The 113,517-nt window shown below is 63.4% G+C and carries 107 protein-coding genes and 1 pseudogene (2 of these 108 running past the window's edge); 54 read left to right on the top strand and 54 right to left on the bottom strand.

Annotated features, from left to right (window positions below; genetic code table 11):
• From LRP30_RS14095 to LRP30_RS14070, 6 genes are all read right to left on the bottom strand, one after another.
• Positions 1-203 carry the 5' portion of a hypothetical protein gene (locus tag LRP30_RS14095; protein ID WP_091892324.1) on the bottom strand. The gene continues 16 nt to the left of window position 1, outside the view, so only the first 203 of its 219 coding nucleotides appear in the window; it begins with the start codon at positions 201-203; the stop codon falls past the left edge of the window.
• 165 nt (positions 204-368) lie between these two features.
• On the bottom strand, positions 369-1,082 hold the full coding sequence (locus LRP30_RS14090) for an ABC transporter ATP-binding protein (RefSeq protein ID WP_128934871.1): 714 nt from the start codon (positions 1,080-1,082) through the stop codon (positions 369-371).
• A complete protein-coding gene (locus LRP30_RS14085) occupies positions 1,079-1,834 on the bottom strand; it encodes an ABC transporter ATP-binding protein (RefSeq protein WP_249760714.1) in 756 nt (251 codons plus the stop codon). The genes LRP30_RS14090 and LRP30_RS14085 overlap by 4 nt, the downstream gene beginning before the upstream one ends.
• Positions 1,835-1,836: 2 nt before the next feature.
• Complete coding sequence (locus tag LRP30_RS14080; protein ID WP_249760713.1) at positions 1,837-2,856, bottom strand: branched-chain amino acid ABC transporter permease; 1,020 nt, start codon at positions 2,854-2,856, stop codon at positions 1,837-1,839.
• Positions 2,853-3,755 carry a branched-chain amino acid ABC transporter permease gene (locus LRP30_RS14075; protein ID WP_091892316.1) on the bottom strand — a complete coding sequence of 301 codons (903 nt, stop codon included), beginning with the start codon at positions 3,753-3,755 and terminating at the stop codon, positions 2,853-2,855. The genes LRP30_RS14080 and LRP30_RS14075 overlap by 4 nt, the downstream gene beginning before the upstream one ends.
• Positions 3,756-3,841: 86 nt before the next feature.
• Positions 3,842-5,101, bottom strand: coding sequence for an ABC transporter substrate-binding protein (locus LRP30_RS14070; RefSeq protein WP_249760712.1), 1,260 nt, complete (start codon positions 5,099-5,101; stop codon positions 3,842-3,844).
• 171 nt (positions 5,102-5,272) lie between these two features.
• On the opposite strand from LRP30_RS14070, the gene LRP30_RS14065 reads away from it, so the two are divergent.
• From LRP30_RS14065 to LRP30_RS14055, 3 genes are read left to right on the top strand one after another with little or no spacing between them, the layout of a single operon-like run.
• Entirely contained in the window at positions 5,273-6,766 is a 1,494-nt protein-coding gene (locus LRP30_RS14065; RefSeq protein ID WP_249760711.1) for an AMP-binding protein, read from the top strand.
• Positions 6,763-7,404 carry a TetR/AcrR family transcriptional regulator gene (locus LRP30_RS14060; RefSeq protein ID WP_128934877.1) on the top strand — a complete coding sequence of 214 codons (642 nt, stop codon included), beginning with the start codon at positions 6,763-6,765 and terminating at the stop codon, positions 7,402-7,404. The genes LRP30_RS14065 and LRP30_RS14060 overlap by 4 nt, the downstream gene beginning before the upstream one ends.
• Complete coding sequence (locus LRP30_RS14055; protein ID WP_249760710.1) at positions 7,401-9,311, top strand: NAD(P)-binding domain-containing protein; 1,911 nt, start codon at positions 7,401-7,403, stop codon at positions 9,309-9,311. The genes LRP30_RS14060 and LRP30_RS14055 overlap by 4 nt, the downstream gene beginning before the upstream one ends.
• A gap of 182 nt (positions 9,312-9,493) precedes the next feature.
• On the opposite strand, the gene ald is transcribed toward LRP30_RS14055, so the two are convergent.
• Positions 9,494-10,609 (bottom strand): alanine dehydrogenase, encoded by a 1,116-nt coding sequence (gene ald / locus LRP30_RS14050; protein ID WP_249760709.1) that lies wholly within the window; start codon positions 10,607-10,609, stop codon positions 9,494-9,496.
• A gap of 144 nt (positions 10,610-10,753) precedes the next feature.
• On the opposite strand from ald, the gene LRP30_RS14045 reads away from it, so the two are divergent.
• From LRP30_RS14045 to LRP30_RS14020, 6 genes are all read left to right on the top strand, one after another.
• Entirely contained in the window at positions 10,754-11,233 is a 480-nt protein-coding gene (locus LRP30_RS14045) for an Lrp/AsnC family transcriptional regulator (protein ID WP_164934551.1), read from the top strand.
• Positions 11,234-11,370: 137 nt separating this feature from the next.
• Complete coding sequence (locus LRP30_RS14040; protein WP_249760708.1) at positions 11,371-11,862, top strand: (2Fe-2S)-binding protein; 492 nt, start codon at positions 11,371-11,373, stop codon at positions 11,860-11,862.
• Positions 11,859-12,875 (top strand): xanthine dehydrogenase family protein subunit M, encoded by a 1,017-nt coding sequence (locus tag LRP30_RS14035; RefSeq protein WP_249760707.1) that lies wholly within the window; start codon positions 11,859-11,861, stop codon positions 12,873-12,875. The genes LRP30_RS14040 and LRP30_RS14035 overlap by 4 nt, the downstream gene beginning before the upstream one ends.
• A 7-nt stretch (positions 12,876-12,882) precedes the next feature.
• Complete coding sequence (locus LRP30_RS14030) at positions 12,883-15,087, top strand: xanthine dehydrogenase family protein molybdopterin-binding subunit (protein ID WP_249760706.1); 2,205 nt, start codon at positions 12,883-12,885, stop codon at positions 15,085-15,087.
• Between the two features lie 301 nt (positions 15,088-15,388).
• The gene (locus LRP30_RS14025; RefSeq protein ID WP_249760705.1) at positions 15,389-17,746 is read left to right on the top strand and encodes an Orn/Lys/Arg decarboxylase N-terminal domain-containing protein; all 2,358 of its coding nucleotides are present in this window, start codon (positions 15,389-15,391) and stop codon (positions 17,744-17,746) included.
• A gap of 6 nt (positions 17,747-17,752) precedes the next feature.
• Positions 17,753-18,331, top strand: coding sequence for a GNAT family N-acetyltransferase (locus LRP30_RS14020; RefSeq protein WP_164934550.1), 579 nt, complete (start codon positions 17,753-17,755; stop codon positions 18,329-18,331).
• A gap of 4 nt (positions 18,332-18,335) precedes the next feature.
• Here the strand turns inward: LRP30_RS14020 and LRP30_RS14015 are convergent, their stop codons facing one another.
• Positions 18,336-18,548: a hypothetical protein gene (locus tag LRP30_RS14015; protein WP_164934549.1), complete on the bottom strand. Its 213-nt coding sequence runs from the start codon at positions 18,546-18,548 to the stop codon at positions 18,336-18,338.
• 175 nt (positions 18,549-18,723) lie between these two features.
• Positions 18,724-19,773 carry a hydroxyacid dehydrogenase gene (locus tag LRP30_RS14010; RefSeq protein ID WP_249760704.1) on the bottom strand — a complete coding sequence of 350 codons (1,050 nt, stop codon included), beginning with the start codon at positions 19,771-19,773 and terminating at the stop codon, positions 18,724-18,726.
• A 242-nt stretch (positions 19,774-20,015) separates the two neighbouring features.
• Between LRP30_RS14010 and LRP30_RS14005 the strand changes: the two genes are divergently transcribed.
• From LRP30_RS14005 to LRP30_RS13995, 3 genes are all read left to right on the top strand, one after another.
• On the top strand, positions 20,016-20,582 hold the full coding sequence (locus LRP30_RS14005) for a thiamine pyrophosphate-binding protein (RefSeq protein ID WP_249760703.1): 567 nt from the start codon (positions 20,016-20,018) through the stop codon (positions 20,580-20,582).
• Between the two features lie 10 nt (positions 20,583-20,592).
• Positions 20,593-21,201: a thiamine pyrophosphate-dependent enzyme gene (locus LRP30_RS14000; RefSeq protein ID WP_249760702.1), complete on the top strand. Its 609-nt coding sequence runs from the start codon at positions 20,593-20,595 to the stop codon at positions 21,199-21,201.
• A 76-nt stretch (positions 21,202-21,277) separates the two neighbouring features.
• Positions 21,278-21,655, top strand: coding sequence for a VanZ family protein (locus LRP30_RS13995; protein WP_128934888.1), 378 nt, complete (start codon positions 21,278-21,280; stop codon positions 21,653-21,655).
• Between the two features lie 42 nt (positions 21,656-21,697).
• Here the strand turns inward: LRP30_RS13995 and LRP30_RS13990 are convergent, their stop codons facing one another.
• The 6 genes from LRP30_RS13990 to LRP30_RS13965 form a co-directional block, all read right to left on the bottom strand.
• Complete coding sequence (locus LRP30_RS13990) at positions 21,698-22,081, bottom strand: DUF1236 domain-containing protein (RefSeq protein WP_249760701.1); 384 nt, start codon at positions 22,079-22,081, stop codon at positions 21,698-21,700.
• A gap of 116 nt (positions 22,082-22,197) precedes the next feature.
• Positions 22,198-23,085 (bottom strand): 2-hydroxy-3-oxopropionate reductase, encoded by an 888-nt coding sequence (locus LRP30_RS13985; protein ID WP_249760700.1) that lies wholly within the window; start codon positions 23,083-23,085, stop codon positions 22,198-22,200.
• 208 nt (positions 23,086-23,293) lie between these two features.
• Positions 23,294-24,079, bottom strand: a complete 786-nt coding sequence (hyi, locus tag LRP30_RS13980) for a hydroxypyruvate isomerase (protein ID WP_249760699.1) — start codon at positions 24,077-24,079, stop codon at positions 23,294-23,296.
• Positions 24,080-24,090: 11 nt separating this feature from the next.
• A complete protein-coding gene (gene gcl, locus LRP30_RS13975; protein WP_249760698.1) occupies positions 24,091-25,881 on the bottom strand; it encodes a glyoxylate carboligase in 1,791 nt (596 codons plus the stop codon).
• A 151-nt stretch (positions 25,882-26,032) separates the two neighbouring features.
• Positions 26,033-27,835: an adenine deaminase C-terminal domain-containing protein gene (locus LRP30_RS13970; RefSeq protein WP_249760697.1), complete on the bottom strand. Its 1,803-nt coding sequence runs from the start codon at positions 27,833-27,835 to the stop codon at positions 26,033-26,035.
• Positions 27,836-28,112: 277 nt separating this feature from the next.
• A complete protein-coding gene (locus tag LRP30_RS13965) occupies positions 28,113-28,526 on the bottom strand; it encodes a cupin domain-containing protein (RefSeq protein WP_249760696.1) in 414 nt (137 codons plus the stop codon).
• A 919-nt stretch (positions 28,527-29,445) separates the two neighbouring features.
• Between LRP30_RS13965 and LRP30_RS13960 the strand changes: the two genes are divergently transcribed.
• A complete protein-coding gene (locus LRP30_RS13960; protein ID WP_249761752.1) occupies positions 29,446-30,189 on the top strand; it encodes a Crp/Fnr family transcriptional regulator in 744 nt (247 codons plus the stop codon).
• Between the two features lie 691 nt (positions 30,190-30,880).
• Positions 30,881-32,389 (top strand): amidohydrolase family protein, encoded by a 1,509-nt coding sequence (locus tag LRP30_RS13955; protein ID WP_128934894.1) that lies wholly within the window; start codon positions 30,881-30,883, stop codon positions 32,387-32,389.
• A 148-nt stretch (positions 32,390-32,537) separates the two neighbouring features.
• On the opposite strand, the gene LRP30_RS13950 is transcribed toward LRP30_RS13955, so the two are convergent.
• The 5 genes from LRP30_RS13950 to LRP30_RS13930 all read right to left on the bottom strand — a co-directional run bounded on the left by LRP30_RS13950 (position 32,538) and on the right by LRP30_RS13930 (position 38,762).
• The gene (locus LRP30_RS13950; protein WP_128934895.1) at positions 32,538-34,037 is read right to left on the bottom strand and encodes a tripartite tricarboxylate transporter permease; all 1,500 of its coding nucleotides are present in this window, start codon (positions 34,035-34,037) and stop codon (positions 32,538-32,540) included.
• Positions 34,037-34,522 carry a tripartite tricarboxylate transporter TctB family protein gene (locus LRP30_RS13945; RefSeq protein WP_128939104.1) on the bottom strand — a complete coding sequence of 162 codons (486 nt, stop codon included), beginning with the start codon at positions 34,520-34,522 and terminating at the stop codon, positions 34,037-34,039. The genes LRP30_RS13950 and LRP30_RS13945 overlap by 1 nt, the downstream gene beginning before the upstream one ends.
• Positions 34,519-35,487, bottom strand: a complete 969-nt coding sequence (locus LRP30_RS13940; protein ID WP_128939103.1) for a tripartite tricarboxylate transporter substrate binding protein — start codon at positions 35,485-35,487, stop codon at positions 34,519-34,521. The genes LRP30_RS13945 and LRP30_RS13940 overlap by 4 nt, the downstream gene beginning before the upstream one ends.
• A 104-nt stretch (positions 35,488-35,591) precedes the next feature.
• Complete coding sequence (locus tag LRP30_RS13935) at positions 35,592-36,434, bottom strand: IclR family transcriptional regulator (protein ID WP_249761751.1); 843 nt, start codon at positions 36,432-36,434, stop codon at positions 35,592-35,594.
• 198 nt (positions 36,435-36,632) lie between these two features.
• Positions 36,633-38,762, bottom strand: coding sequence for an acetate--CoA ligase family protein (locus LRP30_RS13930; RefSeq protein ID WP_249760695.1), 2,130 nt, complete (start codon positions 38,760-38,762; stop codon positions 36,633-36,635).
• A gap of 351 nt (positions 38,763-39,113) precedes the next feature.
• Between LRP30_RS13930 and LRP30_RS13925 the strand changes: the two genes are divergently transcribed.
• The 4 genes from LRP30_RS13925 (at position 39,114) to LRP30_RS13910 (ending at position 43,826) form a co-directional block, all read left to right on the top strand.
• On the top strand, positions 39,114-39,809 hold the full coding sequence (locus LRP30_RS13925) for a GntR family transcriptional regulator (protein ID WP_162250091.1): 696 nt from the start codon (positions 39,114-39,116) through the stop codon (positions 39,807-39,809).
• A 62-nt stretch (positions 39,810-39,871) separates the two neighbouring features.
• Complete coding sequence (oxc, locus tag LRP30_RS13920) at positions 39,872-41,605, top strand: oxalyl-CoA decarboxylase (protein WP_249760694.1); 1,734 nt, start codon at positions 39,872-39,874, stop codon at positions 41,603-41,605.
• A gap of 149 nt (positions 41,606-41,754) precedes the next feature.
• Entirely contained in the window at positions 41,755-43,032 is a 1,278-nt protein-coding gene (gene frc, locus LRP30_RS13915; protein ID WP_128934900.1) for a formyl-CoA transferase, read from the top strand.
• Between the two features lie 605 nt (positions 43,033-43,637).
• The gene (locus LRP30_RS13910; protein ID WP_128939100.1) at positions 43,638-43,826 is read left to right on the top strand and encodes a hypothetical protein; all 189 of its coding nucleotides are present in this window, start codon (positions 43,638-43,640) and stop codon (positions 43,824-43,826) included.
• Between the two features lie 16 nt (positions 43,827-43,842).
• Here the strand turns inward: LRP30_RS13910 and LRP30_RS13905 are convergent, their stop codons facing one another.
• Positions 43,843-44,814 (bottom strand): alpha/beta fold hydrolase, encoded by a 972-nt coding sequence (locus LRP30_RS13905; protein WP_249760693.1) that lies wholly within the window; start codon positions 44,812-44,814, stop codon positions 43,843-43,845.
• Between the two features lie 499 nt (positions 44,815-45,313).
• Between LRP30_RS13905 and LRP30_RS13900 the strand changes: the two genes are divergently transcribed.
• Positions 45,314-45,757, top strand: coding sequence for an SRPBCC family protein (locus tag LRP30_RS13900; RefSeq protein WP_128946295.1), 444 nt, complete (start codon positions 45,314-45,316; stop codon positions 45,755-45,757).
• A gap of 333 nt (positions 45,758-46,090) precedes the next feature.
• Here the strand turns inward: LRP30_RS13900 and LRP30_RS13895 are convergent, their stop codons facing one another.
• A complete protein-coding gene (locus LRP30_RS13895; protein ID WP_249760692.1) occupies positions 46,091-47,419 on the bottom strand; it encodes an Hsp70 family protein in 1,329 nt (442 codons plus the stop codon).
• 352 nt (positions 47,420-47,771) lie between these two features.
• Here LRP30_RS13895 and LRP30_RS13890 point away from each other — a divergent pair, with 352 nt between their 5' ends.
• The 15 genes from LRP30_RS13890 (at position 47,772) to LRP30_RS13820 (ending at position 65,190) form a co-directional block, all read left to right on the top strand.
• The gene (locus tag LRP30_RS13890) at positions 47,772-47,909 is read left to right on the top strand and encodes a hypothetical protein (RefSeq protein ID WP_164934547.1); all 138 of its coding nucleotides are present in this window, start codon (positions 47,772-47,774) and stop codon (positions 47,907-47,909) included.
• Between the two features lie 503 nt (positions 47,910-48,412).
• The gene (locus LRP30_RS13885) at positions 48,413-49,378 is read left to right on the top strand and encodes a tripartite tricarboxylate transporter substrate-binding protein (RefSeq protein ID WP_245473281.1); all 966 of its coding nucleotides are present in this window, start codon (positions 48,413-48,415) and stop codon (positions 49,376-49,378) included.
• Positions 49,379-49,461: 83 nt separating this feature from the next.
• On the top strand, positions 49,462-49,959 hold the full coding sequence (locus LRP30_RS13880) for a tripartite tricarboxylate transporter TctB family protein (protein WP_128934905.1): 498 nt from the start codon (positions 49,462-49,464) through the stop codon (positions 49,957-49,959).
• A gap of 41 nt (positions 49,960-50,000) precedes the next feature.
• Positions 50,001-51,557 carry a tripartite tricarboxylate transporter permease gene (locus tag LRP30_RS13875; protein ID WP_249760691.1) on the top strand — a complete coding sequence of 519 codons (1,557 nt, stop codon included), beginning with the start codon at positions 50,001-50,003 and terminating at the stop codon, positions 51,555-51,557.
• 369 nt (positions 51,558-51,926) lie between these two features.
• The gene (oxlT, locus tag LRP30_RS13870; RefSeq protein ID WP_249760690.1) at positions 51,927-53,216 is read left to right on the top strand and encodes an oxalate/formate MFS antiporter; all 1,290 of its coding nucleotides are present in this window, start codon (positions 51,927-51,929) and stop codon (positions 53,214-53,216) included.
• 262 nt (positions 53,217-53,478) lie between these two features.
• A complete protein-coding gene (gene oxlT / locus LRP30_RS13865; protein WP_249760689.1) occupies positions 53,479-54,801 on the top strand; it encodes an oxalate/formate MFS antiporter in 1,323 nt (440 codons plus the stop codon).
• Between the two features lie 179 nt (positions 54,802-54,980).
• Complete coding sequence (locus tag LRP30_RS13860; RefSeq protein WP_091892232.1) at positions 54,981-55,406, top strand: CBS domain-containing protein; 426 nt, start codon at positions 54,981-54,983, stop codon at positions 55,404-55,406.
• 105 nt (positions 55,407-55,511) lie between these two features.
• Positions 55,512-56,531, top strand: a complete 1,020-nt coding sequence (locus tag LRP30_RS13855; RefSeq protein WP_249760688.1) for a 2-dehydropantoate 2-reductase — start codon at positions 55,512-55,514, stop codon at positions 56,529-56,531.
• A gap of 11 nt (positions 56,532-56,542) precedes the next feature.
• Positions 56,543-57,316 carry a fumarylacetoacetate hydrolase family protein gene (locus tag LRP30_RS13850; RefSeq protein WP_249760687.1) on the top strand — a complete coding sequence of 258 codons (774 nt, stop codon included), beginning with the start codon at positions 56,543-56,545 and terminating at the stop codon, positions 57,314-57,316.
• A 266-nt stretch (positions 57,317-57,582) separates the two neighbouring features.
• Positions 57,583-57,786: a hypothetical protein gene (locus tag LRP30_RS13845; RefSeq protein ID WP_061020029.1), complete on the top strand. Its 204-nt coding sequence runs from the start codon at positions 57,583-57,585 to the stop codon at positions 57,784-57,786.
• Positions 57,787-57,841: 55 nt separating this feature from the next.
• Positions 57,842-58,492, top strand: a complete 651-nt coding sequence (locus LRP30_RS13840) for a hypothetical protein (RefSeq protein ID WP_128939090.1) — start codon at positions 57,842-57,844, stop codon at positions 58,490-58,492.
• A gap of 438 nt (positions 58,493-58,930) precedes the next feature.
• Positions 58,931-59,926 carry a nitronate monooxygenase family protein gene (locus LRP30_RS13835; protein WP_249760686.1) on the top strand — a complete coding sequence of 332 codons (996 nt, stop codon included), beginning with the start codon at positions 58,931-58,933 and terminating at the stop codon, positions 59,924-59,926.
• Positions 59,927-60,052: 126 nt separating this feature from the next.
• Positions 60,053-61,021, top strand: coding sequence for a zinc-binding dehydrogenase (locus tag LRP30_RS13830; RefSeq protein ID WP_249760685.1), 969 nt, complete (start codon positions 60,053-60,055; stop codon positions 61,019-61,021).
• Between the two features lie 241 nt (positions 61,022-61,262).
• Positions 61,263-62,636 carry a cation-efflux pump gene (locus tag LRP30_RS13825; protein WP_249760684.1) on the top strand — a complete coding sequence of 458 codons (1,374 nt, stop codon included), beginning with the start codon at positions 61,263-61,265 and terminating at the stop codon, positions 62,634-62,636.
• A gap of 223 nt (positions 62,637-62,859) precedes the next feature.
• Complete coding sequence (locus tag LRP30_RS13820; protein ID WP_128946287.1) at positions 62,860-65,190, top strand: PAS domain-containing sensor histidine kinase; 2,331 nt, start codon at positions 62,860-62,862, stop codon at positions 65,188-65,190.
• 223 nt (positions 65,191-65,413) lie between these two features.
• Here the strand turns inward: LRP30_RS13820 and LRP30_RS13815 are convergent, their stop codons facing one another.
• Positions 65,414-66,307, bottom strand: a complete 894-nt coding sequence (locus tag LRP30_RS13815; RefSeq protein ID WP_128934918.1) for a LysR family transcriptional regulator — start codon at positions 66,305-66,307, stop codon at positions 65,414-65,416.
• Positions 66,308-66,530: 223 nt separating this feature from the next.
• Between LRP30_RS13815 and LRP30_RS13810 the strand changes: the two genes are divergently transcribed.
• Genes LRP30_RS13810 through LRP30_RS13790 form a run of 5 tightly spaced genes read left to right on the top strand, consistent with a single transcriptional unit; the run spans position 66,531 to position 72,496 of the window.
• A complete protein-coding gene (locus LRP30_RS13810) occupies positions 66,531-67,004 on the top strand; it encodes a formate dehydrogenase subunit gamma (protein ID WP_128934919.1) in 474 nt (157 codons plus the stop codon).
• Positions 67,001-68,557 (top strand): NADH-quinone oxidoreductase subunit NuoF, encoded by a 1,557-nt coding sequence (locus LRP30_RS13805; RefSeq protein WP_249760683.1) that lies wholly within the window; start codon positions 67,001-67,003, stop codon positions 68,555-68,557. The genes LRP30_RS13810 and LRP30_RS13805 overlap by 4 nt, the downstream gene beginning before the upstream one ends.
• Positions 68,558-68,567: 10 nt before the next feature.
• Positions 68,568-71,441, top strand: coding sequence for a formate dehydrogenase subunit alpha (gene fdhF / locus LRP30_RS13800; protein WP_249760682.1), 2,874 nt, complete (start codon positions 68,568-68,570; stop codon positions 71,439-71,441).
• A gap of 4 nt (positions 71,442-71,445) precedes the next feature.
• Complete coding sequence (gene fdhD, locus LRP30_RS13795; protein WP_249760681.1) at positions 71,446-72,273, top strand: formate dehydrogenase accessory sulfurtransferase FdhD; 828 nt, start codon at positions 71,446-71,448, stop codon at positions 72,271-72,273.
• Positions 72,263-72,496 (top strand): formate dehydrogenase subunit delta, encoded by a 234-nt coding sequence (locus tag LRP30_RS13790; protein ID WP_164934545.1) that lies wholly within the window; start codon positions 72,263-72,265, stop codon positions 72,494-72,496. Before fdhD ends, LRP30_RS13790 begins: the two co-directional genes overlap by 11 nt.
• On the opposite strand, the gene LRP30_RS13785 is transcribed toward LRP30_RS13790, so the two are convergent.
• Positions 72,471-75,443 (bottom strand): bifunctional [glutamine synthetase] adenylyltransferase/[glutamine synthetase]-adenylyl-L-tyrosine phosphorylase, encoded by a 2,973-nt coding sequence (locus LRP30_RS13785; RefSeq protein ID WP_249760680.1) that lies wholly within the window; start codon positions 75,441-75,443, stop codon positions 72,471-72,473. The genes LRP30_RS13790 and LRP30_RS13785 overlap by 26 nt on opposite strands.
• A complete protein-coding gene (locus LRP30_RS13780) occupies positions 75,440-76,900 on the bottom strand; it encodes an ATP-binding protein (RefSeq protein ID WP_128934924.1) in 1,461 nt (486 codons plus the stop codon). The genes LRP30_RS13785 and LRP30_RS13780 overlap by 4 nt, the downstream gene beginning before the upstream one ends.
• Before the next feature lie 283 nt (positions 76,901-77,183).
• Here LRP30_RS13780 and LRP30_RS13775 point away from each other — a divergent pair, with 283 nt between their 5' ends.
• The 7 genes from LRP30_RS13775 (at position 77,184) to LRP30_RS13745 (ending at position 81,951) form a co-directional block, all read left to right on the top strand.
• The gene (locus LRP30_RS13775; protein WP_249760679.1) at positions 77,184-78,440 is read left to right on the top strand and encodes a site-specific integrase; all 1,257 of its coding nucleotides are present in this window, start codon (positions 77,184-77,186) and stop codon (positions 78,438-78,440) included.
• An 852-nt stretch (positions 78,441-79,292) separates the two neighbouring features.
• On the top strand, positions 79,293-80,006 hold the full coding sequence (locus LRP30_RS13770) for a hypothetical protein (RefSeq protein WP_249760678.1): 714 nt from the start codon (positions 79,293-79,295) through the stop codon (positions 80,004-80,006).
• Positions 79,996-80,298, top strand: coding sequence for a helix-turn-helix domain-containing protein (locus LRP30_RS13765; protein WP_249760677.1), 303 nt, complete (start codon positions 79,996-79,998; stop codon positions 80,296-80,298). Before LRP30_RS13770 ends, LRP30_RS13765 begins: the two co-directional genes overlap by 11 nt.
• Before the next feature lie 108 nt (positions 80,299-80,406).
• Positions 80,407-80,808 (top strand): helix-turn-helix transcriptional regulator, encoded by a 402-nt coding sequence (locus LRP30_RS13760; protein ID WP_249760676.1) that lies wholly within the window; start codon positions 80,407-80,409, stop codon positions 80,806-80,808.
• Positions 80,809-80,889: 81 nt separating this feature from the next.
• Complete coding sequence (locus tag LRP30_RS13755) at positions 80,890-81,099, top strand: hypothetical protein (protein WP_249760675.1); 210 nt, start codon at positions 80,890-80,892, stop codon at positions 81,097-81,099.
• A gap of 40 nt (positions 81,100-81,139) precedes the next feature.
• The gene (locus LRP30_RS13750) at positions 81,140-81,637 is read left to right on the top strand and encodes a hypothetical protein (protein WP_249760674.1); all 498 of its coding nucleotides are present in this window, start codon (positions 81,140-81,142) and stop codon (positions 81,635-81,637) included.
• Entirely contained in the window at positions 81,634-81,951 is a 318-nt protein-coding gene (locus LRP30_RS13745; protein WP_249760673.1) for a hypothetical protein, read from the top strand. Before LRP30_RS13750 ends, LRP30_RS13745 begins: the two co-directional genes overlap by 4 nt.
• Positions 81,952-82,041: 90 nt before the next feature.
• Here LRP30_RS13745 and LRP30_RS13740 read toward each other — a convergent pair whose 3' ends face one another.
• Positions 82,042-82,317 (bottom strand): hypothetical protein, encoded by a 276-nt coding sequence (locus LRP30_RS13740; RefSeq protein WP_249760672.1) that lies wholly within the window; start codon positions 82,315-82,317, stop codon positions 82,042-82,044.
• Positions 82,314-83,087, bottom strand: coding sequence for a hypothetical protein (locus tag LRP30_RS13735; protein WP_249760671.1), 774 nt, complete (start codon positions 83,085-83,087; stop codon positions 82,314-82,316). The genes LRP30_RS13740 and LRP30_RS13735 overlap by 4 nt, the downstream gene beginning before the upstream one ends.
• A 460-nt stretch (positions 83,088-83,547) precedes the next feature.
• Here LRP30_RS13735 and LRP30_RS13730 point away from each other — a divergent pair.
• The 6 genes and pseudogenes from LRP30_RS13730 to LRP30_RS13705 all read left to right on the top strand — a co-directional run.
• Positions 83,548-84,828 (top strand): annotated as a pseudogene (locus LRP30_RS13730) (class I SAM-dependent DNA methyltransferase); the annotation flags it as partial.
• 65 nt (positions 84,829-84,893) lie between these two features.
• The gene (locus LRP30_RS13725) at positions 84,894-85,700 is read left to right on the top strand and encodes a hypothetical protein (RefSeq protein WP_249761998.1); all 807 of its coding nucleotides are present in this window, start codon (positions 84,894-84,896) and stop codon (positions 85,698-85,700) included.
• On the top strand, positions 85,697-86,749 hold the full coding sequence (locus tag LRP30_RS13720; protein WP_249760670.1) for a restriction endonuclease subunit S: 1,053 nt from the start codon (positions 85,697-85,699) through the stop codon (positions 86,747-86,749). Before LRP30_RS13725 ends, LRP30_RS13720 begins: the two co-directional genes overlap by 4 nt.
• Positions 86,750-86,768: 19 nt before the next feature.
• Positions 86,769-90,194, top strand: coding sequence for a type I restriction endonuclease subunit R (locus LRP30_RS13715; RefSeq protein ID WP_249760669.1), 3,426 nt, complete (start codon positions 86,769-86,771; stop codon positions 90,192-90,194).
• Positions 90,195-90,552: 358 nt separating this feature from the next.
• Positions 90,553-90,831, top strand: a complete 279-nt coding sequence (locus tag LRP30_RS13710) for a hypothetical protein (RefSeq protein WP_249760668.1) — start codon at positions 90,553-90,555, stop codon at positions 90,829-90,831.
• A gap of 70 nt (positions 90,832-90,901) precedes the next feature.
• Positions 90,902-91,747 carry a Ku protein gene (locus LRP30_RS13705; RefSeq protein WP_249760667.1) on the top strand — a complete coding sequence of 282 codons (846 nt, stop codon included), beginning with the start codon at positions 90,902-90,904 and terminating at the stop codon, positions 91,745-91,747.
• 288 nt (positions 91,748-92,035) lie between these two features.
• Here LRP30_RS13705 and LRP30_RS13700 read toward each other — a convergent pair whose 3' ends face one another.
• Positions 92,036-92,212, bottom strand: a complete 177-nt coding sequence (locus LRP30_RS13700) for a hypothetical protein (RefSeq protein WP_249760666.1) — start codon at positions 92,210-92,212, stop codon at positions 92,036-92,038.
• A gap of 546 nt (positions 92,213-92,758) precedes the next feature.
• Here LRP30_RS13700 and LRP30_RS13695 point away from each other — a divergent pair.
• Entirely contained in the window at positions 92,759-92,980 is a 222-nt protein-coding gene (locus LRP30_RS13695) for a hypothetical protein (RefSeq protein WP_249760665.1), read from the top strand.
• 575 nt (positions 92,981-93,555) lie between these two features.
• Positions 93,556-93,963, top strand: coding sequence for a response regulator (locus LRP30_RS13690; RefSeq protein ID WP_249760664.1), 408 nt, complete (start codon positions 93,556-93,558; stop codon positions 93,961-93,963).
• Here the strand turns inward: LRP30_RS13690 and LRP30_RS13685 are convergent.
• The 26 genes from LRP30_RS13685 to LRP30_RS13560 all read right to left on the bottom strand — a co-directional run.
• On the bottom strand, positions 93,932-94,426 hold the full coding sequence (locus tag LRP30_RS13685) for a hypothetical protein (RefSeq protein ID WP_249760663.1): 495 nt from the start codon (positions 94,424-94,426) through the stop codon (positions 93,932-93,934). The genes LRP30_RS13690 and LRP30_RS13685 overlap by 32 nt on opposite strands.
• Before the next feature lie 2 nt (positions 94,427-94,428).
• Entirely contained in the window at positions 94,429-94,749 is a 321-nt protein-coding gene (locus LRP30_RS13680) for a hypothetical protein (protein WP_249760662.1), read from the bottom strand.
• Between the two features lie 9 nt (positions 94,750-94,758).
• Positions 94,759-95,646, bottom strand: coding sequence for a hypothetical protein (locus LRP30_RS13675; protein WP_249760661.1), 888 nt, complete (start codon positions 95,644-95,646; stop codon positions 94,759-94,761).
• Complete coding sequence (locus LRP30_RS13670; protein ID WP_249760660.1) at positions 95,643-95,954, bottom strand: hypothetical protein; 312 nt, start codon at positions 95,952-95,954, stop codon at positions 95,643-95,645. The genes LRP30_RS13675 and LRP30_RS13670 overlap by 4 nt, the downstream gene beginning before the upstream one ends.
• Entirely contained in the window at positions 95,951-96,448 is a 498-nt protein-coding gene (locus LRP30_RS13665; protein WP_249760659.1) for an XkdW family protein, read from the bottom strand. The genes LRP30_RS13670 and LRP30_RS13665 overlap by 4 nt, the downstream gene beginning before the upstream one ends.
• 3 nt (positions 96,449-96,451) lie before the next feature.
• On the bottom strand, positions 96,452-97,846 hold the full coding sequence (locus LRP30_RS13660) for a hypothetical protein (protein WP_249760658.1): 1,395 nt from the start codon (positions 97,844-97,846) through the stop codon (positions 96,452-96,454).
• Complete coding sequence (locus tag LRP30_RS13655; protein WP_249760657.1) at positions 97,843-98,178, bottom strand: phage baseplate upper protein; 336 nt, start codon at positions 98,176-98,178, stop codon at positions 97,843-97,845. Before LRP30_RS13655 ends, LRP30_RS13660 begins: the two co-directional genes overlap by 4 nt.
• Positions 98,179-98,190: 12 nt before the next feature.
• Positions 98,191-98,727 (bottom strand): DUF4376 domain-containing protein, encoded by a 537-nt coding sequence (locus tag LRP30_RS13650; protein ID WP_249760656.1) that lies wholly within the window; start codon positions 98,725-98,727, stop codon positions 98,191-98,193.
• Complete coding sequence (locus LRP30_RS13645; RefSeq protein ID WP_249760655.1) at positions 98,724-100,037, bottom strand: hypothetical protein; 1,314 nt, start codon at positions 100,035-100,037, stop codon at positions 98,724-98,726. The genes LRP30_RS13650 and LRP30_RS13645 overlap by 4 nt, the downstream gene beginning before the upstream one ends.
• Before the next feature lie 12 nt (positions 100,038-100,049).
• Complete coding sequence (locus LRP30_RS13640) at positions 100,050-100,817, bottom strand: putative phage tail protein (protein ID WP_249760654.1); 768 nt, start codon at positions 100,815-100,817, stop codon at positions 100,050-100,052.
• Positions 100,810-101,883 carry a baseplate J/gp47 family protein gene (locus LRP30_RS13635; RefSeq protein ID WP_249760653.1) on the bottom strand — a complete coding sequence of 358 codons (1,074 nt, stop codon included), beginning with the start codon at positions 101,881-101,883 and terminating at the stop codon, positions 100,810-100,812. The genes LRP30_RS13640 and LRP30_RS13635 overlap by 8 nt, the downstream gene beginning before the upstream one ends.
• Complete coding sequence (locus tag LRP30_RS13630; RefSeq protein WP_249760652.1) at positions 101,883-102,386, bottom strand: phage GP46 family protein; 504 nt, start codon at positions 102,384-102,386, stop codon at positions 101,883-101,885. The genes LRP30_RS13635 and LRP30_RS13630 overlap by 1 nt, the downstream gene beginning before the upstream one ends.
• A complete protein-coding gene (locus LRP30_RS13625) occupies positions 102,383-103,213 on the bottom strand; it encodes a phage baseplate assembly protein (protein WP_249760651.1) in 831 nt (276 codons plus the stop codon). The genes LRP30_RS13630 and LRP30_RS13625 overlap by 4 nt, the downstream gene beginning before the upstream one ends.
• A 26-nt stretch (positions 103,214-103,239) precedes the next feature.
• On the bottom strand, positions 103,240-104,319 hold the full coding sequence (locus LRP30_RS13620; RefSeq protein ID WP_249760650.1) for a phage baseplate assembly protein: 1,080 nt from the start codon (positions 104,317-104,319) through the stop codon (positions 103,240-103,242).
• Positions 104,316-104,876, bottom strand: a complete 561-nt coding sequence (locus LRP30_RS13615; RefSeq protein ID WP_249760649.1) for a hypothetical protein — start codon at positions 104,874-104,876, stop codon at positions 104,316-104,318. Before LRP30_RS13615 ends, LRP30_RS13620 begins: the two co-directional genes overlap by 4 nt.
• 107 nt (positions 104,877-104,983) lie before the next feature.
• Positions 104,984-105,466: a DNA circularization N-terminal domain-containing protein gene (locus LRP30_RS13610; protein WP_249760648.1), complete on the bottom strand. Its 483-nt coding sequence runs from the start codon at positions 105,464-105,466 to the stop codon at positions 104,984-104,986.
• Positions 105,463-107,808: a hypothetical protein gene (locus LRP30_RS13605; RefSeq protein WP_249760647.1), complete on the bottom strand. Its 2,346-nt coding sequence runs from the start codon at positions 107,806-107,808 to the stop codon at positions 105,463-105,465. Before LRP30_RS13605 ends, LRP30_RS13610 begins: the two co-directional genes overlap by 4 nt.
• Positions 107,809-107,953: 145 nt before the next feature.
• Positions 107,954-108,289 (bottom strand): phage tail assembly protein, encoded by a 336-nt coding sequence (locus LRP30_RS13600; RefSeq protein WP_249760646.1) that lies wholly within the window; start codon positions 108,287-108,289, stop codon positions 107,954-107,956.
• Between the two features lie 22 nt (positions 108,290-108,311).
• Positions 108,312-108,674, bottom strand: coding sequence for a phage tail tube protein (locus LRP30_RS13595; RefSeq protein ID WP_249760645.1), 363 nt, complete (start codon positions 108,672-108,674; stop codon positions 108,312-108,314).
• 79 nt (positions 108,675-108,753) lie between these two features.
• The gene (locus LRP30_RS13590) at positions 108,754-110,280 is read right to left on the bottom strand and encodes a phage tail sheath subtilisin-like domain-containing protein (protein ID WP_249760644.1); all 1,527 of its coding nucleotides are present in this window, start codon (positions 110,278-110,280) and stop codon (positions 108,754-108,756) included.
• A gap of 42 nt (positions 110,281-110,322) precedes the next feature.
• The gene (locus LRP30_RS13585; protein ID WP_249760643.1) at positions 110,323-110,526 is read right to left on the bottom strand and encodes a hypothetical protein; all 204 of its coding nucleotides are present in this window, start codon (positions 110,524-110,526) and stop codon (positions 110,323-110,325) included.
• Between the two features lie 13 nt (positions 110,527-110,539).
• Positions 110,540-111,097 (bottom strand): hypothetical protein, encoded by a 558-nt coding sequence (locus tag LRP30_RS13580; protein ID WP_249760642.1) that lies wholly within the window; start codon positions 111,095-111,097, stop codon positions 110,540-110,542.
• Positions 111,094-111,459 carry a hypothetical protein gene (locus LRP30_RS13575; protein WP_249760641.1) on the bottom strand — a complete coding sequence of 122 codons (366 nt, stop codon included), beginning with the start codon at positions 111,457-111,459 and terminating at the stop codon, positions 111,094-111,096. The genes LRP30_RS13580 and LRP30_RS13575 overlap by 4 nt, the downstream gene beginning before the upstream one ends.
• A gap of 19 nt (positions 111,460-111,478) precedes the next feature.
• A complete protein-coding gene (locus tag LRP30_RS13570; RefSeq protein ID WP_249760640.1) occupies positions 111,479-112,507 on the bottom strand; it encodes a major capsid protein in 1,029 nt (342 codons plus the stop codon).
• 101 nt (positions 112,508-112,608) lie between these two features.
• Complete coding sequence (locus tag LRP30_RS13565; protein ID WP_249760639.1) at positions 112,609-112,980, bottom strand: head decoration protein; 372 nt, start codon at positions 112,978-112,980, stop codon at positions 112,609-112,611.
• Positions 112,981-112,998: 18 nt separating this feature from the next.
• Positions 112,999-113,517, bottom strand: the 3' portion of a protein-coding gene (locus LRP30_RS13560) for a head maturation protease, ClpP-related (RefSeq protein WP_249760638.1). It continues 510 nt past the right edge of the window; 519 of the gene's 1,029 nt are visible here — the last part of the coding sequence; its start codon lies beyond the right edge, outside the window — the gene reads right to left on this strand; the stop codon is at positions 112,999-113,001.

Genomic DNA, 113,517 nt, shown 5'->3' with positions numbered 1-113,517 from the left:
TTGGCCAGCGAAGCGACGCGGCTGAAGCCGTCATAGATGCCGGGCTCGAAGAAGGCGGCACGGGCAAGCACGATACCCGCAACCAGCGACCAGAACAGGCCGGTGCCGGCCCGCAGCAGGAGCTTTGACGTACGCGAGCGCGGCTGGGTGTCCGTCGCGGACACCAATTGCTCGCCGAAGGGTTCAAATCCGGTACGTTCCATGGCTCTGGCCAACCCATCAAATCCTGATAGGAATGTCGTCTTTTCGGCCTCAAACGGCAATGGAAGCGATTGGCGTTTTTGCCCTCCCGAGAGAAAACTCCTTCCGTCTGGCAACCTCAGGACAATAGTTTTCTTCTTCGGCCTATTTGGACACGGCGGCCCGGCTTACAGGGCCAGATACCTGCGCCGGATCGCGTCGTTGGCCTTCAGCTCGTCGATTCCGGCGGCATAGACGATCTGGCCCTTGTCGATGACGGTGGCGTGGCTCGCCAGCCCCAGGCAGAAATGCATGTTCTGCTCAGCGATCAGCACCGTCGATCCGAGTTGGCGGAGTTGCCGCAACAGCTCCCCGATCCGCTGCACGATGATCGGCGCGAGGCCCTCGCTCGGCTCGTCGAGCAGCAGGAGCGCCGGATTGCCCATCAGCGTGCGCGCGATCGCGAGCATCTGCTGCTCACCGCCCGAGAGGCGCCCGGCGATACGATGGCGCAGCGGCTCCAGAAGCGGGAAGACCTCGTAAATGCGCTTGATCGGCCACTCGTCCTGGCCGTCCGGACCCTTCTTCTTCCCGATGACGAGATTGTCCTCGACCGTGTGCTCCGGAAAAATCTGACGATCCTCCGGCACGAAGCCGAGGCCGGCGCGCGCGATGGTGTGCGGCTTCAGGCCTGAGATCACCGCGCCGCGCAGGCTGATCCTGCCCCTCCGCGGCGGCGCCAGCCCCATGATCGCCTTCATGGTCGTCGATTTGCCGGCGCCATTGCGGCCCAAGAGCGCCATGGTCTCGCCCTGCCGCACCGACAGGCCGACGCCGAACAGGATCTGGCTGGTGCCATAATAGACATCGAGATCGGCGACTTCGATGACGGCTGCGCTCATGCGGCAGCTCCCGCATGTTCGGTGCCGAGATAGGCGTCGATCACGGCGCTGTTGTTGCGGATCTCGTCCGGCGTGCCGGTTGCTAGGATGCGGCCGTAGCAAAGCACCACGATTTTTGGCGCGATCTTGAACACGATGTCCATGTCGTGCTCGATGAAGACAACCGTGATCTTCTGCGTCTCCCAGAGCTCGCGCACCTTGTCGATCATGCGCCAGCGCTCCTCCGGGCCCATGCCGGCGGTGGGTTCGTCCAGCAGCAGCACCTTGGGTTCGAGCACCAGCGCGATCGCGATATCGAGCAGCTTCTGATCGCCATGCGACAGGGTCGCGGCGGTACGATGACGTTTGCCGGCGAGCCCTAGCAGCTCCATCACATGCTCGGCGCGGTCGCGCGTCTCGGGCAAAGGAAAGCGCTTATGCAGCACCGCGGAGGTGCGCTGGTCGGCGCTGACGGCGGCAAGCATGGTCTCCTGCACCGTGAGCGACTTGAAGATGCTGGCCACTTGGAAGGCGCGGCCGATGCCATGGCGCACGATCTCGGGCGGCGATCGGCCGGCGAGATCGACGCCGTCGAGCAGCACCTGCCCGGAATCCGGCCTCAAGGCACCGGTGATCAGGTTGAAGAAAGTGCTCTTGCCAGCGCCGTTCGGGCCGATGACCGCGGTGAGCGAGCCGTCGGGGAAGTCGAGCGAGACATCGTTGGTCGCCTTCACGCCGCCAAAGGATTTTGCGAGGTTGCGGATCTCAAGCATCGCTAGCGCCCCTCGCCTGCATCGCGCCGCTGCGCAAACCATTCGGCGACGAAATCCAAGAGGCCCTTGCGCAGGCCCAGCGCGAAGAACAGGATGACCACACCGAGCACGATGCCGTGATACTCGGTGAAACGCGTGACAGTGTCGTTGAGCAGAAGCAGCAGCACGGTGCCGACCATCGGGCCGAGGAAGGTCGAGACGCCGCCAAGCATGTTGATGAAGATGCCTTCGCCCGAGATCGTCCAATAGGCGAACTCCGGATAGGCGCCGGAGACGAACAGCGCCATCACCATGCCTCCCATTGACGCGAACAGAGCCGCCAGCACGAAGACGGTCAGCTTGGCACGCCAGACGTCGATGCCGAGGAAGCTCGCACGCGCGGCGTTGTCGCGGATCATGCGCAGCGTATAGCCGAACGGTGATTGCGCGATCTGGCGCATCGCGAGCAGACCAAGGATCAGCAGCGCGCAGCTCGCGATATAGAGATGGACGTGGTTGGCAAGGTCAATGCCGAGGAACGGCGGCCGCGGAATGCCGCCGCGCAAACCCTGGTCGCCGCCGGTGAAGGAGGCCCAGGACAAAATGGTCGAGTGAATCAGCATCTGGAAGGCGAGCGTCACGAAGGCGAAGTAGATCTCCTTCAGTCGCACGCAGATCGCGCCGATGATCGCGGCAAACATTGCGGTGATCGCCAGCGTCGCGACGAAGGCGACGGGAATCGGCACGCCGAGCTTCTGCATGATCAAGCCGTAGCAGTACGCGCCAAGGCCGAAGAACATGCCATGACCGAACGAGGTCAGGCCGGTGTAGCCGACCAGTAAATTCAGCGACGTCGCAAACAGGCCGTAGGCCGAGCAGCGGATGACGAAGTCGAGCAGCGCCTTGCTGCCGGTAAAGAGCGGCAGGCTCGCCAGCACGATGAAGGCGATCAGCGCGATCAGGACGTCACGGTAGCGTTGGACCGCCGCGCCGCTGCGCACTGGCGCCAGCGTTTCGGCGCGTCCGGCCTCCAGCTCGGTCATGCCGCCTCCTTGCCGAACAGGCCGGTAGGCTTGGAGACCAGCACGATCACCATGAAGAGGTACATCAAGCCTTCCGTGAACAAGGGAAAGCCGAGCGAGCCGAACGAGCGGATCAGCCCGAGCAGCAGCGCACCGATCAGCGCGCCCAGGATCGAGCCCATGCCGCCGATCACGGTGACGATGAAGGATTCGATCAGCACCGAAAATCCCATCCCCGGCGTCAGCGACCGCACTGGCGCGGCCAGCGCGCCGGCAAGGCCCGCCAGCATGCCGCCGAGCGCGAACACGCCGCCATAGATCAGGCCGGTGTTGATGCCGAGCGCGGACACCATGCCAGGATTATGTGCGGCGGCGCGGATCACCTTGCCGATGCGGCTGCGCGACAATCCGATGCCGAGCACGATGGCCGCGACGAGCGCGACGCCGATCAGCAACAGATAGTAAGGCGGCACCACGCCACCGGCGATGAACAACGGCATCACCTGGAATGCCGACGGCATGCCCATCGACTTGAACTCCGGTCCCCAGATGATGCGCACGACATCGTCGAAGATTAGTACGAAGGCATAACAGACGAGGAGCTGCATCAAGACATCCGCGCCGTAGACCCGGCTCATGAAGACGCGCTCGAAAATCAGGCCGAGGATTGCGGTGCCGGCCGCGCCCGCCAGCATGGCGAGCGCAAAACTGCCGGTGAGCTGATAGGCCGTCATCGCAAAGTAGGCGCCGAACATGTAGAACGCGCCGTGGCTGAAATTGACCACCTTGAGCACGCCGAAGATCAGCGTCAGCCCAACCGCAACGAGAAACAGCAGCATGCCAATGATGAGGCCGCTGGTGGTTTGCGTCACCAGGCAGGCGGAGCTGGAGAGGCAGCCGGCGAGCGCGTCGAGATCCACAGAAGCACTTTCATTGCAGCGCGCGGTATGGCGCGGAAAACGAAACGAACGGCGGAGGCGATCGCCCGTCTCCGCCGCGCGTCAGATCAGGTGTAGCCCTTGCTCTTCTTCCACTCGGCCTCTAACTCGAAGATGGTCTTCCAGTCGCCGGCCTTGACCTCGGGAACATAAGGCTCCTGCGGGATGGTGGTGCCCCAGCCGATGGCGTAGCCGACGAGGGTGTGGTCGTCGCCGCGCATCGTCACCGTGCCGTCGGCGCCGAACGGGCACTTGATGGTAAGGCCCTTCAGCACCTCCGCGATCTTCTTGCCGTCGGCCGAGTTCGCCTTCTTGGCGGCTTCCGCCATCAGCATGATGGCGGTTGCGTTTTCCCACGACCAGTTGGTCGGATATTCATTGTACTTGGCCTTGTAGGCATCGCCCCAGGCGGCATTCTCCGGCGTCGACGGGAATGTCTTGATGTAGCGGTTGCCGGAGTGAATGCCCTTGGGCAGGTTCTTCACCACGGTGAGCGCGGTGTAGTCGGCCATGTTGACCGCGAACACCTCCATCTGGCTGAACATCGCGTAGATGTTGGCCTGGTCGATATAGGAGGTGAGATCGCCGCCCCACAGGCAGGAGTACAGCGCCTGCGGTTTGGCCTGCAGGATCTTGGTGACCACCTCGGTGTAATCGGCCTGGAACAGCTTTGGCCAGGACTCGCTGATGATTTCGACCTCGGGCGCAAAGCGTTTCAGGTAGAGCGTGAATTCCGCCGTGGTGTCGCGGCCATAGGCATAGTCGGGCGAGCAGGTCGCCCACTTCTTCAGGCCTTTTGCCTTGGCGATCGCTGCGGCATAGCTGCCGCCGACGATGGAGTCGTGCACGCCCTGCCGCGCGGTGCGGAAGGCATTGGGAATGTGCTGCTTCGGATCCGCGGTCAGTGCCGAGGTCTCGGAATTGGTGTGGATGCAGAACACGCCGAGATCGCGCGCGACCTCGTGCACCGCGAAGGCGCCGGAGGAGGCCTCGGCGTCGATCATCAGCTCGCAGCCGTCGGTGTTGACGAGCTCGCGCGCGACGCGGGCAGCTTCCTGCGGCTGGCCCTTGGAGTCGCGGATCACCATCTCGATCTGCCGGCCGGCAAGGCCGCCGGCGGCGTTGACCTTCTCGACCTCGAGCATCACCGCATTGCGCGAAGACGTGCCGAGCTGCGCGACGCGCCCCGATAAAATCGTCGGCATGCCGATCTTGATGGTCTTGGCCTGCGCACGCGCCACCCAGGGCGCGGCAAACGTCATCGCACCGGCGCCCATCAGCGCCAGCGTGGAACGGCGGCTGATGCCCGGCGTGCGGGTTCTCGTCATTTTCCCCTCCCTCTTTCGGGTCGGCGTGTCCTGGTCCCTGCCGGAGATCGTCTCGTCTCCGTGATGCCAAGGATTTCAGAGGGTGGGGGGTGACGTCAAGCCAAAGATGAATTACGAGTCAGAATTCATCGAGGGAGGAAATAAGGCCGGCAACGGCCCAAAACCCGGCAAATGATCAACCTTTCGAGCTTCATCGCCTTTCATGCCCGGCGCACGCCGGATCGGCCCGCGCTGAAATACCGCGGCGAGGAGATCTCCTACGCGGCTTTCGGCGCGCGCATCGGGACGGTCGCCGGCTGGCTCGCCGCGCAGGGCATCCGTGCCGACGATGTCGTGGCCGTGCTGATGAAGAACAGCGCGGCGTTCCTGGAGCTCGTCTTCGCCACCAGCCATCTCGGCGCGGTGTTCTTGCCGATCAATTTTCGTCTGTCCCGCGACGAGGTCGGCTACATCACCGGCAATGCCGGCGCGCGCCTTCTGGTCGTCGATCAGGAATTGGCTGCGAATGCAGCGGGCACGAACATCGTCGTGCTCGACGAGACCGCACAGCAGAGCATAACCCATCTCGCAGGCAACACGACGGCAGCACCGATGCATGTGCGCCAGCCCTCCGACCTGATGCGGCTGATGTACACCTCGGGCACGACCGACCGCCCCAAGGGTGTGATGCTCACCTACGATAATTTCTACTGGAAGTCCGCCGACCAGACGATCGCGCTTGGCCTCAGCGCCGACACACGCCTTCTCGTCGTCGGCCCGCTCTATCACGTCGGCGCGCTCGACCTGCCCGGCATCGCAGCGCTCTGGCATGGCGGGTTCATTCGCATCGAGCGCAATTTCGAGCCCGAGGGGGCGCTGGCGGCTATCGCAGAAGACAAGCTCAACGCGGCCTGGTTCGCGCCTGTCATGACCACCGCGATACTCACCTGCCCCACCCGCGACCGCTACGATGTCTCCAGCCTGCAATGGGCGATCGGCGGTGGCGAGAAGACGCCGGAGGCGCGCATCCGCGCCTTCTCCGAATATTTCCGCAATGCGCGCTACATCGACGCCTACGGTCTCACCGAAACCGTCGGCGGCGACACCTTCATGGAGAAGGGCCGCGAGATCGAGAAGATCGGCTCGACCGGGCGCGCCATTGCCCATGTCGAGATCGAAATCCGCGACGAGGACGGCAACACGCTGCCGGCAAACGTGAATGGCGAAATCTGCCTGCGCGGCCCGAAGATCACGCGCGGCTATTGGAGTGATCCAGACAAGACGGCGTCCGCCTTCTTCGGCGACTGGTTCCGCAGCGGCGACGTCGGCTATCTCGACGACGAGGGCTTTCTGTACCTGACCGACCGCAAGAAGGACATGATCATCTCCGGCGGCGAGAACATCGCCTCCTCCGAGGTCGAGCGCGTCATCTACGATCTGCCCGAAGTGCGCGAGGTCGCGGTGATCGGCCTGCGCGATGCGCGCTGGGGCGAGCGGCCGGTCGCGATCGTCGTGCTGACTGCGGGCGCGAGCCTCGACCTCCCCGCCCTTACCGAGCATTGCCGCGCGCGGCTGGCGAGCTTCAAGGTGCCGAAACAGCTCGTCCTCCGTGACAGCCTGCCGCGCAACCCGTCAGGCAAGATCCTCAAGCGCGTGCTGCGCGCCGAGCTGGAGACCTCCGAATGACTCAAGCGACCGCAAAAATAACCAAGCTGAACCGGGTCGAGCGCAACGCCTGGACCAAGCAGAAGATTTTTGAGGCTGCCACTAAGGTGGTCGGCAAGCATGGCTATGCCGAGGCCTCGGTCGCGCGCATCACCGAGGAAGCCGGTGTCGCGCAGGGCACGTTCTACAATCATTTCGAGAACCGCCAGGAGCTGCTGAACCAGCTGCTGCCCAAGATCGGCCTCGACATGGTCGAGTTCATCCGCGCCCGCACCGGCACGGCGCATGCAGCACGGCAGGAGATCGAGCGCTTCGCGGCGTTCTTCGATTTCATCCGCGAGGTGCCGGAGTTCCTGCGTATTCTCAACGAGGCCGAATTCTTCGCACCGACCGGCTACCAGAAGCATCTCGACAACATCTCGACGGCCTATGTCCGCATTTTGCGTCGCGCGCGGCTTGCCGGCGCGATCGAGGATTACAGCGACGAGGAATTCGAGGCGATCGTCCATATGCTGATGGGCGCGCGCGGCTATCTCAGCCGGCGCTACTCCTATTCGGAAGCCGGCGTCACCGCCGTGCCCGAGCACGTCATCTCCGCCTATCGCAAGCTGATGACGCGCGGCCTCTTCACTGCCTCCGGAGATCAGGACACGCCATGAACATCTCGTCTCCGCACAAGCCGCTCGACCTCGCCTCGGCCATCGCCGAGGGCGACATCCGCTGCCTTCTGATGGTGCTGGTGCACATGACCGGCGACGAGAAGTGGCTTGAACCGCCCTATTTGCCCAAGCGCGACATCCGCCTCATTCCCGATCCGGAAGCCGGCGTGCCCCGGAATATCCAGGACGAGATCCGCGCCGCCGTCGTCAGGCTCTTCGCCAATGGCACGCCGAAACCCGTGATCACCGATCCTGGCGAGGAGCTGCTGCTGAAGATGATGCGCGCCTGCCTCGGCGAGAATGTCGCGCCGGAATATGCGCCTTTGATGCGCGAGGAGATGGGTTTTGTGCCGCGCGAGGCGCGCTGGACGAAGCGCCCCTCCGACGAAACGCTTGCCGATCAGCATGTGCTGATCGTCGGCGCCGGCGTCTGCGCCATCGCGCTCGGCGTGGCGCTCGGCCATCTCGGCATCCCCTACACCATCGTCGAGAAGAACGCCGAGCTCGGCGGCACCTGGTGGATCAACCGCTATCCCGGCTGCGGCGTCGACACGCCGAACCATTCCTATTCCTACTCTTTCGGCTCGCGCAACGCATGGACGCGCTATTTCTGCCCGCGTGAGGAGCTGCTCGGCTATCTGCTGAAGGTCGCGGACGAATACGGCATCCGCAAGCATCTGCGCGTCAACACCGAGCTGACCTCATCACGCTGGGATGAAGGAAGGCAACGCTGGATTTCGACACTCAAGACGAAGGATGGCGAGGAGACTTTCGAATCCACCGCGCTGGTCTCGGCCATCGGCCAGCTCAACTATCCCTCGCGCGCCCGCTTCAAGGGCGAGGAGAACTTCAAGGGCACGATCCTGCACTCGGCACTATGGTCCGACGATATCGATCTCGACGGCAAGCATGTCGCCGTGATCGGCACCGGCGCGACATCGATGCAGCTCGTGCCGTCGATCGCCAGCCGTGTGGCCTCCGTCACCGTCTACCAGCGCAGCGCGCAATGGGCGCGGCCGGTGAAGGGCTATGCCGATCCGATCAGCGAGAGCGCACGCTGGCTGCTCGCGCACCTGCCGTTCTATGTGCAGTGGTACCGCTTCAATATGTTCTGGCGCTATGGCGACGGTCTCTTACCCTTCCTGCGCAAAGACCCGGCCTGGCCGCATCCGGAGCGCGCCGTCAACAAAGGCAATGACCGGCACCGCCAGGAGCTGACCGACTTCATCCTGTCGGAACTACAGGGCCGGCCCGACCTGGTCGAAAAATGCGTGCCGACCTATCCGCCCTACGGCAAGCGCATCCTGCTCGACAACAACTGGTTCAAGACGTTGATGCGCTCCAATGTGGAGCTCGTCACGGACACCATCGACCATTTCGACCAGAACGGCATCGTCACCGCCGACGGCAAGCACCGTCCCGCCGACATCATTGTCGTTGCGACAGGCTTCAAGGTCACGGAGATGGCGGCGCGCCTCAACATCAGCGGCCGCGCCGGCAAGGATTTACGTGAAGCCTGGGCCAACGACAATCCGACCGCGTTCCTCGGCCTCACCGTGCCGGGCTTCCCGAATTTCTTCTGCATGCTCGGGCCGAACTCCGGCCCCGCCCACGGCGGCAGCGTCATCTTCCAGTCGGAATGCCAGAGCCGCTACATCTCGGCGTGTCTGGTCGACATGATCGAGCACGACGTCGCCGCCATCGACGTCCGCCAGGACGTGCTCGACGACTACGTCCGCAAGGTCGACGTCGAGCACGAGGCGATGATCTGGACCCATCCGGGCATGAGCACTTATTACCGCAATGCAAGCGGCCGCGTGTTTTCGGCGATGCCGTGGCGGTTCGTGGACTACTGGCGCATGACCCACGATCCGGATTTGGGCCAGTACAAGTTGACGAGGGTGTGACTCTTCTGCCAACGCGGATCGGCTGTAGGGTCAGCGCACCCTCTCACCACATCGTCATTGCGAGCGCAGCGAAGCAATCCAGAGTCTTTCCGAGGCGGAATTCTGGATTGCTTCGCGGAGCCTGTCATCGGGCCGCGCTTCGCGCGGACCCGTTGGCGCGCAATGACGGAGGTTGCGGCTGCTCAGGCCGCCAGCCCGCTCTCCACCGGCGCGAATTCCAAACCTAAGCTTTCCGCCACCGCCTTGTTGGTAATTCGGCCGCGATGCACGTTGAGCCCGTTGCGCAAGTGCGGATTCTCTAGCACCGCGGCAAAGCCCTTGTTCGCGAGCATCAATCCGAACGGCAGTGTCGCGTTGTTCAGCGCCTGGCTCGAGGTCACCGGCACCGCGCCCGGCATGTTGGCGACGCAGTAATGCACGACGCCGTCGACCTCATAGGTCGGCTCGGTGTGGGTGGTCGGATGCGAGGTCTCGAAACAGCCACCCTGGTCGATCGCGACGTCGACCAGCACCGCGCCCGGCCGCATCGATGTCAGCATCGCGCGCGTGACAAGCTTCGGTGCGCTGGCGCCCGGCACCAGCACCGCGCCGATCACGACGTCAGCAGCGAACACCTCCTCCTCGACCGACTCGATGGTGGAGAAGCGGGTGCGCACGCGGCCGATAAAGAGATCATCCAGCTGACGCAACCGCGGAATCGAGCGATCGATCGCCGTGACTTCGGCGCCGAGCCCTGCGGCCATCCGTGCCGCCTGCGTTCCCACCACGCCGCCGCCGAGCACGACGACCCGCGCCGGCTGCACGCCCGGCACGCCGCCGAGCAGCAGCCCGCGGCCGCCGGCCGACCGCCTGAGCGCGGCGCCGGCGGCCTCGATGGCGAGGCGGCCGGCGACTTCGCTCATCGGCGCGAGCAGCGGGAGGTGACCGTTCGCGTCCGTGACGGTCTCATAGGCGATTGCAGTGCAGCCGGAGGCAAGCAAGCCCTTGGCCTGCTCCGGGTCCGGCGCAAGATGGAGATAAGTGAACAGGATCTGGCCTTCGCGGAGCTGGGCCCATTCGCTTTTCTGCGGCTCCTTCACCTTCACGATCATGTCGGATTTGGCGAAGATTTCGCGGGCGCTTTCGGCGATTGCGGCCCCTGCCCGCCGATACACGTCGTCGGAGGCGCCGATGCCGCTGCCTGCGCCAGTCTCGACCGTCACCTGGTGGCCGGCCGCGACATACTCACGGACCGCGCCTGGGGTGAGCCCGACGCGATATTCCTGCACCTTGATCTCCTTGGGAACACCGACGCGCATCTTTGAACCCCTCCTCCAAAGCATTGATTCCGTTCACCATCGTAGCGATGGCGGCAGTTTGGTTTCATGCAAATATCCGCTAGGTTCGCGCCTGGCGCGCCGGTTTCGGGCGCGGAAATGTCCTTTCACGCTGGAAACAAAACCTTGGCCCTCGACCGGAAAGACCTCGCCATCCTCGCGGAACTCACGACCAATGCGCGGGCCAGCCACACCGAGCTTGCCAACAAGATCGGCTTGTCGAGCACGGCGATGGCGCGGCGGCAGAAGGCGCTGGAGGACGATGGCTACATCCAGGCCTATCAAGCCACGCTCGATCTGGCGCAGTTTGGCCTCACGACGACAGTGCTGGTCCGGATCGCGTTGGAGAGCCAGAGCGACGACGCGCTGAAGGCGTTCGAGGCGGAGGTGGTGAAGTGCCCCTCCGTCGTGCGCTGCTTCCTGATGTCGGGCACAGACGACTACATCCTGATCGTGCTCGCCCGCGACATCCAGGATTTCGAGCGCATCCACCGTACCGAGCTGTCGCGCCTGCCGCGCGTCGCACGGGTGCAATCGAGCTTCGCGCTGCGCGAGATCGTCAACCGCGCCGTGCCGACCGTGGTGTTCGGCGAGGCGAAGCGCTGACCGCTGCGGGCGCACCGAATTCCCGTCAAGGAACCAAGCGGCCGCTTGTCCGTTGCACGCCATTGACCAGCGGAAGCGACGTGCCCCCGCGTCAGCACGGCTGACGTCTCGGCTCGATCGCCTGCAGGGAGCAGGACATGGGCGATGTCACGCATGAAATTCCCGAACGCACTCCGATTCATCTCATCGTCAATGGTGTCAGTCGCACCCTCGATCTTCTGCCCTGGATCACGCTGCTGGACGCTTTGCGTGATCATCTTGCGCTCACGGGTACGAAGAAAGGCTGCGATCACGGCCAATGCGGCGCCTGCACCGTGCTCGTCGACGGTCGGCGCGTTAATTCGTGCCTGACGCTCGCCATCATGAAGGATGGCGCCGAGATCACCACGATCGAAGGCTTGGCCAAGAATGGCGCGCTGCATCCCCTGCAACAGGCCTTCATAGATCACGACGCATTCCAATGCGGCTATTGCACGCCAGGACAGATCTGCTCGGCAGCCGGCCTCCTGTCCGAAGGCCACGCCAGGGACGCCGACGAGATCCGTGAACTGATGAGCGGAAATCTCTGCCGCTGCGGCGCCTATCCCAACATCGTGGCTGCGATCGAGCAGGCAATGGGCCGATCATGAACAACTTCCAGTATTCCCGCGCAACCGATGTCGCCGACGCCATTCGCCTGCTGGCCGCCGATCCGAGCGCGAAGCTGATTGCCGGCGGCACCAACCTGATCGACCTGATGAAGCAGAATGTCGAGCGGCCCTCCCGGCTGATCGACATTTCCCGCCTGCCGCTCCGCGACATCGAGGAAACGCCCGACGGTGGGCTGCGCATCGGCGCATTGGTGCCGAATTCGGATCTCGCCTACCATCCGTTGATCGAGCAACGCTATCCCCTGCTCGCCAGCGCCATCCTGGCCGGCGCCTCCGCGCAATTGCGCAACATGGCCTCGGTCGGCGGCAATCTGATGCAGCGAACGCGCTGCGCCTACTTCTATGACACGGCGACGCCTTGCAACAAGCGAAGCCCCGGCTCCGGCTGCTCGGCACTCGATGGCCTCAACCGTAACCACGCAATCCTCGGCACCAGCACGTCCTGCATCGCGACCAATCCATCCGACATGAGCGTGGCGCTGGCCGCGCTCGGCGCGCTCTTGCATATCGCAGGCCCCACCGGTCAGCGCACCATCGCGCTGACCGATTTCCATCGGCTTCCGGACGACAAGCCTCATGTCGATACCAATCTCGGCAGCGGCGAGATCATCACCGCAATCGAGCTGCCGCCGCGCGGCTTTGCCCAGAACTACAGCTATCTGAAGATCCGCGACCGGCTGTCCTACGCCTTTGCGTTGGTCTCGGTTGCGGCCGCGCTCGAACTGGAAGGAAACGCAATCAGCGAAGCGCGCCTGGCGCTCGGCGGCGTGGCCCACAAGCCGTGGCGAAGCTTCGAGGCCGAAGCGGCTTTGCGCGGCCAGGCGGCAACGCCGGACCATTTTGGGCACGCCGCCGATCTGCTGCTGCAGGGAGCAACCGCTCGCTCACATAATGGCTTCAAGATCGAGCTCGCGCGCCGAGCCGTCGTGCGTACGCTGATGCAGGCCGCAAGCGCCACACCGCAATCACAAGCTTACAAGAAGATCGCGTGAGGGCCCGATGAACGCCTATGTCGGAACACCAACCTCCCGCGTCGATGGCCGGGCCAAGGTCACCGGCGCCGCCAAATATGCCGGCGAATTCGCCGCAGACCATCTCCTGCATGGCTTCGTCGTCGAGGCCACCATTCCGCGCGGGCGCATCGCTCGGCTTGACCCCAGCGCGGCGCTGAAGGTGAAGGGCGTGGTCGACGTGCTCACCCATGCTCATCGCCCGCCCCTCGCCGACAAGGACGAAGCCTGGAAGGATGAGGTGGCACCGGAGAAGGGCTCGCCCTTCCGCCCGCTCTATGACGACAGGATCAAGTTCAACGGCCAGCCGATCGCGCTGGTCGTGGCGGAGGATTGGGAAACCGCCAAGTTTGCCGCAACCCGCGTTCGCGTTGAATACAAGCAGGAGGCGTTTGCGACCGATCTCGAATCCGAACGCGGCAAGGCTGCCAAAGTGGATCAGCCGCACAAGCCACGCGGTGACGCGGCAGCAGCGCTGACGCGGGCGGCCGTCCATCACGAGGCGGACTATGTCATTCCGAGCGAGCATCACAACCCAATGGAGCTGTATGCGACGACGGCCGTCTGGGACGGCAACGGCAGGCTTACAGTTTATGACAAGACCCAAGGCGTCCAGAACGTCCAGAAGTTTCTCTGCAGCGTTTTCGGAAAGAAGCCGGACGACATCCGCGTGCTCTCGCCCTATGTTGGCGGCGCCTTCGGCTCCGGTCTGCGGCCGCAATACCAGGTGGTGCTGGCGACGCTTGGCGCGCTTGCACTGAAACGATCTGTCCGTGTCGTCCTGACACGGCAGCAGATGTACGGCTTGGGCTACCGTCCCATGACCATCGAGCACGTTGCGCTCGGCGCAAAGCCTGACGGCACGCTCGATGCCGTCACCCACGAAGCCACTGCCGTCACCTCGCGGTTTGAGGATTTCTCGCGCAACGATACCGGCTGGGGGGAGCAGCTCTACAAGAGCCGCAACAGCCGCCTCTCCCATAAGCTCGTCCACCTCGACGTCGCCACCCCCTGCGACATGCGCGCGCCGGGCGCGGCATCGGGCGTCTGCGCGCTCGAATGCGCCATGGACGAATTGGCCGTCGCGCTCAAGCTCGACCCGATCGAGCTGCGGCTGAAGTGCTACTCGGATCTCGACCAGAGCGGGGACCTGCCCTACACCAGCAAGCAGTTGCGCGCATGCTACGCCAGGGGCGCAGAAGCCTTCGGCTGGGCCCGGCGCAATCCCGCGCCGCGCTCCATGCGCGACGGCAACGACCTGGTCGGCTGGGGCATGGCGACAGGCGTCTGGGAGGCGCTGCAGATGCCGGTCGCCGTCCGCATCGTTCTGACATCGAACGGCCATGCCGAGGTCTCCTGTGCCGCATCTGATATCGGCACCGGCACCTACACCATCGTGTCGCAAGTAGCGGCCGATGCCCTCGGGCTGCCGATCGAGAACATCAGCGTCAAGCTCGCGGACTCGACCCTGCCGCAGGCGCCGGTGGAAGGCGGCTCGTGGATGGCCGCCTCGAGCGCTCACGCCGTATTAGGAGCGGCCGAGGAGATTCGCCGGGAACTCGCGCGTCACGCTAAGGCGATGCCTGCCTCGCCACTCGGCAGCGTCGATGCGTCGGACATCATTCTCGTCGACGGAACTATCGCCAAGGCCGGCGACAGGAACCGTGCCGTCTCGATCGCCGATGCAATGCGCCACAGCAAGCTCGAGCGGATCGAAAGGGAGAAGCTCAACGAGTTTGCCGAGGACAAGTCGCATGCCCGCAACACGCATTCGGCGGTTTTCGCCGAGGTGAAGATCGACGAGCAGCTCGGCGTCATCCGCGTCGCGCGGGTCGTGAGCGCGGTCGCCGCCGGGCGCATCCTGAACACCAAGACGGGCCGCAGCCAGATCATGGGCGGCGTGGTCTGGGGAATCGGAATGGCGCTGCACGAGGAGACGGTGATGGATCACCGCTTCGGCCGCATCATGAACGCGAATATCGCCGAGTACCACATTCCCGTGAATGCCGACATTCACGACATCGACGTCATTTTCGTCGACGAGCCCGACGACCGGATCAACAGGCTCGGCGTCAAGGGCCTCGGCGAGATCGGCATCGTCGGCGTGCCTGCGGCGATTGCGAACGCCGTCTATCATGCCACCGGCAAGCGCATCCGGCGCTTCCCGATCACGCTGGACAAGCTGATCGACTGAGCGGGCGCGTCGTCGTGCTGTTTGCGAACGAGCATCTCCACGAGCGCCAATAGATGATCGTCACCCTGAGGTGCCGATATGCGGTGCGGCGCACCGCATATCGGCCTCGAAGGGCGACAGCCCAGCCGCTGCATCCCGGCCGTTCATCCTTCGAGGCTTCCCGATGGGACGCTCCGCGCCCCATCACTCGCGCCTCAGGATGACGGATCGAGTTTAGGCGCCGCAGGCCAGTCTCGCTCTTGTCATCCAGCTGTCATCGAATGTGCCGAGAGCTGTATCTCTCGCACATTCGGGACCCGACATGGACTATTTCAAGCGCTTCAACTTCCTCTTCGCCGCACCTGTATTCGACGCCGACGATCTCGAAGGCGTCCGTTTCAATCAGATCATCGAGGAGATCCAGCGCTCCGGCTTCGAGGTGGTCCGAGCCCGCAAGCTGGAGGATGCCGAGATGGCGGTGCAGACCGATGCCGCGATCGGCTGCATGGTGGTGGACTGGGGCAAGAAGGGCCTCGAGGGCAGGACCTCGGCGCTGATCAATCTGATGCGGCGCCGGGGCCTCGATTTCCCCATCATCCTCTTGATCCGTCGCAAGCGGTTCGAGGATTTGCCGGTCGAAGTGCTCGATTTCATCGACGGTTATGTCTTCCTGTCGGAGGAGACGCCGACCTTCATCGCCAAGAACCTGATCAGCCGGCTGAAGCAATATGCCGAGACGCTGAAGACGCCGTTCTTCGGTGCGCTGGTCGACTATGCCGAGGAAGGCAACCAGCTCTGGACCTGTCCGGGGCACAATGGCGGCGTGTTCTACAACCGCAGCCCGATCGGGCGCGTCTTCGTCGAGCATCTCGGCGAGTCCGTATTCCGCGACGACCTCGACAATTCCGTGCTCGATCTCGGCGACCTCCTCACCCATGAAGGGCCCGCGCTGAAGGCGCAGAAGGAAGCTGCCCAGATCTTCGGCGCGGAGAAGACTTATTTCGTGCTTAACGGCACCTCGACCTCGAACAAGGTCGCGCTCGGCGCGCTCGTCACCGACGGCGACCTCGTGCTGTTCGATCGCAACAACCACAAGGCCGCCCATCACGGCGCACTGATGATCAATGGCGGTGTCCCGGTCTACGTGCCGACCATCCGCAACGCCTGGGGCCTGATCGGCCCGATGCGCTGGGACATGCTCGATGAGAAGGCCTTGCGCGAGACGATCCGCAATCACCCGCTGGTCACCGACAACGACGCCTGGCGCAAGGAGCGGCCGTTCCGCGTCGCCGTGGTCGAGCAGTGCACCTATGACGGCTCGATCCACAGCGCCGACATGATCCTGAAACGGATCGGCCATCTCTGCGAGTACATCCTGTTTGACGAGGCCTGGGCCGGCTTCATGAAATTCCACCCGCTCTATGCCGGCCGCTTCGCCATGGGCCTGGCCAACCTTCCGCCCGAGGCGCCCGGCATCATCGCGACGCAGTCGACCCACAAGCAGCTCGCAAGCTTTTCGCAGGCATCCCAAATCCACATCAAGGACCGCCATATCCGCGGCCAGAAGCGGCGCGTCGAGCACCGCCGCTTCAACGAGAGCTTCATGCAGCACGCGTCCACGTCACCGTTCTATCCGCTGTTCGCCTCGCTCGACGTCGGCGCACAGATGATGAAGGGGCGCTCCGGCGAAGTGCTGTGGGACGACACGATCCGCCTCGGCATCGAGCTGCGCAAGAAGATCCGCGCGATGCGCCGGGAGTTCGAGGAGAAGGAGCAAAATCCGGACCGGCGCTGGTTCTTCGAGCCGTTCGTGCCGGATCGCGTCGCCATTCCCGATGTCAGCCGCCCTGGCGCTGCGCACAACGTCGCGTGGGAAACGCTCTCGACCGACGAACTCGCCACCAATCCCGCGCTGTGGCAGCTCTCCCCCGACAGCACCTGGCATGGTTTCCCCGGCCTCACCGAAGGCTTTGCCATGACCGACCCGAACAAGCTGACGCTGCTGACGCCTGGTTTCGACCGCAGCACCGGCGCCTATGCCGAGCACGGCATCCCCGCGCCGGTCGTCGCGCAATATCTGCGCGAGAACCGCATCGTCCCCGAGAAGAACGACCTCAACTCCCTGCTCTTCCTGCTCACGCCCGGCGTCGAGGCCAGCAAGGCCGGCACGCTGATCTCCGGCCTCGTCGCGTTCAAGAAGCTGCACGACGACAACGCGCTTCTGGCCGACGTCATCCCCGAGTTCAACCAGCGGCGGCAGGCGCGCTATGCCGGCGTGCGACTGCGCGACCTCTGTGGCGAGATGCACCGCTTCTTCCGCGCCGCCGATGTCAGCGCGCTCCAGGCGCGGCAGTTCATGCCCGAGCACATGCCTGAGATAGCGATGCCGCCCCGCGAAGCCGCGCGCTATCTGTTCCGCAACGACGTCGATTATCTGCCGATCGAAGCGATCGCGGGCCGCATCGCCACCACGCCCTTCGTGGTCTATCCGCCCGGCATCGCCACCATCGTTCCGGGCGAAAGGCTTACGGAACGAGCCAAGCCCATGATCGACTATCTCAGGATGTTCGAGACCTGCTTCAACACGTTCCCAGGATTCGATGTCGAAATCCAAGGCGTCTACAAGGAGATCGATGCGAACGGCCGCATCGGGCTCTATACTTATGTCGTTGCCGAGTAGGTGCCGATGAACGAAACAGCGATCGCGCACACAGGTGACGAACAGGTCCGGATCCGCGCCTCACGCGAAAGCGATGTCGAGGCGATGCTGGCGATCTACCGCGATCACGTCCGCAATGGCGTGCCGCGCGATGTCGAGGGAACCGGCGCGCCCGAGCCGGACGATCTGCGCGACCGACGCAAGAACCTGAAGCAGACCCGCCTGCCGCATCTGGTCGCGACCTCTCGCGGCGAAGTGGTCGGCTATGCCTATGCCGTGCTGTTCCGCAAACGGCCGGCCTATCGCTACACCGCCAAGCATTCCATCTACGTCCACCACAGGCATCTCGCCCGCGGGATCGGACGGCTGCTGCTCCAGGAACTGATCGATGCCTGTGCGGCGGCCGGATTCCGCCAGATGATCGGCTATATCGATGCCGACAACGCGCCCTCGCTGGCGCTGCACGAGAAGTTCGGCTTCGCGCGCGCCGGCCTGCTCTGCGGCGTCGCCTATCGCCACGGCCGCTGGTCCGATACCGTGATGGTGCAGCGGTCGCTCGGCGCGGGCACGACAGCACCTCCGCCCATCACGGCGCCCGGCCGGTAGGCTTTCACGACGGAAAATCGGCCGGTCTGACCTGGATGCGGTCGGCATGCAGGGACCAATGATGCAAGGCTTGATCCTTGCAGAACTTCGCCTTGGCCCGCTCCTTGGCCTCGTCCTCGTCGGCGGCGTCGATCTCGAGCGTCCCCTGGCAGACCTCGATCTGCCGGCCGTACTGACCGAGCACGTCCTTCATGAACCTGACGACATAAGTTGACATGGGACCTCCTGGTGCCCCCGGTCAGCCCCGGCGGCACTCTAATCCCATTTAGGCCAGACAGGGAAAGGAGATTTTGACGCGGATCAAGGTCGGGACGCTGTTTTCTTCACTCCGTCATTCCGGGGCGGCTCGCAGGGCCGAGCCCGGAATGACGAGGAAGAGAGGGTAGCTGTCCCTATCCCGGCGTCACGCCGAACGCCTGCTTGAAGCGATCCGCATAGTGCGGCCAGACCTCGGGATTGATGATGCGCGGCGGGCGCTTGCCGTCCAGCACATCCAGCACCTGCTCGGCGGCGATGCGGCCCATGTTCTGGCGCGCCTCGATCGTCACGCCGGCGGTATGGGGGCTCGCCAGCACGTTGTCGAGCTGGAGCAGCGGATGCTCCGGCGGCGGCGGTTCCTTGGACCAGACGTCGAGGCCGGCGCCGGCGATGCGCTTGTCGCGCAACGCCTGGAGCAGCGCGTCCTCGTCGTGGATGAAGCCGCGCGCCGTGGTGATGAAATAGGCATGCGGCTGCATCAGCGCGAATTCACGCACGCTGATCATGTTGCGGCTGCCCTTGTTGAGCGGACAGGAGATCGAGACGAAATCGGCGCGGCGCAGGAGTTCGTCGAGCTCGACCTTCTCCCCGCCCCGCTCGGCCATCACCTCGGCCGACAGATAGGGATCATAGGCCAGCACTTTCATGCCGAGCAGGCCCTTGCACAGCGCGGCGATGCGGCGGCCGACATTGCCGAGCCCGATGATGCCGACGGTCTTGTGCTCGACCTCGTTGCCGACGAGCTCGTTGCGGTTGACGTCGCGCTCGCGGCGCAGCCTGCGGTCCGACTGGATGATGCGCTTGGACAGCGTCAACATCATCGCCAGCGCATGCTCGGCGACCGAATGGGCGTTGCCGCCGGACTGATTGACGACCACGACGCCGGCGGCCGTGCAGGCCTCGACGTCGACCGGGTCGAAGCCGGCGCCGTTGCTGGAGACGAGCAGCAAATTCGGCGCGCGCTTCAGGAAAGCGGCATCGACATGGAAATGCGGGGCGAGCTCGTCGCGGGCGGCGCCGACCTGGTAGACATGGGTAGCGCCGAGGAGCGGCGCATAGACCTCTTCGGGGCTGCCGTTCTCGATGCGATCGAGCCGGACGTCGGACCGCGCCTTGAGGATGTCGATATAGATCGGATTGGCCAAATAATTGGAGTAGACGACACGCTTGCTGTTGACCGACATCAGGACCCTTCCGGCTCTCCGGGATCAGCAAGGCCAGCGCGGCGCGCGCCCCCTCCGTGCTTCCTCCCACTTTTTCGTTGCCGCACTTATGACATGGCGGTGCCGGCCACGGCAGGCCGTCTGGCGCAGATCACGGTGCTGGCCTGGACATGTTGACAATCCAGCCCGCTGCGTCAAGTTCAGCGGAGCGCCGCGACGGCCGAAGACCAATAAGCATACAACGCGGCTCAAGGGAGAACGCAATGGCGATTGCGGAGCAGCAGACCTCGCCGCAGGCGACGCACGGGGCCGGCGAAAGAAGCTGGCATGACATCGTCCTGCAAACCCTGAAGCGGAACGAGATCAGCCTCGTCCCTTACGTGCCCGATCGGGTGCTGACACCGCTGATCCGGAACCTGCACGCCGATCCCTTCTTCACCACCTTTGCCACCGCCCGCGAGGAGGAAGCGGTCGGCATCGTCTCGGGCGCCTGGATGGGCGGCCGCCGCGGCGCGGTGCTGATGCAGACCTCGGGTTTTGCGACGCTCGCCAACGTGCTGGCCTCGCTCGCAGTGCCCTACCAAATTCCGTTGATCATGTTCGTGTCGGAGCGCGGCACGCTCGGCGAGTTCAATTACGGCCAGTCGCTGGTCTGCCGCACCATGCGCCCGGTCCTGGACTCGCTGGCGCTGGAGCATCACACCATCACCCGGCTCGACGAGCTCGAATTCATCACGGACCGCTCGATCAAGCAGGCCGTCACCACGCAGGCGCCGGTGGCGCTGATCCTGAGCCCGCTGCTCACCGAGGGCAAGGTGTTCGACAAGTGAGGCCGGCGAAATGAGCTCAAATCTGAATGCGCGCAACACCAAGGTGATGAACCGTTTCGACGTCACCTCGCGCCTGATCGCCAAGCTTGGGAACGAGGAAGCGGTGGTCGGCGGCATCGGCAACACCAATTTCGATCTCTGGGCCGCCGGCCACCGCCCGCAGAATTTCTACATGCTGGGCAGCATGGGCCTCGCCTTCCCGATCGGGCTCGGGGTCGCGCTGGCGCAGCCCGACCGCCGCGTCTTCGCGCTGGAAGGCGACGGCTCGCTGCTGATGCAGCTCGGCGCACTCTCGACGATTGCAGCCCTGAAGCCGAAGAACCTCACGATGATCGTGATGGACAATGGCATCTACCAAATTACCGGCGCGCAGCCGACACCGGCCGCTGATGTCGCCGACATCGTCGCCATCGCCGTCGGCTCCGGCCTCGCCAACAGCGCCTGGGCCGCGGACGAGGAGGATTTCGAGCGCCTGGTCGAGAATGCGATGGCGGCTGCCGAGCCGAGCCTGATCGCGGTCAGGATCGACGACAAGCCGGGCGTCGGCACCACCCGGCGCGACCCCGTGCAGATACGGGAACGCTTCATGCACGGCCTCGGCGTGCGCGAGCCACTTTAATATTTCGTCATTAACTACACGTCGATCTGATAGCGGGACTATACGGCCCGGTGCAAATCTGTGCTAAGCGAGCCGGATGTCCCTTTTGGTTCGTTCATTTGCCTGGCTGCTCGCGGCCGCCGTCACATTCGCAACCCTTGGTCCCCCCGGCCTGCGGCCGCATTCCGACTTCGGCCAGGACGGCGAACATGCGCTCGCCTTCATCCTGGTGGGACTGGCCTTCGGCCTTGCCTATCGGCAGCGACGCCTACTGACCGCAGCGGCCGCGGTCGTACTGATCGGCGTCCTCGAACTGATGCAATTTTGGGCACCCGGGCGCCATGCACGGCTGGAGGATTTTCTGGTCGACGCGCTCACGGCTTGCCTCGGCTTTGCGCTCGCGGCCGCCGCCGATTGGGCCACCGCCCGGCTTCGCGCAAATTCGATCCTGACGAGCGAAGGCCCCGCGGAGTGACGCTCCGCAGGGCCCATTTTATCATCGCGCAGCTTGCGCAGATCAGTCGATGATCTTGACGACACGGCGCGTGCGCGGCTCGACGATCACGCGGCGATCGTTCACGACCGCGTAGCGATACTGGGTGTAATTCGGCACAGGACGCAGCACCACGGTCGGCGGCAGCGGCTCGCCAACCACGACGCGCTCGCGGATCACCACTGAATCATCGCGCGGGATTCCGCCCAGAATCGCATTCGGAATTTCCAAACCGGCGCCAACGGCCGCGCCGACGGTGCCGCCTACCATCGCGCCGACTGGGCCGCCGATGTCGCCGCCCGCACGCGCGCCTTCCGCAGCGCCTTGGGCGGTGGTCGATTGAGCAAAGGCTGCGCTCGACGCCAGCAGCGACGCAGCAGCCAACGTAATCGCAAGACGGGTTTTCATGTTCTTACGCCTCCAGTGATTGTTATGCACCTTCAACCCACGGGAGCGGAGCATTGTTCCGGTTCCCTTGCGACAAAGATGCACCACGAATCTGGAGACCGTTACCCGGTAACAGATCAGACCGCAGCGATCTCGTGCCCTGCCATCAGTTCCAACGCGCGCACCATCGCCGAATGATCCCAGGCCTTGCCGCCATGGGCGGTGCAGGACGAGAACAATTGCTGTGCCACTGCCGTGCTCGGCAGCGAAATGCCGAGCGTCCGCGCGCCTTCGAGCGCAAGGTTGAGATCCTTCTGGTGCAGCTCGATGCGAAATCCTGGATCGAAATTGCGCTTCACCATGCGCTCGCCATGAACTTCGAGAATCCGCGACGAGGCGAAGCCGCCCATCAGCGCCTTGCGCACCAGCGCGGGGTTCGCACCAGCCTTGGATGCGAACAGAAGCGCTTCGCTCACCGCCTCGATCGTCAGCGCGACGATGATCTGGTTGGCGACCTTCGTCGTCTGCCCGTCGCCATTGGCACCGACATGCGTGACGTTCTTGCCCATCTTGTCGAAGATCGGCTTCATGGTGCCAAAGGCCCGCTCGGGCCCGCCGACCATGATGGTGAGGCTCGCCGCCTTGGCGCCGACCTCGCCACCTGACACTGGCGCGTCCAAATAATCCGCACCGAGCGCCTCGATCTTCTTGGCGAACTCCTTCGTTGCCAGCGGCGAGATCGAGCTCATGTCGACAACGATCTTGCCCTTGGAGATGCCGCTCGCCACACCGTCCTTGCCGAACAACACGGCTTCCACATGCGGCGTGTCCGGCACCATGATGATGACCGCGTCCGCCTCTTCGGCGACCTGCTTGCTGGATTTGCACGCGACGCCACCGGCCGCGATCAGATCGGGCGCGACCGGCGCGGCATCATGCAGGAAAACGCGATGGCCCGCCGCTAGGAGATGGCCGGCCATCGGCCGTCCCATGGTGCCAAGTCCGATGAAGCCGATGTTGGTCATATCCATCTCTCTCAGTTGAATTAGCGAAATATCATCTCTGCGGTCGGTGCACCTCTCCCGCTTGCGGGAGAGGTCGGCGCGGAGCGCCGGGTGAGGGTTCTATCCGCTTGGGGATTCTCGATGCACGAACCCCATCGCGGGGAGAACCCTCACCCCGGCCCTCTCCCGCAAGCGGGAGAGGGAGTGCACCGTCGCTGTGGCTACGCTCTCACGTCTCGAACGTCTGCGCCGCGTGCCACGAGAGTCCTTCCAGCGTCGTGGTGCGCGGCTTGTATTCGCAGCCGATCCAGCCGCGATAGCCGATCGCGTCGAGGTGGCGGAACAGGAAGGGATAGTTGATCTCGCCGGTGCCGGGCTCGTGGCGGCCGGGATTGTCGGCAAGCTGGATGTGGGCGATCTGGGGCAGATATTCCTGCATGGTGCGGGCGAGATCGCCCTCCATGATCTGCATATGATAGATGTCGTACTGGATGAACAGATTGTTCGACCGCACTTCGGAGATCAGCTGCACCGCCTGCTCGGTGCCGTTGAGGTAGAAGCCGGGAATGTCGAGCGTGTTGATCGGCTCGACCAGCAGCTTGATGTTCTCCCGCGCCAGCGTCGAGGCCGCAAAGCGCAAGTTTCCAACCAGCGTCTCATTGAGCTGGCGACGGTCGGCATCGGCAGGCGCGATGCCGACGAGGCAATTGAGCTGCTCGCAATCGAGCGCCTTGGCGTAGTCGATGGCGCGGAACACGCCGTCGCGGAATTCGGCGGTGCGTCCGGGCAGGATCGCGATGCCGCGCTCGCCCGCCGCCCAGTTGCCGGCAGGCAAATTGTGCAGCACCTGCGTGAGGCCGTGCGCCTCGAGCTGCTCACGCAGCTGCGCCTTGTCGAAATCATAGGGAAAGAGATACTCGACCCCGGAAAAGCCCGCCGCCTTCGCAGCAGTGAAGCGGTCGAGAAACGGCATCTCGTTGAAGAGCATGGTGAGATTGGCGGCGAATTTCGGCATGATGCTTTCCCTTATTCTGCCGGCTGCAACACGCCAGGTCGAGCGCTTCCGACCTCGTCGAGCGGCAGATCGAGCACTTCCTCGAACTCGACGATGTTGTCGATCTCCGTGCCCATGGCGATGTTGGTGACGCGTTCGAGAATGAATTCGACCACGACGGGCACGCGATGCTTTGCCATCAGCTCACGCGCCGTCGCGAACGCAGCCTGCGTGTCCTTCGGGTCGGTGACGCGGATCGCCTTGCAGCCGAGGCCTTCTGCGACCGCAACATGGTCGACGCCATAGACGCCGATCTCGGGCGCGTTGATGTTCTCGAAAGAGAGCTGGACGTGATAGTCCATGTCGAAGCCGCGCTGCGCCTGGCGGATCAGGCCGAGATAGGAATTGTTCACGACGACGTGGATGTAGGGCAGATTGAACTGCGCGCCGACCGCAAGCTCCTCGATCAGGAACTGGAAGTCGTAATCGCCCGACAGTGCGACGATCTCACGCTCCGGACACGCCGCACGCACCCCGAGCGCTGCCGGCAGCGTCCAGCCGAGCGGCCCGGCCTGCCCGGCATTGATCCAGTTGCGCGGCTTGTAAACGCCGAGGAATTGCGCGCCGGCGATCTGCGACAAGCCGATCACGGTGACATAAGTGGTGTCGCGGCCGAAGGCCTTGTTCATCTCTTCATAGACGCGCTGCGGCTTGATCGGGACATTGTCGAAATGGCTCTTGCGCAGCATCGTCTTCTTGCGATCGCGGCAGGACGCGGGCCACGCCTGGCGCTCGCGGAGCCTGCCTGACCGGCGCCACTCCCTGGCGACGGTGACGAACAATTCGAGCGCAGCCTTCGCGTCCGAGACGATGCCGAGGTCGGGATTGAACACGCGCCCGATCTGCGTCGGCTCGATATCCACGTGAACGAATTTACGACCCTTGGTGTAGGTCTCGACCGAGCCGGTGTGGCGATTGGCCCAGCGGTTGCCGATGCCGAGCACGAAATCGGATTCCAGCAGCGTGGCGTTGCCGTAGCGGTGGCTGGTCTGAAGCCCGACCATGCCGGCCATCAGCACGTGATCGTCGGGGATCGCCCCCCACCCCATCAGCGTCGGCACCACAGGCACGTTGGCGATCTCGGCGAATTCCACCAGCAGATCCGAGGCATCGGCGTTGATGATGCCGCCGCCCGCGACGATCAGCGGACGCTCGGCAGCATTGAGCATCTCCAGCGCCTTCTCGACCTGCTTGCGCGTCGCAGCCGGCTTGTAGACCGGCAGCGGCTCATAGGTTTCGTCGTCGAACTCGATCTCGGCGAGCTGCACATCGAGCGGCATGTCGATCAGCACCGGACCCGGGCGGCCGGAGCGCATGACATGGAAGGCCTGGCTGAACACGCGCGGCACCAGCGCGGGCTCGCGCACCGTCACTGCCCATTTGGTCACCGGCTTTGCGATCGACTCGATGTCGACCGCCTGGAAGTCTTCCTTGTAGAGCCGTGCCCGAGGCGCCTGTCCGGTGATGCAGAGGATCGGAATGGAATCGGCGATGGCCGAATAGAGCCCGGTGATCATGTCGGTGCCGGCCGGCCCCGAAGTGCCGATGCAGACGCCGATATTTCCGGCCTTGGCCCGCGTATACCCTTCCGCCATGTGCGAAGCGCCCTCGACATGGCGCGCCAGGATGTGGCGGATCGAGCCGCGCTTCTTCAGCGCCGAGTAAAGCGGATTGATTGCAGCGCCGGGAACCCCGAAGGCAGTGGAGATGCCTTCCTTCTCCAGAATACGCACGGCTGCATCGACGGCTCGCATGTTCGCCATATCGGACCTCGCTTGGTTGCGTCAGCGAGCGAGATGATCGGGCGCGCAAGATGCGATCTCAACGAGATCGATTTTATTTTCCACGATGCGGCAGCCGCGGAAAAATCGCGGCGGTCTCAACTGGTTAGATGAAGAAATGCGTGAAAGCGCCTCACTCGAACAGCGGCGCCAGCTCCATCTGCGGCACCAGCACGAGGCCCTTGTCGGTGATACGAATTTCCGGAATGACCGATAGCGGAATCAAATTGAAGCCCATGTAAGGGATGGTGCAGCCGGCCTCGGCCCATTCCTTCTTGAGCGCCTTGACCTCTTCGGCCACTTCCGTGACGCGCTTATCCGAGAGCAGGCCCGCAATCGGCAGCGGGACCAGTGCCCTCACCTTGCCGTCGGCCACCACACAGACGCCACCCTGGCGCTCCCTGATCGCTGATATCGCGACCTGCATATCGCCCTCGTTGGTTCCAGCGACGATGATGTTGTGGCTGTCGTGCCCAACGCTGGAGGCGACCGCGCCGCGCTTGAGGCCAAAATCCTTCAACAGGCCGTACGCGACGTTGCCGGCGGACTTGCCGTGACGCTCGACCACGGTAACGAAACACAGGCCGTAGCGCGCGAACAGCGAGGGCCAGTCCTTGGCGGGCTCGATCGCGACCTTCTCGTGGATCAGCGTGATGCCGGGCAGCGCAGTCTTGATCGCATTGGCGGTGCAAGCCTTTGCCGGCAGTTCCGGGGTCAGCTTGACCTTCTCGGGCAGTTTCACGGTGGCATAAGCAGTCTTCGGATACTGATAGCGCTCCGACAGCGCCTGATCGAGCCGAGAGGTGATCTTGCCATGCTCGACCACGAGCTCGCCGCCATACCAGGTGCATTGCGGCTTGAGCTGATCATCCATCAGCACGAGATCGGCGCGGCGGCCGCCACCGAGCCCGCCGATATCGCCGTCCATGGCGAAGCGCGTGGCACCATGCAGCGAGCCCATCGACCAGGCCTGCTCCGGCGACATCCCCGCCTTCACGGCCTCGCGCACCACCCAATCGAGGCCGAACAGCAGCAGGTCGTCGGCGTCGCGGTCGTCGGTGCAGACCGCCGTGCGCTTGTGCGAGGCTCCGAGCTCGGTGATGGTCCGGATCGCCTGCGGCAGCGAATGCCAGGGCGTCGTCGGCGGTCCCCCGCGCAGGAAAACCCAGACACCGGCATCGAGCAGATCGTCGGCGATGTCGCGGTCGATCGCCTCGTGCGTGTCGGTGACGCCGCTCGCCGCATACGCCGCGACGAATTCGCGGCCATAGACGTGACCGGACACCGGCCGGCCCCGCTTCAACGCTGCCGCCAGGATGGCGTGGCTGCGCTCGTCGCCCATCGTCACCGGGACAAAGTCCATCTTCTCGCCGAGCGCGACCGCTTCGGGCCAGCGGTCGAACAGGCCGGCGATCTTCTCCGGCGTGAGATCGCCGCCCGCGGTCTCCAACTCCGCCGACGTTGCCGGCACCGTGCTCGGCACTGTCAAAAAGATGGAGAGCGGCGCCGCGCGCGCATCCTCGAGCATCGCCTCGACACCGGCGACGTCCATGACGTTGCCGATCTCGTGGCTGTCGCAGAAGATCGTGGTGGTGCCGTTGAGCAGCGCGGCCTCCGCATAGGCGCAAGCCGTCACCATCGAGGATTCGATGTGGATGTGGGGATCGACGAGGCCGGGCGCGATGATGCCGCCGGCCGCGTCATAGAGCGGCATGCCACTCCACACCTTCTTCGCTGCACCGGCCGGCTTCACCGCGGCGATGCGGCCGCCTGTGATCCAGACCTCCCGTCCCGGATGGATGCGCTCCGAATAAGTCGAGAGCGCCCGCGCGCCCGATATGACGAGATCAGGCGCGACGCGGGCCGAGGCGACGTCGGCGAGGCGCCGTGTCATGCTGTGCAGCGGCGCGACGGAGAAACGGGTGAGTTTGGTCATGTGGGCTCTCGCGGAGATTGGACAGCCCAGCGATGGTTGCCTCCGGCGGAGGCAGGAGCAACTCAAATAAAACGGCACCCGTGCTTACGCATTGGGCAGACGCGCCCGCCTTCTAATTTCCGCTCGGGCAAATCATACGCTTAGTTTGGGCGCTCCAGATGTCCGCTCGTCCCTCAACAGTGGCACAAACAGCAGACATCGTTGAAGGTCGCCGATGGGCCAAGACCCGACGAATGCATCGCAGCAAACCGCCACCTCAATCAAATCCGTTCTGAAGTCAGTTGGCGGGTTTGAAGATGTCGACTGCTATCAAAGTGACGGGCTCCTTACCGTCGTTATGATGCCAATGAGTAGTGTCTTTTGTAGCAGAAGACGTATCTCCCGGACCAAAGGTCCTCGACGTGCCGTCCGCAAGGGTGACCGTATCGCGCCCCTCGAGGAAGTAAACTACGGCGGGCCTGTCCTTGTGACTGTGCAATCCGATATGACCTCCCGGTTCAATAGTGAGCAATCGCAGTCGTAGTTGTCGCCCCGTCATTCCCTCAATTTCAGGACCCAGGTCAACAACGGTTGTCTTGCTCGCCGTAAATCCCTTGTTGTCCTGAGGAGTATCCTCGGAAGAGGCAACAATTGGGCATCCAAGGACAATTGCCAATGATAGCAAAGCTAAAACGATGTTGCCTGATTTCATGACGTCCTCCCTTCGAACAAAGAAGCCCGCCCGCACGGATTATTGCAAAACGGCAATTAGCAAAATACTTGCACAATGGTCTAACAGTTGGCTGCTGGCTGGCAAGGCGATTGTCGGCTGTGGGGTCATATTACGAAGAAGCCAGGATGAGCAAATCTGATCCGCTATTCCCCAAATGCCGGACCCCCATCACACGAGCCGCCACTTCGCTGATGGGCGAATAGCAGACAAGACGCTTATCACTTGGCCGCAGCGCACTGGTACGGCTTCTTGTTTGGGGCCCGCCAGGTGCCAGCAACCATTCCGCCGATCGAAAAGAAGCAGATCGTTGCTCGGAGCTCCAGTTGTCGTCTGAGCAGATCAACACAGTTGTCGCCGTCCAACTGGCGAACTCGTAGAGCCGGTCGTCAAGCGAACCGAGCCTGATTTTCAGAAGTGACGGCAAGAGTAGAACGAAACAACCAGGATGACTCTACTGGCTCAGTCGGCGAGGATCGATTTCGCATTGCAGAGGCGCGCAGCGAGATGGCGCATTTATTTGGAGGGTTCTTTCGTCCAGTGGCCTGGTATTTCGGCGAGGGCTTGAGGCTGGGAACCAGCTTGCGGCGTAATCGTACCGATTTACGCATCACCATTGTCGCGTTTGCCACGCCCCGAAATTGGAACCCCTTATGATGTTACCCATACCCATTTTGCAATTGTATGCGCGTGGCGTTCGGATCTAATTGAATGATCCTGCAACAGCAGAATTCGCTTCCGCGTCGCATGTGCTTGGAGTTTCATTTTTGCGGTTAAGAGCTTTCGCATCTGAATTGGATTTCGAGGCGAAAAGCATATGCGAATTCAAACAAAGTTTGAGGTTGTCGCCATATGCCGCTCGAAATGCGATGGGGCGGATGGTTCGCATCGGGCTGCAGCGATGCTTGTAAGCGGAGTTGGTAACCGGCTTCTGGCAGCACTGCCGACCGCGGACCTCGATCTTCTGTCACCCGACCTGCAGACGGTTACTCTCGATCGGGAAGAGGTCGTCTCGCGGATGGGGGACCACACCGAGCACGTTCTCTTCCCTCATAGTGGCGCCGTTTCGGTGATGGTCGATATGGCGAATGGGCAGACGGTCGCCAGCGCCGCAATAGGGCGCGAGGGGGCAGTGGGCACTCTTTCCGTGCTGGGGCCGTCACCTGCGGCCGTTACGGCTATCGTTCGTGCCGAGGGGACGGCCTCGCGGATCCCGGCAGCGCGTTTCCATGCCGCTTTCAGCCGGAGTCCTGCGATCCGGCACGTAGTCCAGCTTCACTTCAAGGCGATGCTGATACAGTTTCAATTGGGCGGGGCTTGCAATGCACTGCATCCGGTCCAAGCCCGCATGGCACGCTGGCTGCTTCAACTTCACGACCGCATCAACCACGACGTCCTGCCTCTCACCCAGGACGCGCTTTCGCAGATGTTGGGTGTGCGACGAACGACGGTGACGCTCCTGATGCGCAATCTGCGCGCTTCCGGAGCGATCAGATCTGAGCGACGAGGTGAAATCGAGATCGACTCATCGCGGCTCGCTGCGGTGGCGTGCGAATGCCGCGATACCATGCGGCTCGAACTCGAGAACATCTTCTCTATGGGTGCAGCGGCATCTGCTCGCGTTTTCGATCTGCCGATCCAGTAAATGAAACGGGCGATGCTAGCCGTTTCGGCGCGTCCGGGTAAAGCCGGCGAGCGCGATGCTCGAATAGCATCGCCGGATGCGCATCCTTCTGACCGGGCCGCGGCCCAATGCGGTGAGGATCTCCCACCCCAACGTCCGTAACGGGTCAAAAGCGCTGGTCAATGACCCGCCGGCACAGCAACTCAAGCGCTGAAGCGGTCCATATCGGATGCGCTATTCGAACACTGCGCGTTGAGGTCGGCTATGGGTCCAAAAGCAGCAGTTAACGCAGCCACCGTACGAGGATCTCCGGCAGAGAGTCGAGATGGCAGCCGCTGCTGCGGCGTTCGGCTCGGGGGCATGAGCCGACGCAGTCCATTTGAGCAACGAGCCTTTCACTTCGGCTGAAATCGATCAGATGAAAGAAATGATGCGGCGTTGGGACAGCGTGACTGTCGGATCACATCGCTTGCGCGAATAGAAGTTTGAGCATTGAATCAGCGCGGATACCAAGTGATTTCTCGTATGCCTGCCGCTCTCGCAAGATGAAGCGATGCAGAGATTCGCCTAGGCTTCGGGCGCATGATGGCTTCATGCGTAGCTGAACCGGAGAGGTGTACGCCTAGTCGGTCCTGCCAACTGATTGGGAGTAGCCACACGCGTCTCATGCGCGCCTAGCACGGTCGACGGCCAACAAACGGGGAGGAGAACAATGAGCACCTGGCTTAGTGAGCGAGAACAGCGTCTCGTCGCAGGCGCGGAGGCGGCATCGGCGGCAACGCCTATCCCGACCCAGATTGTCTCCAATGGCGAGTATCTCCCGCCCCCGCAGAGCGATACGCAAAAGAAAGTCGAGGCACGGATCAACGAGCTCGCTGATGTCAATGGCAGGCACCTCGGCTTGAGCCGCAGGCAGTTCTTGCACACGGGCTGCGGCATGGCGGCAGCGTTCCTCGCCATGAACGACATCTACGGCAATGTTTTCCAGGTCGCGCCCGCTGAAGCCCGCGAGCCCGAGCTGATGCTGGCCCGCGCGCAGAGCCTTGCAGGCCAATTCATCTTCGACGTCCAGACTCATTTCGTGCGGGACGACTTCGACCATAAGGAGCTGTTGGGGCTGGCGGACTTTGCGAGCCAGCACTGGAATCCGAAGATGAAGGAGGAAGGCGTCTCTTCGCTCGCCCGCTACAAGTTCCAGAACTATGTGAAAGAGATCTACTACGATAGCGACACCAACATGGCGCTCCTGAGCGGCGCGCCCTTCGACGACCCGAGTTGGTGGCTGCTGTCCAATGAGCAGATCGTCAAGGCGCGAGAACTGATCAACGACTTCGCCGGTTCACGCCGCCTGCTGGCGCATAGCGTCATCACCCCCAAGCAACCCGGCTGGATGGACGAGGTGGACAAGGCAATCGAGGTCTACAAACCGGATTCCTGGAAGTCCTACACGATTGGCGATCCGTTGGCGCCCTCGAAGTTCCCATGGCGGCTTGACGACGAGCAGGTGATGTATCCGTTCTACGAGAAAGCAGTGAAGGCCGGCATCAACACGCTGTGTATCCACAAGGGGTTGCTGCCGCCCGATTATGAGAAATCGTTCGCCGGCGTCTGGGAATACGCAACGGCGTGGGACATCGGAAAAGCCGCGAAGGATTGGCCGCAGATGAACTTCGTGATCTATCACTCGGCGCTGCGGCCGTTCCTCGAGCTACCCGATCACGCGTGGGCGGATTTCGAGCAGACCGGCCGTATCCAGTGGGCCACCGATCTCGCGGAAGTCCCGCAGAAGTTCGGCGTCGCCAACGTCTATGCCGAGCTCGGCACGTCCTTTGCCAACTCGGCGGTGGCGCATCCGAAGTTCTGCGCCGCGCTGATCGGCACGCTGATAAAGGGGATGGGTGTTGACCACGTCATGTGGGGCACCGACTCGGTCTGGTACGGCTCACCACAGTGGCAGATCGAGGCGCTGCGCCGGCTCGAAATCCCCGAGGATATGCAAAAGAAGTACGGCTTTGCGGCGCTTGGCGATGCCAACAGCGCTACCAAGCAGCTGATCTTCGCGGGCAACGCAACCAGATTCTACAAGATCAAACTGAAATCGGCCGAGAATACCAGGATGCCGGCCTTTTCCGAGGACCGCCTCGCGGCGCTCAAGAACGAGTACACGCAAGCTTCGAAGCAACCGTCGAACCTGCGCTACGGCTACGTTCGCGCCGCCTAGGACCGATGCCAACATCGTGGGCAAGCTCCGCCGGCAATGGATGCGCGGCCAAATCCGACTTCGGCTCAGGGTCACCAATGCTTTGGCCGATCAGAGATTTCCGCTCGGCCCTCAGGAGCCGACATTACTTTATGAGGACACGCCCTAACTAATCCTCATTCGCCTTGAACCGCCCGAGCCCCTTCAACACGAAGGGCGCCAGCAGCGCGATCAGCGCCACGCCAAGCAGGGTCGCCGAGATCGGGCTCTGAACCAGCGCCATGGGATCGCCGAGGCTGATCGCGAGCGCCCTGCGCAATTGGCTCTCGGCGATCGGGCCGAGGATCAGGCCGACGACGACGGGCGCGATCGGAAAATCGAACCGGCGCATCAGGAAGCCCAGCACGCCGAAGCCGGCCAGCATCGACAATTCGACCACCGACGGCTTTGCCGCGATGGTGCCCATGGTCGCGAACACGAGGATGCCGGCATAGAGCCACGGCTGCGGGATCGCGAGCAGCCGCACCCACAGGCCGACCAGCGGCAGATTCAGCACAAGCAGCATCGCGTTGGCGATGAACAGGCTGGCAATCAGGCCCCACACCAGGTCCGGCCGCTCGGCGAACAGCAGCGGCCCCGGGTTGAGGCCGTATTGCTGGAAACCCGCCAGCATCATCGCGGCCGTCGCCGACGTCGGCAGCCCGAGCGTGAGCAGCGGCACCAGCGTGCCGGCGGCGGAAGCATTGTTGGCGGCTTCCGGTCCCGCGACGCCTTCGATCGCGCCCTTACCGAACTCTTCCGGATGTTTCGTGAGCCGCTTCTCGGTGGAATAGGACAGGAAGGTCGGAATTTCCGCACCGCCCGCGGGCAGCGCGCCGATCGGGAAGCCGAACATGGTGCCGCGCAGCCACGCTTTCCACGAGCGCTTCCAATCCTGCTTCGTCATCCACAGCGAGCCGCGCACCGGCTCGAGCTTCTCCTCGGTGTGGTGGCGGCGCGATGCGACGTAGAGCGCCTCGCCCACCGCGAACAGGCCGACCGCAAGCGTCGTCACCTCGACGCCATCGAGCAATTCAGGCACGCCGAACGCAAGCCGCGCCTGCCCGGTCAGCTTGTCGATGCCGACCAGACCGAGCGTCAGGCCGATGAACAGGCTGGTCAGGCCTCGGACCGGGGAATCCCCAAACGTCGCCGACACCGTGACGAAGGCGACGCACATCAGCGCGAAGTAATCCTCGGGGCCGAAGCGCACAGCGAAATCGACCAGCCACGGCGCGAGGAACGCCAGCCCGATGGTCGCGATGGTACCGGCGACGAAGGAGCCGATCGCGGAGGTCGCAAGCGCCGGCCCGCCGCGGCCGGCCTTGGCCATCTTGTTGCCTTCGAGCGCCGTCGCCATCGAGGCGCTCTCGCCGGGCGTGTTGATGAGGATCGCAGTGGTCGAGCCGCCATACATGCCGCCATAGTAGATGCCGGCGAACATGATCAGCGAGCCGCCGGGGTCGAGCTTGTAGGTTACCGGCAGCAGCAGCGCGACCGTCAACGCCGGGCCGATGCCGGGCAGCACGCCGACGGCCGTGCCCAGGAAGACGCCGATCAGCGCATACAGCAAATTCATCGGCTGGACGGCGACCGCCATGCCATGCGCCAGCGCGGCAAAAGTGTCCATCACAGCAGTCGCTCCAGGGGGCCGGCCGGAAGGCTCAGCGTCAGCAGCCGGTCGAACGCTAGATAAATGAGGGTCGACATCACGAGAGCGATGATGGAATCGACGAGGATGGCACGGCGCCCGAAGGCCGCCGACGTCGTGACGAACAGCGCCGACGTCGCCAGGATGAAACCGCCGCCGAAGCCGATGATGGCGATCAGAAGCGCAAGGCCGATGAGGATCAAGACCACCGGCACGGGATCGGAGCTCTCGCGCGCCGGCAAATTACCGCGCAGCGCGTCGATGAAATTGCCGATCGCAAGCAGCCCAAGGCCGGAGGCGACCACAACCGGCATCGACTCGGGCCCCATCCCGTACATCGCGGCGGATTGCAGGCCGCGCGCATCCCAGACCAGGACAGCGGCGAGTACCGCAAGCAATGCAGCGATGGCGAGCCCGGCGCGGTCGACGCGCCGCGACGGCTGGACGGAATCGCCTGAGGTCATGACTTGACCAGGCCGACCGACTTCAGCACGTCCGTGACGCGCACCGTCTCCTTCTTCAGGAAGTCGGCAAAGGCATCGCCGCCGAGATAGGCATCCTCCCAGCCCTTCTGCTTGAGGATCTCCTTCCAGGCGTCCGACTTCACCATCTTCTCGACCGCATCGCTCAAGGTCTTGCGCTGCTCCGGTGTGATGCCCGGAGGCGCGACCACCGAGCGCCAGTTTGCGATCACGAGGTCAATGCCTTGCTCCCTAAAGGTCGGGATGTCGCTGCCGGCGATGCGCTTCTCCGAGGTCACGCCGATCGCGCGCAGCTTGCCGGATTTGATCTGCCCTTCATATTCGCTCAGCCCCGAAATGCCCGCGGTGACCTTGCCGCCGAGAATGGCGGCGAGCGACTCGCCACCGCCGGAGAACGGGATGTAGTTGATCTTCTTCGCGTCGGCGCCGACGGCGCCAGCGAACAGCGCCGCCATGACATGGTCGACGCCGCCGGCCGAGCCGCCGGCAAAGGTCACCTTGGCGATATCGGCCTTCACCGCAGCGGCCAGATCCTGCCCGGTCTTGATCGGCGAATTCGCGGGCACCACGATCACCTGGATCTCCTCGGTGAGGCGCGCGATCGGCGTCACCTGGTCCAGTGTGACCGGCGACTTGTTCATGGCGAGTGCGCCCACCATGACGAAGCCGTTGACCATCATCTGGTTGCCGTCGCCCTTGGCCCCGTTGACGAACTGCGCGATGCCGACGCTGCCGCCCGCGCCGGGAACGTTGGTGACCTGCACGCTGCGGGCCACGCCCGAGGCCACCAGCGCCTGCTGCATCGAGCGCGCGGTCTGGTCCCAGCCCCCGCCCGGTGCCGCCGGCGCCATCAGCTTGAGCTCGAGCTGTTGGGCAAAAGCCGGATTGGCTGCCGCCAGGGTCAGCGCGACGGCTGCGCCGACAAGGCGCGCGGGGAATTGAAACATGGGGGCATCTCCAGGCTCGTGCGGACGTTTGCCGCATTGTGTCGTTTGGTCGCATATCAGCCAAAACGGCCGATGCTGTCCAGTGACATCCCCTGGTGGTCCCGTTAGCGGGGCGTCGGGACCGTCCCGCCCAGCGCGGCCGTCAGTTCGGCGGCGACGTCCCGCACGATTTGCCCGATTTCCGGCAACCTCTGGTCGGTCAACCGGCTGGTCATGCCGGAGACCGAAATCGCTGCGAGCGGCTCGGCGCAGTCATTGTAGACGACTGCGGCAACACAGCGCAGGCCCATGGACGCCTCTTCATCGTCGAGCGCGTAGCCCTGCTTGCGGATCTTTTCGAGCTCTCGAAACAGGTCGCTCGGCCGCACGATCGACTTCTCGGTCAGGCGGGGCATGCCGTGGTGACGGATGACGGCGCCGACGTCCTCGTCGGAATAGGTCGCGAGCACCGCCTTGCCGACGCCGGAGGTCACCATGGGGACGCGGCCGCCGACCTGGGTCAGCGAGCGCATGATCTCGCGGCTCTCCATGCGGGTCAGCACGATGATGAATTCGTCGTCGACGACGGCGAGATTGGCGGTCTCGCGGGTGAGATCGCGCAGCTTGCGCAAGTAAGGGATCGCTTGCGTGGAGAAATTACGCCGCCGCGCGAAGCTCGCGCCGACCGTGAAACTGCGCACGCCGACATGCCAATTAGACTCGGCGCGGTCGAACTGCACGAAGCGTCGGCTCTCCAGCGTCGCCAGCAGGCGGTGCACGGTCGAGGCCGACAGACCGGTACGGATCGCGAGATCGCTGAGGCGATAGCCTTCGTCGTCCTCGGCCAGCGTTTCAAGGATCGACAGCGCGCGGTCGACGGACTGCACGCCACCGTCGCGGCCCTCATGATCGACCTCTGCGGTCGATTTGGGCTCGAGTGATTTGCGCCGGATCACGTTCTTGCTCATCGCGACCTGCATTTGCCAATCAGACAAGACGCGAGCCGCCTCTTCTCCCTCGCCCCGTTCTTACGGGGAGAGGGTCGGGGTGAGGGGCTATCTCCGCAAATTCGGTGAGAGCTGGACTCGCGGAAGCTCCCCCTCACCCAATTCGAGCCTTGCTCGAATTCGGCCTCTCCCCGCAGGCGGGGAGAGGCGAAGACAGCGTTAGAGCAGCCCTGCCCCGCGCGCCCACTTGTACTTGGCGCCCAGCACCTCGACCGGCAGCTCGGTCGAATACGCGTAGGCCGGGATGCCGTGCTGGTAGAGATATTCGGCGGCTTCCTCGACTTCGACGTCGCCGGCGAGCGAGGCGACCATGGGCTTCACAAAACCCTTGGCCTCCATCTCCTTCTTCACCTCGACCATGTTGCGGGCGAACACCATCGGCGGGGTGACGATGGTGTGCCAGTAGCCGAGGATCAGCGCGTGGATGCGCTCATCCGACAGGCCGAGCTTGACCGTGTTGACATAGGTGATCGGCGGCTCGCCGCCGGTGATATCCACAGGATTTCCGGCCGCGCCGAACGGCGGGATGAACTTGCGGAAGGCCGCATCGAGGTCCGGCGGCATCGACATCAGCGACAGGCCGTTGTCGACGCAGGAGTCCGACAGCAGCACGCCCGAGCCGCCCGCGCCGGTGATAATGAGCACGTTCTCACCCTTCGGCGTCGGCAGCACCGGCACGCCGCGGGCGAATTCGAGCAGCTGGCGCAGCGAGCGGGCGCGGATCACGCCGGACTGCTTGAACACGTCCTCGTAGATCCGGTCGTTACCGGCAAGCGCGCCGGTGTGCGAGGAGGCCGCCTTCGCGCCGGCCGAGGTGCGGCCGGCCTTGAGCACGACGACCGGCTTCTTCTTGGAGACGCGTTTTGCGGCTTCGGCGAACGCACGGCCGTCCTTGAGGTCTTCGCAGTGCTGCGCAATCAGGTTGGTGTTCGGGTCCTGCTCGAAGAAGGCGAGCAGATCGTCCTCGTCGATATCGGACTTGTTGCCGAGGCCGACGATCGCCGAGACGCCCATCTTGGCCGAGCGCGAGAAGCCGATGATCGCCATGCCGATGCCGCCCGACTGCGACGACAGCGCCGCGTGGCCCTTGACGTCATAGGCGGTGCAGAAGGTCGCGCAGAGATTGGCGGGCGTGTAGTAGAAGCCGTAGATGTTCGGCCCCATCAGACGGATATCGTACTTCTTGCCGACCTCGACAATCTCGGCCTGGAGCTCGGGCGCACCGGCTTCCGCAAAGCCCGACGGGATCAGCACCGCCCCCGGGATTTTCTTCTCGCCGCATTCGGTCAGCGCAGCGGCGACGAACTTCGCGGGGATCGCGAACACCGCGACGTCGATCACGCCCGGCACGTCCTTGACGCTCTTGTAGGCCTTGTAGCCAAGGATCTCGGCGGCCTTGGGATGGATCGGATAGATCTCGCCTTTGTAGCCGCCATTGATGAGGTTCTTCATCACGGAGTTGCCGATCTTGCCGTCCTCGGCGGAGGCGCCGACCACAGCGACCGCCTTCGGCTGCATGATCCGGTTCATCGCCGCGACGATCTCTTCGGTCGGGCGCGGCTTCGGCTTGGGCACATAAGCGAAGTCGACGACGATGCGGACGTCGGCGGCGGTTGCGCCCTTCGGGGTCGCGAAAACAGGGTTGAGGTCGAGCTCGACGATTTCAGGGAAGTCGGTGACGAGCTGCGAGACCTTGACGATGACGTCGGCCAGCGCGGTGCGGTTCACCGGCTCGCTGCCGCGCACGCCCTTCAGGATCTCATGCGCCTGGATGCCGTCGAGCATCGACAGCGCGTCTTCCTTGGTCGCGGGCGCGAGGCGGAAGGTGATGTCCTTCAAGACTTCGACCAGCACGCCGCCGAGACCGAAGGCGACCAGCTTGCCGAACGAGCCGTCGGTGATCGAGCCGACGATGACTTCGGTCCCGCCGGCCAGCATCTGCTGCACCTGGACGCCCTCGATCTTGGCATCGGACTTATACTTCTTGGCGTTCCCGAGAATGGTCTCGTAGGCTTTTTCGGCCTCCTCGGCCGTCTTGAGGCCGACGATGACGCCGCCGGCTTCCGTCTTGTGGAGAATGTCCGGCGAGACGATCTTCATCACGACTGGGAAGCCCATCGCGGCAGCCATCTTGCCGGCTTCGCCCGCCGACTTGGCCACGCCCTCCTTCGGCACCGGAATGCCGTAGGCATCGCAGACCAGCTTGCCTTCCGGCGCCGTCAGGCTGGTGCGGTTGTCCGCCTTGACCTGGTCAAGCACCTTGCGGACGGCATCTTTGGAATTGGACATGTGGGTTCTCCCTTGACCTCAGTTCGTTCTTTGCAAAGCGCGCGCGTGGTTAGCGGCTGCCCGTGATGCTTGCCATTCGCCGCGCTCTGTTCCATGCGGCGGAACGGAGTGGCATAAGCCCTGAGACTACTCCGCCGGCTTGGATCAAAAATGGCTGGCGATGGCATTTGGTATGCCAGAAGCCAACTTGTCAAGCCAGTGCACAGCCTAGAACGCCGCAAAAAATAGCCAGCTTGACATTCTGGCATGTGGTATGCCAAAAACTTTCCCGTAAATATTCCTGTAAAAGACGACTCCCACTGGAGGAGATTCGTCGTGTCACAACGGAAACCAACCAAGGCGTTGCCGAACATGGCCGAGGCAGACATCGCAATCGTTCGTATTGCCCCGGAGAGCAGCTTCAAGAACAAGGCGTATGACGCCTTGAAGGAAGCCATCCTCAAGATGGACATCTACTCGACGCCCGAGCCGGTGATGCTCGACGAGCGCGCGCTGTCCGAACGGCTGGGCGTCAGCCGCACCCCGATCCGCGAAGCGATCGCGATGCTTGAGCAGGACGGATTCGTGAAGACGGTGCCGCGCCGCGGCATCATGGTGGTGCGCAGGACCAAGAGCGAGATCGTCGACATGATCCGCGCCTGGGCGGCGCTGGAGAGCATGGCTGCACGCCTCATCACCACCACCGCGCGCAAGAAAGACATCACGGCGCTGCGCGACTTCTTCAAGGACTTCGGCAAGGACCGCCTGCCCGAGGATCACGTCGAGGAATATTCGCGCGCCAACATCGCCTTCCACCAGGCGCTGATCTCGCTGTCGGAATCCCCCGTGCTGGTCGATCTCACCAACGACCTGTTGCTGCACGTGCGCGGCTACCGGCAGTTGACCATCGGCCGCAAGGACCGCACCGCGACCTCCCTGCCCGAGCATCTCGGCATCATCGAAGCGCTGGAAGCGCGCGACACCGAGCTCGCCGAGAAGCGCGCCCGCGACCACACCCTTGGCCTTGCCGCTTATGTCGAAGCGCATGGCCAGGAACTATTCACTTAGCAACCTTCACCAGAAGGGCGAACAACTCGCCCCACTACCTTGAGACCAGGGAGACAAGGCCCATGCTGAATACCGCGACCAAGTCCGAAGCACCGGGCACCGAGCAGGAACTGACGGATGGCTTCCATCTCGTCATCGACGCGCTCAAGCTGAACGGCATCAACACCATCTACAATGTGCCGGGCATCCCGATCACGGATTTGGGCCGCATGGCGCAGGCCGCCGGTATTCGCGTGATCTCCTTCCGCCACGAGCAGAACGCCGGTTACGCCGCAGGCATCGCCGGCTACCTCACCAAGAAGCCCGGCGTCTGCCTTACCGTCTCCGCGCCGGGCTTCCTCAACGGTCTCACCGCGCTCGCGCACGCCACCACCAACTGCTACCCGATGATCCTGATCTCGGGCTCCTCCGAGCGCGAGATCGTCGACCTCCAGCAGGGCGACTACGAGGAGATGGACCAGCTCGCGATCGCAAAGCCGTTGTGCAAGGCGGCCTATCGCGTGCTGCACGCCCAGGACATCGGCATCGGCTTTGCCCGAGCCATCCGCGCCGCAGTCTCGGGCCGTCCGGGCGGCGTCTATCTCGATCTGCCGGCAAAGCTGTTCGGCCAGGTGATGAATGCCGATGCCGGCCAGAAGTCGCTGGTCAAGGTGATCGACGCGGCGCCCGCGCAGATCCCCTCGCCCGCTTCGGTGAAGCGCGCGCTCGACGTGCTGAAGAGCGCCAAGCGTCCGCTCATCATCCTCGGCAAGGGCGCGGCCTACGCGCAGGCCGATGAAGAAATCAAAAACTTCGTCGAGAAGAGCGGCGTGCCGTTCCTGCCCATGAGCATGGCCAAGGGCCTCCTCCCCGACACGCATCCGCAATGCGCCGGCGCGGCCCGATCGACGGTGCTGAAGGAGTCCGATGTCGTCATGCTGATCGGCGCGCGGCTGAATTGGCTGCTCTCGCACGGCAAGGGCAAGAGCTGGGGCGAAGCGCCGAAGAAGTTCATCCAGGTCGACATCGAGCCGAAGGAAATGGACTCCAACGTCGAGATCGTCGCACCCGTCGTCGGCGACATCGGCTCGGTCGTCTCCGCCTTCAATCAGGCGATGGGCTCGAGCTGGACCGCTCCGCCCGCCGAATGGACCAAGGCGATTACGTCCAAGCGCGAAGAGAACGTCGCCAAGATGGCGCCGAAGCTCATGAACAACAAGTCGCCGATGGACTATCACGGCGCGCTCGGCGTGCTGAAGAACGTCATCAAGGATCACCCCGAGGCGATCCTCGTCAACGAGGGCGCCAACACGCTCGACCTCGCCCGCGGCGTCATCGACATGTACCGCCCGCGCAAGCGTCTCGACGTCGGCACCTGGGGCGTGATGGGCATCGGCATGGGCCAGGCGATCGCGGCCGCACTCGAGACCGGCCATCCCGTGCTCGCAGTGGAAGGCGACAGCGCCTTCGGCTTCTCCGGCATGGAGGTCGAGACCATCTGCCGTTACAACCTTCCGATCTGCGTCGTCATCTTCAACAATGACGGCATCTATCGCGGCACCGACGTCAACGGCGCCAACTCGGATCCCGCCACGACGGTGTTCGTCAAGGGCGCGCGCTACGACAAGATGATGGAAGCCTTCGGCGGCGTCGGCGTCAACGCGACCTCGCCGGATGAACTCAAGCGCGCGGTCAACGAGGCGATGACCTCCGGCAAGCCGACGCTCATCAACGCCGTGATCGATCCGGCCGCAGGCTCGGAGAGCGGCCGCATCGGCAACCTCAATCCGCAGAGCGTTCTGCAGAAGAAGAAGTAACTCCGGGTCAATCCCCGCCCAGGCGGGGAATCCAGTATTCGCCGGACCACCCATTGTGGCGAGCACTGAGCCGAACCGAAACGACAGCGAATACTGGATGCCCGCCTTCGCGGGCATGACGGAAACAGAGTGGTAACAGGAGCAATACGATGACTAAAGCGCTCAAGGGCGTTCGCATTCTCGACTTCACCCACGTCCAGTCCGGACCGACCTGCACGCAGCTGCTGGCCTGGTTCGGCGCCGACGTGATCAAGGTGGAACGTCCGGGCGTCGGTGACATCACCCGCGGTCAGCTGCAGGACATTCCGAACGTGGACAGCCTGTATTTCACCATGCTCAACCACAACAAGCGCTCGATCACGCTCGACACCAAGAACCCCAAGGGCAAGGAAGTCCTCACCGAGCTGATCAAGAAGTGCGACGTGCTGGTGGAAAACTTCGGCCCCGGCGTGCTCGACCGCATGGGCTTCCCCTGGGAGAAGATCCAGGCGATCAACCCCAAGATGATCGTCGCCTCGATCAAGGGCTTCGGCCCCGGCCCCTACGAAGACTGCAAGGTCTATGAGAACGTCGCGCAGTGCACCGGCGGCGCCGCCTCCACCACCGGCTTCCGCGACGGTCTGCCGCTCGTCACCGGCGCGCAGATCGGCGACAGCGGCACCGGCCTGCACCTGGCGCTCGGCATCGTCACCGCGCTCTACCAGCGCACGCATTCCGGCAAGGGCCAGAAGGTCACCGCCGCGATGCAGGACGGCGTGCTCAACCTCGCCCGCGTCAAGCTGCGCGACCAGCAGCGCCTCGCCCACGGCCCGCTCAAGGAATACAGCCAGTTCGGCGAAGGCATTCCGTTCGGTGATGCCGTGCCGCGCGCCGGCAACGATTCCGGCGGTGGCCAGCCCGGCCGCATCCTGAAGTGCAAGGGCTGGGAGACCGATCCCAACGCCTACATCTACTTCATCACCCAGGCCCCGGTCTGGGAGAAGATCTGCGACGTGATCGGCGAACCCACCTGGAAGACCGATCCGAACTACGCCAAGCCCCCGGCCCGCCTGCCGCGCCTCAACGAGATCTTCGCGCGCATCGAACAGTGGACGATGACCAAGACCAAGTTCGAGGCGATGGAGATCCTCAACAAGGACGACATCCCCTGCGGCCCGATCCTGTCGATGAAGGAGATCGCCGAGGACCAGTCGCTGCGCGCGACCGGCACCGTTGTCGAGGTCGATCACCCGACCCGCGGCAAGTACATATCGGTCGGCAACCCGATCAAGCTGTCGGATAGCCCGAGCGACGTGCAGCGTTCCCCGCTGCTCGGCGAGCACACCGACGAGATCCTGCGCTCGGTGCTCGGCTTCAGCGACCACCAGGTCGCCGAGATCCACAAGTCCGGCGCACTCGATCCGCCGCAGAAGCAGGCCGCTGAGTAAGTGGAAGCACTCTGACGCGAGACAAAAGGGCCGCCTGTCGAGGCGGCCCTTTTTGCATGAGAACACCTGCCATCACCGGCCCCCCAACTAAAAAGTCGAAAAACAACCCCATGCACAGTAGCTAACCCCTTGGGCCAACAGAGATTACTGATTTTACGAAATTCTCTTTGACGCGTCGGGCAAAACAGGGGTATTGTGCCAAGGTCCAAAGATACGGATGCCAGGCTCGGCAACGAGCTTGTGCCCTTTACCCGCCCTTTGCCATCGTCTGAAGCGACACTGCGAATGTCCAGAACGACTGCGCCGAGCAGTGTAGCGTCTTGGCGTTGGCCCCGGGGAATGTTCGACCAGCCGACGTTGAATTAAGATTGGTCTGGAGGAACCGATACGATGACCCACGGTTATTCTCCTGACCGGTGCGCTCTCGGAAGTGCGGGCGCGCCTCCTTCCGGCGAGTGACTGAGCGCCTCGCAAGAGATCTGTCCAACGCTGAAGACTTGGCCGCCGTCTCGCCCGGAGGGTGTCTATCCCCGTCAGCGTAGGCGCCGGAGGCGTGGCATTCAGCAGTCCTCCGGACCACGCTCGTTGATCAAATCGAGGTCGAAATGTTGAGAGATCAATCCTCTGATCGCGATCGCGCCAGGCGCGAAGCCAACAAGGCGTTCAAGCCCGTCAAAACCCAAAAACCGATGAGTGACTATGCGAAGGACCAGCAATCCTTCCACGAGAATCGCGAGCGACTGAAAGCCGAGCGATTAGCCCGCGAGGCCAAGCTCAAGAGCCACTCCAAATAGCAGCGTTGTGGAGTGCTCAACGTACGTCGCCAGCGAGCTGCTCACGGAAGAACTTCACTACAGCCGCGTTGAACTCGCGATGAAATGTTGCGCGGTCAAATCCCGTGGGCACGTCGGTGCAGATGCGTGGGACTGCCGCTGCAAGCTGAGGCGAGCAAGGGGCAAGGAACGCATAGTGGCCAGCCGCAACAACGTGGATGTTGGGCTTGCCGGGCAGACTGTCCGCGACGCGCGCGGTACCCGCGCCGTCGCCGACTCCCGGACCGCCGAACTGCGACCGCCAGAACTGGAAAGGGATCTTGATTGCGGCGAGATTCTCCCGCGTCAGAACTGTCGGCGGAGGGTCGACGATCACTGCGGCGCGGATGCGTGCGTCCGGCCGTGCGTCAGGCGGCGTCTCTCCGTTGTGAAGCTGTGCGCATGCTCCGGTCGTTTCTTTGCAGAGGCTGGCGACCCTCGCAAAATCCGGTTTGGTCCCCATCAGCACGAGACCGGTTGAGGCGCCGAGCGAGAAGCCGAAAAAGCCGACCTTCGGATCGATCACCGCCCTATCTTTCCAGTCCTTCAGCAAGAAATCGAGCAGGCGCACCATGTCCGCCGGACGTGATCCCCATAGCGACAGCGTATCGCGCCGCGAGGAGTCGCTGTATGTGTCGCCGGGATGATTGATGGCAGCGACGACAAAGCCGGCATCGGCCAGCGCCTCCACTGTGTCGTGGTGTTGGCCGAACCACCCGCCCCGGCCGTGCGAGAAGATGATGACCGGGAGCTTTACACCCGCGACTGGGCAGTCCTTCACGCCCTTCAGATCGAAATCAGCGCCGACTGAAAGCCTGCCGAGCGCCACATGCGTCGGCTCTGCCGCGCACGGATACCAGATCGCGCCCGACAGCGCCGGATCGGTCTCGAGGAGCTGAATGCCTGCGGCCTGTGCGGGCGAGCCAAGACAACAGAGCGTGACGACGAAAGCCCAAAGCGTGCTGCGCAACGGAAGCCCCCTGATTTCGCGCAGGAGTTGAACGAGGAACGATAGCGGAATTGTGGCTCAGCTTGTCACGCGGGCACACCTTCGCCGCTATTGGCGTTGAGGCAAACTGTCCGCAAAAAGGGAAGGCTCTCGCATATGGTGCGAACGATGCTTCGGCGTCGGGACTCGGCTCCCTCTCCCGCTTGCGGGGGACGGCCGGGTGGGGATATCTCTGCAGCGGGATTGTCGAGAAATGCGGAGGCTGTCCCTGGGTGGCAAGAGCCCTCACCCGCCGCGCTCTGCGAGCGCGTCGGCCTCTCCCGCAAGCGGGAGAGGCGAAGCACCTCCGTCGCGGCGGCGATCAAGCCTCATCCCATCATGCTTAGCAATCCGGCCGAACAAGACTCGACCAAAAAAATCCGAGCTCCCCTGTCGGATCGGCAGCTTCCCCGTCGTCCTCATGACATGAATGGGCCATAGACGCCAAACTCGGGCCCATCAATCACTGAGGATAACAACCATGCCCAGCACGATCCGCTTGCACCGCGTCCTGGCCACCAGCCCGGAGAAAGTCTATCGCGCCTTCCTGGAGGCCGATGCGATGGCGAAATGGCTTCCGCCGAACGGCTTCACCTGCACCGTGCATCATTTCGAGCCCAAGGTCGGGGGCACGTTCAAGATGTCGTTCCGGAATTTCACCACAGGCAACGGCCATTCGTTCGGCGGTGAATATGTCGAGCTCGTGCCCGGCCAACGCATCCGCTACACCGACAAGTTCGACGATCCCAACTTGCCGGGCCTGATCGAGGTGACCGTGATCTTGAAGAAGGTCTCGGTCGGCACCGAACTCGACATCACGCAGGCCGGCATCCCCGACGTCATCCCGCCGGAGGCCTGTTATCTCGGCTGGCAGGAATCGCTGCGCAATTTGGCACGGCTCGTCGAGCCGGAGATCAATCAATAGCGACGACATGAGTATTGTAGGGTGGGCAAAGCGCCGCGTGCCCACCAATGCTCTCTCAACCCGGAAAAATGGTGGGCACGGCGCTCCGCGCCTTTGCCCACCCTACGGCACTGTTCGACCAAATGCGCAGAATTCCCCGCATCGTCATTGCGAGCGCAGCGAAGCAATCCAGAGTCCCTCCGCAGAACGATTCTGGATTGCTTCGCTGCGCTCGCAATGACGGAGAATGGGGAACTCTCCGAGAGAACAACCCACATCGAGTCTGCAGATATCTACACAGCCCCATTGAACTGCGGCTGCCAGCGAAGCAGATTCGACCATTGCGAACGATCGTTAGGCGCCCTCCTTCGCGAGCCCGCCGCCTGCCGTCCATCGGTCTGGGTCAGGACTATGTCCGATCAGCGCCAGCCCGTACGCGATCGACTCGAACTGGTCGCCCGACATCAGCCGTTCGTTGCCGAACCGCTCGGCGAACAGCTTTCGGACGGCGGGCACGAAGGACGTGCCGCCGGTCAAGAACACCTTCTCCACCTCGCGCGCGGTGATGCGGGCCTCGCCCAGCACCTTGTCGACGGTGGCTCCCAACCGGGCGATGTCGTCGGCGATCCAGGATTCGAAATTCTTCCGTGTGATGGCCGCGCCGATGTCGACGCCGCCGCCTTTGAAGCGGAAGTCCACCTGGTCCTGGGCCGACAGCGCGACCTTGGCGTCGGAAACCGCGCGGTAGAGCGCAAAGCCGAGGTCGAGATCGACGATGGTAATGAAATCCTCGAGTAATTCCGGCTTCAGCGCGGTGCGCGCAAGCTCCCGCAGCTCGCGCAAATCGCCGTTGCTCTTCATCATTGCGAGTTGATGCCAGCGCGCGAGGTTGGTGTAGTGGCCGCTGGGGACCGGCAACACCTTGTCGAACGAGCGGAAGCTGGAGCCCTTGCCGAGGCGCGGCGAGACGACATGGTCGACGATACGGTAATCGAACGTGTCGCCGGCGATGCCGATGCCGGCGTGTCCCAGCGGCTCGGCGCGAAGGCTGCCGCCCGCGCGCGAGAAACGCATCACGGAGAAATCGCTGGTGCCGCCGCCGAAATCCGCGACCAGCACGGTGGCATCGCGCTCCAGCCGGCGGGCGAAGGAGAACGCCGCGCCTACGGGCTCGTAGACATAGCGGGCGTGGCCGGCGCCGAGGCGCTCGAACGCGACCCGATAGCGCTGCATTGCCAGCGCCTCGTCGGGATTGCCGCCAGCAAAGCGCACCGGGCGGCCGACCGTGATGTTTGCGGCCTCGAAGCCGAACCGGTCCCCACCACGGCGCGCCAGCGTCCGCAGGAACGCCGCCAAGATATCCTCGAACTTGTAGCGCTGCCGGAACACCTGGGTGGTGTTGAAGCTGCTGCTCGCCGCAAACGTCTTGAACGACTGGAGGAAGCGGTAGACGTGGCGTCCTTCGAGAAATTGCTCGATCGCCCACGGCCCGCCCTCGGCCTGGGCGCCGGCTCCCGGGCGGTCCTCCCAGAAGCACAGCGCCGACACGAAGACGCTGTGGCGCTGACCGCCGTGATCGAAGCGGATGGCCTCGACCCGGCGGTCGTCCGCCGCGAGCGCGACGACCGTATTGCTGGTCCCAAAATCGATGCCGATCGAGACGGCGGGCGAGGCGCTCGACATGAACCACTCTGACAGTTGATTGGATAAGGGGGCGGACCACTAGCCGCTTTGCATGGCTGTGCCAAGGGCCTGCCCGTTGCAGTGCGGCCGGAACCTGGCGTCGATTGCTGCGAGATTTCCGCTTCCAGCCGGACGTTTCAGCCGCCTTTCTCACCTTTCGGCGATGAAGACCCACCTTCCCGCCGCGCCGGCAACCTTATGTCCGAAAAGCCCCCGTTAACCCGGCATTATGCTGCAATGCGAGAGGTTGCGTGCTGCTATGCAAACGAGAGCATGGACACTGGCATCTGGTATACATAGATTGCCCGAAATGAGACAGCAAGACTGACTGTTCTCAAGAAAGGGATTTCCGATGTCCAAGACCGCTTCCGTTGCTCTCGCCCCCTCCTCCTCGCTGTTCGCCCGCCTGATGGCCGCGATCGACAGCCTCCTGATGGCGAGCGCCGAGATTTCGAATCACAACGGCGACCTGCCGCGTTTCGGCCTGTAAACAAGGTCTTGCCCGCCCCGCCGAACGGCGGGCTGGCAAACCCGCAAACGCTGCGTTTGATCAAATGGCCCCGCATGTCGGGGCCATTTTCTTTTGCGGCCTCGCCCCGCTCGCGACCGCATCTGCGACGATTGGTCCGCCGACGTGACCCGCCCATCCAATTGTTTGCCCGCTGGCATCTCGCATACCATTCGGGAACCAAGAACGGTTTCACAATCAAAGGTGTAAGACGGGGAAACATAACGCGGAACGGGAACGGCCAAGGGGAGACGCGTGCCGCGAACTTGGCGGAGCCTTAGCCGAAAGGAGCGGATGCCGCGCGTTGTCCCTGCTCATAGAGTTTCTATCGGGACTGCCATGGGAGATCGACCGCAAGGGTGACCCCAGGGCATGTGAATCAAGATGGGCTGACGCAAGCCGACAAAGAGCGGCTGCGTTCGAGGTTCGACAGGGAGAGAAACATGAAGCCATTCGTTCTGAATGTCGCTTTGGCGGCAATCGCGATGTCGTGCGCCAACAGCACCACAAGCCGTGCTGCCTGGGAGCCGGTCCGTCCGGTCGAATTCATCGTGCCCGCGGGCACCGGCGGCGGCGCCGATCAGATGGCGCGCACCATCCAGGGCATCGTCACCAAGCACAATCTGATGAAGCAGCCGCTGGTCGTCATCAACAAGGCCGGCGGCGCAGGGGGCGAAGGCTTCCTGGACGTGAAGACGTCGTCGGGCAATCCTCACAAGATCATCATCACGCTGTCGAACCTGTTTACGACACCGCTGGCAACGGGGATTCCGTTCAACTGGAAGGATTTGAGCCCGGTGGCGATGCTGGCGCTCGATGAATTCGTGCTCTGGGTGAATGCAGAGAAGCCGTACAACACCGTCAAGGACTACGTCGACGCCGTGAAGAAAGCGCCGCCCGGCTCATTCAAGATGGGCGGCACCGGCTCCAAGCAGGAAGACCAGATCATCACGGTCGGCATCGAGAAGGCGATCGACTCGAAGTTCACCTACATTCCGTACAAGGGCGGTGGCGAAGTTGCCGTTCAGCTCGTCGGCAATCACGTCGATTCGACCGTCAACAATCCGATCGAAGCGGTCGCGCAATGGCGCGGCGGCAAGCTCCGTCCGCTCTGCGTCTTCGACGCCCAGCCGATGGCCTATGACGAGCCGATCGCCGAGGGCAAGGCCTGGAAGGATATTCCGACCTGCAAGTCGCAGGGCCTAGCGATGGAATATCTGATGTTGCGCGGCATCTTCATGTCGCCCAAGGCCACGAAGGATCAGATCGAATACTACGTCGAGCTGTTCAAGAAGGTCCGCGCCACGCCGGAATGGCAGGATTTCATGAAGAACGGCGCCTTCAACACGACATTCCTGACCGGAGCCGAATACGCGAAGTGGGTCGAGGCCGAGGAGAAGCGCCACCAAGGCTTGATGAAGGAAGCCGGCTTCCTCGCATCGGGAAACTGACCCGCGACATCGACGACGGCTAGGACGCTGGTCGTCCTCCCGTCTGCCGCGACCGCGAAAGACTGCGTCCGCCTGGAGGTCACATGACTGAACAATCCGGATCCGAATCCGGCCCCGCACACAAGACGCTGGAAATCGGCATGGCGCTATTGATCGGCGCCTTCGGCCTGGTCGTGATCTTCGGCAGCCTGAAGGCCGGCATCAACTGGGGCGCGGAAGGCCCGCGTGCCGGCTTCTTCCCCTTCTATGTCGGCGCCATCATCGTCGGCGCAAGCGTCATCAACCTCTGGAGCGCGCGACGCGACGGCGACGGCCGGCTGTTCGCAACATGGGGACAGCTTCGCCAGGTCATGAGCGTCGTCGTGCCCACCGCGATCTATGTCGGCTCGATGCCGTTCATCGGCCTCTACGTCGCCTCGATGGTCTTCATCGGCTGGTTCATGCGCTGGCTCGGCGGCTATCGCTGGCTGACGACCATCGCAGTGGCGATCGGCATGCCGGTTCTGACCTATCTTGTTTTCGAGCGCTGGTTCCTGGTCCCGCTGCCCAAGGGTCCATTCGAGGAATGGCTCGGCCTGTAAGAGCCGCGCCGCCATCCGTTATTGCTGCAGGACATATCGATATGGAAGAGTTGGCCAATTTGTTTCACGGCTTCGCGGTCGCCCTGCAGCCCTACAACATCATGCTGATGATCATCGGCATCACGCTCGGTGTCATCATCGGCGTGCTTCCGGGACTCGGCGGCGCCAACGGCGTGGCGATCCTCCTTCCCCTGACCTTCAGCATGCCGCCGACATCGGCGATCATCATGCTGTCCTGCATCTATTGGGGCGCATTGTTCGGCGGCGCCATCACCTCGATCCTGTTCAACATACCCGGCGAGCCCTGGTCCGTGGCGACCACCTTCGACGGCTATCCGATGGCGCAACAGGGCAAACCCGGCGAAGCCCTGACCGCCGCCTTCACCTCCTCCTTCGTGGGCGCGCTGTTCGCGGTCATCATGATCACGCTCGTCGCGCCCCTCGTCGCGGGCTTTGCGCTGCGATTTGGTCCGGCGGAGAAGTTCGGGGTGTACTTCCTCGCCTTCTGCAGCTTCGTTGGCCTCAGCAAGGAGCCGCCGTTCAAGACAATCGCGGCGATGATGATGGGCTTTGCACTCGCGGCGGTCGGCCTCGATTCGATCACGGGACAGTTGCGGCTGACCTTCGGCGTCACCGAGCTACTCAACGGATTCGACTTCCTGATCGCCGTGATCGGCCTGTTCGGCATCGGCGAGATCCTGCTGACCATGGAGGAAGGGCTGGCTTTCCGCGGCGGCAACGCCACCATCAACCTTCGGGTCGTGCTTCAGACCTGGCGGGAATTACCCTCCTACTGGATGACCTCGCTGCGCTCCTGCTTGATCGGGTGCTGGATGGGCGTCACGCCCGCTGGTGCCACGCCGGCATCCTTCATGAGCTACGGCATCGCCAAGCGCCTGGCGCGACGCGGCAACAATTTCGGCAGGGGCGAGATCGAAGGCGTGATCGCGCCGGAGACGGCCGCACATGCCGCCGGCACCTCGGCGCTGCTGCCGATGCTGTCGCTCGGAGTGCCGGGCTCCCCGACTGCCGCCGTCCTGCTTGGCGGCTTGTTGATCTGGGGCCTGCAGCCCGGCCCCATGCTGTTCGTCGAGCAGAAGGAGTTCGTCTGGGGCCTGATCGCGTCGATGTATCTCGGCAATCTCGCCGGCCTCGTCGTCGTGCTCACCTGCGTGCCGATCTTCGCCGCGATCCTCCGCGTGCCCTTCGGCATCATCGCGCCGCTCATCCTGGTGCTCTGTGCGATCGGCGCCTATTCGGTGCACAACAGCACCTTCGACGTGATGCTGATGCTCGTGTTCGGCGTGCTCGGCTATCTCCTGAAGAAGTGCAACTACCCGCTCGCGCCGCTGGTGCTCGCCATCGTGCTCGGCGACAAGGCGGAGGAAGCCTTCCGCCAGTCGCTGCTGGGATCGCAGGGCTCGCTCGGCGTGTTCTTCTCCAACGGCCTCGTCAGCACCATCATGGCGCTCGGTCTGGTCGCCCTGTTCTGGTCCGCGATCCAGCAAGGCTACAGCCGCCTGCGCACGTCGATGGCGCGAGGCGCGCCCCCGGCGCAATCCGCGCCGAAAAGCGAAGGCCGAATCTCTCCGCACTAGGCTTCTGGAATAAAGAATTCCAGGAAATAGGCGGTCCCCAAACCCCCGCACCTCGGGCCGTGCGGACAGCGCACGCCCCCATCGGCAGCCTAAAAGTCCGAGCGGAGCGGGTTTGCGGGCAGTTCTTTGCGGCTTTGCGCAAATACGAAAATCTCTCACGGAATCAATCTGTTGAATTGACCCGGTCGCCGCCGTCGCGGTTACGCCGCAGCGTTTTGGGCTTTACAATTCCTCCGCCATCGCGCATGTGAACGACTCCCGCGATATTTCGCCGCACCTCCAGTCCTTCGCTTGAATCTTGGCATAATGAATACCAGGATGCCGGCAGCGCATGCATAAAAAATGATTGGCGCGTTCGGGAGGGTTTTTATGACGGACATGGTGCAGTCAACAGCGGCCCCAAGTGCCGCGCGCGTCAGCGATGCTTATCGCTGGGCGCAATTGGCCATCGGCGTAGGCGCGATGGTGATGATCGCCAACTATCAATATGGCTGGACGTTCTTCGTCCCCGACATCCAGAAGAAGTTCGGCTGGGATCGCGCCTCGATTCAATGGGCCTTCACCCTGTTCGTTTTGTTCGAGACCTGGCTCGTGCCGGTTGAAGGATGGTTCGTCGATAAATACGGCCCGCGTATCGTGGTGCTGGTCGGCGGCGTGCTCTGTGCCATCGGCTGGGCGATCAACGCGCAGGCGACAACGCTCAACGGCTACTATCTCGGCATGATCATCGCGGGCATCGGCGCCGGCGGCGTCTACGGCACCTGTGTCGGCAACGCGCTGAAGTGGTTTCCGGACAAGCGCGGTCTTGCCGCGGGCATCACGGCCGCAGGCTTCGGTGCAGGCTCCGCGCTGACCGTCGCGCCGATCCAGGCCATGATCAAGGACAGTGGCTTCCAGACCACCTTCCTGTATTTCGGCCTCGGGCAAGGCATCATCATCTGCCTGCTCGCCTTCTTCCTGCTGGCGCCGAAATCGGGCCAGGTGCCGAACGTCGTGGTCAATGCCGCGCTGCTCCAGTCCCGGCGCAACTACCAGCCGACCGAGGTGCTGCGTCAGCCGATCTTCTGGCTGATGTACTTCATGTTCGTGATCGTCGGCGCCGGCGGCCTCATGGTGACGGCGAACCTGAAGCCGATCGCGGCCGACTGGAAGGTCGACAACGTGCCGGTCACGCTGATGGCGGTGACGATGACGGCGGTGACCTTCGCGGCGACGATCGACCGCGTGCTCAACGGCCTGACGCGTCCGTTCTTCGGCTGGATCTCCGACATGATCGGCCGCGAGAACACGATGTTCATCGCCTTCGGCATGGAAGGGATCGGCATCTGGTTTCTTTACCTCTGGGGCCACGATCCGATCTGGTTCGTGCTGCTCTCGGGCTTCGTGTTCTTCGCCTGGGGTGAGATCTACTCGCTGTTCCCCTCGACCTGCACCGACACGTTCGGCGCCAAGTTCGCGACCACCAATGCTGGCCTGCTCTACACCGCGAAGGGCACCGCCGCACTGCTGGTGCCGATCGCCAACTACATGCAGCAGTCGTCGGGCACCTGGGACAGCGTGTTCATCATCGCGGCAGGCGCCAACATCCTGGCTTCGCTGCTGGCGATCACGCTGCTCAAGCCCTGGCGCAAGGTCGTGGTCGCAAAATCGACCGTCTGACCCGCTCCACCACAGTTCGCTGAGCATGACGCCCGGCCTCACGGCCGGGCGTTTTCGTTTGATGCGAAGACACAGTGGATGCCCTGGAGAGCGGCTGGAACCCGCGCATTTTGTCCGACGGGGAATCAAGATAAGGCTTGCAATCTGGAATATGGTATACCAAGCTCCGCGCCGCGCTTGCGACGATAAGCCACAACATTTGCGACATCAGGTCATCTTGCAATCCTGTGTCGCGGTCAATCAGCGCGTTGGGAGGTTCTTGATGATTTCCAGCTTGGACGGCGCCGTCACGGCCGCGCCTCTTCGCACCGGTTTCCGCTGGCTCCAGCTCGTGATGGGCATCGTCTGCATGGCGATGATCGCCAATCTGCAATACGGCTGGACGCTGTTCGTCGACCCGATCGATGCGGCCCATCATTGGGGGCGCGCCGCGATCCAGCTCGCTTTCACCATCTTCGTGGTCACCGAGACCTGGCTGGTGCCGGTCGAAGCCTGGTTCGTCGACAAATACGGCCCACGCATCGTGGTCATGTTCGGCGGCGCGATGATCGCGCTCTCGTGGATTCTCAACTCCTACGCCGATAGCCTCACCCTGCTCTACGCCGCCGCGATCATTGGCGGCATGGGCGCGGGCGCGGTGTACGGCACCTGCGTCGGCAACGCGCTGAAATGGTTTCCCGACCGCCGCGGCCTCGCAGCGGGTGCGACCGCCGCCGGCTTCGGCGCCGGCGCCGCGCTCACCATCGTGCCGATCGCGAGCATGATCGTTTCGAGCGGCTATCAGCACGCGTTCCTCACCTTCGGCATCGGCCAGGGCCTGATCGTGTTCGCGCTCGCCTTCTTCATCCAGCCGCCGCGGATCTCGATTCCGCCGAAGAAGAAGCAGCTCAATTTGCCGCAGACCAAGATCGACTTCACCCCGCCGCAGGTGCTGCGGACCCCTATTTTCTGGGTGATGTATCTCGTTTTCGTCATGGTCGCTTCCGGCGGCCTGATGACCGCGGCGCAGATCGCCCCGATCGCGCACGACTTCAAGATCGCCGACACGCCGGTCACCCTCGCCGGCTTCCAGATGGCGGCACTGACCTTCGCAATCTCGCTGGACCGCATCTTCGACGGGTTCGGACGTCCCTTCTTCGGCTGGGTCTCCGACACGATCGGCCGCGAGCCCACGATGTTCATCGCCTTCGGCACGGCGGCGGTGATGCTGCTGGCGCTGTCGGCCTATGGTCACGTACCCGTCGTCTTCGTGCTCGCCACCGCGATCTATTTCGGCGTGTTCGGCGAGATCTACTCGCTATTCCCCGCGACCTGCGGCGACACCTTCGGCTCGAAGTTCGCGACCACCAACAACGGCATGCTCTACACCGCCAAGGGCACGGCATCCCTGCTCGTCCCGCTCGCGAGCGTGATCTCGACTGCTTATGGCTGGAAGGCCGTGTTCGTGGTCGCGGTGGCGCTGAATGCGACGGCGGCGCTGATGGCGCTGTTCGTGATCAAGCCGCTGCGCCGATCCTTCATCCTCGGCAAGGAAGCCGAGAGCGCTGACACCGCAACCGGCAACGCCAAGACCGAGACGGCGTAAGCCACCAACAAGCCTTGCAGGGCTTGAGAGGGGCGCAGCGATGCGCCCCCTTTCTTTTTTGCACGCGGCAAATGTCAGCATTGCTGCCGCAAGATTTTTCGGATCAGACAAATCCAGCGCTTGACGGTTGGCATTATGTATACCACACTTCTCCTGTCATTCACCCCAGGGAGGTTGCAATGCTGGTCGGAGACATTCTGCGCAAGAAGACGCCGCGCGTTGTCACGGTGCGAATGAACGAAACGGTGGGTATCGCCGCCAAGCTGATGCGCGCCAACAACATCAGCGCGCTGGTGGTGAAGGACGTGGTCCGCTCGGAAGGCAATACCGCGGTCGGCATGTTCACCGAGCGTGACGTGGTGCGCGCCGTCGCCGAGCACGGTGCGGCTGCCGTCAACGTCAAGGTCTCGCAGCTGGTCTCGGTACAGCAGCTCGTCTCCTGCACCTCGAGCGATACGATCGAGCACGTTCGTCATCTGATGAACCGTCATCACATCCGCCATTTGCCCGTGATCGACGATTACAGCCTCGTCTCGGTCATCAGCATGCGCGACATCGCCGCTGCCGTTGACGAGGCCACCAACTCGACGCCGCAAGCCGCCTAAAGCGGCAAGCCTTCCCCTGCGACTACCGGCCCCGGCTCGGATGCTTCCGAGCCGGACCGGATCTTTCGTCCCAAATTCCGGCTTCTGCTCCTTCGCGAGGACTTCATGAAGATCTGCATCTACGGCGCCGGCGCGATCGGCGGTTATCTCGGGGTTCAGCTCGCGCGCGCGGGCGCCGATATCAGCCTGGTGGCACGCGGCGCGCACCTTGCCGCGATGCGCGAGCGCGGCCTCACGCTGCTCGCGGGCGAGGAGAAGCACACCGTGCATCCGCGCTGCACCGACGATCCCGCCGAGCTCGGCGTGCAGGATTACATCATCATCACGCTGAAGGCGCATTCGATCACCGGCGTGATCGAGAAGATGCAGCCGCTCTTGGGCCCGCACACCCGCATCGTCACCGCGGTCAACGGCATCCCCTATTGGTACTTCTACAAGCACGGCGGCCCATACGAGAATTCGACGCTGGAGAGCATCGATCCCGGCGGCCGGCAGTGGCGCGAAATCGGCGCCGAGCGCGCCATCGGCTGCATCGTCTATCCCGCCACCGAGATCGAGGCGCCCGGCGTGATCCGCCACGTCTACGGCAACAATTTCCCGCTCGGCGAGCCCTCGGGCGAAATCACGCCGGACGTGCAGCGCCTCGCCGATCTCTTCGTCGCAGCCGACTTGAAAGCCCCGGTGCTCGACCGCATCCGTGACGAGATCTGGCTGAAGCTGTGGGGCAATGTCTGCTTCAATCCGATCAGCGCGCTGACCCATGCAACGCTCGACGTGATCTGCACCGATCCGGCGACGCGCGCGCTGTCGCGCGCGATCATGGTGGAGACGCAAGCCATCGCCGAGACCTTCGGGGTCAAATTCCGCGTCGATGTCGAGCGCCGCATCGAGGGCGCCCGCAAGGTCGGCGCGCACAAGACCTCGATGCTGCAGGATCTCGAGCGCGGCCGCCCGATGGAGATCGACCCGCTCGTCACCGTGGTGCAGGAGATGGGCCGCCTCACCGGCATCGCCACGCCCGCGCTCGACTCGGTGCTGGCGATGGTGACCCAGCGCGCTCGCATTGCCGGCCTCTATGACGGCGTCTCGACACCATCAGATCCTCGCGCACTGGCGGTGGCGTGATGGCGGGCGAGATGAAACAGTGGCTGCGCTTCCGCCACGCCGGTGCGACCGGCTTCGGCACGCTGACGTCGTCAGGCATCAGCGTGCACGAGGGCGAGATGTTCGGCCGCCATGCAGCCACTGGCAAGGTTCTGGCGCTGTCGGACGTCGAGCTGCTCGCGCCTTGCGTACCCAGCAAGATCGTCGCGCTCTGGAATAATTTCCACGCGCTCGCCGCCAAGCTGAACCAGCCCGAGCCGCCGGAGCCGCTCTATCTGCTGAAAGCCACCACCAGCATCACGACGCCCGGCGCCGTGATCCGCCGCCCCTCTTATTACGACGGCAAGACCACTTACGAGGGTGAGCTCGGCATCGTCATCGGCAGGACCTGCGCCCGCGTCTCCCCTGGCGAAGCGGACAGCTTCATCTTCGGCTACACCTGCGTCAACGACATCACCGCCAACGACATCCTGACCAGCGACCCCACCTTCCCGCAATGGGCCCGCGCCAAGGGCATCGACGATTACGGCCCGTTCGGCCCCGTTATCACCACCGGCCTCGATCCGGCCAAGCTCGTGGTCCGCACCATCCTCAATGGCGCGGAGCGGCAGAACTATCCGATCTCGGACATGATCTTCAGCGCGCAGGAGCTCGTCAGCAAGATCTCGCATGACATGACCCTGCTCCCCGGCGACCTCATCGCCGTCGGCACCTCGGTCGGCGTCGGCGTGATGAAAGAGCCGGTGAACACCGTGACCGTCGCGATCGACGGCATCGGCGAGCTGACCAACGAGTTTCGGCTGTAGCGGCAGGCACCGTCCCGTAGCGTAGCCGGATGAGTGAAGCGACATCCGGGATCACGCTCTCCCCTCGCTTCGCTCTACCCATCCTACGGGCTACGGACAGCCATCACGCAGCTCCGAAACATCCATACACATCACATCTCCGCGCGCCCGACATATGCCGCCAACATGTCCCGCGCTCGCCGCAACTTGGACGTATTCGGCCGCCCTTCTGTGAGGCGTGTCTGGGGGCACGGCATCGCCGTGTTTGGACCAAACCTGCTAGGGGTATGACTGTGAAGAAGATTGTAATTGCTCTGGGTGCCACGCTTGCTCTGGTGACGGCCGCGAACGCTGCGGATCTGCCGCGCCGCCAGCCCGTGCCGGTCTATCCGGCTGAGCAGGCTCCGATCGGCAAGATGCCGATTGGCAAGAGCCCGGTTGGAAAGGCCCCGATCGGCAAGGCGCCCGGCCCGGTCGCAGCGCGTTACTGACGCGCAATACGATACGCATCTCGCGTAGAGCGGCTGAGAGTCGAGGGGCAACAGCGTGACGTACAAACCTGATCGATCCGGATCCTGCATCCTCGCGGGCTTCGCGCTCGCGGCCATGATCGCATGCACGATGCCCTCGGCCTCGGCCCATGAAGCGAACAAGCGCGTTGCCGATGCGAACGCGCTTGCTACGACCGACACCGCATCACGACCGGCGCCGCAAGCGACGCGGCGTCCCGTCGCACGTGCGGAGAAAGGTCCGTACTACGTCGACTTCCGTGCCCGCACCGCCGCCAGCTGGGGCCACGCCTTCGTCTGGTACGGCAAGACCAGCGAGCGTGCGGTCGAGGTCGCGGGCCTCACGCCCGCCGGCGACACGCTTGCTTACGTGCTCGGCCACCTCACCTTTGTGCCCTCCGAGACCGGCGCGAGCTACGGCGATCTCGATCCGGAATATCTGACCGCGAGCTATCGCGTGTACCTCAACGAGGCCGACGCCAAGCGCGTATTCGCGTATATCAAGAAATTGCAGGCGAACTCGCCGGTGTGGAACGCCGAGACCACCAACTGCACCGGCTTCATCGGCGACATCGCCGAATTCATGGGACTGCAGGTCCCCAACCGCTGGCAGCGCCCGGAAAACTTCGTCAACCGCCTCAAGGAAATGAACGGCGGCCGCCAGATGGTGCGGCTGTCGGCGGAGTAGTTCTCCAGTCTCGTAGCACTGTCATTGCGAGCGCAGCGAAGCAATCCAGAATCCCTCCGCAAAGGCGGCCTGGATTGCTTCGCTGTGCTCGCAATGACGATGTTGAAGCAGCGAGCACTCATCTATTGACCGTCACCCTGAGGTGCGCGCTCTGCGGCGCATCGCGGCGCTGAGCAAGCCTCGAAGGGCGACAGCCCGGCTCTCGCAGCGTGGCCGCTCATCCTTCGAGGCTCCCCATGGGACGCGTTGCATCCCATGCCTCGCACCTCAGGACGACGGATCTAAAACCCCAATTATCCGCCCGGCGGAATCCCCTCACCTGTCGCATGATCGCCCCGCCTGCACCGCACGGCGCGACAATAGACATTTCCCGGCCCGGGCGGCATCCTGACGCCAACACGCGATAACAGATCGCCACACCGGCGGGGGAAACAGATCATGTTGCAGACACGGTTCACCAAACTCGTCGGCGTCGAGCATCCGATCGTCCAGGGCGGCATGCAATGGGTCGGGCGGGCCGAGCTGGTCGCCGCGGTCGCGAACGCAGGGGCGCTCGGCTTCATCACCGCGCTGACCCAGCCGACGCCGGAGGACCTGACCAAGGAGATCGCGCGCTGCCGCGACCTCACCGACAAGCCGTTCGGCGTCAATCTCACCATCCTGCCGGCGATCAAGCCGCCGCCTTATGCCGAATACCGCGCCGCCATCATTGAGAGCGGGATCAAGGTGGTCGAAACCGCCGGCAACAAGCCGCAGGAGCATGTCGACGAGTTCAAAAGGCACGGCGTCAAGGTCGTGCACAAATGCACCAGCGTCCGCCACGCGCTCTCGGCCGAACGCATGGGCGTCGACGCCATCTCGATCGACGGCTTCGAATGCGCCGGCCACCCCGGTGAGGACGACACGCCCGGCCTGATCCTGATCCCGGCCGCCGCCAACAAGGTCAAGATCCCCATGATCGCCTCCGGCGGCTTTGCCGATGCCCGCGGCCTCGTCGCCGCGCTGGCGCTCGGTGCCGACGGCATCAACATGGGCACGCGCTTCATGGCCACCAAGGAAAGCCCGATCCACCAGCTCATCAAGGAGAAGATCGTCGCCAATGACGAGCGCGAGACCGAGCTGATCTTCCGCACCATGCGCAACACCTCGCGCGTCGCGAAAAACGAGATCTCGACCAAGGTCGTCGCGATGGAGAAGGAAGGCGCCAAGTTCGAGGACATCCGCGAGCTCGTTGCCGGTGCCCGCGGCAAGATGGTCTACGCGACGGGGAATTCGGACGAAGGGATCTGGTCGGCCGGCCAGGTGCAGGGCCTGATCCAGGACATCCCAAGCTGCGCCGAGCTGGTCTCCCGCATCGTTCGCGAGGCAGAGGCGATCATCCGCGGCCGGCTGCAGGGAATGATTGCAGGCGCAGCGGCGCAGGCTGCGGAGTGATCGCCGATGTGATTTGAACACGGCGCCCGCCACCGCGAAGGTATGCTCCCCTCTCCCCGCAAGCGGGGAGAGGCGAAGAGCACCGCCTCCGGTTAAACCAGTTCGTCAAATGCCAGAAAGCAACTTATGAAGGCTTACGTCTACGGCCCTGATGGCGCTACGATTTCCGATGTCGTTCAACCAAAACCTAAAGGCACGCAGGTGCTGGTCCGCGTCCGCGCCTGCGCCCTCAACCGCGCCGACACCGGCATGCGCAAGGGGCACGCCCACGGCGCGGCCGGCGGCGTCGGCACCGTGCTCGGCATGGAATGGGCCGGCGAAGTCGCCGAGCTCGGGCCGGATGCGAAGGGCGTGAAGGTCGGTGACCGCATCATGGGATCGGGCGGCGCCGCGTTTGCCGAATATACGCTGGCCGATCACGGCCGCCTGTTCCACGCGCCCTCGAACATGAATTTCGAGGAGGCGGCCACCCTGCCCGTCGCGCTCGCGACCATGCACAACGCCGTCGTCACCGTCGGCGGCGTGCAGGCGGGCCAGACCGTGCTGATCCAGGGCGCGAGCTCCGGCGTCGGCTTGATGGCGATGCAGATCGCCAGGCTCAAGGGCGCAAAGCTCGTGATCGGCTCGTCGACCGACGCCACCCGCCGCGGCCGGCTGAAGGAGTACGGCGCCGATCTCGCCGTCGATAGCTCCGATCCGAAATGGGTCGACGACGTCCTGAAGGCAACGAACGGCGAAGGCGTCGATCTCATCGTCGACCAGGTCTCGGGCAAGGTCGCCAACCAGAACCTCGCTGCAGCGAAGGTCAAGGGCCGCATCGTCAATGTCGGCCGGCTCGGCGGCACCCATGCCGACTTCAATTTCGACCTGCACGCCGCCCGCCGCATCGACTATGTCGGCGTCACCTTCCGCACCCGCACCATCGAGGAGGTCCGCGAGATTTTTGAGGAGGTTCGGAAGGATATCTGGAGTGCGGTGGAAGCGCGAAAACTGCAACTGCCGATCGACAAGGTGTTCGCGTTCGACGACATCGACAAGGCGTTCGAGCACATGGAGGCGAACAAGCATTTGGGGAAGATCGTCGTGACGGTGTGAGGCATCGGCAGTCTCGTAGGGTGGGCAAAGCGAAGCGTGCCCACCACAAGCGTTTGATTAGGAGACACTTGTCGGTGGGCACGGCGCTTTGCGCCTTTGCCCACCCTACGAGACTGAGCTTGTGGCATGAGCGAGCATTCAATTCGGAAGCATTCGCAACGACTTCGCTCCTGCAACTCACTAGCGACTACAGCTGTGGATCGTGGCTTGATGTTCACCCGCGGACTGCTAAATCCCCGCCATGACCTCCCAGCCCAACAAGACCACGGTCGCCGCGATCTCGATCTTCGCCAGCGGCGGCATGGCGGCGGCCAAGTTCGTGGTCGGGATCGCGATCGGCTCGCTGGCGCTAATCTCCGAAGCCCTGCATTCCTCGATCGACCTGGTCGCGACCATCATCACCTGGGCGGTGGTGCGGGTGTCCGACAAGCCGGCGGACCAGGAGCACCATTATGGCCATGGCAAGCTGGAGAGCATCTCGGCGCTCGGCGTTACCGCCCTGCTCTACGTGCTCGCCGGCGGCATCCTGGTCGAGGCCTATAGCCGGCTGCGTGAGGGAACCCCGCCGCCGACCATTTCGGCCGTGCCCTTCGTCGTGCTGGTGATCGACATCGCCGTCAATCTCTGGCGCGCCCGCGCGCTGCACCGCGCCGCGCAGGAGACCAGGAGCCAGGCGCTGGCCGCCGACGCGCTGCATTTCGCCTCCGATGTCATGGGCTCGTCTGCCGTGATCGTGGGCCTGGTCCTCGCCGGGCTCGGCTTCTGGTGGGGCGACGCGGCCGCCGCCGCCGCCGTCGCCGTTCTGATCGCGGCTCTCGGCCTGCGCATGGCGGGCTCGACCGTGCAGACGCTGGTCGACCGCGCGCCGGAGGGCGCCCAGGAGAAGGCCACGGCCGCGATCCGCAGCGTGCCCGGCGTGATCGATGTCGAGCGGCTGCGCCTGCGCATGGTCGGGGCGACCATGTTCATCGACACCATCGCCAAGGTGCCGAGGACCTATCCGATCGACCGCCTCGAGGACATCAAGCACAACGCGCAGGCCGCCGTCACAAGAGCGTTCGGCGACGCCGACCTCACCTTCACCGCCGTCCCCGTTGCACGCAACAACGAGACCGTGCGCGACCGCATCATGGTGATCGCGCGCAATTCCGGCCTCGCCGTCCACCACGTCACGGTGCACGACCTCGGCACCAAGCTGATCGTCGGCATCGACCTCGAGGTCGACGGCGAGATGCCGCTCGAGGCCGCCCATGAGGTCGCCAACACGCTGGAACGCAACATCCAGGAGGAATTCGGCGAGGACGTCGAGGTCGACGTCCATATCGAGCCGCTGGAACCCGAGTTGCCGTTCGGCGTCGACGCCCCGCCGGAACGGGTGCAGACAATTGCCGCCGCGCTGGCCGAGTTTGCCGGCGAGGGCGAGATCCACGACATCCACAATGTGCGCGTCCGCAACACCGACGCCGGCGAGATCGTCAACTTCCACTGCCGCGCCGCGCCATCGATGAGCGTGATCAGGGTGCACGAGCATGTCGACGCGATCGAGCGCGCATTGCGGCGCGCGTTCCCGAGCGTGAAGCGCGTCATCAGCCACGCCGAGCCGCCGCGTGCGTGACTTAGTACGCGAGGAGTCACACGTTCTCGTTTCGGACTCGTTGCGCACGTCCATTTACGGACACGCAGTGTGCAAACTGCGCGTTGGATAAGAATAATTTCGCGTTAACGATTCGTTGACTCTCGACAGCCCGCGAAAACTGGATTCAAATCGGTGTGATTCGAAAGCGACGTGGGGCTGCTTTCGAGCCTAGTTGCAAGCAGGTTTTCAGGGGGCCGAAGGCATGTCGCGTGCAGACGCCGCGAACGCGTGCGTCCAATCCGATTCGATCAAGGGATTGGCGCAATCGATCGCGAAACCTGCCTATCACCGGCTACTGATCGCGGAGCCAGCGCTGCGCCGCGCCGTGCCGACGCTCATTATCGCCTTCCTGATCACGATCTGCCTCGGCGCGTTCGTGCAGGTCGTCGACCAGACGCGCCAGAAGCGACTGGTGATCCGTCACGACATCTCGGCGCTCGCCGATTTGCTGGCCGAACGCATCGACCGCCTCACCTCCGTGCGGCAGGAGCGGCTCAAGAACATCGAGAGCCTGCCGACGCTGCTGCCTGACCTCATTCCATCCTGGGGCACGGCCTCGGGCCGCCACGTCATCGTCACCTCGGCCGGCATCGACCGCCGTATCCTCGCCCGCATCCCGGTCGAGAGCGATCCCTCCGGCAACGACCGCCTGCTCGATGCGATCACGACGGCGCAACTTATCGCGGCGCCGCCGCGCGACGGCAACATCGCCGACATGACGCTGCCGAACGGCAACGCCGCGATGGCGACCTCGCGGCAGATCAAGTCGCTGCCCGGCTTCGTCACCGTGATCCAGGAACGCAACGAGCCGATCTGGGGCTCGGACGCCGCGCTCTCGGTGACGCTGTCGGCGACCACCGGCTTCGTGGTCCTGATCCTCGGCTTTGCCTTCCACTGGCAGTCGACCCGCGCCCGCGAAGGCGACCTCATCAACGACGCCGTGCGCGGCCGCATCGACACCGCGCTCAACCGCGGCCGCTGCGGCCTGTGGGACTGGGATCTGTCGCGCGGCCGGATCTTCTGGTCGCAGTCGATGTTCTCGATGCTCGGCCTCGACGGCCGCAACGAGCTACTCACATTCGGCGAGGTCAACGCGCTGGTGAAGTCCGACGACATCGATCTGTTCGAGATCGCCGATCGGCTCATCTCCGAGAAGATCGACCACATCGACCAGACCTTCCGCATGCAGCATGTCGACGGCCACTGGATCTGGCTCCGCGTCCGCTGCGAGAAGACGCGCGGGGCGACCGATTCCAGCGTCCACCTGATCGGGATCGCCGTCGACATCACCGAGCAGAAGAGCCTCGCCGAGAAGACGGTGGAAGCCGATCTTCGCCTGCGCGACGCGATCGAGACCATTCCGGAAGCCTTCGTGCTGTGGGACGCGAGCGACCGCCTGGTGCTCTGCAATTCGCACTTCCAGCGCTTGCACAAGCTGCCCGACACCGCCGTGATCCCCGGCACCTCCTACGAGACCGTGCTCGAGGTCGGTCGCATGCCGGAGGTGCGCACCCGCCACAACGAGACCGCTGCCCAAGGCCCTGGCGCGCGTACCTTCGAGGCGCAGCTCGACGACGGCAGCTGGCTGCACATCAGCGAGCGCCGCACCAAGGACGGCGGCTATGTCTCGGTCGGCACCGACATTACCCGCATCAAGGAGCACGAGCAGAAGCTGGTCGACAACGATCTGCGCCTGCGCGCCACCGTAATCGACCTCAAGCGCTCGCAGGCCGCGCTCGAACGCCAGGCGGTCGAGCTCGCCGATCTCGCCGAAAAGTACCAGCGCGAGAAGACCCGCGCCGAGGAAGCCAACCAAACCAAGTCGAAATTCCTCGCCAATATGAGCCACGAGCTGCGCACGCCGCTCAACGCCATCATCGGCTTCTCCGAGATCATGGGCTCCGGCATGTTCGGTGAGCTCGGCTCGGAGAAGTACCAGGAATACTGCGAGGACATCCTGACCAGCGGCCATTATCTGCTCGAGGTCATCAACGACATTCTCGACATGTCCAAGATCGAGGCCGGCCGCATGAAGCTCGACATGGAAGAGCTGGACCTGTCGCGGACGCTGGCGGAATCCCTGCGGGTCGTCACCGGCCGAGCGCAGGACAAGCACCTGACGCTCGACGCCGACATCGCCAAATCCATCTCCGTCGTCGCCGATCGCCGCGCCACCAAGCAGATCATCGTCAACCTGCTGTCCAACGCGGTGAAGTTCACGCCCGACGGCGGACGCGTCGTGGTGCGCAGCCGGCAGCTCGACGACCGGATCGTGCTGATGATCGCCGACACCGGCATCGGGATCGCGCCGCATTCGCTGGCGCGACTCGGCCGCCCGTTCGAGCAGGTCGAGAGCCAGCTCACCAAGACCTATCACGGCTCGGGACTGGGCCTCGCCATCGCCCGCTCGCTGGCGCAGCTCCACGGCGGCTCGATGCGGCTGCGCTCCAAGATCGATGTCGGCACAGTGGTGCGCGTGACGCTGCCGCGCGACGCGATCAAGGCCGCGTCCGGGATATCGGCGGCGGCTTAGAGCTTCCTGTAGATCCGACTGGCTTTAGGTTGAATCGATTGCCGCGGCTCGTTCACCTCTCCCGCTTGCGGGAGAGGTCGGCGCGAAGCGCCGGGTGAGGGCTGTCTCCTCTAGGGGATTGTCCCATTGCGGAAACACCCTCTCCCCAACCCTCTCCCGCAAGCGGGAGAGGGAGTGCACTTCCTTGTGGCAATCAAACGTGATCTCATTGCGCTCGATAAATCTACAATTGCAGCGTCGGCGCGACCTCGCGCGCGACATTGACCAGCGCCGCGATCAGCGGCGTCATCGGATCGCGCTGCGGGATCACCATGCCGATGCTGTAATTGACGTCGGGATCGACGATCGGGATCGAGCGCACCGTGTCGGACAGGCCGAGCGTCTCGGCGAGCTTGGCCGGCATCACGCTCGCCCAACGTCCCGTCTTGACGTGCGTGAACAGCACCAGCAGCGAGTTCGAGGTCAGCGTCGGTGTCGCCTCGGCACCGACCGAGCGCAGCGCACGGTCGATGATGCGGCGGTTCTGCATGTCGGGCGTGAGCAGGCACAGCGGCACCTGCCCGACCTCGGTCCAGGTCACCGTCTCGCGGTCACCGAACATCGCATCGGGCGCGGTCAACAGGCGATAGCTCTCGTTGTAGAGCGGAATGGTCCGCACCTTGCCGATCGGCTCGTTCTCGATATAGGTCAGCCCCGCATCGACCTCGAGATTTTCGAGCAGTCCCAGCACCTCGGATGACGTGGTGGACTGGATGCGGAAGCGCACCTCGGGATGCTTGGCGCGGAACGGCGTCGTCAGCGCGGCGACCATGCCGAGCACGGTCGGGATAGCCGCGATGCGAATCTCGCCGGAGAGCTGATGTTTCAGCCCGTTGATCTCGTCGCGCATGGCGCGGGCATCGCCCACGATCCGCCTTGCCCAGTCCAACGCCCGCTCGCCTTCCGGCGTAAAGCCCTGGAAGCGCGACCCGCGCTGGACCAGCATCACGCCGAGGATCTCCTCGAGCTGCTTGAGCCCGGTCGACATCGTCGGTTGCGTCACGCCGCAGACCTCCGCCGCGCGTCCGAAATGCCGCTCCTTCGCCAGCGCCAGCAATAGTTCAAGCTTGTCGATCAACCGGTCGTCCCCTCGAGTTCTGTCGTGGCATGCAAGCTAGCACGCTCGCCCCCTCCCAACACGCAAAAACACCGGGCAGAACACCCATAATTGCATTTTCAGATCGACCGATCGTCCTTGCCAATCGATCGGAGTTCGCAATCGCAGCACGGGACAGCTTTATTGATCTTCGAATGATTCCAAATAGTTTGGGCGGAAGAAACGCTCAGGTTGAGAACGAAGAATGACAGCGGTTTATGATTGGGACGAGACGCGCGGCGCCGAGATCATCGCCGAACACGCTCAGCAGGAAGGCGCGACGCTCGTCATCCTGCATGCTCTTCAAGAGGCGTTCGGCTACGTGCCGGAGGCCGCCATTCCCATGGTGGCGCAGGCGCTGAATCTGTCACGCGCCGAAGTGCACGGCGTGTTCACGTTCTACCATGATTTCCGCCACAAGCCGGCCGGTCGCCATGTGCTGAAGCTCTGCCGCGCTGAAGCCTGCCAGGCCGCCGGCGGCGATGCGCTGGCGGCGCGCGCCGAGGCGAAGCTCGGCGTGGCGCTCGGCAACACCACGGCCGACGATCGCGTCACGCTGGAGCCGATCTACTGTCTCGGCCTGTGCGCCACCGCCCCGTCCGCGATGCTCGATGGCCGCCTCATTGGCCGGCTCGATCAGAAGCGCCTCGATGCGCTGGTTGCGGAGGCGCAGCGATGAGCATGCGTCTCTACGTCTCACGTGATGCCGGTGCGGTTGCCGTCGGCGCTGACGAAGTCGCGCTGGCGCTGGAGCAGGCTGCGGCCAAGCGCGGCATTGCTATCGAGATTATCAGGACCGGCTCGCGCGGCCTGTACTGGCTGGAGCCGCTGGTCGAGGTCGCGACGCCACAGGGCCGCATCGCCTTCGGCCCGGTCAGCGAGACCGATGTGCCCTCCCTGCTCGATGCGCTCGCCAGCAACACGCCGCATCTGCTGCGGCTGGGGGCCACTGACGAGATCCCCTGGCTGAAGCGCCAGACCCGCCTCACCTTCGCCCGCTGCGGCGTGATCGATCCGCGCTCGCTCGACGACTACCGCGCCCATGGCGGCTACAAGGGCCTCGAGCACGCGCTGTCGCTCGGCACGGATGCTATCCTGAATGAAGTGACCGCGTCCGGCCTGCGCGGCCGCGGCGGCGCGGGCTTTCCGACCGGCATCAAATGGAAGACGGTCGCGCAAGCGAAAGCCGACCGCAAATTCATCGTCTGCAACGCCGACGAAGGCGACAGCGGCACCTTTGCCGACCGCATGATCATGGAAGGCGATCCGTTCCTGGTGATCGAGGGCATGACGATCGCCGGCATCACCGTCGGCGCCACCAAGGGCTATATCTACGTCCGCAGCGAATATCCGCACGCGGTCGAGGCGATGAATGCCGCCATCGCAGCGGCGAAGCGTGGCGGCTATCTCGGCGCGAACATCGGCGGCTCGAAGCAAGCCTTCGATCTCGAGGTGCGCGTCGGCGCCGGCGCCTATGTCTGCGGCGAGGAGACCTCGCTGCTGGAAAGCCTCGAAGGCCGCCGCGGCATCGTGCGCGCCAAGCCGCCGCTGCCGGCGCACCACGGCCTGTTCGGCAAACCGACCGTCATCAACAACGTGCTGTCGTTCGCCGCCATCCCCTTCATCCTCGCCGAGGGCGCCAAGGCCTATGCGGATTTCGGCATGGGCCGCTCCCGCGGCACGATGCCGATCCAGCTCGCCGGCAACATCCGCCATGGCGGACTGTTCGAGACCGCGTTCGGCGTGACGCTCGGCGAGCTCGTCGACGACATCGGCGGCGGCACGTTCACGGGCCGTCCGGTCCGTGCCGTGCAGGTCGGCGGGCCGCTCGGCGCGTATTTTCCCCGCGCGCTGTTCGACACACCGTTCGACTACGAGGCCTTCGCCGCGCGCGACGGCCTGATCGGCCATGGCGGCATCGTCGTGTTCGACGACAGCGTCGACATGCGCAGGCAGGCACGCTTCGCCATGGAGTTCTGCGCCATCGAATCCTGCGGCAAGTGCACGCCCTGCCGGATCGGCTCGACCCGGGGCGTCGAGACCATCGAGAAGATCATCAACGGCGAGCGCGTGAGCGAGAACCTCGCGCTCGTCGAAGACCTCTGCAACACCATGAAATTCGGCTCGCTCTGCGCACTCGGCGGCTTCACGCCCTACCCCGTGCTCAGCGCATTGAAGCACTTCCGGGAGGATTTCGTCCCGGCGCCGACCACGCTTCAGGCCGCGGAATAGGAGAACGACAATGTCTCTGATCGAAGAAATCGACTTCGGCACGCCGCGTTCGAAATCGGAATCGATGGTGACACTGACCATCGACGGCAACCAGATCTCGGTGCCCGAGGGCACCTCGATCATGCGCGCGGCGATGGAAGCCGGCCACCAGATTCCCAAACTCTGCGCCACCGACATGGTCGACGCGTTCGGCTCCTGCCGTCTCTGCCTGGTCGAGATCGAGGGGCGCGCCGGCACGCCGGCCTCCTGCACCACGCCCGTGATGAACGGCCTCGTCGTGCACACCCAGACCGAGCGGCTGAAGCAGCTGCGCAAGGGCGTGATGGAGCTCTACATCTCCGACCATCCGCTCGACTGCCTCACCTGCGGCGCCAATGGCGATTGCGAATTGCAGGACATGGCCGGCGCGGTCGGCCTGCGCGACGTGCGCTACGGCTATGAGGGCGAGAACCACGTCTTCGCCAAGACGGATGGCTGCACCAACGACCACTGGATGCCGAAGGACGAGTCCAACCCGTACTTCACCTACGATCCTTCCAAGTGCATCGTCTGCTCGCGCTGCGTCCGCGCCTGCGAGGAGGTGCAAGGCACCTTCGCGCTGACGATCTCGGGTCGCGGCTTCGACAGCCGCGTCTCGCCGGGCATGAGCGAGAGCTTCCTCGGTTCCGAATGCGTCTCCTGCGGCGCCTGCGTGCAAGCCTGCCCGACCGCGACGCTGACCGAGAAGTCGGTGATCGAGATCGGCCAGCCCGAGCACTCCGTCGTCACCACCTGCGCCTATTGCGGTGTCGGCTGCGCCTTCAAGGCCGAGATGCGCGGCGAAGAGGTCGTGCGCATGGTGCCGTACAAGGACGGCAAGGCCAATCGCGGCCATTCCTGCGTCAAGGGCCGCTTCGCCTGGGGCTACACCAACCACAAGGAGCGCATTCTCAAGCCCATGATCCGCGAGCGGATCGAGGATCCCTGGCGCGAAGTGTCGTGGGACGAGGCATTCTCGTTCGCCGCCGCGAAGATGCGCGGCATCCAGAAGAAGTACGGCCGCGACGCTATCGGCGGCATCACCTCGTCGCGCTGCACCAACGAGGAAACCTATCTGGTGCAGAAGCTGATCCGCGCCGGCTTCGGCAACAACAATGTCGATACCTGCGCCCGCGTCTGTCACTCCCCGACCGGCTACGGCCTCGCCACCACCTTCGGCACCTCCGCCGGCACGCAAGACTTCGACTCCGTGGAAGACACCGATGTCGTGCTCATCATCGGCGCCAACCCCGCCTCGGCTCACCCGGTGTTCGCCTCGCGGCTGAAGAAGCGGCTGCGCCAGGGCGCCAAGCTGATCGTGATCGATCCGCGCCGCACCGAGATGGTGGAATCGCCGCATGTGAAGGCGCTGCACCTGCCCTTGATGCCAGGCACCAATGTCGCCGTCATGACCGCGCTGGCGCATGTCATCGTCAGCGAAGGCCTCGTCAATGAAGCCTTCGTGCGCGAGCGCTGCGACTGGAGCGAGTTCGAGGAATGGGCCGCCTTCGTCGCGCAGCCCAAGAACAGCCCGGAGGCGACCGCGATCCTCACCGGTGTCGATCCCAAGGCGCTGCGCGAGGCTGCCCGCATCTACGCCACCGGCGGCAACGGCGCGATCTATTACGGGCTCGGGGTCACCGAGCACAGCCAGGGCTCGACCACCGTGATCGCGATCGCCAACCTCGCGATGGCGACAGGCAATATTGGCCGTCCCGGCGTCGGCGTGAACCCGCTGCGCGGCCAGAACAACGTGCAAGGCTCCTGCGACATGGGCTCGTTCCCGCACGAGCTGCCCGGTTACCGCCACATCTCCGGCGATGCCGTGCGCGACCAGTTCGAGGCGCTGTGGAACGTCAAGCTCAACCCGGAGCCGGGCCTGCGCATCCCCAACATGTTCGATGCCGCAGTCGAAGGCACGTTCATGGGGATCTACGTGCAGGGCGAGGACATCCTCCAGTCCGATCCCAACACCTCGCACGTGGTGGCGGCACTGTCGGCGATGGAATGCGTCATCGTCCATGATCTCTTCCTGAATGAGACCGCGAACTACGCGCACGTCTTCCTGCCCGGCTCGGGCTTCCTGGAGAAGGACGGCACCTTCACCAACGCCGAGCGCCGCATCCAGCGCGTGCGCAAGGTGATGACCCCGAAGAACGGCATGGCCGATTGGGAGGTCACCATCGGCCTTGCCAGGGCGATGGGTTTCGAGATGAGCTACAGCCATCCCTCCGAGATCATGGACGAGATCGCGGCGCTGACCCCGACCTTCGCCGGTGTCTCCTACGCCAAGCTCGACGAGCTCGGTTCGGTGCAGTGGCCCTGCAACGAGAAGGCGCCGGAGGGCACGCCGGTGATGCATATCGACGGCTTCGTCCGCGGCAAGGGCAAGTTCGTCGTCACCGAATATGTCGCGACCGACGAGCGCACCGGCCCGCGCTATCCGCTGCTGCTCACCACGGGCCGCATCCTCAGCCAGTACAATGTCGGCGCGCAGACCCGGCGCACCGACAACGTGGTCTGGCATGCCGAGGATCGCCTCGAGATCCATCCGCACGATGCCGAGCAGCGCGGCGTGCGCGACGGCGACTGGGTACGGCTAAAGAGCCGCGCCGGCGAGACCACGCTGCGCGCCGAGATCACCGACCGCGTCGCACCGGGCGTCGTCTACACTACGTTCCACCACCCGGACACGCAGGCCAACGTCATCACCACCGACTATTCAGACTGGGCCACCAACTGTCCCGAATACAAGGTCACGGCGGTGCAGGTCTCGCCCTCGAACGGCCCGTCGGACTGGCAGAAGGCTTATGACGCGCAGGCGCGGCAGTCCCGCCGCATCGTGCCGGCCGAGGCTGCGGAGTAGAGGGATGCACGTGCCGGTCCAGGCCATCGACCGCAACAGCTGGCGCGACGGTGCCGCGTCCGAAGGGGCGCGGCTGATCCCGGAGGAGACGCCGCTGGCGCTGACCTACAACGGCGGCACCTACGCCGTCATGATGGGGACACCGCAGAATCTGGAAGATTTTGCGGTCGGCTTCAGCGTGAGCGAAGGCGTCGTCGGATCGGTCGACGACATTCGCTCGCTCGAAGTGGTCCGCCTCGACGACGGCATCGAGCTGCGCATGTGGCTGGCATCGGAAGACTCCGCGCGTATCAGCGAGCGTCGGCGCCACATCGCGGGCCCGACCGGCTGCGGCATCTGCGGCATCGAGTCCATTGCCGAGGCGGTGCGGCCGGCGGCCGTGGTGCCGCAGGGGCAGAGCTTCACGCCGGACGAAATCATGGCGGCGATGCAGGCCATCGCGCCCCTGCAATCGATCAATCTGCAAACCCGTGCCGTTCACGCCGCCGCGTTCTGGTCCCCTGCCGGCAACATCGTCGCGCTGCGCGAGGATGTCGGCCGCCACAACGCACTCGACAAGCTCGCCGGGGCGCTAGCGCGCAGCCGCACGGATGCGCGCGGCGGCATGGTGCTGCTGACGAGCCGCGTCTCGGTGGAGATGGTGCAGAAGACGGCCGCGATCGGCGCCCCCGTGATGGTCGCCGTGTCCGCGCCGACCGCGCTCGCGGTACGCACGGCAGAAGCCGCCGGCATCACACTGATTGCCATTGCCCGCCAGGACGGGTTCGAAGTGTTTTCGCATGGTGACCGGGTCGTCGCCCGCCATGCCACGGAGGTTGCCGATGTCGCCTGACCGCTTGATCTACATGGCCAACCAGATCGGCAAGTTCTTCCAGAGCCAGGGCCATGACAAGGCCGTGCCTGGCATTGCCGAACACATCAAGAAGTTCTGGGATCCCCGCATGAAGCGCGCGATCTTCGTCCATCTCGATGCGGGTGGAGTGGGGCTCGAGCCAAACGTGCGCGAGGCCCTCACCTCGCTGAAGCAAACTACAACCCTTCCAGCAGCGCCCTGAACACGCGCCGCACCTCGCTCTGCGTTTCCTTCACACGCGCCTCCAGCGACGAGAAGTCCGGCGCGTCGCCAGCGCGCGCCATCACGCGCAGGAGGTCGGTGCCGGCGGTTTCCGGCTTGAAGCGCTCGCTGACGCAAAGCCGCAAGATCTGCGTGAGGTCGTGATAGAGCCGCGCCGCGGCACGCAATATCTCGGTCTCCGATTGCGCGAGCACGCCAAGCCTGCATGCATTTTCCAGTACCTGCAGGGTGCTGACGTCGAGGATCTCCGGCTTGTCGTGGGCATGCACGAGCTGGAGGTATTGTGCGATGAAATCGATGTCGACCATGCCGCCGGCGGCATGTTTGAGATCCCAGCAATCGGCCTCGCCCTTCTCCTGGGCAATCGCGCGCCGCATGTCGGCAACGTCGTGGGTGGTGATTGCGGGATCGCGGCGGCGGGTCAGAACATCGCGGATGACGCGTTCGATCCGTTCGCGGAATTCGGGCGACGCCGACACCACGCGGGCGCGCGTCAGAGCCATGTGCTCCCAGGTCCAGGCCTCGTTGGCCTGGTAGTCCGCGAACGAAGTGAGGCTCGAGGCCACGGGGCCGGCACGCCCCGACGGACGCAGCCGCATGTCGATCTCGTAGAGCACGCCGTAATTGGTGCGCGTCGTGAAGGCGCTGATCAGGCGCTGGGTGAATCGAGCGAAATAGTGGGCCCCCTGCAGCGATTTCGCCCCGTCGGAGTCCGGATTGTCGCTGTCGAAATCGTAGAGCAGGATCAGATCAAGATCGGACGAGGCGGTCATCTCGCGGCTGCCGAGCCGGCCCATCGCGATGATCGCGGTATGCTGATCCCTGATGCGGCCATGCTGGGCGGCAAAGCGATCGGCGACAAGCCCATGCACGGTGTGGACGATGCCTTCGGCGACGTCGGCAAAAGCGGTGCTCGCTTGCTGCGCCGAGACCGTGCCTGACAGGATGCGCGTGCCGATCAGGAACAGGCTCTCCTGCCCGAACAGGCGCAGGCGATCGAGGAACTCCTCGTATGAGCCCGCGTCCTGCACAGTCGTCGCAAGCCGTCCCGACAATTCCAGCCTGTCGGGCATGGCGCCGAAGAAGCGCGGATCGATCAGACCGTCCATGAGCTGCGGCTGCCGCGCCAGCATCTCGCCGAGCCGGGGCGCCGCGCCCAGCACCAGCGCCACCAGCGCGACGAGCTCACGGTTCTGGCCGAGCAGCGTGATCAGCCGGCCACCTCGTTGGAGCGCCCCCAGGAACTGATCGAACGCCACCACCGCGCGATCCGATTCCTCGGCATGCGCGAGACCGTCGATTAGGGCCGGCACGAATTCGATGAAGGCGCTGCGCGTCGCCTCATTGCGAAACACGCGATAATCGCCGGTGATCCAGTCGCGCACCGTCTGCGCGACGGCGGCCGGCTTCTTGAAGCCGAGCGTCACCAGGTGCTGAAGCAGGCGCGGATCGTCGGGACCGGCACTGTAGTCGAGCATCGGCAGCAGTTTGTCTGTCCCAGTCGGATCGTCGCCCTCGAACAGTTTTTCGTAATGGCCCTGCACGATCTCGAGCTGGCGCAGCAGATCACGGGCAAACGCCTCCCGATCCGGATAGCCGAAGAACCAGGCGAAACGCTCGACGGCTTCCTTGTCCTCGGGCAGCGTATGGGTCTGCTCGTCGGCGATCATCTGGAGACGGTGCTCGACCCGGCGCAGGAATTCGTAAGCCGCGGTAAGCTCGTCGCGCGCCGCAAAGGTGATCCAGTTGCTGGAGGCGAGCACATCGAGCGCTTTGAGTGTCGGCCGCACCCGCAATTCCGGATGGCGGCCGCCGGCGATCAACTGCTGCGTCTGCGCGAAGAACTCGATCTCGCGGATGCCGCCGCGCCCGACCTTGACGTTGTGGCCTTCGACGGCGACCTCGCTCTGGCCGCGATAGGTCTGCATCTGCCGCTTCATGTCGTGCACGTCGGCGAGCGCGGCGAAGTCGAGATGCTTGCGCCAGACAAAGGGCGCGATCTCGGCCAGCAAAGCCTCGCCTGCCTTGGGATCGCCGGCGCAGGCGCGCGCTTTGATCATCGCGGCGCGTTCCCAGGTGCGCCCTTCCCGCTCGTAATAGTTCAGCGCAGCGTCGCGGGAGATCGCCACCTGCGTCGAGGACGGATCTGGCCGCAGGCGCAGATCGACGCGGAACACGTAACCGTCATAGGTGCGCTGCTGGAGGATGCGCGCCATGCCTTGCGTCACGCGGACGAAGAACGGCTGCGGCTCGATATCGGGCGCAAGCGTCGTCGCATCGGGATCGAAGAACACGATGAGATCGATGTCGCTGGAATAGTTCAGCTCGCCCGCGCCCATCTTGCCCATCGCGAGCACGATCAGCCCGCAGCCTTGTTCGGGCGCCTCGGGATCGGGCGGTGAGAGCTTGCCGCGTGCGGCTTCCTGTCGCAGCAGGTATTGGAGCGCCGCCTGGACCGAGAACACCGCGACATCAGTCAGCGCCGACGTCACCCGCATCACCGGCCAGACGCCGCCGATATCGCATAGCGCGGTCAGCAGCGCTGCCTCCGCCTTCATCCGGCGAAGCAGGCGCATCACCTTGGGCTCATCCGGCGCCGCGAGCACCGCGCCCCTTGCCTCCGCCATCAGCGCCGCCAGATGCACATCCGGATCGCATTCGAGCAACCGGATCAGGCGCAGGGGATCGGCGCGCACCAGATCGAACAGATAGGGCGAGAATTCCGCGATGCCGGTCAAAATATCCCGAGCGAAGGGTTGAACCAGCAGGGATTCGAGACGGGCCGATTGCGCCGGCTCGAGCTCGGCCAGCCAATTCCCAAAACGTCTTTCGTCGGTTGTGGAAGCGGCAACATAGGGAGCCTCCACGAAGCGTGCCGCGAGGCTCTTACCATGCTTGTCCGCGTTTCCCGGCGCGGAGTGGTTCATGCCACCTTCTGTGGCACATCCTGTATTGGCGGAGCAACCCTGTCGCCGGCGCCCGCGCGCGCCGGCAGCACCAGCGTGGCGACGAGACCGGGATGGGCATCGCCCAAGCGCAATTCGCCGCCGTGCAATGTCGCAACCGCCGAGGCGAGGCTGAGGCCGAGGCCGGAGCCGGGCAGCGTGCGGCTGGCCTCCAGCCGCACGAATCGCTCGACGACGTGCTTGCGATCCGCTTCGGGTATCCCCGGACCACGGTCGGTGACGCTGAGCAGCACCTGGTCGCCTTCGCGCCTCGCCTCGATCGTGATTTGCCTGGCGTCCATGCTGACCACGGTTCCCGCGGCCTGAGCCGCCGGCTTGCCGTATTTGATCGCGTTCTCGACGAGATTGGCGAGCGCCTGGCTGATCAGTTCGCGATTGGCGTGAACCGGCGTCGGCTCGGCCTTGACCTTCAGGGTCATGCCGTCATCTTCGGCAAGCGGCTCATAGAGCTCATGGATGCCACCCGCGACCTCGGCGGCGTCGAAATCGTCCATGTTGCCGCGCGCCTGCCCGGACTCGGCACGCGCGATCATCAAGAGCGCGTTGAAGGTGCGGATCAGCCCGTCGGACTCCTCGATGGTGCGCTCCAGCGCGGCGCGGTAATCGGCCTCGCAGCCCGATTTCGCCAGGGCTTCCTCAGCGCGGTTGCGCAAGCGCGTCAGCGGCGTCTTGAGGTCGTGTGCGATATTGTCGGAGACTTCCTTCAGCCCCGCCATCAGCGCCTCGATCCGCTCCAGCATGGCGTTGAGGTTTTCGGCGAGGCGGTCGAGCTCGTCGCCGCTGCGCCCTACCGGCAGGCGCTCACTGAGATCGCCGATCATGATGCGATGCGCCGTACCGCTCATCGCGTCGATGCGCGTCAAGACACGTCGCGCTACGAAGATGCCGCCGCCGAGGCCGAGCACCACGACGATCAGGATCGACCATTGCGCGGCCTTGGCGACGATGCCGAACAGCCGCCGCCGCTCGTCGAGGTCGCGGCCGATCAGGAGACGGAAGCCGTTCTCCAATTCGGTGACGCGAACGAGCGCGCGATGATCGCGCTCGTCGGCATCCTCGATCCGCCGATAGGCGGTCTCCGACCAGCCGCGCGTCGCCATCACGCCGGGCGCGAGCGAGCCGACATTGCCGGCGATCGCCTGCCCTGTCGGCGTCGTCACGAGATAGAGGTTGGCGCCCGGCCGCAGCGCCCGATACTCGATCGTGCGCACGAGGATGAACATACCGCGGCGCCCGTAGATCTCGTTGATCTCCGAGGTCTCGGAATTGACCGTCTCCGTGATCTCTTCGGTGATGAGCCGGCGCGTATTCCAGGCGAAATAGCCGAGCAGCGAAGCCGCGAACATCGCGAACAGCAGCAGATAGACCAGCGTCAGCCGGAACGCCGTGGTGCGGACGAGTTTACCGAATGCCGTCACGGATCATGTATCCATTGGGCCGGCCGCGTCCGCTATCGTCAGGCATCGTCATTCGCCAAATTTCTCCATATCTATCAATGCCTTGACTGCATTCCGCATCAGCGGCTATCGTCCCATTTCGTCATCACGCGGCGGCAAACTGGTAATAATTCGGCAATTCCGGCCCTTCCGGTCTTCCAAATGATCCGGCTCGGTAATAGCAGCCGAACAGTGGGGAATTCCCCTCCCCCTACCGTCAAGGCGCGATGATCCGTAACGGCAGCGGTAAGCTAGGGACTGTAGAATGAAACTCAATCCGAAAGAAATTAACTCCAAGCAATCCGGCGCCTATGCCGACGGCGGCGGCCTTTACCTACTGGTCCGGGAGAGCGGCGACCGCATCTGGCAGTTCCGGTTTACCGATTTGACCGGCAAGCGGGCGGCGATGGAGTTCGCCAAGGTCGTCGATCGGCCCAGCGGCAGGCCGGGCGAAATGTCATTGAGTGAGGCCCGGGATGCGGCCCGCGAATATCGCGTCGCGCTGAAGCGGGACGGCGCCGATCCGCGCACCAAAAAGCGCTTGGCGCAAACCGGCGGCAAAACCTTCAAGGAATATGCCGAGGAAAAATACCCGGGCTGGTGCGTCGGCAAGCACAAGGATGAGGAACTGGCTTGGCAACGATCGATCCGCGATGTGCCCTCGCTGCACGCGCTCACACTGCACGCGATCGATACCCCGCACGTCATCGAGGCGCTCAAGCCGATCTGGTGGGAAAAGCCGATCAGCGCCGATCGGACGCGGCAGCGGATTGAGAAGCTGCTCGATGCCGCGAAAGTGGAAAAATTGCGCACGGGCGAAAACCCTGCGGCATGGCGCGGCAACCTCAAACTAGTTTTGCCGTCGGCGCGCAAGCTCAACAAGAAAAAGCCGCACGCCTCGGTGCCCTACGCCAAGGCGCCCGCGCTCATGACTGCGCTGCGCTACGAGACCGGCACCGTCGGGCGATGCGTCGAGGTCGGCATCCTGACCGTCACCCGCAGCCAGGAAATCCGCTTGATGGAATGGACCGAACTCGACTTCAAGAAAAAGACATGGCTGATCCCGGCGGAGAAAATGAAGGTCAAGGGCGAAGGCGAGCCGAAGCCGCATCTGGTGCCGCTCTCCGAGCAGGCCCTCGCCATCATCCAATCGATGCCACGCACGGGCCGCTACGTTTTTCCGTCGGACCACTACCATGCCGGCGAGCACCAGCCGTTCTTCCCAAACGCGCTGCTCTATTGCATCAAGCGCTGCGGCTTTGCCGCCACCATGCATGGCATGCGCTCGACCTTCCGCAATTGGGGTGCCGATAGCCGGGAGCACAATTTCCGGCGCGAGGTTCTGGAATTTTGCCTCTCGCATCGCGTCGGCGACGAGGCCGAGCTGTCCTATTGGGATAGCGACATGATCGATCGGCGGCGCGATGCATTGCAGGCATGGGCCGACTATGTGAAGCCGATCCGCAAGCCGAAAGCGGACCAGCCGAAAAAGAGCAAACCCAAACTCCGGCTTGTCGCATGATCGCTTGCCCAGCCGAGCGAAAGGAGAGCGGGCCGCCCCATCCGGGCGGCTTTGCATTTACCCGGGCTGTAGATGGTCAGCGATCCGCGTGCCGATGCCGCCCGGCCAATCATGCCACTCATGCGCTCAGCGCGCCCAATACCGATTAGGGCCGCGCGCTCAGGCTCGACGGTGTCATAGGACGAAAAAAGAACCCGCTCTCCGGGATGGAGAGCGGGTCAAGTTTCGACGGGAAGCCCCCGACTGACCGCGTTGTGCGGGCCGAGGATGCGTATGTGTTCCCCGCCGGTCGCGAATTTCTAACCGTTGGTTGCATGTCCGCGCGAATACCTAAAGCACAATCCTGAACGGGATCAGTGCAAAAGGTTCCGCATGTGGAAAGCTTATCCGGCATAGGGCTATGCGCGCGGACCGTGTGGCCCCCGACCAGCTTTATTATTAGGGATGCAAAGCACGAACCGGGAATAACCGGCACGGCGCAGCAGCAGGGATCAACCCCGCGCGCGCCCAATAAAAATGCGTATGTGAAAGGACATAACCCCATGCGGCGGTGCGGGGATTGTCAGCTTTGCTGCACACTGTTGCCAGCTGGCTCATTGAGCAAAAGTGCGGGCGCGCTCTGCAAATTCACAAAATTCAAAAAGGGATCGCACGCCCATCACGACCCAGCTTTGCGCCGCTGGCTTTACCGTCGCGCCAAGAACGGGATCGCCGCCTTAATCCGCTTCAATGAGCGAGACGCCATCACGGTGTTCGCAACGCCCTTCGATCCAGCCCGCCAATGGGACGAGATCGACAGCGGCCTCTCGCTCAATCGCACTCATTCCTTTGAGGAAGTCGTTACGGCGCTCGGTGGTCGAGCGGCGGCGACCATCAGCGAGCCGGAGAAAGGCGAACATGGCAAAGCAATCAACACCACCCCCCACCGATCGGTTTCGGATCATCTGCGAGGCCGAGGCCGCCGATATGGGCCCGATCATCGCCCAACTCTCGCGCATGGGCCTAACGAACATCGGCTTTGAACTGATCACCGATGTTCCGACCTTCAATCGGAATGCACCGCGCGCGGTCAATGCCGAGGCATTCGCCCTGGCGTGGCTCGAAGCTAATCCGACATTCGCGCTGACCGATCTGGTGGCGCACTTCAAGGCGGATAACCGCACCCCATCATCGGCCTATTATGCGGTGAAGAAGCTTGCCGACGCCGGCAACGTGCGCAAGCTGGACGGCGGCAATTATCAGCGCGCCGATGTCGCCGCGATCGAGCCGCCCCCGGCCAAAGCGGCCGAGCCGAAATATGAGCGCACGCACCGCGAGGAGATCGAGCGGTTCATCGCCGGGCGCAAAACCTTCACCACCGCGCAGTTGCGCGAGCTATTCCGCGAGCAAGGGCGCAACGAGGTATCGGTCAGCCCGATCCTCGACAAGTTGATCCACACAAAGATCATCAAGCGATCGGGCGCCGCCGGATCGGGCGAATACGAGGTGGTGAAAAAGCTGGCGGCGAAAAAGCCGGCGACAAAACTCAATGGCGAATCGCAAGGAGAAATGACCAATGCCCAATAGGATCGGCCACAACTCGGGGACGCTATGGCTGACCCGATCTTATAATTTCATCGATAAGGACCCGGAGATCGATCGCTTCCGGACGCTCTATCAAAGAGATCGGATCAAGGAGGCGGATCTCGCTGTGCTTGCCGGCCTCTCCGGATCGACGGTCAGCAATATGTTTGGCGGCAAGACGCGGCGGCCGCAGCACGCCACGTTCGCCAAGATGGCCGGCGCGCTCGGCTACAAATACGATTTGGTCCGCGATGACCGACCAGACTACGCGAGCGAAATCCCGAAGGCGCGCTAGGAACGAAAGGCTTACCGGGCCTTGCTCGCGAAAAAGAAGGAGCGCGCCGCTAAACGCAACGCCTATGCAAACGGCCACGGCAAATTCGACGGAAGGAGCAAGTAACCAATGGGACGGGGTAGAACTACCAAGCCGAAAGTGCGCAGCGCCGGCAGTGCCGATCGCTCGCTCGGCATCATGATCCGCACGCGCCGCAAGGAGATCGGAATCAGCCAGAGCGAGCTAGGCGACCGGCTCGGGGTCAGCTTCCAGCAAATCCAGAAATACGAGAAAGGCGTCAACCGGGTCAGCGTGGCGCGGCTCAGTGAAATCGCTACCGCGCTCGATTGCGACATCTCGCTCTTTACCGGCGCGGCGAAAGGCGACGCGAAACTCACGCCCCACATGGAATTCGCTGCATCGAAAGACGGCCACGATATCATCACGGCCATGATGCGGGTCGGCAATCCGGAATTGCGGCGCAGCGTCATCGCGCTTGCCCGCACTCTCGCAGAGGCATTCCCCGACTAACGAAATGATCGACAGCCCCCGGCCAGCGCGAAAGCACTGGCTGGCGGGCTGCCGGGCGACGGAAGATGGGTGGGAACGAAAATGAACGATATCGGCGGCAATCGCACCAGATACCTGCCGCAGCACCGGCCAAGACGCATCTGCATCGCGGATGCGATTTTGGAGGTGCAGGTATATGGACAAAACGAAGCTCAATCAGACGATCTGGTCGATGCCCATGGTCGACCGGATCAAGCGGCTTCCGATCTCGGAGACGGGCTTTCCGGTCCCGTGGTTCGTCGCATGGATTGACGGCAAGCCGGATTTTCGCGTCATCGGCCCTGACAAGCTGGTGCAGGCGGTCAAGCGCTCTCTCTGTTGGGTTTGCGGCCAGCCGCTCGGCCAATACAAGGCGTTCCCGATCGGCTCCATGTGCGCGATCAATCGCACGATCGCCGAGCCGCCATCGCATCTCGAATGCGCCGAATACTCGGTGCGCGCCTGCCCCTTCCTTTCCAACCCGCGCATGCGGCGGAACGAAAAGAACATGCCGGTGGGCCACCGAGAGCCGTGCGGGATGATGATCAAGCGCAATCCTGGCGCCATCTGCATTTGGGTGACGAAGGAATTCCGCGCGATGCGCGATGGAAACGGCGCCCTCTTCCGTCTCGGCGATCCCACGTCGGTGACGTGGTGGGCCGAAGGCCGCCGCGCTACCCGCGCCGAAGTCGACCACTCGATCGGGGCCGGCCTGCCGCTGTTTCGCGCCGAGGCGGAAAAGGACGGGCCTGAGGCGCTCGCCATGCTGGACCGATACATTGCCCGCGCTCAACCGCTGTTGCCGCCATGATCGAAACCGACGACGCCATTGCCCGCTCCGCTCGGATCATCGATCAGCATGCGTTCCGGCAAGAGAACCCCAGCGTCGCGCTCGCAAGGCGGCAGCAAATCGCGATCCGCAAAGCCCGCGACGTGCTTTCCGATGCGACTGCCGAGCGGGACGATCTGGTCAGTTCGCTTGCGCTTGCGCACGAGCAAGTCATTACGCTGCTCGGCCTGCTGGTGCGCAAAGACAATTCCTTCGTTCCATCGGAGACAGAGCTATGGCCCGAAATCGTCCGCCGAAACGAAATCCTGCGTCGCTACGGGATCGAGCCGAAATGATCGGCGGGGAAATGCGAGAGAGGCTCCGGCAATCGGACGCGCTCGTTCAGCAAATGCGGCCGATCCTCGCGGGGCAGAACCCGCCCGCCATCACTCTTCTTGGTCGTCGATTTCGGCAGTGAGGCCAGCCGGCCGGTCGACGGTCCTGAGCAGCTGGACCGAGCGAGCCTCTCCGTCGATTTCCTTGATGGCCAATTCAACCCAGAGCAAGGACCGCTTTTCGAGCGCTTCGAAAAGCTTGTGCCTGCTCTCTCCGGCGAACAGGTCGTCCTTGAACTTCATCCTGTGCTGAGCCTGCGTCGAAGGGTCGAGCAGCACGATCTGAAGATCCAGTGGGTCGGTCGTGTTGATGGCGACGACCTTCACCTCCTGCTGGATGCCCTTTGTTGGGCCCTCTTCCGGGCCGGCGTTCGCAGAAGTTCAGCTTCCGTGCTCGTGACCTCAACATGATTGATGATGGTCTTCGGATTGCTCGCTGCAGCCCTCAAGAGCGCGTCGTTGGTCTGACTAACCACCTCCAGTGCGCGCTTGCCGACTTCGCCTTGATTTTCGAGAATCTCCAAAACGCGGTTGAGTGTTTTTCTTTCCTCTTCAGTGGCGAAGTGGATGGCATCGAGAGAGGCAAGATGCTCCTTGCTCTTTAGCTCCTCGATTTTGATTTCCTTGGTTTGATCCAGCCACGCCTTGAACGCCCAAGGTGACGCTATGAGCGTACCGAGGCACACGGTCACTATGGCAATTTGTTTGCCCGTCATCTTGCCGACCATCCGCTTGAGTAGCGACTCCAATGGCTTCTTCAGCTCCGTCACATAGTTTGAGCTGCCACCCGTGACGACGACGTTTAGAAGCAACTCGTCTCGCTCGGCATCATTGAGCTGTGCGACGTCCGCAAATCCGGTTTTGGCGACTGCTGCCAGTTGATAGATCTGCTTTTGAAGGACAAGAAATGCTTCCATAAACGGCGGCGTGATCGCCGATTGGATATCCGGCTGCGGCAGATAAATGCGAACGGCGGCCCAGTCCCAATCACTAAGGTCCACTTTTTCGAAGATCTCTTCGGACCTGACCGGGAGCGCGAGCAGCTTTTCGATCCGCGCTAGCGCAGCGGTCGGCTGCGTGTCCTCCACTTCCGGCATTCCTGAATCCCCCCGGCGCATGCGAGCGCCCCAAATCACCTCAATATTGTAAGCGCTGCTCATCGCCGTTGACAACTTTGGCGAGCAACAGCAGCGGTAAGTTGCTACCCCGAGATGTCCCCCGTTTGAATTGTGCCCGCGGCTCGGAAACGAGCGTCATTCCGGACCAGCCGAGCCTCCATCATCACTTCGCGGATTTCGGCGGCTGGTACGTCGGGAACTTCGAGTTCCGGCACGTCGGCGGACGAGAGTTTTTCTTCAGCTAGATCGAGAAGTAGCGCTGGATCGCCCCGAGTCTCTACGTCCAGCGTATCGATTCGGTTAAGTTCTCATCCCTTGCTGCCGCTAGGCAATTATCCAAGACCAAGACGATCTGCTAGTAAAACACCGGGCGTCGACGGCTTTGCAACCAAGGCGCGCGCGATATAATCGTCGGGAACCTTAGGAGGCAAGCTGAGAGATGGACGCTAGTGTAAGGGACCCGATCCCTCCGAAGATCAGATCAGGCGCGTTGGCCGGCGATCATTTGGAAGGACTCGAAAGATTTGAAGCCGGGCTCTGGAAGATCGCTGACAATCTGCGGGCCAACTCCAATCTGGCGTCAAACGAGTATTTCATGCCCATCATGGGGCTGATCTTCCTACGCCACGCGACGAACCGGTTCTATCAAGCGAAGGCCTCGATCGAGGCCGACAAGGCCTCCGGCAAGATGCCGGAGCGGCCGCTGGTCGACGCCGACTTTACTCGCCGTCGCGCGCTGAACCTGCCAGAAAGCGCACTGTTCGACGTGATTCTGAAGACGCCGAAGGGCGGGAATCTCGGCGCGGCGCTCAATGCCGCCATGGAAGCGATCGAAGCCGCCTTCCCGCCGCTCGCCGGCCAACTACCAAAGGATTACGCGCGTTTCGATGGCGGCGTGTTGGAAGACATGATGCGCATGTTCGACTCGGAAGGCCTGCGTAAAGCCTCCGGCGACGTTTTCGGCCGCATCTACGAATACTTTCTGGCCGAGTTCTCCAAGCAGGGCGCGCACGACAATGGCGAGTTCTTCACACCGCCATCGATCGTGCAGACCATCGTCAACGTCATCGAGCCGGATCACGGGATCATTCTCGATCCAGCCTGTGGCTCGGGTGGCATGTTCGTGCAATCGAGCCACTTCATCGAAGACGAAGGCTTGGACACGATGAAACGCGTGACCTTCTACGGCCATGAGAAGAACGAGACGACCGCCAGGCTTGCGCAGATCAACCTCGCCGTTCACGGCCTCGAAGGCTCGATCCAGGCCGGAAATGAGGCCATCACCTACTACAAGGACCCGCACGAGCTTGCCGGCAAGTGTGATTTCGTGATGGCCAATCCGCCGTTTAACGTGGACGAAGTGGACGCAGACAAGATTAAGGGCGACAAGCGCTTGCCGTTTGGCCTGCCCGGCGTCAACAAGGCGAAGAAAGTCTCGAACGCGAATTATCTCTGGCTTTCCTATTTCTACAGTTACCTGAACGAGACCGGTCGCGCTGGCGTCGTGATGTCCTCGCAGGCATCGAGTGCTGGAAGCGGCGAGGCAACCGTACGGCAGAAGATGGTCGAGACCGGCGCGGTCGACGTGATGATCGATATCCGCGGTAACTTCTTCTATACCCGCACGGTGCCCTGCCAGCTCTGGTTTCTCGATCGCGCGAAAGAGAAGGACGAGGCAAGGGCCAACCATGTGCTGATGCTCGATGCGCGCAACATCTTCCGCAAAGTGTCGCGCTCAGTTTACGATTTCAGCCCGGAGCAGCAGAAGAACATCGCCGCCATCATTTGGCTCTATCGCGGTCAGCTGGACGCTTCCTCAAGCTCGTCGAATCCTATCTGGCGCAGGCGATCAAGAGCGGCCAGGCGGCAACCGAGCCGCTCGCTACTTTCGAGCAGGCGCTCGGCAAGCTTATCGCCCTGACTGCCCCCTTCGCCAACCTCAAGCGGGAGAACGATCCGCTCGCGGAGCCGTGGGCCGAACTAACCGGCACTTGCAGAACTTTGGCGGAGGATTTCGGGACTTTCGGCAAAGAGACGGCAGTGCAAGCGGCCGCTTGGCCGGCTGCTGACCGCGACAATATCGGTCTCAATGCGGCGCGCCTTGCCCTGCACCCGCTGGTGGACCGATGCCGCGACCTGACCAAGCAGATCGACCTCGTGGCGAAGCTCGCTGGTCGCGTGATCGACATCGCCGTGAAGGAGCTCGATGCGCGAGATTCAGAGGCATGGGACAACGCCGACGTGAACAGGGCACGAAGGGCGTTGGAGGCGGCGCGCTCCAATGTAGTCGAGGCGCTGCGGTTGCCGCGGTACTTCGTGCGGCAGGCCGATTGGCTTCAGGAGCGCTTTCCTGAGGCGGAGCTGCGCGACGTGGAAGGTCTGGTTAAGCTTATCGATCGGGCGACGATCCAGGCGCATGACTGGAGTCTGACGCCTGGACGCTATGTCGGGGTGGCACCCGAGGAAGAAGATGAAGACTTCGACTTCGAGGAGGTGCTACGCGCGATTCACATCGATCTCAAGGGACTGAACGAGGAGGCTGCTGAACTAGCCGCGCGAATTGCTAAGAGCTTTGAGGAGCTGGGAGCGTGAGCTGGCAAAACTGCACCCTCGGCGATGTCGTTAAGCTTCAGCGTGGACATGACCTGCCAGAGCGACTTCGTGTCGACGGGCCAATTCCCATAGTTTCGTCCTCCGGCATAACCGGGCGGCACAACGTCGCAAAGGCAGAACCACCCGGCGTTGTGACGGGTCGATACGGAACAATTGGCGAAGTTTTCTTCTTGGAAGAGCCCTATTGGCCACTGAACACAGCTTTGTATGTCGTTGATTTCAAGGGCAACAATCCACGCTTCGCGGCCTATCTCTTAAGAAACACGCTGAAAAATTATCAGTCAGAGAAGGCGGCCGTGCCTGGCGTTGACCGAAACGTGCTGCACTTGCTGAAAGTGCGGGCGCCTGACCGGCAACTTCAGGAGAGGATCGTATCAGTCCTCTCTGCTTATGACGACCTTATCGAGAATAACCGCAGGCGAATTGCACTGTTGGAAGAAGTCGGGAGGATGCTCTACCGCGAATGGTTCGTCCGTTTCCGCTTCCCTGGCCACGAACACGTCAAGATCATCGACGGCCTCCCTGAGGGATGGGAGCGCCGGCCATTTGGACAGATTGCCGTCCTCAACTACGGAAAAGCGCTCAAGGAAGAGAACCGGCTGGAAGGGACGTTTCCGGTATACGGCTCCAGTGGCGTTGTCGGCTCACACCAAGTTGCGCTTGTCGAGGGACCGACTATCGTTATCGGTAGAAAAGGAAATGTCGGCAGCATCTATTGGGCCCCGACTAACTTCTGGCCGATCGATACTGTCTATTTCATTTCAAAGGGACAGGCTGATTTCTGGCTTTACCTTGCACTTCCGTCAGCCGGATTTCAGAATACGGACGCCGGGGTTCCGGGCCTTAACCGGGAGTTCGCTTATAGCCGCGAGCTGATCTGTCCTACCCCACGCTTGCGTCAATTGTTTAATGAAGCCGTTGAGCCGATGTTCGTCCAACGAACGACCCTAGAAAACTATAACTCGAAACTCGCCCAGGCGCGCGACCTGCTTCTCCCGCGGCTCATGAATGGCGAGATCACAGTATGAAAGCCGGGGATCGCTGATAATGGCGCTCACTCCCATCAACAGCGAGGACCGGCTTGTGCAAGCGACATTTGCCGAGCACCTCGGCGACACGCTCGGCTGGGAGAGCGTCTATGCCTGGAACGACGAGACCTTTGGGCCGGGCGGCACGCTCGGACGCAAAGATGCCACCGAAGCGGTGCTGACCCGCGACCTCCGTGTCGCATTGGAGCGTCTCAATCCAGATCTGCCGCCCCCAGCCATCGACGAGACCATGCGGGCGCTGACCGTCCACGATTTCAGCCGATCGATGGTGCAGCATAACCACGACTTCTATCGTCTGATCCGCAAGGGCGTGCCGGTCTCGTATCGTGACACCGCGGGTCACCTCTGCAACGCCCGCGCTCGGGTGATTGACTTCGACAACAAGCCCGGCTCGAACCGGTTCCTCGCCGTGCGCGAACTCAAACTCACCGGCCTGCGCACGCCGAACTACAACCGGCGCGCCGATCTCGTTTGCTTCGTGAACGGCCTGCCGCTGGTCTTCATCGAGCTAAAAGCGGTGTACAAGAACATCCGTGCGGGATTCGACGGAAATCTCTCCGACTACATGGATGAGAACGTCATCGCGCACGCCTTCCATCACAACGCCTTCCTGATCGTCAGCAACGGCGACCGAGCCCGTTATGGCTCGATCACCAGCGAATGGGAGCACTTCTACGAGTGGAAGCGCCTCGACGAGGCCGACAAAGGCAAGGTCGAGGCCGAGGTGCTGCTTGATGGCATGCTGGCGCATGACCGGCTGCTCGACATCATCGAGAACTATGTCCTTTTTGATGAGAGCAAGCCGGGCGCGACGCGCAAGATAGTGGCGCGCAACCACCAGGTTCTCGGCGTCAACCTTGCGGTGTCATCAGTCGAGAGGCAGGAGGCATTGAAGCGCGAATTCCCGACTGAGAAACGGCTGCGGCATCGCGTCATCGAACTGCCCCTGGAGAAGCGACCGGCCAGAGATCCGCGGCGCCTACCGGCGCCGGTCGGGATGGAGGAAGCCCCTCAGTCGCCTTTCATCCCCGAAGGGCCGGTGAGCATCATCGAGCGCGCGCATCCCGATCTCGGACGTCTCGGCGTGTTCTGGCACACGCAGGGCAGCGGTAAGTCCTATTCGATGGCCTTCTTCGCCGAGAAGGTGCGGCGGAAAGTGGAAGGCAATTTTACGTTCCTGCTGATGACCGACCGGCACGACCTCGACGACCAGATCTACAAGACGTTCGCCGGCAGCGGCATCACCGGCAAGGAGACGCCGCGGGCCGCAACGGGAGAGGACCTCGAACGCCTCTTGAAGGAAAACCATCCATATATTTTCAGCCTGATTCACAAGTTCAACAGAGACGTCGATCCCAAACACCCCTACAGCGAGCGCGACGACATCATTGTGATTTCCGACGAGGCGCACCGCACGCAATCAGGGCGTCTGGCGCGCAACATGCGGCTCGCATTGCCAAATGCTGCGTTCATCGGCTTCACCGGGACGCCGCTATTCAAGCAGGATGAAATCACCAAGCGCATCTTCGGCGACTATGTCTCGCGGTATGATTTCAAGCGCTCGGAGGAGGACGGTGCAACCGTCAAGCTCGTTTATGAAAACCGGGGCGAGAAGCTCGGCGTGGCGCGTCTCGATCTCAACAGCCGCATCGCCGAGAAGATCGAGGAGGCCGAACTCGATGCCGACCAGGCGGCTCTGCTTGATAAGCTCCTCGGCAAGGATTACGAGATCATCACCGCCGACGAGCGCCTCGACAAGATCGCTGCGGATTTCGTCGAGCACTGCACGACCCGATGGGAGTCAGGAAAATCGATGCACGTCTGCATCGACAAGGTCACCTGCGCCCGCATGCACCAGCGCATCATCCCGCTTTGGGAGGCGAAGGCGGCACAGGTGCGGCTTGCCGGCGACGCAAAGCAGGCGAAGGCGGCGGAAACTGCCGACGAAGCAGCGCGCGCCGTACTGCTCGAAGACGCAGCGAAACTGAAGCGCCAGGCGGACTGGATTACTGAGACCATCATCGAGATCATCATCAGCGAGGCGCAGAACGAGGTCGCCGAGTTCAAGAAATGGGACTTCGACATCATTCCTCATCGAGCCCTGATGAAACAGGGCTTCGAGACGAACGATAGCAGGCGCGTCGATGTCGAAACCGCCTTCAAGACGCCGGAGCATCCGTTCCGCGTCGCGGTTGTGTGTGCCATGTGGCTGACGGGCTTCGACGTGGAGTCCCTCTCGACCCTCTATATCGACAAGCCGATGAAGGCGCACACCCTGATGCAGGCGATCGCACGCGCGAACCGGGTCTATCCTGGCAAGGATTTCGGCCTGATCGTCGATTACAACGGGATGCTGGCAAGCCTTCGCGCCGCATTGGCGCAGTACGCACTGGGTGAGGACGGCGCAAGCGGCGAAGACATCGTCGCGCCGATCGAAGAGCGGGTGCAGGCCCTTATCGAGGCCATCGGAGCGACCGAGGCGCATCTGCGGAACCTCGACTTCGATCCAGGCTGGCTCATCGGGGCGACGGGGTTTGCGCGAATCCGAGGATTTGCCGACGCGGTGAATGCCGTCTATTCAAGCGACGATACCAAGCGGCGGTTCGAAATACTGGCGCGGCAAGTGTTCATCCGCTTTAAAGCTCTGCTCATGGAGCCGACGGCGTTCGCCTACGCCGAGCGGCACGACAATATCGAGGCGATTTACAAGAAGCTGACCGAACGCCGTGACACCGCGGATGTGACCGACCTGCTCAAAGAACTGCACCGGATCATAAACGAGGCGATCCAGACACAGGCCCCGGGAGAGGACCAGGCCGAAGGGCTGACGTTCGATCTCAGCCAGATCAATCTGGAAAAACTGCGTGAGGAATTTGCGAAGAAGGTCAGTCGCAAGGCGACAACCATTCAGGACATCCGGGACATCGTCGAGCAGAAGCTCGCTGCCATGCTGGCCAGCAACCCAACACGGATGGATTACCAGCGCAAATACGAGGATATCGTCGCCGACTACAACCGTGAGAAAGATCGCACGACAATCGAGGAGACCTTCCGCCGGCTGGTCGAACTAGTGAACAGTCTCGACGAGGAGCAAATGCGCGCAACCAGGGAGGGGCTGCGCGAGGATGAGTTGGCCTTGTTCGATCTGCTTCAGAAGGAGGGCCTCGACAGGACGTCCCGCGAGCGGGTGAAGCAGGCCAGCCGCGAGTTGCTTGCCTCGATCAAGGCCCGGCTGGCGGAACTCGATCGCTTCTGGGAGAAAGAGCAGACCAAGGCCGAAGTCGAGGTTTTCATTCTTGATACAATCTTCGCGCAGCTGCCTAGCCCTCCCTTCACAGCCGGAGAGAAGGAGGTCATTGCCGCAACCGTCTACGGGCATATATTTCAGCAGGCCCTAAATGGGCAATTTGCGAGGGCCGCCTGACTGCTAGGTTATCCCCATTACCCGCTTCCAGATTGGCCGGGCCGCAGGTCTGAAGCTCAGCTTGTGACTTGGCTGCGTCCACGCCCTCAGGAGCGGTTGAGGGCGCGCCGCCATCCAACTCGGTAAAATTGAAACTGTTCTGCAAGCCTCGAGTACCGCTTTGTCTGCCAGAAATGTGGGAAGCGAGGCGCGGACATCCCGCGGGATTCTCGGCCGCCTAAGATGGACCAACTAGCCATTCGGTCCGAAAGTTCGGGGCCTGTTCCAGATCAAACAGCGGGCATAACTCGGTTGCTCGCGCGGCGAGGTTGACCTCGATGGTATAGTTGAGCGGTGTAGTTGATTCGAGCCGCGAACCATGTCGACCATCCCGCAGCGCAAGTTGCCCTTACAAGCCGCCCGCCCCGCCTATCGCACGTTGCAAGGCTGGGCGCTCGGCACGTTGATCGAGCAAGAGGTGGTGCGGGCGTGCCAGCGCCATGGCTATAGCGTCGATCGCGCCGATCCCGACGCCTGGAACCGAGCGCGCGGGGAAGCTTGGAGGACCCCCTTCCCTGGCGCCACCCCGGAGGCCTGCCTGGCCGCGCTGGAGGAAGCGATGTGCGGCATCGGCGATACCTGCCCTGAATGCGGCTAAACGCCGGGTTTGACTCCACTTTCCCCGGCCTCCGCCTATATTGACCCTAATCAGGTGGAGTTTTGCGTTCATGGCCCCGCGCGCGAATTGGAAGGGGTTTTTGAGGCTGTCGCTGGTGACGTGTCCGATCGCGCTATTTCCCGCGACCTCGGAATCCGAAAAGATCAGCTTCAACCAGATCAACAAGAAGACCGGGCACCGAATTCGTTACTTCAAGGTCGATGCCGAGACCGGCGATGAAGTCTTAAACGAGGACATCGTCAAGGGCTACCCGGTCGATAAGGACCGCTATCTCGAGGTCACCAAGGACGAGATTGAGAACATCGCCCTGGAATCCACCCGCACCATCGAGATCGACGAGTTCGTACCGCGCAGCGAGATCGACGACCTGTACCTCGTCCGTCCCTATTACATCGTCCCTGACGGCAAGGTCGGTCATGACGCCTTTGCCGTGATCCGCGAGACCATCCGCTCGCTGGACAAGGTCGCGCTTGCCCGTGTGGTGTTGACCAACCGCGAGCACGTCATTGCGCTGCAAGCCCGCGACAAGGGTCTCGTCGGTATGCTGCTGCGCTATCCCTATGAGGTGCGCGACGCGGCGGAATATTTTGATGACATCCAGGACGTCAAGGTCACCAAGGACATGCTCGACCTTGCCAAGCACATCGTCGAGCAGAAGAGCGGCCATTTCGAGCCGGAGAAATTCGAGGACCATTATGAAGCGGCGCTTGCTGAGCTGCTCGCCAAAAAGCAGAAGGGCCTGCCGATCGCCGAGGTGAAAAGCGCCGCGCCCGGTAATGTCGTCAATCTGATGGACGCGCTACGCCAAAGCCTCGCCTCCGAGAAGAGCGCGGCGGCGGCACGGCCTGCCAAGGCGCCAGCAAAGAAGGCGGCGAAAAAGCGAAAGACCGGCTAGCATGCCCGCGCGCGATCGTGGCGGGCGCAGGCCCCCACTGTTTCATCCCGCAAAACCATCCCTTGTCCATTCGAATTTGTAAATCGGACGCAAAACAAAGCCCCAGTCAGGAGGGACAAACTGGGACCTAGTCGGACTCCACGCACGCGAAGACGGATCATAGAACCCGCTGCGGATGCGCTCGTTCCTAAAAGGCGTGCGGCCAGCGAGGCGTCATCCTACGCGCCGGTAGCGAGGGGACCATGATGGCGATCCGCCCGCCGAAAAAGACCACCAACTGAGGCGGCATTACTCGTTCGGCTCCTCCGGGAACGGTTCGTGAGTCTTGCGGCCCAGGAAGGTGTCCGGCATGGGCTGATCCAGGACTTTGCGCGCACGCTCCGTGAGCTGCCGTATTTGCTCCCGGCGGGTCTTGTTCTCCTCATTCAGGTTCGTGGGGCGGTACACGTGGCGATCGTCCGGCATCTGGTGGTCTCCAGCATGCAGGCTTAACGAAGGCGGCCAAACTTGGTTCTTAGATGGTAGCCATAAAAGGGCGGCCCCAGCTGGGGTCGACAACTGAGGCCGTTGGCTGCGCTCCGGTTTCGGGGGGCGTTGGGGGACGCCGGAGCAAGGAAGAAATTCGCTAGATTGCCACTTGTTCCTGACTCGTAAACGCCGCGGGAAAACTTATCTTCGCACCATGCGTATGGCATACGAGCTCTGCCTGGCGACCGCCGGCAAGCAGGTCTCGGACGGGCCGGACTGGATTCGTGAGGTGAAACACGATGCTACCGGATGCTGGTCATCCGGGAGGACAAGAGTGTGCGCCTGCTCTCGCGCAACGGCCTCTTATTTGCGCGACCTGCCCAACATTTGCGCGGTACACGAGGCGTCATGATGGCGTTCTGATAACTGCGGGTCCTTGGTGCGACACCTAGGTTTTCCCTAGCCTCGAACCAACCATCCGCGAGCCCCCGTCTTCCTAACGCTGGCGGGGGCTTCGCTTGGCACGAACCCAGGCAATATTCGATGCCTCTCTTTTCCTTCAAGCTCATCGATTCCCAGTTGGTCTCGGATTTCGGCGTGCATGACCTGCCGGGCGAGGCGGAGGCGCGGACAGAAGCTATCAAGCTCGCTCGATCGCTGCGCGAAACGAGACCGCAACTGATCAGCAAAAAGTATGCAATCTTCGTTATCGACGAGGAGGGTGCCGCCGTTTGCAGCGTCCCGCTGGATGTACCGGAATCCTGACTGAAACGGCCACCCCGCACCGCGATCGGCCATACCGCGGCGGCAGGCAAAAGTTCTGGATCAAGGGTCAAGAACCGCAGCCACCCCGCGATGGAGCGCGAGCTTTGACGCGCTGTCCTGCTGGGGGAGGAAAACTCGAAACAGGAGGAACAAACAGGGCGCGCACGAGTCGTTAATCGGTCAGCCGACGTCCTCTTAGTGTGCAGGACCCATGCGTTACGTGGCATATGCAGTCGATCTGTGGGGCGTCACCCATGCGACCTATGAGCTGGAGTGCGGCTGCGACGATGATGCTAAGCTTCGAGCTGTGAAATTCCTCGAAGCGCACCCGATGGTAGAAGTCTGGAGTGGCCCTCGACGGGTCGCACGGTTTACGGCCGATACCGCAGGCGGGGCCACGGCTACGGCAGAAGCCAGCCAGCGCCGAAGAGCGGGTTAGGAGTTTGCTTCAAGCAACTCAGCAAAAATCAGCAGCAGCAGTCGTCAGCCAAAAGTACAATTCAATTCTTGGGAACCGGAACCCCGCATCGCGCGTAATTCCGCATTGCACCGAGAAGGCCGCTCGGGGGAAGCGAATGAACGAGTTGCCTGTAGTCCTCATTGCCGAAGACGAAGAGGAGTTGCAGCACATCCTTCAAGAAGTCTTGAGGGATGCAGGCTTTGACTTCACTTCGGCTGCTTCCGGTGAACAGGCAATAACCCTGCTGAAAAGTGGCGTGGTCAACTACAGAGCACTGGTGATCGATATTAAACTCGATGGCCACATCGGGGGGTGGGAAGTCGCGCGACAGGCCAGACTGATCGATCCGGCCTTCCCTGTCGTATACATGAGCGGTGGTCATGGTGGCGAATGGGCCGTGCAAGGCGTGCCCAATAGCGTCCTGCTGCACAAGCCGTTCGCGCCCGCGCAGCTTATCACTGCCATTTCGCAACTCTTGAACGTCGGCAGCTCTATGCTCGGCCCGCCCCAACCATTGCCTTAAGCCGATCGGCGAGCGATCCGGCGCCGGGGCCGGCGCGCAACACCATCGGCCCCATGCCCATCAACGCGCCGAGTAGCAGATAGGCCCACTCGACCGTCGTCCCGCTCGACGGATATTGCCAGCGCGGCTCATAGGTGGCGCGGACGATCAGCACAATCAGCGGAATTCCAAACTGGTGATAGACCAGCACGAATAGCTGCGAGAGCACGGCGGTCGCCCAGACACGCTGCATCAGCGGCGATTGCGCCAGCGCGCCCATGAACGCCTGATAGGTTGTCACAAGCGCGTCGGCGTGCGCGACCTCGATCTCCTTGACCGCGCCGAGCATCGCCTCGTAGAGCCGCGCCCTCAATTCCTCGATCGAGATTTGCTTGTTCTCGTATGCCTTGAAGGCATCGAGGAACTTGTCGAGCACGCCATTGATGATCGACATCCCGAATTGCGAGAAGATCGCGGTCAGCATGATCAGCCTTTCGGCGGCGGCGCGACGTTCGTGTCGACCAGCTTCACCACGTCAACGTGGCCGACATCGGGGACATAGGCTTGCGTCTGGACCACTTCGGTGCCGCGCCGCCGAATGTATTCCGAGATAAAGCCGTTGACGATCATCCAATAGAGCAGCCAATCCGGGTGGTCCTTGAAGATCGGCAGCGGCGACAAATCCGTCACGGAGAGCACCGCGAACAGCGCACCGAGCAGCACTTGCAGCCGCGACCATGCGATCGTGCCGCTATTGCGCATCCAGTTCCAGAATTTGACCTGCCCCGCCTTCAATGTCGCGATCATGGCCGTGCCTCAAGTCGGGTTGCGGTTTTGATACCAAAGCAGCCACGTCAGGATGCCGGCGGCGATGAATGCGCCGCCGATCAGCAACGCGCTCTCGATCGAGACCAGCCCGTGCGCGCGCGCCTGCACGGCCGCGATGGCGCCGCCGACGACGATGGCGCTCGTGGTGGTGTTCTGCGCGTTCGATGTCGCAGGCGGTTTCGTCCTGGCGGGCGCATCCGGGCGCGACGATGCGATGATATCGGCGTCCGGGGCCGACGGATGCAGCGGCGGGATCGGCGCCGGGACTTGCTCGATCAGCCCTTCGCGGAACAGGTCCGCCTCGCGATGGCGCCGGCCGGCGATGCCGCTCGTCCATAGACGGGCCATGCCGTCGAGCAGCGCCGGGATCGCTTTGAAATTCTTGGCCGCCATCGCGGCCTTGATCGCTCGCATCTCGCGGTAGCGGTCGCCGTCGGCAGTGTAGCCGCCGGTACCCCGATTGTAATTCAGCGAGACCAGCACGCCGAGACACGTAGGCGAAAGCAGTGCGCAATTCGGCAGCGCATGCGCGGTCGCCCCGATCCATTGCGGGATGTCGCGGTTCGTGAAAACCGCCATCGCCGCCTCCCATGGGACCGTGATGCGATTGCCCATGCGGGCTGCAAGGCCCTTCGCAGAACTGCCCTTGATGCCAGCGCACTCAACCATCGCGGCGAGCACCAGCGGATCGACGCGGTCGACCCAATCGGCCCTGATCTTCGCGACCGACTGATAGCCGAGATCATAGCCGATGCCGACGGTGACGCCGCTCGCACCGCCGGGCCATTCCGGGTGCGTGTAGTGCCGGCGATAGTATGCCTCGCTCGACACTTCCTCGCGGACGATCAGGTCGACCGCTTTTTGCGAGATGATCATGTCGTCGTCGCCGTGGTGCCGAGCGGCGGGTCGTAGATCAGCACATCCTGCGGCTGCGCGGTGATTGCCGCGATATTCGCCGCGTTCTGCTGCACATCGCTCGTCGCGAGCGGCGCGCCCGTGAAGTCGGCACCGATGACCGTCCCGTCGGGGATTGTGTTCCAATACCAATAGGGTTTCCCAATGCCTGGAGTGGTCCGCACAAGATAGGGCGCGGTGCCTTGCGCCGTGGTGACGACTTTCAACACGTCCTCGCCCGTCGAGTTTTTCACATAGCAAACAAGCCGACCCATGGTTTTCTCCGTCATTGATCGATCCTCATGACTTGCACCGAGAGGTTGGCCGGATCGATCCCGTTGCCGCTCACGGCGTCTTTGCACTCGATCGTAAAGCTATCGACTTGCGCGTCGCTCACGCGCTTGACCGGCGCGTCGCCAGTGATCAGCGCGAAATAGTTGTTGTCGGGCTGCGGCTCGATGAACAGCAACATGTATTGGCCGACGTCGAAATAGATCGCGCCCGCGATGTTGAATGCGCCATCGAGCGATGTGATGTTGCCGTCGGCGATCCCGATATTGAGTGCGGCGGCGACGACGCGCGGCGGCTTTGAGACCGGCGGATTGAGCAGCGCATCGGTATCAACCGCCTCGATCTGCGCTTGCGTCGGCTGCACCGTCGTCGAATGCCAAGCGGTGATGACGGGAATGCCGTTGCCACGATCGGCGACCTCGAAATCGGTCATGTTCTTGAGACCAGTTAGGTGCTCGATCGCGAGGACGGTAAATTGCTGATTGAATGCCATGGCTCAACGGCTCCGCCGATATTTGATTTGGACCGAACCGGCCGGGACGGGCGCGCTGGAATACGCCACTTGCCCATGACAGTAGACCGTCGCGCTCGCAGATGCGGCCAAGCGCACGCCTGCCCAATTCATGCAGAGCGAATAGTCGTTCGCCGATGGCATGCGAAGGTGCTGCACCTGCGATCCCGCGATGCAGTTTGCTTGCGTGATGCTCGGCGTCGGGTTCGTGCTCAGAATGGCGAAGTAATCCGTCGATGCCGTCGCGCCGCCGCCGCTCCAAACGAGGCTGGCGCTGATCTCGTAATCACCCGCAGACGGCAAGAGGACCGTGCCGATCAGCGTTGCGACCCCCGACCCCGACACGCTTGTCGAACTCGTGTTGAAGCCGCTCTCGCCCATCTCGCCCGACGCTGCGGCGTCGTTCGTCGTGGTGCCGGGAACGTGCGCGACGCTGTTGAAGCCGCGAATGTTCGCGATCAGCGTCCAAGTGCCCGAGACGAGTTGATAGAGGTTATCATTCGCGGTGTTGAGATAGAGATCACCGTTCAACTGCCCCGAGATCGTGCCCGGTGCACCGCTGCCGTAGTACCATTGCGATCCGCGCGTGCCGGTGTTGCCGGTGTTGCCTTGCAGCCCTTTGATGTTGCCGACGACGCTCCACGCGCTGCCGGAATACTGGTAGACATCGCCGTTCGCGGTGTTGAGATATTCGTCGTTCGCCGCTTGGCCCGCGATGGTGCCGGGCGCGCCGCTGCCGGTGTACCAAAGCGCGCCGCGCACGCCTTGAATACCCTGAATGCCTTGGATTCCCTGGATGCCTTGCGGGCCGCGAATGTTGCCGACGAGCGCCCAAACGCTGCCGCCATACTGATAGACATCGCCCGTCGATGTATCGAGCCATTGATCCTTCGAACGCGGATCAGGTACGTCCGACGGCGCGCCGCTGCCGGTGTACCATTTCGCGCCGCGAATGTTGCCGACCGGGGCGCCCCACGATCCGGCCGCGCGCGTATAGACATCGCCGGTCGTCGTATCGAGATAATCGTCGCCGTCCGCTTGCCCGCTGATCGTGCCTGGCGCGCCGCCGCCCGTATAGAACAGGCTGCCACGCGTGCCTTGCGGCCCGGTGTCCCCGACCAGCGAGACGGACGCCGGCCATGTGCCATCCTTCGGGCCGCGAAGATCGCGCGCGGTCCTATCGAAATAATAATCGCCATCGAGGCCGACGACGCCAGACGGCGGGCCGAAGCCCGAGAGAAGAGTACTGCCCTTGTCGCCTTTGTCGCCTTTCGCGCCCGGCGGGCCCTGCTCGGGCACCTCGATCACTTCGGCTTCGGCGTCGCCGATCACGCCAACGTCCGTCGTCGGATCAGCGACGACTACAATATCCCAACTCACCGGCTCGCTCCTGCGGCGTGCGTCAACGTCCCGGACCAAATCCGCAATCGCTCACCCGCGTGGATGCGGATCAGCGAATGAACGTAGTCGCCCGGCGCGAGGCGCCGCAGCGCGTCATATTCGATGGTGACGTTGAATTTGCCGTTCACTGCATCGACGATCTCGATGCCGCCGTTCTCGGTCGTCAGCAGAAGTTGCTCCGTCGCATCCGTCGCGTGTCGGCGAATGCCCATCCGCATAGTGTCGCCGGTCAAATCGATCGGCGTGCCGTTGGTCATCCGATAGACGAAGCCGCGCCGGAAATCCGCGTCGCTCTCCGTCGAGATGTTCACAGTTGGCATCGCTCACCCGGCAAAGATTACGTCCACATCTTTCATCGTCTTGACGGTGCCGGCCGCGGCGCCCTCTTGCACCTGTGCAAATTGGGCGAAGCACGTTTGGACGTGCGCCAGCACGGCATCCGAGAGCGCGATGATCGCCTGCGCGTTGAGTTCGATGATCGGGCCATCGTTCATCACCCAAGGCGTGGAGAAATTCGCATCGGCCGCCGCCGCGATCCGCGCGCCCATGATCATCTGCTTTGATCGATCGTCGGTCGCGACCGGCGCGCCGTTGAAGGTGATCCCGCCGGTTTCCTTCATCCATCGCTTGTTCGCGGCGTAGGAAACGAGATCAGCGAACAGGTTGTAGGGAAATAGAACCTCTTGGAGCGAGGCGGTGGTTTGATTGCCCTGCGCGTCCCGCGGCCAGACCGTCGGGAATGCTTGGTTGCGCCATTCCTGAAAATCGGCGTCACTCTCGTCGATCAGCGCTTGCAGCCGCGACGAGAACAGCCGGCCGTCGTCGGCTTTCCAGTACCAGTCGTAAGGATTGAAGATCATATGTATTGACCTCCCGAACCCTGAAATCCGGCCACATTGCCCGGCACGTAGGACGCGCCGCCGCCGCTTGTGTTGATCACGCCGTTGGTCGCGGCGTAGTAGCGCTGGCCGGTCGCGCCGCCGCTCAACGACGAATAGATGAAATCGATGATTCCAACGTCGAACGAGCGCAGGAACGATGTGCCATAAGCCGGCGTGCCGGTGATCGTGAGTGCGGGCGGCGCCGAGACGGGCCCAACGTCAAACTTGCCCGCCTGCTCGCAAGTAACAAAGCACCCGGGCGAAAAGCCATTGCCGGACGAGCCACCCGTGATGCGCCAGACGCCGCCGCTGAAACGGATTTGACCGCCATTGACGCAACGGTTCTGCGCGCCGCCGCACGCGCGCCACTCGAAATTCGTCAAGATGACGGTCGCGCCCGCGCCGGCATAGACGCCGTTCAATTCGTGCAGCGCGCCGTTACCCGAGCAGCCGACGCTAAAGCCGTCCATCTGATTGGCCTGCCCGCCGACGCCGATCGCCGCGTCGGTATCGACGCCTGAGATCGTACAATTGGTCGGATTGGCGGTGTTGCCGTGCCAATAGACGTGGCCGGCGCCGGAGACGGCGGGCAGGCTCACGCGATCATAGCCGCCATCGGCGACGTAGACATCGACGTTGTAGCCGTTGAGATTGAATTTCTCGATCGCGCTCGCCGCGCGCTGCAACGTGCGGAACGGTCCATTGGTCGCGTTGATGACCGTCGCGCTCAATCCATCATAGGCATCGTTGCCGGTCGCCACGTTGACGTAGTACGTGCGCGGCGCGGTCAGATAGATCGGGCCGCCCGAACCGCCCGCGTTGACGGTGGCGAGCACCCATTGCACGCCGTCATAGATGAACCGCGCGATTTGCCCGACGACGAGATCATAGATTTGCAGATTGGTGCCGTCGGGCCGCACGATGTGCTTTGGCGCGAGCGGGTAGCAGGCAAGCGTACTATCGCCGGCATTGCTGTTGCCGATCTTCAACCGGACTTCCATGCCGGTGTAATAGTCGTCCGGCGTCGGCGTCAGATGCGCGACATAGGCATTCGAGGTGCCGAAATCGGTCGAGTAATTCAGCCGCGACGACTGGATCGCCTTTGCCAGTTGATGCATGTCGGCATCAGTCGGCGTGAACGCGACATCGCCGATCAGGTTCGCGATCTCGCGTTGCGTGTACTCGATCGCCTCGGCCGGCGGGATCGAGCCGAACCGACCGACCGACGGATCACCGTTGACGTAACCTGCATTCGGATCGGTCACGCCATAAGGTTGATGGTACTTCACGAAAGGTCCTCCTTACGGTGTGCCAGCCATGCTGCCGCCCGTGGTCAACCCGGAGTAATCGAAGATGATTTGCGTGTGCGCGGGCTCCCAGCGGCGCAAGAGACATTCGAGATCGGTGGCAAGCGCGATCCGCAGATGAGGGTCGACGCCGCACTGTCCGCCACCACCGCCGCAGCGAAACCACGTCAAGCGCGCCTGCGCGACATGCACCTTCCAATAGTAGCGGTTTTCGACCGGCCCCAAGCCGTAGTTCGGCCAATCGGACAATTCGCCGTCGGCGACCGGCAGGCCGCGCGGATTGAGCAGCGGATAACCGAACCAATCGCGTTGCGTGCCGCTGGCGTCGCCATAGATGCGGTTATCGCCGCAGCGATCGAGGCCGCACATGAACGGCCGATATTCGCTGATCGAGATCACGTAGCCGATCTGCGCCGCGATGCCGATGAAGAACGCGCGGGACTGCGCGCCCTCGATTGTCATCCGCTGCACGAGCGCGATCTGGCGGTCGCCGATCGTGAGCGGCTCGTCATAACAGGGATCGGGCAGGCCCCAATTGCGCTCCCAATCGGGCAGCAACTCGATCGTGGTCCTCGGGTCGCTCTCGCTTTCGAGCAGATGCGACGCGCGGGTCTCGATCAGGCCCCAAATCTGCGAGAGGCCCCGGACCACCCGCATCAGCACGCTATCGTCGTCGCGCGGCCACGCTTGGCCCTTCGGCAATAGCGCGGCGAATGCCTCGGCGTAGTCGTCGCCGGATCGCGTAACGTGCTTGTCAGGCATACAGGATTGTCCCGACGAACGGCATATTGCCGGGCTCGGGCATGGCGGTGGTCGTAAACGTCAACTCGTGATGATCCTCGCCGACGGCGCCCGAGATCGCCTCGTCGACCCACGAGCGGTACATGGTTTGCCCTGGCCGCGAGCGCTTCAATTCCATGGTCTTGATCGCGTCCTCGATCTTGCCCCGAACGGTTGGCGTATCGGTCGAAAGGTTCGCGATTGTCAGGTCGTAGAACAGCGGGACCGGCGCCTCGACAAACAGGTCTTTGACCGCCACCGGCCGCATCGTATCGAGATAGGCGCGGACGTTCGCGACATCATCGGCGGTCGGGATGCCACGATTGTCCGCGCGGAGATCATCCATCATGAACCAGACGATGACCGTGCCCGGGCCCATGTCATCGCTCGCCCATGCGCGCGTAACCCCGGCGACGCCCTTCGCCCACGTCACATAGTCATCAACATCACCGCCCATCGGCGGCTTTTGGATGCGCTCAAGGACGCGCTCGCGCAACTGGTCGTCGCTCTCCTCGTCGACCCCGCCGTCCATCACCACGACGGTCGCTTGCCCGTCCACGCCCGCGATGATCTCGACGAACGAGAGAACGTCATCCTCGGGCAGATTGCCGGCGATGCCGGCGGTCAGAGCCTCGGCGGGCGCCGAGCCGGTGCCGTCGCCGCCGATTTCGCCGCCCTCGGTCGTCTGGTAGTCGATGCCGTTACTGCCGCGCAGCACCGAGAATGCCGGGAGGACGGTGCCCGAGGCGCCGGTAAAGGTCAGCGATCCCGCCGCGAATTTTGCCGCCTTGCGGCCCCTCGATCCGTCGGCGTTCCGGAGCCAGATATTGCCGTGCCGATCGAGCCATTCCTGCTCGGCGGTATCGGGCAGCAATTGCTTGGCGAGCCAATCGATATAGAGCAACACCAAATGCGCGAGGCCGGCCTTGGCGTCGCTCATGATTCGCAGCGCCGAATTCGGGATCAGCGTCCTTGCGCCCAATTGCGAGAGCACATAGTCGCGCGTCAGTTTCCGCACGTCTTTGAGCGTCGGCGTGGACCACGGCATCAGGCAAATCCTAATTCTTCCCAAAGCTCGGCATATCGCAGCGCCACCGCCGGATCGGGCCCGCGCTTCAAGACCACCGAGACATCGATGCGGCTGGTATCCGTGCGCTCGGCGCCGACATCGACGGATGATGCGATGAGCTTGTCGATAAACGGCTGCATCGCGGCGCGCGCGTAGCTATTGGCGCGGAACGCGGTGCCGCCATCAGCCGCGAGCGGAGATGAGATTTTCGCTCGCCGCAGCAGCCAAAGCTTTGAGCCGACCGGCCAGCCGTCCCAAATCTCCTGCGCGTCGAGGTCACCCCACCAGCCGCCGCGATCGGTATCATCGAGGCCCGGCAGTGGATCGGTCGCGCCCGCGAGCGCGTCGGTCCCGAGCGCGATGATCACCGCCGATTGCAGCGCGAACGTCTCGTCGAGCACATTCTGATCGGTCAGCAACCAGTCGAGTTGCACCGCATAGCGCGGGAAATCCGCCTGTTGCAGATAGCGAATGTCGGTCATGGCTCGGTGTCGAGAGAGTTCGGCGGCCCGGGTTGCGGCGCCTTGACGAGCACCGCGCCGCTGCCGCTGTCTTTCGTCGTCATGCCGACGCCGCCGTTGACGCCATAGACCGGGTTGTCGGCGTCCTCGCTACCGAGCTTGACCTCGCCGATGAAAACCCACCGGCTATTCCCTTTGTCGTAGTAGCCGACGACAGTATCTCCGACGCGAAACTCGATCCGGTTTTTGGTGCAGCGCACCTCGGTATTGACCGACTTGCCCTCGTGCGGGAAATCCTCGTCCTGCTGCTGCGTTCGCGATTGGCCGCCGGCCTGGCTGGCGCCTTGCTTCTGCGGGCGCGGTTGCTTGTCCTTTTCGACGTGTCGCAGCGACGCCATGCGCTCGACATCGTTACCGTCGTCGTCCTTGCCGTCGAGCGTGAGCAGGAAAAGGCCCTTGCGGCGCATCAGCGTCATCTGGCCGATGTCGTCATATTGCGCGTTCTCGCCGGGCTTCAAGCCGCGCGGCCGGTGCCGACGATCATCAATCCCGACAATCACCGGATGATTTCGCTGGCCGCCCTGATAGAGCACCAAGGCCTCGGCTGCCTCGCCCTTCGGCTGCTCGGGCTGCGTCTCGCCTCCCGATCCGCCGCTCTGCTGCTGTTGCGATCCCTGTTGCTTCGATCGCGGCAACGGCACCGACGTAAAGCCGTAGTTCTGCACGCGCTCGATATTCTTGCGGCTATCGTTGTTGAAAAAATCCAGATGCATCTCCTGCATCATCGGATTGTCGCTCGCGCTGTTGAGCGTCGCCCGGGCCAGCGTATGGACCGTGCGGAATGCCATGTCGCGGATCGAATTTCGATGCATTGCTATTCCGTTGGCGTCGAGCCGGAGTAGTCCGGCCGGCCGTTCATGTGGAAGGGATCAACCATGGTCAGCGTCGCGGTGGTGCCGGCGCCGACCGATTGCTCGTAAAGGATGCTGCGGCACCCGAGCAGCATGTTCATGAGCAGCATCGGCGAGCGCACCCAATATTTGTCGCCGGCTTTCCAGAGTTCGCCGCTCTCGCGCAGCCACCCTTGCACGGTGATGTTCAATTCGATCCGGCCGCCCTCGGTGAACAGCTTTTCCATCTCGGCGCTGCGCTGGGCGCCGTGCTGATCATCGGACACGTCCATCAAGGTGACGCGGGTTCTATTCCGCGTCGATGATCCGGTCGTCTGGCCGACCAGCTTGTTCGACTGGTCGCCCCACGTCTGATCGTTCGAGGCGCGCTGACCAAGCGAATAGATTTTCTTATAGACGTTATCGTCCGCGATGACGCCATTGGCGCGCAGGATGTTGACGCCCTCGATCAGCTTGTCGCTTTCGACTGCCGCGTGCTCGCCGATCGCGAGCAATTCGCCCTTCTCGGTCGATCCCATCACGATTTTGCGCTGGCGCGCGTATCGCTCTAACGCCGACCAGATGATCTCGCCGGGTTGAACGTGCGCCTGCTCATATGGCTTTTCGTCGATCGCGCCCATGGTCTTGAGCGAGACCCCGACGGGCGCGATCAGAGCGCGCGCGATCTGCGACCAAGACTGATTGTCGTATGATCCGCCTTGCGACCAGACCGAGACGGTCGAGAGGTCGAAGGTTTTGCCGACGCCGACGATGCGAACGCCATGGCTGCGCGCGTCATAGCCCACATGGCGCTCGGTGACGTAACCGTGCACCACGAGTTGGCCGGCGAGAAAGACATCGACGATATCGCCCGGCTTGATCCGCAGATTGTTCATGATCTGCGCCTCGGACATGCCGGTGGCCTTGCCCATGTCGTCAAACTCGGTGCAATCGAACTGGAATATCGGGAATGCCTCGGTGATCCGCACCTCGACCGTTACCGCCGTCCAATCGAAATAGTCCTGCCCGTTGATGCGCAGGAACGCGATTTCCCTCGGGTTCATACCGCCAGCATCCGCCCATCGCGCGGCATGAATGCCGGGTGGACCACCTTGTTTTCGTTGCGCAGGTCGTCGGCGCGCGATGCGTCGGCATAGAAGCGCTGCGCCATCGCGAGCGCCGGCAAGGTCTGCGCGACGTGGTAATTGACCACGCGCGGCAACTGCCGCCCGGTATCGGTCAGATATTTCGTCACCGAAGCCTGTAGCGAGATGATCGCCATATAGGCGCCGGCTTGGAGATCATCGCTTGCGATTTCCGCCGCCGCGTCGAATGCCGCCGCCATGGTTTTCGCGACACTATCGACATCATCGCGCGACTTGAATTCGAGGTCGGTCACGAGCCGCGCCTCCTGCGCGAGCGATAGCCGGACGATCATCTGCACCAGCACCGTGGCCGAGAGGCTTTGCGGGCTTTCGGATAGCGCTTGCAGCCGCACCCGCGCCATCGTGACCCATGTTGCGCCGGCCGCCCTGGCCTCGTTAAGGCAATCGATCATCTGCGCGGCAAATGATGCGCTGTCGGTGATGGCGCTATCGCTTGCCAGCAGCTTGCCGACCACCCGGCGCAATTCGGAGCCAGATGATCCGGCGCCGGCCGTGACCGTCGACAGCACCGCTGGCCCGATGCGCTGGATGATCGCGGCCACCTCGTCCTGATCCGCCCAAATCATGTGCCGAGCACCATGCGTTCGAGCGCCGCCGCCGCATTCGTCACCGCCGCCTGCGTCACGATCGAGACATCGCTAAAGCCCGGCTTGCCGTACTCGACGAAATCCATCTCGACGCCGCACATGCCGCCGCGCTCGCGGCTTTCGGTGATGGAGTATTGAACCACCATCACCTCCATGTCCTGTCCCTGATACGGCAGCGGCAAGCGGAGCGTGCCCGGGCCGTCCTGCTCTAACGCGGTGATCAGCGCGTCCTTGCGATAGAGATAATCCGGCCCGATCAGGTAGCCTTGCACCGTGAAGCGAATGGCGGACCGCCCCATGTCCTCGGCATAGGGCAAATTCCGCTTCGGATACTCGTGCACCACCGTCCGCCGCCCGCCTTGGCGGTGATCGGTCTCGACATGGAACATGGCGCCGCGAAAGGTCGCGGTCTGATACCGATCGCGCCACGGGTTATGAATGTCGCGGATCGCGGTCATTGCGCGCCACCATCAAGCCCGGTCTCGCCCATCTGCCGATAGCGCTGGATGCGGGTGCTCTGGAAAAGGCCGTCGCTCTGCGCGTCGACCTTGGTCCCGCCCGGCGCATGCACATTGACGTTGACGGTGCCCTCGGCCTTGACCCCTCCTGCGCCTTTCGCCAGAGCCTCGTCGATGCGCCGATACGAGAACCGCGCATCCGTCGGGAAGGTCTTGGCCGAATATCCCATCTGCGTCGCCGCAGCGGAGTTGATGTCGATCCCGCGCCCGGTGCGCGCCGCCGGCCCGAGGTCGGTTTGCGGCAATGTAAATTTGCGACCGTCCGGGGTCATCACCTCGAACATCTGGCCGAGGGAGCTGCGCGACGGCAGCGCGATCCCGGGCACCGAGAGCGGCTTGCCCGATGCGGTCAGCTTGCCCGCCGGCTCCGACGGATCATGCCAGCCGGGGCCGCTACCGAACCATGACCCTTTCACCGACTTGCCGGTGCCCTCGGCGTTCGGAGTGCCGTTCGCACCAAAGCGACTGCCGCCGCCGTCCTCAAATTTGCTGCCGTGCGGCCCGCGCCATTCGAGATGTGCCGGGTCCTTTCCACGTATCCCGCTGGCATCGGCGAGCGGCTGGCCGATATTCCAGCGCTCCTTGATCTCCTTCCACTTCTCCGGATTGGCGGCCAACCACCCCTGCATCGCGGGCGAGAAGAATTGCTGATCGTCGATGTCGGTCGCCGCACCCATCGCATGCGATGACCACCCGCCGCCCCAGCGCTTCGGGCGCGGATTGTATGAGCCGAGTTCTTTGATCGGCGCGCCGGCTTTGCCGAGATCGCCATAGAAGCCGGAGAAGTCTGCCGCTGCGTCGGGATGGACGAGCGCCTTTCCGAACGGCGTCTCGATCGTTTGCAGTTCGCTGCGAGCGAACGGCCGGTCGCGCCCGTGCCGCTGGAACCAGTTATACATGCCGCCTTCCGAACGCGGCCCGGCCACGGCATCGCTCTGTGGCCCGGTCAGCGGATTTGCGCCGCTCTGGCTGGCGCCACCTTGCGGATTGTTGAAGCTGCGCGGCACCGCGCCGCCACCAGTGGCGCCGCCGGGACCGAACGGCCCGAGGTTCGGAAACTCGGCGCTGCCGAACCCGCGAAAGCCATCACCGCCACCGCGCGCGGCAAATCCGCCGCCGCCGAAACTCGCCTTGATGATACCGCCGCCACCGCCGCCCGCGCCGGGCCGCGATAGCTCGAAATTCATCTTCTTGAAGTTCTCGGCCAAGTCGCCGGACTGTTTCTTGAGGTCGTCACTCTCCTTGGACGGCAGGTTCGGATGGGAGCCGAGGCGGGCGGCGCCCGGCCCTTTCCAGAACTCCTGCCACCATTTGAGCCGTTCTTCGCGGCCGCGCTGTTGCCCGCCAGCGCGCGGATTGTAATTCGGTGCGCGCTCGGCGCCGCTACCAAGATGCTGCTCGATCCACTCGACGCCGGCCTTGGTCTTATCGAGCAGGGTATTGATGGCTTCGAGGCCGCGTGTGAATGCCGGGAACAGCGGCGTCAGCGTGCGCTCTTTCAGTTTCGTCAGCGTATCGTCGAATTTTTCCCACTGCTGCCGGAACGCCTCGCTCTGCGCGATGGCTTCGGCGCTATAGCGGCCGGTCGCAACGTATTGCTCGTTGAGCCGCTGGATTTCCTGCCATGACATCCGCGCGGCGGCGGCGGTGCCGAACATGCTCTCGGCAAAGCGGCGCGCAGCGGCCGGATCGCGGCGCTGGATTTGCTGCATGCGCTCAAAGGCGAGGCGCAGCGCATCCATCGGGGTTTGCGCGCGCCCGATCGCCTCGACGACATCGCCCGCGCCGAGCTTGTACAGTTCCTCGCGGACGCCGCCGATCCGGAGCCGGAAATCCTCCGCGTTCCTCGTGAACGTCTGCATCGCCGAGAGCGCGGCGGATGGATCGATCCGAACCTCGCGCGCGGCGCGCTGGAACGCCTTCAACTCCTGCACCGAGACGCCCATGTCCCGGGCGGCGAATTTCAGGTCGGCGGTCTTGTCGGCGAACGCTTGCAGTTCTCGGCCCATGCCGTAGAAGGCCGCGCCGATCGCCGCGAGCCCGACGACGATGCCGCCGCCAGCGCCCCGGAACGCCCCGAAGGCGTTGAGCAGGCCGCTGGTGCCGGTCAGCGAGCCGGTGAGTTGCGTGACATGCTTTTGAAGGTCGCCGAATTCTTTCCGGACCTTCGACGTGTCGACGCCTTGACCGACGGTGGCGAGTTGCTTGCGGAGTTGGGCCAATCCTGGCGACGCTTGGTCGCGCAGGGTCGCCCGCATCCGTAAGACATCTTCCTCGGCCATCGCGGTTATTCCGTTTGCTTGCCGCTCATTGTCTCAGCCAGCCGCTCGGTCCAATGCATGTGCTGGCCGATCTCCTCCACGGTCAGTTCGAGGAATTCGCGCGGGTGCCGCCCGTAGAACTTCGCGAGCCGGTAGCAATGGAGAACTAAATCTTCGTCAGGTCCGGCATAAAAAAACCGGCGATTGCCCAAGCCGCCGTGCTCCAATCCTGCGGCGACAACTTCGCAATCACGCTCGGCGGCTGGCGATAGAGTGCGCACATCATCGCCGCCATCTTCTTCTCGTCGAAGGTGACGGGCACGTCGCCGTTCCAGTTGATCTTGAGCGGGTGCCCACATTCGATGATGTCGGCGCCCGTCGGCTTGCGGTATTTCAGTTGCGTGATCTTCTCCTCGCCGAATTGCACCGGCTCGGAGAGAACCACGATGTTCGAGGGTGTCGGCGCCGCCTGCGTAGCGCCATTGTTTGCCGCCTCAGTCATATTTGCCGCCTCTTGAATTGGCTTAGCTGATTTCGTCACATGCCTCGCCTTCAAACCGCGCCCGGAATTGGCCGTCGTGCGTATTCAACTCGATTGCTGATTTGCACCACGCATTCCGCAGCACGTAGACTTTGCCGTTGATCAATTCCGCCGTGACGGAGGCGTTGATGATCAATTCCATGTCCTCAAGGGAGATTTCCGGCCGAGACGAGATATCGCCCTCGATGAACGGGACGCGCGGCAATTCGCTATAGCCGTGCACGTAGTCCTGGCCGGCGATGCCGGCGCGCTCGACCGCCGACGGCGACACCGTGAACGCGCCCTTGAGCGGGTATTGATTGCCGTCGACCTTGAGATAAGCGGTGCCCGCGACTGCGACGCCCATGTTTGTGCTCCTTCATGGAATGAAAAAGCCCGCGCGCTGGTGGCGGCGGGCTTGAGATGATCGGTTGCGCCCGATCGGGTTACGAGATGGCGGCATCCACCCCGCGATCGTATTGCAGCCGGAATTGCGCGAGCGTGGCGAACATGCGCAGTTGGTTGATGAGGTCCGGCGGATACAGCACGTTGAGCCGGTTCGGGTTGTTGCTGTCCCGCTCGACGATCAAATTCGCCTTGAACGCTTTGGCGTTCTCGACCAGCCCGTTCCACTCGTCGAGCCGATACTGCGCGACCAATTCGGCCTTGACGATCTTCGGCGTGACAATCGCCTGACCGGGGCCGAACCGCGTGCCGTCATCGGCGAGCTTGTGGCGCGGGAATTTGCTGGTAATCGCCGCTTTCTGCCGGCGCAGCACGGCCGCGAGCGTCGCGAGCGTCGTCACCAACTCGTAAGCGTCGTCGCCTTGGCTGTAGAGGTTCTTCTGATAGGTCGTACTCTCCCGCTTGATCATCGGCACGCCATCGGCGCCGACGCCTTGCGTCGCGAGACCCGCGCCCGCCAGGTTGTTCAACTCGGTTAGCAGGAACCTCTCGTTCTTCGGCGCCGGCAGAATGCCGTCAAGCGAGAGCGTTTGCAGCGGGCGCGCCGGGTCGTTGATCAGCGCGCGGCCGGCCTTCGCGGTATAGGCCGCCGCGACATGCCATTGCGGCGACGGCATGTTGGTTTCCATCGCCATGACCGAGACCACCCCGGCATTGTTGTTCGGTCCCCACGTCAGCAGCGACGAGTAGCTGCCGCGCCGCGCCGAAAAGACGTGTCCGAACAGTTCGCGCATCCAACCCCAGCGCCCGCTATCGCCGAAACCGTACTCGGTCTCGATCGCGACCAGCGACGTGCTGTCCGTGAACGGGAACGCGACATATTCGTAATTCTCGTCGCCGAGCGCGGCGATGGCGGCGGAAAGGTCAGGCGTGCCGGTGCCGCCGGTCAGCTTGCCGGCATTGGCGAGCGTAAAGGTCAGGCCCGCCGGCATCTCCTCGGCCGCGAGCGAGCCGCCGTAATTGACCCGGAAATCGATGTCGTTTCCGTCCACGCCCTTATGCCGCGCGGTCAGCGTCACCACGCCCGCCGCGTTGGTCGCCGTGACCTCCATGGAGGGATCGGCGCCAATGGCCGCGACGATCGAGGCGGCCACCGTCGTCACCGTATCGCTTGCCGAGATCGGCACCGCGACGCGCCGGCCGGCGACGTAGACATAGACCGTGCCGGCTTGCGTCGGCGGCGTTGCCACCGTGACCGTGCCGGTTGCCGCCACGCCCGCCGACGGTTCGTCCAGCGGCACCACCCACAGTTCTTGCGATGCGCTGTTCTTGAAAAAGATTTGCGTCATCGCATCGAGCATCGAGCCGAGGCCCGCAAGCTGTTGCGCCTCGGCAACCGAGCCGACCGGGACTGGGACATTCGAGGCCGCCGAGCCGGCCGCGAGTTTGTAGCCGAAAAGCAGCGCCGGCTGGCGCAGGGTCAGCGATCCCGCCTTCGAGGGATCGACCTCGACCCAATAGAGCGGCATCTTCCAGTTGGCCGGGATGCTGTTGAACGAGATGGGCATTGTGGTTGCTCCTTCGGTCTATGAGCGCGCGCAGCCGCGCGGTTACTTGTCGGCCTGCTCTTTCGGCGCGGCGCGCTTCGGCTCGTCACCCTCCTTCGCGTTCTCGTCGACCAACTGGATTTCGATGTCCTTGTCAGCGATCCGGCGCAGCGTGAATTGATCGAGCGGCCAGAGGGTGCGCGCTCCCGCGACTGGGTGATGGATCATCTTGCTGCCAACCATCTTGACCTTGACCATTTGAACCATGGCGTCCGTCCTTTCAGTTTTGCTCCACGTCGTATTGCTCGATGACCTGCCGCACCCGGGCGGGATCGGTGTCCTTCGACGGATAGCGGGTCTCGACGTGCAAGGTTCGGTAATCGTCGGGGATGACCGGCGGCCAATAGGTGCGGAACGTCACGATTATTTCGATCTGGATTTCCGCGAGTGGCGTTTCGCCCATGATCGCGTATTGCGATCGGCGGTCCATCTGCTCGACGCCCTCGATCATGCTGATAAAGGCGGGACTGGTGAGCAGCCGCTCATCAATCTGCGCCATCATGCTTTCGAGAGTCGTGAATTGCGATCCGTCATCGGCCGCGCTGACCGCGCCCGCGATCCCGAGATGCAGGCGATGGAAGAAACGCGGCTCGCCCGCGTTGGCGTCGCCATCGGTCGAGCGCGTCTCGCGCAAAATGTAGACGCCGAGCAACGGGAGATCGGTCGGCGCGACTTGCCGCATCGGCGTTCGCTTGAACGTCTTGAATACGGGATCGAACGGCGTCGCTTGCAGCACTGCGAGCGCCTTGTCCGCAATCTCGATCGCGTAAGTGCTCACGGAGTTTCCTGCGGTGCTGTATTGCGCAAAAGGATCACGGCGCCGCCCTGGCCGTCGGTATCGACATCACCGACCCAATAGAGGCCGTCGACCCCATCGACCTTGATCCGGTCGCCGATGTCCGGCGGGATCAAAAACTCCGCGAGGCGGATGCCAAGCGTGGTTTCCTGATCGGAGAAGATTGTGCTGTCCTGCATCTGCACGTCGATCGGGCGCGACGAGTAGACGCCGCGACCGAGATAGGGTGCCCCGTTCGGGAATTCGGCCGTGACCGTGCCCGGCTGGCTCACGCGCGGATAGAAGGTGCAAACCCGCGCAAATGCATTCATTGCCGGGGCGAGGACGACCGCGGAAAAATACATGGGCTCGCCCTCGACCCCGTTAGGCGGCCCGCCGACCTTGGATCAGCACGCCCGGCCGCGTGCAGATATTCAGGTTGTTGGTCTGCACGTCGAGATTGATGCCTTTGTCGTTCGGCATCGCGTATTGCTTGGCGTAGCGCGGCTGCCCCAGCGTGTTGACGGTCTCCATGTAATCGGCCGGCGCGAAATAGGTCCGGAACAGGCCGGGGACGCCGGTCGGATAGATGTGGCACTTGTCGGGATCGATAAAAGCCTGCGCGCCGACCTGACCGCGATAGTTTGTCCACAAGATGCCGCCGAACGGGAACGAGCCGAACGTCTGGCCCGAGCTATCAACGTAGCCAGAGCGCAGTTCGGCTGCCGCCTGATAGTTCTTGTAAGTGTCGCGGACTTCCTTGTGCATGATCAGCGCGTCATAGAAGGCGTCGCCGCAAAGCGCTTCGAGGCCGGTGAATGGCGTTCCATCGAGCAGCGCGGCCACTTGGCGCGTCACGCCCGCGCACGTCTTGCGCAGAATGCCGTCGGTCGGGTTGGCGTTGGAAAGATCGAAGCCGATTTCCGCCGGCTGCGCGACGTCGAACGTGGTGTAGAGATTCAGCGCCGATCCATCGGCATAGGTGACGACGCCCTTGACCGCGCCGATCCGGGAATACTCGATCGTCGCCTCGTGCGATTGCCCATCGACTTGCATGCGCTCGCCGACCAGCCGCATCACGCTATCCTCGCCGGTCTCCTGACCGAACGGGCGAATGTTCTGCACTTCCTCGGCATAAACCGCGTCGTTCACTTCAAAGTGCGGCACGTTGATGGACAGCATCGAGCGCTTGCCCTTGTCCAACGTGATGCCGGGACCGCCGCGCGGCGTGGGCGGCACGAGAGACAGAACGTTGTTCTTGCTCTCGATCGCGATGGCGGTAGTGGTCACGCCGCTCTCGGAGAACAAGCCGCGCGACCCGAGATAGCCGGGCACGAATTTCAGCTTGTTGATGGCGTCGGTCAGCGAGACCACGCTGAATGCATCGCTGTTGAAAACATCGAGCATAGGCATTGCCGGGTTCCTTTCAGACAAAAGGCCACCGATCCCCGACAGCGAGCCGCCGTCGTTGTCGAGGACTGTGGGTGTTAGGGAGAGCGGGTTTTGCCCGCGCGTTAGCGGACGATGATGCCGTTCGCCGCGAGCGCCGCGATGGCCGTCGCCTTTTGCAGAGCGGTGATGCCGGCCGGCCACGTCAAGATGTTGCCGTTGACCTCGGCGTCGCGGGTGATGGCGGCGATTTTCGCGGTCTCGCCCGCGCCCGTGGTCACGCCATAGATCGCAATCGCCGCTGCGTTCTGCGAGCCGTCGGCCGCGCCGGTCGTAAAGCCGAGATAGGAGCCGTCGGCAGTGACCATGCCGAGCACGGTGCCGGGCACGATGGTTTGGCTGGCGCCGATCGTGATATTATCGCGCGAGCGCTGACCGTTCGCCTCGGTCAGGATGAACTCTGCCGGGTGCCGGCCCTCGATGAAGATAGTGGGCATGCTGGTCTCCTCTTGGGGTTACTTGCGCACGCGAGAATTCAGCGTCTCGGTGATCCGCCCCCATGCGGCGGCGGTCCTCTCCCGGGCGGCTTGCGTGGGCGCGGCGCGGTGGTGCTGGATTTCAAGCTTCTCGTCCTCGGCGGCGCGCGCCTCGATCAGCTTCTTCCGCACGTTCTCGATGCCCTCGTTTGCTTTGATGTAACCGGCGGCGAGCTTCGGCAGGCCGGCGAGCGCGCAGAGATCGTTGATCTCGTTGACGTATGCGATCGTGCTCTCGCGGCCCTCGCGGCGCGCGTCATCGAGATTGATGATCTCAGCGCTACCCGGCTTCGGCGGCTCGGTGCGATTGCTAGGAGCCAGGCCCGGAACCGGCCGCACCGAACCCGGCTCCTTCTCGGCCGGGGCCGGAGGCGGCTCCGGCTCGGCCGATTTTATTACTCCCTGCAATTGCTGCGCGGCGTTCTTCGGCAGCAGGCGCAGGGAGAATTTGGCGGCCATCTTCACCGCGTCCTTGATCTCGTCGGCGAGGCCAAGCTC

This window comes from Bradyrhizobium sp. C-145 (assembly GCF_023375135.1).
GTDB lineage: Bacteria > Pseudomonadota > Alphaproteobacteria > Rhizobiales > Xanthobacteraceae > Bradyrhizobium > Bradyrhizobium zhanjiangense.
The sequence above is the reverse complement of the archived record's forward strand: the minus strand, read 5'-3'. Positions and strand labels throughout refer to the sequence as shown.

What these genes read in the sequence shown, in the direction of transcription:
- LRP30_RS14085 (WP_249760714.1), bottom strand. Translation starts at nt 1,834, where the DNA reads ATGCTTGAGATCCGCAACCTCGCAAAATCCTTTGGCGGCGTGAAGGCG.
- LRP30_RS14080 (WP_249760713.1), bottom strand. Translation starts at nt 2,856, where the DNA reads ATGACCGAGCTGGAGGCCGGACGCGCCGAAACGCTGGCGCCAGTGCGC.
- LRP30_RS13985 (WP_249760700.1), bottom strand. Translation starts at nt 23,085, where the DNA reads ATGACCAACATCGGCTTCATCGGACTTGGCACCATGGGACGGCCGATG.
- LRP30_RS14065 (WP_249760711.1), top strand. Translation starts at nt 5,273, where the DNA reads ATGATCAACCTTTCGAGCTTCATCGCCTTTCATGCCCGGCGCACGCCG.
- LRP30_RS14005 (WP_249760703.1), top strand. Translation starts at nt 20,016, where the DNA reads ATGGCGATTGCGGAGCAGCAGACCTCGCCGCAGGCGACGCACGGGGCC.
- fdhF (WP_249760682.1), top strand. Translation starts at nt 68,568, where the DNA reads ATGTCTCTGATCGAAGAAATCGACTTCGGCACGCCGCGTTCGAAATCG.
- LRP30_RS13630 (WP_249760652.1), bottom strand. Translation starts at nt 102,386, where the DNA reads ATGACCGACATTCGCTATCTGCAACAGGCGGATTTCCCGCGCTATGCG.
- LRP30_RS13875 (WP_249760691.1), top strand. Translation starts at nt 50,001, where the DNA reads ATGGAAGAGTTGGCCAATTTGTTTCACGGCTTCGCGGTCGCCCTGCAG.
- LRP30_RS14000 (WP_249760702.1), top strand. Translation starts at nt 20,593, where the DNA reads ATGAGCTCAAATCTGAATGCGCGCAACACCAAGGTGATGAACCGTTTC.
- LRP30_RS13955 (WP_128934894.1), top strand. Translation starts at nt 30,881, where the DNA reads ATGAGCACCTGGCTTAGTGAGCGAGAACAGCGTCTCGTCGCAGGCGCG.
- LRP30_RS13855 (WP_249760688.1), top strand. Translation starts at nt 55,512, where the DNA reads ATGAAGATCTGCATCTACGGCGCCGGCGCGATCGGCGGTTATCTCGGG.
- LRP30_RS13680 (WP_249760662.1), bottom strand. Translation starts at nt 94,749, where the DNA reads ATGATCGCGACATTGAAGGCGGGGCAGGTCAAATTCTGGAACTGGATG.
- LRP30_RS13685 (WP_249760663.1), bottom strand. Translation starts at nt 94,426, where the DNA reads ATGCTGACCGCGATCTTCTCGCAATTCGGGATGTCGATCATCAATGGC.
- LRP30_RS13825 (WP_249760684.1), top strand. Translation starts at nt 61,263, where the DNA reads ATGACCTCCCAGCCCAACAAGACCACGGTCGCCGCGATCTCGATCTTC.
- LRP30_RS13835 (WP_249760686.1), top strand. Translation starts at nt 58,931, where the DNA reads ATGTTGCAGACACGGTTCACCAAACTCGTCGGCGTCGAGCATCCGATC.
- LRP30_RS13765 (WP_249760677.1), top strand. Translation starts at nt 79,996, where the DNA reads ATGCCCAATAGGATCGGCCACAACTCGGGGACGCTATGGCTGACCCGA.
- LRP30_RS14010 (WP_249760704.1), bottom strand. Translation starts at nt 19,773, where the DNA reads ATGTCGGTCAACAGCAAGCGTGTCGTCTACTCCAATTATTTGGCCAAT.
- LRP30_RS13575 (WP_249760641.1), bottom strand. Translation starts at nt 111,459, where the DNA reads ATGTATTTTTCCGCGGTCGTCCTCGCCCCGGCAATGAATGCATTTGCG.
- LRP30_RS13945 (WP_128939104.1), bottom strand. Translation starts at nt 34,522, where the DNA reads ATGACCTCAGGCGATTCCGTCCAGCCGTCGCGGCGCGTCGACCGCGCC.
- LRP30_RS13965 (WP_249760696.1), bottom strand. Translation starts at nt 28,526, where the DNA reads ATGAAATCAGGCAACATCGTTTTAGCTTTGCTATCATTGGCAATTGTC.
- LRP30_RS14035 (WP_249760707.1), top strand. Translation starts at nt 11,859, where the DNA reads ATGAACAACTTCCAGTATTCCCGCGCAACCGATGTCGCCGACGCCATT.
- LRP30_RS13590 (WP_249760644.1), bottom strand. Translation starts at nt 110,280, where the DNA reads ATGCCCATCTCGTTCAACAGCATCCCGGCCAACTGGAAGATGCCGCTC.
- LRP30_RS13900 (WP_128946295.1), top strand. Translation starts at nt 45,314, where the DNA reads ATGCCCAGCACGATCCGCTTGCACCGCGTCCTGGCCACCAGCCCGGAG.
- LRP30_RS13755 (WP_249760675.1), top strand. Translation starts at nt 80,890, where the DNA reads ATGAACGATATCGGCGGCAATCGCACCAGATACCTGCCGCAGCACCGG.
- LRP30_RS13605 (WP_249760647.1), bottom strand. Translation starts at nt 107,808, where the DNA reads ATGGCCGAGGAAGATGTCTTACGGATGCGGGCGACCCTGCGCGACCAA.
- LRP30_RS14030 (WP_249760706.1), top strand. Translation starts at nt 12,883, where the DNA reads ATGAACGCCTATGTCGGAACACCAACCTCCCGCGTCGATGGCCGGGCC.
- oxlT (WP_249760689.1), top strand. Translation starts at nt 53,479, where the DNA reads ATGATTTCCAGCTTGGACGGCGCCGTCACGGCCGCGCCTCTTCGCACC.
- LRP30_RS13715 (WP_249760669.1), top strand. Translation starts at nt 86,769, where the DNA reads ATGGCGCTCACTCCCATCAACAGCGAGGACCGGCTTGTGCAAGCGACA.
- LRP30_RS13820 (WP_128946287.1), top strand. Translation starts at nt 62,860, where the DNA reads ATGTCGCGTGCAGACGCCGCGAACGCGTGCGTCCAATCCGATTCGATC.
- LRP30_RS13970 (WP_249760697.1), bottom strand. Translation starts at nt 27,835, where the DNA reads ATGACCAAACTCACCCGTTTCTCCGTCGCGCCGCTGCACAGCATGACA.
- LRP30_RS13760 (WP_249760676.1), top strand. Translation starts at nt 80,407, where the DNA reads ATGGGACGGGGTAGAACTACCAAGCCGAAAGTGCGCAGCGCCGGCAGT.
- LRP30_RS13735 (WP_249760671.1), bottom strand. Translation starts at nt 83,087, where the DNA reads ATGCCGGAAGTGGAGGACACGCAGCCGACCGCTGCGCTAGCGCGGATC.
- LRP30_RS14020 (WP_164934550.1), top strand. Translation starts at nt 17,753, where the DNA reads ATGAACGAAACAGCGATCGCGCACACAGGTGACGAACAGGTCCGGATC.
- LRP30_RS13850 (WP_249760687.1), top strand. Translation starts at nt 56,543, where the DNA reads ATGAAACAGTGGCTGCGCTTCCGCCACGCCGGTGCGACCGGCTTCGGC.
- LRP30_RS13995 (WP_128934888.1), top strand. Translation starts at nt 21,278, where the DNA reads ATGTCCCTTTTGGTTCGTTCATTTGCCTGGCTGCTCGCGGCCGCCGTC.
- LRP30_RS14015 (WP_164934549.1), bottom strand. Translation starts at nt 18,548, where the DNA reads ATGTCAACTTATGTCGTCAGGTTCATGAAGGACGTGCTCGGTCAGTAC.
- LRP30_RS13775 (WP_249760679.1), top strand. Translation starts at nt 77,184, where the DNA reads ATGAAACTCAATCCGAAAGAAATTAACTCCAAGCAATCCGGCGCCTAT.
- LRP30_RS13860 (WP_091892232.1), top strand. Translation starts at nt 54,981, where the DNA reads ATGCTGGTCGGAGACATTCTGCGCAAGAAGACGCCGCGCGTTGTCACG.
- LRP30_RS13635 (WP_249760653.1), bottom strand. Translation starts at nt 101,883, where the DNA reads ATGCCGTGGTCCACGCCGACGCTCAAAGACGTGCGGAAACTGACGCGC.
- LRP30_RS13650 (WP_249760656.1), bottom strand. Translation starts at nt 98,727, where the DNA reads ATGATCTTCAATCCTTACGACTGGTACTGGAAAGCCGACGACGGCCGG.
- LRP30_RS14070 (WP_249760712.1), bottom strand. Translation starts at nt 5,101, where the DNA reads ATGACGAGAACCCGCACGCCGGGCATCAGCCGCCGTTCCACGCTGGCG.
- LRP30_RS14090 (WP_128934871.1), bottom strand. Translation starts at nt 1,082, where the DNA reads ATGAGCGCAGCCGTCATCGAAGTCGCCGATCTCGATGTCTATTATGGC.
- LRP30_RS13845 (WP_061020029.1), top strand. Translation starts at nt 57,583, where the DNA reads ATGACTGTGAAGAAGATTGTAATTGCTCTGGGTGCCACGCTTGCTCTG.
- oxc (WP_249760694.1), top strand. Translation starts at nt 39,872, where the DNA reads ATGCTGAATACCGCGACCAAGTCCGAAGCACCGGGCACCGAGCAGGAA.
- LRP30_RS13700 (WP_249760666.1), bottom strand. Translation starts at nt 92,212, where the DNA reads ATGCCGGACGATCGCCACGTGTACCGCCCCACGAACCTGAATGAGGAG.
- oxlT (WP_249760690.1), top strand. Translation starts at nt 51,927, where the DNA reads ATGACGGACATGGTGCAGTCAACAGCGGCCCCAAGTGCCGCGCGCGTC.
- LRP30_RS13665 (WP_249760659.1), bottom strand. Translation starts at nt 96,448, where the DNA reads ATGGCATTCAATCAGCAATTTACCGTCCTCGCGATCGAGCACCTAACT.
- frc (WP_128934900.1), top strand. Translation starts at nt 41,755, where the DNA reads ATGACTAAAGCGCTCAAGGGCGTTCGCATTCTCGACTTCACCCACGTC.
- LRP30_RS13880 (WP_128934905.1), top strand. Translation starts at nt 49,462, where the DNA reads ATGACTGAACAATCCGGATCCGAATCCGGCCCCGCACACAAGACGCTG.
- LRP30_RS14060 (WP_128934877.1), top strand. Translation starts at nt 6,763, where the DNA reads ATGACTCAAGCGACCGCAAAAATAACCAAGCTGAACCGGGTCGAGCGC.
- LRP30_RS13670 (WP_249760660.1), bottom strand. Translation starts at nt 95,954, where the DNA reads ATGACGGAGAAAACCATGGGTCGGCTTGTTTGCTATGTGAAAAACTCG.
- LRP30_RS13925 (WP_162250091.1), top strand. Translation starts at nt 39,114, where the DNA reads ATGGCCGAGGCAGACATCGCAATCGTTCGTATTGCCCCGGAGAGCAGC.
- LRP30_RS13830 (WP_249760685.1), top strand. Translation starts at nt 60,053, where the DNA reads ATGAAGGCTTACGTCTACGGCCCTGATGGCGCTACGATTTCCGATGTC.
- LRP30_RS13790 (WP_164934545.1), top strand. Translation starts at nt 72,263, where the DNA reads ATGTCGCCTGACCGCTTGATCTACATGGCCAACCAGATCGGCAAGTTC.
- LRP30_RS13570 (WP_249760640.1), bottom strand. Translation starts at nt 112,507, where the DNA reads ATGCCTATGCTCGATGTTTTCAACAGCGATGCATTCAGCGTGGTCTCG.
- LRP30_RS13805 (WP_249760683.1), top strand. Translation starts at nt 67,001, where the DNA reads ATGAGCATGCGTCTCTACGTCTCACGTGATGCCGGTGCGGTTGCCGTC.
- LRP30_RS13705 (WP_249760667.1), top strand. Translation starts at nt 90,902, where the DNA reads ATGGCCCCGCGCGCGAATTGGAAGGGGTTTTTGAGGCTGTCGCTGGTG.
- LRP30_RS14040 (WP_249760708.1), top strand. Translation starts at nt 11,371, where the DNA reads ATGGGCGATGTCACGCATGAAATTCCCGAACGCACTCCGATTCATCTC.
- LRP30_RS13745 (WP_249760673.1), top strand. Translation starts at nt 81,634, where the DNA reads ATGATCGAAACCGACGACGCCATTGCCCGCTCCGCTCGGATCATCGAT.
- LRP30_RS13890 (WP_164934547.1), top strand. Translation starts at nt 47,772, where the DNA reads ATGTCCAAGACCGCTTCCGTTGCTCTCGCCCCCTCCTCCTCGCTGTTC.
- LRP30_RS13640 (WP_249760654.1), bottom strand. Translation starts at nt 100,817, where the DNA reads ATGCCTGACAAGCACGTTACGCGATCCGGCGACGACTACGCCGAGGCA.
- LRP30_RS13910 (WP_128939100.1), top strand. Translation starts at nt 43,638, where the DNA reads ATGTTGAGAGATCAATCCTCTGATCGCGATCGCGCCAGGCGCGAAGCC.
- fdhD (WP_249760681.1), top strand. Translation starts at nt 71,446, where the DNA reads ATGCACGTGCCGGTCCAGGCCATCGACCGCAACAGCTGGCGCGACGGT.
- LRP30_RS13990 (WP_249760701.1), bottom strand. Translation starts at nt 22,081, where the DNA reads ATGAAAACCCGTCTTGCGATTACGTTGGCTGCTGCGTCGCTGCTGGCG.
- LRP30_RS13620 (WP_249760650.1), bottom strand. Translation starts at nt 104,319, where the DNA reads ATGAACCCGAGGGAAATCGCGTTCCTGCGCATCAACGGGCAGGACTAT.
- LRP30_RS13595 (WP_249760645.1), bottom strand. Translation starts at nt 108,674, where the DNA reads ATGGGCGTCGCAGTCGCGGGCACCGCTTATCTCAAGGTCGACGGCAAT.
- gcl (WP_249760698.1), bottom strand. Translation starts at nt 25,881, where the DNA reads ATGGCGAACATGCGAGCCGTCGATGCAGCCGTGCGTATTCTGGAGAAG.
- LRP30_RS14025 (WP_249760705.1), top strand. Translation starts at nt 15,389, where the DNA reads ATGGACTATTTCAAGCGCTTCAACTTCCTCTTCGCCGCACCTGTATTC.
- hyi (WP_249760699.1), bottom strand. Translation starts at nt 24,079, where the DNA reads ATGCCGAAATTCGCCGCCAATCTCACCATGCTCTTCAACGAGATGCCG.
- LRP30_RS13810 (WP_128934919.1), top strand. Translation starts at nt 66,531, where the DNA reads ATGACAGCGGTTTATGATTGGGACGAGACGCGCGGCGCCGAGATCATC.
- ald (WP_249760709.1), bottom strand. Translation starts at nt 10,609, where the DNA reads ATGCGCGTCGGTGTTCCCAAGGAGATCAAGGTGCAGGAATATCGCGTC.
- LRP30_RS13885 (WP_245473281.1), top strand. Translation starts at nt 48,413, where the DNA reads ATGTCGTGCGCCAACAGCACCACAAGCCGTGCTGCCTGGGAGCCGGTC.
- LRP30_RS13625 (WP_249760651.1), bottom strand. Translation starts at nt 103,213, where the DNA reads ATGGCATTCCGCACGGTCCATACGCTGGCCCGGGCGACGCTCAACAGC.
- LRP30_RS13935 (WP_249761751.1), bottom strand. Translation starts at nt 36,434, where the DNA reads ATGAGCAAGAACGTGATCCGGCGCAAATCACTCGAGCCCAAATCGACC.
- LRP30_RS13585 (WP_249760643.1), bottom strand. Translation starts at nt 110,526, where the DNA reads ATGGTTCAAATGGTCAAGGTCAAGATGGTTGGCAGCAAGATGATCCAT.
- LRP30_RS13950 (WP_128934895.1), bottom strand. Translation starts at nt 34,037, where the DNA reads ATGGACACTTTTGCCGCGCTGGCGCATGGCATGGCGGTCGCCGTCCAG.
- LRP30_RS13930 (WP_249760695.1), bottom strand. Translation starts at nt 38,762, where the DNA reads ATGTCCAATTCCAAAGATGCCGTCCGCAAGGTGCTTGACCAGGTCAAG.
- LRP30_RS13695 (WP_249760665.1), top strand. Translation starts at nt 92,759, where the DNA reads ATGCCTCTCTTTTCCTTCAAGCTCATCGATTCCCAGTTGGTCTCGGAT.
- LRP30_RS13710 (WP_249760668.1), top strand. Translation starts at nt 90,553, where the DNA reads ATGTCGACCATCCCGCAGCGCAAGTTGCCCTTACAAGCCGCCCGCCCC.
- LRP30_RS14055 (WP_249760710.1), top strand. Translation starts at nt 7,401, where the DNA reads ATGAACATCTCGTCTCCGCACAAGCCGCTCGACCTCGCCTCGGCCATC.
- LRP30_RS13565 (WP_249760639.1), bottom strand. Translation starts at nt 112,980, where the DNA reads ATGCCCACTATCTTCATCGAGGGCCGGCACCCGGCAGAGTTCATCCTG.
- LRP30_RS13785 (WP_249760680.1), bottom strand. Translation starts at nt 75,443, where the DNA reads ATGAACCACTCCGCGCCGGGAAACGCGGACAAGCATGGTAAGAGCCTC.
- LRP30_RS13675 (WP_249760661.1), bottom strand. Translation starts at nt 95,646, where the DNA reads ATGATCATCTCGCAAAAAGCGGTCGACCTGATCGTCCGCGAGGAAGTG.
- LRP30_RS13690 (WP_249760664.1), top strand. Translation starts at nt 93,556, where the DNA reads ATGAACGAGTTGCCTGTAGTCCTCATTGCCGAAGACGAAGAGGAGTTG.
- LRP30_RS13600 (WP_249760646.1), bottom strand. Translation starts at nt 108,289, where the DNA reads ATGACTGAGGCGGCAAACAATGGCGCTACGCAGGCGGCGCCGACACCC.
- LRP30_RS13895 (WP_249760692.1), bottom strand. Translation starts at nt 47,419, where the DNA reads ATGTCGAGCGCCTCGCCCGCCGTCTCGATCGGCATCGATTTTGGGACC.
- LRP30_RS13940 (WP_128939103.1), bottom strand. Translation starts at nt 35,487, where the DNA reads ATGTTTCAATTCCCCGCGCGCCTTGTCGGCGCAGCCGTCGCGCTGACC.
- LRP30_RS13610 (WP_249760648.1), bottom strand. Translation starts at nt 105,466, where the DNA reads ATGACCGCGATCCGCGACATTCATAACCCGTGGCGCGATCGGTATCAG.
- LRP30_RS13960 (WP_249761752.1), top strand. Translation starts at nt 29,446, where the DNA reads ATGCTTGTAAGCGGAGTTGGTAACCGGCTTCTGGCAGCACTGCCGACC.